The organism is Streptomyces sp. NPDC046925 (genome assembly GCF_040644915.1).
Classification (GTDB): Bacteria; Actinomycetota; Actinomycetes; order Streptomycetales; family Streptomycetaceae; genus Streptomyces.
Window position 1 is genome coordinate 110946 of sequence record NZ_JBEYWZ010000003.1, and the last position, 112340, is coordinate 223285.

At 70.8% G+C, this 112340-nt stretch carries 107 protein-coding genes and 1 pseudogene (2 of these 108 cut by a window edge); 42 read left to right on the forward strand and 66 right to left on the reverse strand.

Going from position 1 to position 112340, the window contains the following annotated elements:
• Together ABZ906_RS13740 and ABZ906_RS13745 are read left to right on the forward strand one after the other, a co-directional pair.
• Positions 1–418: the final stretch of a zinc-dependent alcohol dehydrogenase family protein gene (locus tag ABZ906_RS13740; RefSeq protein WP_361188291.1), read on the forward strand. 578 nt of this gene lie to the left of the window's left edge; 418 of the gene's 996 nt are visible here — the last part of the coding sequence; its start codon lies off the left edge, out of view; the stop codon is at positions 416–418.
• A gap of 161 nt (positions 419–579) precedes the next feature.
• On the forward strand, positions 580–1815 hold the full coding sequence (locus tag ABZ906_RS13745) for a TerD family protein (protein ID WP_361383137.1): 1236 nt from the start codon (positions 580–582) through the stop codon (positions 1813–1815).
• Positions 1816–1958: 143 nt separating this feature from the next.
• On the opposite strand, the gene ABZ906_RS13750 is transcribed toward ABZ906_RS13745, so the two are convergent.
• The 5 genes from ABZ906_RS13750 to ABZ906_RS13770 all read right to left on the reverse strand — a co-directional run bounded on the left by ABZ906_RS13750 (position 1959) and on the right by ABZ906_RS13770 (position 7341).
• Entirely contained in the window at positions 1959–2186 is a 228-nt protein-coding gene (locus tag ABZ906_RS13750) for a CarD family transcriptional regulator (protein ID WP_135329399.1), read from the reverse strand.
• Between the two features lie 162 nt (positions 2187–2348).
• Positions 2349–3371 (reverse strand): 1-aminocyclopropane-1-carboxylate deaminase, encoded by a 1023-nt coding sequence (locus tag ABZ906_RS13755; protein ID WP_361381682.1) that lies wholly within the window; start codon positions 3369–3371, stop codon positions 2349–2351.
• A gap of 17 nt (positions 3372–3388) precedes the next feature.
• Complete coding sequence (locus ABZ906_RS13760; RefSeq protein ID WP_361381685.1) at positions 3389–4033, reverse strand: GntR family transcriptional regulator; 645 nt, start codon at positions 4031–4033, stop codon at positions 3389–3391.
• Positions 4034–4124: 91 nt separating this feature from the next.
• Entirely contained in the window at positions 4125–5708 is a 1584-nt protein-coding gene (locus tag ABZ906_RS13765; RefSeq protein ID WP_361381688.1) for a TROVE domain-containing protein, read from the reverse strand.
• 184 nt (positions 5709–5892) lie between these two features.
• Positions 5893–7341: an alkaline phosphatase PhoX gene (locus tag ABZ906_RS13770; protein WP_361188301.1), complete on the reverse strand. Its 1449-nt coding sequence runs from the start codon at positions 7339–7341 to the stop codon at positions 5893–5895.
• 119 nt (positions 7342–7460) lie between these two features.
• Here ABZ906_RS13770 and ABZ906_RS13775 point away from each other — a divergent pair, with 119 nt between their 5' ends.
• From ABZ906_RS13775 to ABZ906_RS13790, 4 genes are all read left to right on the forward strand, one after another.
• A complete protein-coding gene (locus ABZ906_RS13775; protein ID WP_361188304.1) occupies positions 7461–8231 on the forward strand; it encodes an SDR family oxidoreductase in 771 nt (256 codons plus the stop codon).
• A gap of 189 nt (positions 8232–8420) precedes the next feature.
• On the forward strand, positions 8421–8648 hold the full coding sequence (locus ABZ906_RS13780) for a hypothetical protein (protein ID WP_361381691.1): 228 nt from the start codon (positions 8421–8423) through the stop codon (positions 8646–8648).
• A gap of 77 nt (positions 8649–8725) precedes the next feature.
• Positions 8726–9880 carry a hypothetical protein gene (locus tag ABZ906_RS13785; RefSeq protein WP_361188308.1) on the forward strand — a complete coding sequence of 385 codons (1155 nt, stop codon included), beginning with the start codon at positions 8726–8728 and terminating at the stop codon, positions 9878–9880.
• Positions 9881–9908: 28 nt separating this feature from the next.
• The gene (locus ABZ906_RS13790; protein ID WP_361188309.1) at positions 9909–10355 is read left to right on the forward strand and encodes a hypothetical protein; all 447 of its coding nucleotides are present in this window, start codon (positions 9909–9911) and stop codon (positions 10353–10355) included.
• Positions 10356–10458: 103 nt separating this feature from the next.
• Here ABZ906_RS13790 and ABZ906_RS13795 read toward each other — a convergent pair whose 3' ends face one another.
• Positions 10459–11928, reverse strand: coding sequence for a hypothetical protein (locus ABZ906_RS13795; protein WP_361188311.1), 1470 nt, complete (start codon positions 11926–11928; stop codon positions 10459–10461).
• A 286-nt stretch (positions 11929–12214) separates the two neighbouring features.
• On the opposite strand from ABZ906_RS13795, the gene ABZ906_RS13800 reads away from it, so the two are divergent.
• Positions 12215–14068: an endonuclease/exonuclease/phosphatase family protein gene (locus tag ABZ906_RS13800; protein WP_361381694.1), complete on the forward strand. Its 1854-nt coding sequence runs from the start codon at positions 12215–12217 to the stop codon at positions 14066–14068.
• Between the two features lie 31 nt (positions 14069–14099).
• Here the strand turns inward: ABZ906_RS13800 and ABZ906_RS13805 are convergent, their stop codons facing one another.
• The 4 genes from ABZ906_RS13805 to ABZ906_RS13820 all read right to left on the reverse strand — a co-directional run bounded on the left by ABZ906_RS13805 (position 14100) and on the right by ABZ906_RS13820 (position 16511).
• Entirely contained in the window at positions 14100–14837 is a 738-nt protein-coding gene (locus ABZ906_RS13805; protein ID WP_361381697.1) for an SRPBCC domain-containing protein, read from the reverse strand.
• Positions 14838–14985: 148 nt separating this feature from the next.
• Entirely contained in the window at positions 14986–15555 is a 570-nt protein-coding gene (locus ABZ906_RS13810; protein WP_361381699.1) for an antibiotic biosynthesis monooxygenase, read from the reverse strand.
• 123 nt (positions 15556–15678) lie between these two features.
• On the reverse strand, positions 15679–16347 hold the full coding sequence (locus ABZ906_RS13815) for a hypothetical protein (RefSeq protein WP_361381702.1): 669 nt from the start codon (positions 16345–16347) through the stop codon (positions 15679–15681).
• Positions 16344–16511: a hypothetical protein gene (locus tag ABZ906_RS13820; protein WP_361381705.1), complete on the reverse strand. Its 168-nt coding sequence runs from the start codon at positions 16509–16511 to the stop codon at positions 16344–16346. The genes ABZ906_RS13815 and ABZ906_RS13820 overlap by 4 nt, the downstream gene beginning before the upstream one ends.
• A gap of 190 nt (positions 16512–16701) precedes the next feature.
• Between ABZ906_RS13820 and dapA the strand changes: the two genes are divergently transcribed.
• Positions 16702–17694 carry a 4-hydroxy-tetrahydrodipicolinate synthase gene (gene dapA, locus ABZ906_RS13825; protein WP_361381708.1) on the forward strand — a complete coding sequence of 331 codons (993 nt, stop codon included), beginning with the start codon at positions 16702–16704 and terminating at the stop codon, positions 17692–17694.
• On the opposite strand, the gene ABZ906_RS13830 is transcribed toward dapA, so the two are convergent.
• From ABZ906_RS13830 to ABZ906_RS13845, 4 genes are all read right to left on the reverse strand, one after another.
• Positions 17654–18262 (reverse strand): hypothetical protein, encoded by a 609-nt coding sequence (locus ABZ906_RS13830; protein ID WP_361381711.1) that lies wholly within the window; start codon positions 18260–18262, stop codon positions 17654–17656. The genes dapA and ABZ906_RS13830 overlap by 41 nt on opposite strands.
• Positions 18263–18383: 121 nt before the next feature.
• Positions 18384–19373 (reverse strand): 2,3,4,5-tetrahydropyridine-2,6-dicarboxylate N-succinyltransferase, encoded by a 990-nt coding sequence (dapD, locus tag ABZ906_RS13835; protein ID WP_361381714.1) that lies wholly within the window; start codon positions 19371–19373, stop codon positions 18384–18386.
• Between the two features lie 265 nt (positions 19374–19638).
• Entirely contained in the window at positions 19639–20184 is a 546-nt protein-coding gene (locus ABZ906_RS13840; protein WP_361188335.1) for a TetR family transcriptional regulator, read from the reverse strand.
• Entirely contained in the window at positions 20184–20504 is a 321-nt protein-coding gene (locus ABZ906_RS13845; RefSeq protein WP_361381717.1) for a multidrug efflux SMR transporter, read from the reverse strand. Before ABZ906_RS13845 ends, ABZ906_RS13840 begins: the two co-directional genes overlap by 1 nt.
• A gap of 136 nt (positions 20505–20640) precedes the next feature.
• Here ABZ906_RS13845 and ABZ906_RS13850 point away from each other — a divergent pair, with 136 nt between their 5' ends.
• A complete protein-coding gene (locus tag ABZ906_RS13850) occupies positions 20641–21750 on the forward strand; it encodes an oxidoreductase (protein ID WP_361381720.1) in 1110 nt (369 codons plus the stop codon).
• Positions 21751–21817: 67 nt separating this feature from the next.
• Here the strand turns inward: ABZ906_RS13850 and ABZ906_RS13855 are convergent, their stop codons facing one another.
• From ABZ906_RS13855 to ABZ906_RS13890, 8 genes are all read right to left on the reverse strand, one after another.
• Entirely contained in the window at positions 21818–22153 is a 336-nt protein-coding gene (locus tag ABZ906_RS13855) for a metal-sulfur cluster assembly factor (protein WP_160504340.1), read from the reverse strand.
• Positions 22150–22617: a Fe-S cluster assembly sulfur transfer protein SufU gene (gene sufU, locus ABZ906_RS13860; RefSeq protein WP_361188343.1), complete on the reverse strand. Its 468-nt coding sequence runs from the start codon at positions 22615–22617 to the stop codon at positions 22150–22152. Before sufU ends, ABZ906_RS13855 begins: the two co-directional genes overlap by 4 nt.
• 15 nt (positions 22618–22632) lie before the next feature.
• Positions 22633–23889 carry a cysteine desulfurase gene (locus tag ABZ906_RS13865; protein WP_361188346.1) on the reverse strand — a complete coding sequence of 419 codons (1257 nt, stop codon included), beginning with the start codon at positions 23887–23889 and terminating at the stop codon, positions 22633–22635.
• The gene (sufC, locus tag ABZ906_RS13870) at positions 23886–24650 is read right to left on the reverse strand and encodes a Fe-S cluster assembly ATPase SufC (protein WP_361188348.1); all 765 of its coding nucleotides are present in this window, start codon (positions 24648–24650) and stop codon (positions 23886–23888) included. Before sufC ends, ABZ906_RS13865 begins: the two co-directional genes overlap by 4 nt.
• A gap of 5 nt (positions 24651–24655) precedes the next feature.
• Complete coding sequence (locus ABZ906_RS13875) at positions 24656–24973, reverse strand: bifunctional 3-phenylpropionate/cinnamic acid dioxygenase ferredoxin subunit (protein ID WP_190083272.1); 318 nt, start codon at positions 24971–24973, stop codon at positions 24656–24658.
• Positions 24970–26151, reverse strand: a complete 1182-nt coding sequence (gene sufD / locus ABZ906_RS13880) for a Fe-S cluster assembly protein SufD (RefSeq protein ID WP_361381723.1) — start codon at positions 26149–26151, stop codon at positions 24970–24972. Before sufD ends, ABZ906_RS13875 begins: the two co-directional genes overlap by 4 nt.
• A gap of 62 nt (positions 26152–26213) precedes the next feature.
• Positions 26214–27635, reverse strand: a complete 1422-nt coding sequence (sufB, locus tag ABZ906_RS13885) for a Fe-S cluster assembly protein SufB (protein ID WP_361188353.1) — start codon at positions 27633–27635, stop codon at positions 26214–26216.
• Entirely contained in the window at positions 27632–28363 is a 732-nt protein-coding gene (locus ABZ906_RS13890; protein ID WP_361188355.1) for a metalloregulator ArsR/SmtB family transcription factor, read from the reverse strand. Before ABZ906_RS13890 ends, sufB begins: the two co-directional genes overlap by 4 nt.
• 161 nt (positions 28364–28524) lie before the next feature.
• Here ABZ906_RS13890 and ABZ906_RS13895 point away from each other — a divergent pair, with 161 nt between their 5' ends.
• From ABZ906_RS13895 to ABZ906_RS13910, 4 genes are all read left to right on the forward strand, one after another.
• Positions 28525–29373: an AAC(3) family N-acetyltransferase gene (locus ABZ906_RS13895; protein ID WP_361381726.1), complete on the forward strand. Its 849-nt coding sequence runs from the start codon at positions 28525–28527 to the stop codon at positions 29371–29373.
• Positions 29374–29383: 10 nt separating this feature from the next.
• The gene (locus ABZ906_RS13900) at positions 29384–30310 is read left to right on the forward strand and encodes an ABC transporter ATP-binding protein (RefSeq protein ID WP_361188361.1); all 927 of its coding nucleotides are present in this window, start codon (positions 29384–29386) and stop codon (positions 30308–30310) included.
• Complete coding sequence (locus tag ABZ906_RS13905; protein WP_361381729.1) at positions 30307–31077, forward strand: ABC transporter permease; 771 nt, start codon at positions 30307–30309, stop codon at positions 31075–31077. Before ABZ906_RS13900 ends, ABZ906_RS13905 begins: the two co-directional genes overlap by 4 nt.
• 119 nt (positions 31078–31196) lie before the next feature.
• On the forward strand, positions 31197–32204 hold the full coding sequence (locus ABZ906_RS13910) for a COX15/CtaA family protein (RefSeq protein WP_361188364.1): 1008 nt from the start codon (positions 31197–31199) through the stop codon (positions 32202–32204).
• A gap of 90 nt (positions 32205–32294) precedes the next feature.
• Here ABZ906_RS13910 and ABZ906_RS13915 read toward each other — a convergent pair whose 3' ends face one another.
• The 3 genes from ABZ906_RS13915 to ABZ906_RS13925 form a co-directional block, all read right to left on the reverse strand.
• Positions 32295–33383 carry an amidohydrolase gene (locus tag ABZ906_RS13915; protein ID WP_361188365.1) on the reverse strand — a complete coding sequence of 363 codons (1089 nt, stop codon included), beginning with the start codon at positions 33381–33383 and terminating at the stop codon, positions 32295–32297.
• A 105-nt stretch (positions 33384–33488) separates the two neighbouring features.
• Positions 33489–33836, reverse strand: coding sequence for a hypothetical protein (locus ABZ906_RS13920; protein WP_361188368.1), 348 nt, complete (start codon positions 33834–33836; stop codon positions 33489–33491).
• A gap of 251 nt (positions 33837–34087) precedes the next feature.
• Positions 34088–35041: a heme o synthase gene (locus ABZ906_RS13925; RefSeq protein WP_361188943.1), complete on the reverse strand. Its 954-nt coding sequence runs from the start codon at positions 35039–35041 to the stop codon at positions 34088–34090.
• A 388-nt stretch (positions 35042–35429) separates the two neighbouring features.
• Here ABZ906_RS13925 and tkt point away from each other — a divergent pair, with 388 nt between their 5' ends.
• The 5 genes from tkt to pgl are packed head-to-tail and all read left to right on the forward strand — an operon-like array spanning position 35430 to position 42025.
• On the forward strand, positions 35430–37541 hold the full coding sequence (tkt, locus tag ABZ906_RS13930) for a transketolase (RefSeq protein ID WP_361381732.1): 2112 nt from the start codon (positions 35430–35432) through the stop codon (positions 37539–37541).
• A gap of 35 nt (positions 37542–37576) precedes the next feature.
• Positions 37577–38695 carry a transaldolase gene (gene tal / locus ABZ906_RS13935; protein WP_361188373.1) on the forward strand — a complete coding sequence of 373 codons (1119 nt, stop codon included), beginning with the start codon at positions 37577–37579 and terminating at the stop codon, positions 38693–38695.
• A complete protein-coding gene (gene zwf, locus ABZ906_RS13940) occupies positions 38692–40224 on the forward strand; it encodes a glucose-6-phosphate dehydrogenase (protein WP_361188945.1) in 1533 nt (510 codons plus the stop codon). The genes tal and zwf overlap by 4 nt, the downstream gene beginning before the upstream one ends.
• Complete coding sequence (gene opcA / locus ABZ906_RS13945; RefSeq protein ID WP_361188375.1) at positions 40221–41249, forward strand: glucose-6-phosphate dehydrogenase assembly protein OpcA; 1029 nt, start codon at positions 40221–40223, stop codon at positions 41247–41249. Before zwf ends, opcA begins: the two co-directional genes overlap by 4 nt.
• Positions 41246–42025, forward strand: coding sequence for a 6-phosphogluconolactonase (gene pgl, locus ABZ906_RS13950; protein ID WP_361188378.1), 780 nt, complete (start codon positions 41246–41248; stop codon positions 42023–42025). Before opcA ends, pgl begins: the two co-directional genes overlap by 4 nt.
• Positions 42026–42092: 67 nt before the next feature.
• On the opposite strand, the gene pgi is transcribed toward pgl, so the two are convergent.
• From pgi to ABZ906_RS14015, 13 genes are all read right to left on the reverse strand, one after another.
• Complete coding sequence (gene pgi / locus ABZ906_RS13955; RefSeq protein WP_361188380.1) at positions 42093–43745, reverse strand: glucose-6-phosphate isomerase; 1653 nt, start codon at positions 43743–43745, stop codon at positions 42093–42095.
• A gap of 179 nt (positions 43746–43924) precedes the next feature.
• Positions 43925–44260, reverse strand: coding sequence for an RNA polymerase-binding protein RbpA (locus ABZ906_RS13960; protein WP_078077905.1), 336 nt, complete (start codon positions 44258–44260; stop codon positions 43925–43927).
• Between the two features lie 192 nt (positions 44261–44452).
• Complete coding sequence (gene secG / locus ABZ906_RS13965; protein ID WP_135329442.1) at positions 44453–44683, reverse strand: preprotein translocase subunit SecG; 231 nt, start codon at positions 44681–44683, stop codon at positions 44453–44455.
• A gap of 145 nt (positions 44684–44828) precedes the next feature.
• Positions 44829–45605 (reverse strand): triose-phosphate isomerase, encoded by a 777-nt coding sequence (gene tpiA, locus ABZ906_RS13970; RefSeq protein WP_361188383.1) that lies wholly within the window; start codon positions 45603–45605, stop codon positions 44829–44831.
• 6 nt (positions 45606–45611) lie between these two features.
• Positions 45612–46823 carry a phosphoglycerate kinase gene (locus ABZ906_RS13975; RefSeq protein WP_361381735.1) on the reverse strand — a complete coding sequence of 404 codons (1212 nt, stop codon included), beginning with the start codon at positions 46821–46823 and terminating at the stop codon, positions 45612–45614.
• A gap of 106 nt (positions 46824–46929) precedes the next feature.
• Complete coding sequence (gene gap / locus ABZ906_RS13980) at positions 46930–47940, reverse strand: type I glyceraldehyde-3-phosphate dehydrogenase (protein ID WP_361188387.1); 1011 nt, start codon at positions 47938–47940, stop codon at positions 46930–46932.
• Between the two features lie 189 nt (positions 47941–48129).
• Positions 48130–51111: a M14 family zinc carboxypeptidase gene (locus ABZ906_RS13985; protein WP_361381738.1), complete on the reverse strand. Its 2982-nt coding sequence runs from the start codon at positions 51109–51111 to the stop codon at positions 48130–48132.
• Positions 51112–51271: 160 nt separating this feature from the next.
• Positions 51272–52261 (reverse strand): DNA-binding protein WhiA, encoded by a 990-nt coding sequence (whiA, locus tag ABZ906_RS13990; protein ID WP_361188391.1) that lies wholly within the window; start codon positions 52259–52261, stop codon positions 51272–51274.
• On the reverse strand, positions 52252–53259 hold the full coding sequence (gene yvcK, locus ABZ906_RS13995; RefSeq protein WP_361188394.1) for a uridine diphosphate-N-acetylglucosamine-binding protein YvcK: 1008 nt from the start codon (positions 53257–53259) through the stop codon (positions 52252–52254). Before yvcK ends, whiA begins: the two co-directional genes overlap by 10 nt.
• Complete coding sequence (gene rapZ / locus ABZ906_RS14000) at positions 53256–54191, reverse strand: RNase adapter RapZ (RefSeq protein ID WP_190083250.1); 936 nt, start codon at positions 54189–54191, stop codon at positions 53256–53258. The genes yvcK and rapZ overlap by 4 nt, the downstream gene beginning before the upstream one ends.
• Entirely contained in the window at positions 54188–56314 is a 2127-nt protein-coding gene (gene uvrC, locus ABZ906_RS14005; RefSeq protein WP_361381741.1) for an excinuclease ABC subunit UvrC, read from the reverse strand. The genes rapZ and uvrC overlap by 4 nt, the downstream gene beginning before the upstream one ends.
• A gap of 585 nt (positions 56315–56899) precedes the next feature.
• Complete coding sequence (locus ABZ906_RS14010) at positions 56900–57769, reverse strand: hypothetical protein (RefSeq protein WP_361383140.1); 870 nt, start codon at positions 57767–57769, stop codon at positions 56900–56902.
• 5 nt (positions 57770–57774) lie between these two features.
• The gene (locus tag ABZ906_RS14015) at positions 57775–58449 is read right to left on the reverse strand and encodes a papain-like cysteine protease family protein (RefSeq protein ID WP_361381744.1); all 675 of its coding nucleotides are present in this window, start codon (positions 58447–58449) and stop codon (positions 57775–57777) included.
• A 243-nt stretch (positions 58450–58692) separates the two neighbouring features.
• Here ABZ906_RS14015 and ABZ906_RS14020 point away from each other — a divergent pair, with 243 nt between their 5' ends.
• Positions 58693–59640, forward strand: a complete 948-nt coding sequence (locus ABZ906_RS14020) for a hypothetical protein (protein ID WP_361383143.1) — start codon at positions 58693–58695, stop codon at positions 59638–59640.
• Between the two features lie 13 nt (positions 59641–59653).
• On the opposite strand, the gene ABZ906_RS14025 is transcribed toward ABZ906_RS14020, so the two are convergent.
• On the reverse strand, positions 59654–60076 hold the full coding sequence (locus ABZ906_RS14025) for a Rieske (2Fe-2S) protein (RefSeq protein WP_361188400.1): 423 nt from the start codon (positions 60074–60076) through the stop codon (positions 59654–59656).
• Between the two features lie 219 nt (positions 60077–60295).
• Between ABZ906_RS14025 and ABZ906_RS14030 the strand changes: the two genes are divergently transcribed.
• Positions 60296–61228 carry a carbohydrate kinase gene (locus ABZ906_RS14030; RefSeq protein ID WP_361381747.1) on the forward strand — a complete coding sequence of 311 codons (933 nt, stop codon included), beginning with the start codon at positions 60296–60298 and terminating at the stop codon, positions 61226–61228.
• A gap of 38 nt (positions 61229–61266) precedes the next feature.
• Here the strand turns inward: ABZ906_RS14030 and ABZ906_RS14035 are convergent, their stop codons facing one another.
• Positions 61267–62121 (reverse strand): helix-turn-helix transcriptional regulator, encoded by an 855-nt coding sequence (locus ABZ906_RS14035; protein ID WP_361188405.1) that lies wholly within the window; start codon positions 62119–62121, stop codon positions 61267–61269.
• Between the two features lie 102 nt (positions 62122–62223).
• On the opposite strand from ABZ906_RS14035, the gene ABZ906_RS14040 reads away from it, so the two are divergent.
• Positions 62224–62799 (forward strand): YceI family protein, encoded by a 576-nt coding sequence (locus tag ABZ906_RS14040; protein ID WP_361381750.1) that lies wholly within the window; start codon positions 62224–62226, stop codon positions 62797–62799.
• Here the strand turns inward: ABZ906_RS14040 and ABZ906_RS14045 are convergent.
• Both ABZ906_RS14045 and uvrA read right to left on the reverse strand, forming a co-directional pair.
• Entirely contained in the window at positions 62796–63614 is an 819-nt protein-coding gene (locus ABZ906_RS14045) for a crotonase/enoyl-CoA hydratase family protein (protein ID WP_361188409.1), read from the reverse strand. The genes ABZ906_RS14040 and ABZ906_RS14045 overlap by 4 nt on opposite strands.
• Positions 63615–63749: 135 nt before the next feature.
• Positions 63750–66791 (reverse strand): excinuclease ABC subunit UvrA, encoded by a 3042-nt coding sequence (gene uvrA, locus ABZ906_RS14050; RefSeq protein WP_361381753.1) that lies wholly within the window; start codon positions 66789–66791, stop codon positions 63750–63752.
• A gap of 223 nt (positions 66792–67014) precedes the next feature.
• Between uvrA and ABZ906_RS14055 the strand changes: the two genes are divergently transcribed.
• Both ABZ906_RS14055 and ABZ906_RS14060 read left to right on the forward strand, forming a co-directional pair.
• The gene (locus tag ABZ906_RS14055; protein ID WP_361381756.1) at positions 67015–67698 is read left to right on the forward strand and encodes a maleylpyruvate isomerase family mycothiol-dependent enzyme; all 684 of its coding nucleotides are present in this window, start codon (positions 67015–67017) and stop codon (positions 67696–67698) included.
• A 10-nt stretch (positions 67699–67708) separates the two neighbouring features.
• Positions 67709–68365 carry an MBL fold metallo-hydrolase gene (locus tag ABZ906_RS14060; protein ID WP_361381759.1) on the forward strand — a complete coding sequence of 219 codons (657 nt, stop codon included), beginning with the start codon at positions 67709–67711 and terminating at the stop codon, positions 68363–68365.
• Positions 68366–68413: 48 nt separating this feature from the next.
• On the opposite strand, the gene aroQ is transcribed toward ABZ906_RS14060, so the two are convergent.
• Positions 68414–68875, reverse strand: a complete 462-nt coding sequence (gene aroQ, locus ABZ906_RS14065) for a type II 3-dehydroquinate dehydratase (protein WP_361381762.1) — start codon at positions 68873–68875, stop codon at positions 68414–68416.
• Positions 68876–69017: 142 nt separating this feature from the next.
• Here aroQ and ABZ906_RS14070 point away from each other — a divergent pair.
• Positions 69018–70279, forward strand: a pseudogene (locus ABZ906_RS14070) (MFS transporter).
• On the opposite strand, the gene ABZ906_RS14075 reads toward ABZ906_RS14070, so the two are convergent.
• The 7 genes from ABZ906_RS14075 to ABZ906_RS14105 form a co-directional block, all read right to left on the reverse strand.
• Positions 70269–71366, reverse strand: coding sequence for an ionic transporter y4hA (locus ABZ906_RS14075; RefSeq protein ID WP_361188420.1), 1098 nt, complete (start codon positions 71364–71366; stop codon positions 70269–70271). The pseudogene ABZ906_RS14070 and the gene ABZ906_RS14075 sit on opposite strands and share 11 nt — an antisense overlap.
• 33 nt (positions 71367–71399) lie before the next feature.
• Complete coding sequence (locus ABZ906_RS14080; protein ID WP_361188423.1) at positions 71400–71702, reverse strand: hypothetical protein; 303 nt, start codon at positions 71700–71702, stop codon at positions 71400–71402.
• Between the two features lie 84 nt (positions 71703–71786).
• Entirely contained in the window at positions 71787–72776 is a 990-nt protein-coding gene (locus ABZ906_RS14085) for a TerC family protein (protein ID WP_361188426.1), read from the reverse strand.
• Between the two features lie 310 nt (positions 72777–73086).
• Positions 73087–75024 carry a TerD family protein gene (locus tag ABZ906_RS14090; RefSeq protein ID WP_361381765.1) on the reverse strand — a complete coding sequence of 646 codons (1938 nt, stop codon included), beginning with the start codon at positions 75022–75024 and terminating at the stop codon, positions 73087–73089.
• 46 nt (positions 75025–75070) lie between these two features.
• Positions 75071–75649, reverse strand: a complete 579-nt coding sequence (locus ABZ906_RS14095; RefSeq protein WP_361188431.1) for a TerD family protein — start codon at positions 75647–75649, stop codon at positions 75071–75073.
• Between the two features lie 134 nt (positions 75650–75783).
• Entirely contained in the window at positions 75784–77922 is a 2139-nt protein-coding gene (gene uvrB / locus ABZ906_RS14100; RefSeq protein WP_361381767.1) for an excinuclease ABC subunit UvrB, read from the reverse strand.
• 40 nt (positions 77923–77962) lie between these two features.
• A complete protein-coding gene (locus tag ABZ906_RS14105; protein ID WP_361188435.1) occupies positions 77963–78829 on the reverse strand; it encodes an MHYT domain-containing protein in 867 nt (288 codons plus the stop codon).
• A gap of 249 nt (positions 78830–79078) precedes the next feature.
• On the opposite strand from ABZ906_RS14105, the gene ABZ906_RS14110 reads away from it, so the two are divergent.
• From ABZ906_RS14110 to ABZ906_RS14125, 4 genes are all read left to right on the forward strand, one after another.
• A complete protein-coding gene (locus ABZ906_RS14110; protein ID WP_361188438.1) occupies positions 79079–79975 on the forward strand; it encodes a glycerophosphodiester phosphodiesterase family protein in 897 nt (298 codons plus the stop codon).
• A 136-nt stretch (positions 79976–80111) separates the two neighbouring features.
• Positions 80112–80690 carry a methylated-DNA--[protein]-cysteine S-methyltransferase gene (locus ABZ906_RS14115; protein WP_361381770.1) on the forward strand — a complete coding sequence of 193 codons (579 nt, stop codon included), beginning with the start codon at positions 80112–80114 and terminating at the stop codon, positions 80688–80690.
• A 62-nt stretch (positions 80691–80752) separates the two neighbouring features.
• The gene (locus ABZ906_RS14120; RefSeq protein ID WP_361381773.1) at positions 80753–82015 is read left to right on the forward strand and encodes an MFS transporter; all 1263 of its coding nucleotides are present in this window, start codon (positions 80753–80755) and stop codon (positions 82013–82015) included.
• A gap of 11 nt (positions 82016–82026) precedes the next feature.
• Positions 82027–82167, forward strand: a complete 141-nt coding sequence (locus ABZ906_RS14125) for a hypothetical protein (RefSeq protein ID WP_361381776.1) — start codon at positions 82027–82029, stop codon at positions 82165–82167.
• 15 nt (positions 82168–82182) lie between these two features.
• Here the strand turns inward: ABZ906_RS14125 and ABZ906_RS14130 are convergent, their stop codons facing one another.
• The gene (locus ABZ906_RS14130) at positions 82183–82551 is read right to left on the reverse strand and encodes a cupin domain-containing protein (protein WP_361188445.1); all 369 of its coding nucleotides are present in this window, start codon (positions 82549–82551) and stop codon (positions 82183–82185) included.
• Between the two features lie 115 nt (positions 82552–82666).
• Here ABZ906_RS14130 and ABZ906_RS14135 point away from each other — a divergent pair, with 115 nt between their 5' ends.
• Together ABZ906_RS14135 and ABZ906_RS14140 are read left to right on the forward strand one after the other, a co-directional pair.
• Positions 82667–83614, forward strand: a complete 948-nt coding sequence (locus ABZ906_RS14135) for a pseudouridine-5'-phosphate glycosidase (RefSeq protein WP_361383146.1) — start codon at positions 82667–82669, stop codon at positions 83612–83614.
• Positions 83611–84603: a PfkB family carbohydrate kinase gene (locus tag ABZ906_RS14140; RefSeq protein ID WP_361381779.1), complete on the forward strand. Its 993-nt coding sequence runs from the start codon at positions 83611–83613 to the stop codon at positions 84601–84603. Before ABZ906_RS14135 ends, ABZ906_RS14140 begins: the two co-directional genes overlap by 4 nt.
• A 328-nt stretch (positions 84604–84931) precedes the next feature.
• On the opposite strand, the gene ABZ906_RS14145 is transcribed toward ABZ906_RS14140, so the two are convergent.
• Positions 84932–85732, reverse strand: coding sequence for a methyltransferase domain-containing protein (locus ABZ906_RS14145; protein ID WP_361188452.1), 801 nt, complete (start codon positions 85730–85732; stop codon positions 84932–84934).
• A gap of 147 nt (positions 85733–85879) precedes the next feature.
• Between ABZ906_RS14145 and corA the strand changes: the two genes are divergently transcribed.
• Together corA and ABZ906_RS14155 are read left to right on the forward strand one after the other, a co-directional pair.
• Positions 85880–87016, forward strand: coding sequence for a magnesium/cobalt transporter CorA (gene corA / locus ABZ906_RS14150; protein ID WP_361188455.1), 1137 nt, complete (start codon positions 85880–85882; stop codon positions 87014–87016).
• A gap of 49 nt (positions 87017–87065) precedes the next feature.
• Positions 87066–89336 (forward strand): serine/threonine-protein kinase, encoded by a 2271-nt coding sequence (locus ABZ906_RS14155; RefSeq protein ID WP_361381782.1) that lies wholly within the window; start codon positions 87066–87068, stop codon positions 89334–89336.
• 24 nt (positions 89337–89360) lie between these two features.
• Here ABZ906_RS14155 and ABZ906_RS14160 read toward each other — a convergent pair whose 3' ends face one another.
• The 3 genes from ABZ906_RS14160 to ABZ906_RS14170 form a co-directional block, all read right to left on the reverse strand.
• Positions 89361–89780 carry a CBS domain-containing protein gene (locus ABZ906_RS14160; protein WP_361188459.1) on the reverse strand — a complete coding sequence of 140 codons (420 nt, stop codon included), beginning with the start codon at positions 89778–89780 and terminating at the stop codon, positions 89361–89363.
• A gap of 204 nt (positions 89781–89984) precedes the next feature.
• Positions 89985–90389, reverse strand: a complete 405-nt coding sequence (locus tag ABZ906_RS14165) for a PPOX class F420-dependent oxidoreductase (protein ID WP_361188461.1) — start codon at positions 90387–90389, stop codon at positions 89985–89987.
• 45 nt (positions 90390–90434) lie between these two features.
• Positions 90435–91076, reverse strand: a complete 642-nt coding sequence (locus ABZ906_RS14170; protein ID WP_361381785.1) for a uridine kinase — start codon at positions 91074–91076, stop codon at positions 90435–90437.
• A 98-nt stretch (positions 91077–91174) separates the two neighbouring features.
• Here ABZ906_RS14170 and ABZ906_RS14175 point away from each other — a divergent pair, with 98 nt between their 5' ends.
• The 3 genes from ABZ906_RS14175 (at position 91175) to ABZ906_RS14185 (ending at position 94490) form a co-directional block, all read left to right on the forward strand.
• Positions 91175–91870 (forward strand): DUF2293 domain-containing protein, encoded by a 696-nt coding sequence (locus tag ABZ906_RS14175; RefSeq protein WP_361188466.1) that lies wholly within the window; start codon positions 91175–91177, stop codon positions 91868–91870.
• Positions 91871–92369: 499 nt separating this feature from the next.
• Positions 92370–92849, forward strand: coding sequence for an anthrone oxygenase family protein (locus ABZ906_RS14180; RefSeq protein ID WP_361381788.1), 480 nt, complete (start codon positions 92370–92372; stop codon positions 92847–92849).
• A gap of 150 nt (positions 92850–92999) precedes the next feature.
• Positions 93000–94490 (forward strand): glutamate synthase subunit beta, encoded by a 1491-nt coding sequence (locus ABZ906_RS14185; protein WP_361381791.1) that lies wholly within the window; start codon positions 93000–93002, stop codon positions 94488–94490.
• 185 nt (positions 94491–94675) lie between these two features.
• Here ABZ906_RS14185 and ABZ906_RS14190 read toward each other — a convergent pair whose 3' ends face one another.
• Complete coding sequence (locus tag ABZ906_RS14190) at positions 94676–94891, reverse strand: DUF397 domain-containing protein (protein ID WP_361188955.1); 216 nt, start codon at positions 94889–94891, stop codon at positions 94676–94678.
• 93 nt (positions 94892–94984) lie between these two features.
• Positions 94985–95845, reverse strand: coding sequence for a helix-turn-helix transcriptional regulator (locus tag ABZ906_RS14195; RefSeq protein ID WP_361188473.1), 861 nt, complete (start codon positions 95843–95845; stop codon positions 94985–94987).
• Positions 95846–96063: 218 nt separating this feature from the next.
• Between ABZ906_RS14195 and ABZ906_RS14200 the strand changes: the two genes are divergently transcribed.
• Positions 96064–96477, forward strand: coding sequence for an ATP-binding protein (locus ABZ906_RS14200; RefSeq protein ID WP_361188476.1), 414 nt, complete (start codon positions 96064–96066; stop codon positions 96475–96477).
• Positions 96478–96552: 75 nt separating this feature from the next.
• Positions 96553–97005, forward strand: coding sequence for a hypothetical protein (locus ABZ906_RS14205; protein WP_361381794.1), 453 nt, complete (start codon positions 96553–96555; stop codon positions 97003–97005).
• 82 nt (positions 97006–97087) lie between these two features.
• Here the strand turns inward: ABZ906_RS14205 and ABZ906_RS14210 are convergent, their stop codons facing one another.
• From ABZ906_RS14210 to ABZ906_RS14220, 3 genes are read right to left on the reverse strand one after another with little or no spacing between them, the layout of a single operon-like run.
• Positions 97088–98203 (reverse strand): acetoin dehydrogenase dihydrolipoyllysine-residue acetyltransferase subunit, encoded by a 1116-nt coding sequence (locus ABZ906_RS14210; protein WP_361381797.1) that lies wholly within the window; start codon positions 98201–98203, stop codon positions 97088–97090.
• Positions 98204–98216: 13 nt separating this feature from the next.
• Positions 98217–99230 (reverse strand): alpha-ketoacid dehydrogenase subunit beta, encoded by a 1014-nt coding sequence (locus ABZ906_RS14215; RefSeq protein WP_361381800.1) that lies wholly within the window; start codon positions 99228–99230, stop codon positions 98217–98219.
• A gap of 50 nt (positions 99231–99280) precedes the next feature.
• On the reverse strand, positions 99281–100285 hold the full coding sequence (locus ABZ906_RS14220) for a thiamine pyrophosphate-dependent dehydrogenase E1 component subunit alpha (RefSeq protein ID WP_361381803.1): 1005 nt from the start codon (positions 100283–100285) through the stop codon (positions 99281–99283).
• Between the two features lie 210 nt (positions 100286–100495).
• Here ABZ906_RS14220 and ABZ906_RS14225 point away from each other — a divergent pair, with 210 nt between their 5' ends.
• Positions 100496–102397 (forward strand): ABC transporter ATP-binding protein, encoded by a 1902-nt coding sequence (locus tag ABZ906_RS14225; protein ID WP_361383149.1) that lies wholly within the window; start codon positions 100496–100498, stop codon positions 102395–102397.
• A gap of 24 nt (positions 102398–102421) precedes the next feature.
• Here the strand turns inward: ABZ906_RS14225 and ABZ906_RS14230 are convergent, their stop codons facing one another.
• From ABZ906_RS14230 to ABZ906_RS14245, 4 genes are all read right to left on the reverse strand, one after another.
• Positions 102422–102631, reverse strand: a complete 210-nt coding sequence (locus ABZ906_RS14230; protein ID WP_361188489.1) for a hypothetical protein — start codon at positions 102629–102631, stop codon at positions 102422–102424.
• 117 nt (positions 102632–102748) lie between these two features.
• Complete coding sequence (locus tag ABZ906_RS14235) at positions 102749–103438, reverse strand: DUF899 domain-containing protein (RefSeq protein WP_361381806.1); 690 nt, start codon at positions 103436–103438, stop codon at positions 102749–102751.
• Positions 103439–103569: 131 nt separating this feature from the next.
• Positions 103570–104802 carry a cytochrome P450 gene (locus ABZ906_RS14240; protein ID WP_361381809.1) on the reverse strand — a complete coding sequence of 411 codons (1233 nt, stop codon included), beginning with the start codon at positions 104800–104802 and terminating at the stop codon, positions 103570–103572.
• 38 nt (positions 104803–104840) lie between these two features.
• A complete protein-coding gene (locus ABZ906_RS14245) occupies positions 104841–106199 on the reverse strand; it encodes an amidohydrolase (protein ID WP_361381812.1) in 1359 nt (452 codons plus the stop codon).
• Positions 106200–106305: 106 nt separating this feature from the next.
• Between ABZ906_RS14245 and ABZ906_RS14250 the strand changes: the two genes are divergently transcribed.
• A complete protein-coding gene (locus tag ABZ906_RS14250; RefSeq protein ID WP_361381815.1) occupies positions 106306–107262 on the forward strand; it encodes an endonuclease/exonuclease/phosphatase family protein in 957 nt (318 codons plus the stop codon).
• A gap of 21 nt (positions 107263–107283) precedes the next feature.
• Here the strand turns inward: ABZ906_RS14250 and ABZ906_RS14255 are convergent, their stop codons facing one another.
• Entirely contained in the window at positions 107284–108345 is a 1062-nt protein-coding gene (locus tag ABZ906_RS14255) for a phosphatidylinositol-specific phospholipase C domain-containing protein (RefSeq protein ID WP_361381818.1), read from the reverse strand.
• A gap of 261 nt (positions 108346–108606) precedes the next feature.
• On the opposite strand from ABZ906_RS14255, the gene ABZ906_RS14260 reads away from it, so the two are divergent.
• Positions 108607–109092, forward strand: a complete 486-nt coding sequence (locus ABZ906_RS14260) for a DUF3574 domain-containing protein (RefSeq protein WP_361188501.1) — start codon at positions 108607–108609, stop codon at positions 109090–109092.
• Between the two features lie 25 nt (positions 109093–109117).
• Here ABZ906_RS14260 and ABZ906_RS14265 read toward each other — a convergent pair whose 3' ends face one another.
• Entirely contained in the window at positions 109118–110974 is a 1857-nt protein-coding gene (locus ABZ906_RS14265; protein ID WP_361381820.1) for an FUSC family protein, read from the reverse strand.
• A 219-nt stretch (positions 110975–111193) separates the two neighbouring features.
• Here ABZ906_RS14265 and ABZ906_RS14270 point away from each other — a divergent pair, with 219 nt between their 5' ends.
• Both ABZ906_RS14270 and ABZ906_RS14275 read left to right on the forward strand, forming a co-directional pair.
• On the forward strand, positions 111194–111856 hold the full coding sequence (locus tag ABZ906_RS14270) for a type IV toxin-antitoxin system AbiEi family antitoxin (protein WP_361381823.1): 663 nt from the start codon (positions 111194–111196) through the stop codon (positions 111854–111856).
• A protein-coding gene (locus ABZ906_RS14275) for a nucleotidyl transferase AbiEii/AbiGii toxin family protein (protein WP_361381826.1) crosses the window boundary here: on the forward strand, positions 111840–112340 show its 5' portion. It continues 291 nt past the right edge of the window; only the first 501 of its 792 coding nucleotides appear in the window; its start codon is at positions 111840–111842; the stop codon falls past the right edge of the window. The genes ABZ906_RS14270 and ABZ906_RS14275 overlap by 17 nt, the downstream gene beginning before the upstream one ends.

Here is a 112340-nt window from a genome sequence, read left to right on the forward strand (position 1 = left end):
CGCGGACCGTCTGGCCACGGCGCGGCAGTTGGGCGTCTCGGGGTCGGCCGCGGGCGCCGACGAGCTCGACCGGCCGCAGGGCTGGGACATCGTGGTCGACGCCACGGGCAACGCGAACGCCATCCAGGACGGCCTGGGGCGGGTCGCCAAGGCGGGTACGTTCCTGCAGTTCGGCGTCGCCGACTACGCGACGCGGGTCGAGATCGACCCGTACCGCATCTACAACCAGGAGATCACCATCACCGGGTCGATGGCGGTCCTGCACAGCTATGAGCGGGCGGCGGAGCTGTTCGCCGCGGGCGTGCTCGATCCTGATGTGTTCATCAGCGACCGGATGCCGTTGGACGCCTACCCGCAGGCGCTCGACCGGTTCGCTTCGGGGGTGGGCCGGAAGATCGTGGTCGTGCCTTCGCCTTAGCGGCGGGCGGGCGCACCAGAATCACCGGCTCCGCCGAGTTCGTCCGCAACGCCGGACGGTCCGAAATCCGGCCCGTCCGGCGTTCGGGGAACACGGGAAGAAATCTGCGCAGGTAAGGGAACGGCAAAGCCGGGACGTTCGTTACCCCGGACATGACCGCTATGACACCCGGCTCGAACATCCCTCTCACCGCCACCCGCGTGGCGGTGGACGTCGCCGCACCGGTGCGGCTCGACGTATCGGGCCTGCTGCTCACCGCCGACGGCAAAGTGCGCTCCGACGACGACTTCATCTTCTTCAACCAGCCCGCGGGCCCCGGCGTGACCTATCAGTCGGGCGGCGGCACCACCCCCGACAAGATCACGGTGGACACCACCGCCGTGCCCGCCGGCATCGAGAAGATCGTCGTGACGGCGAGCCCGGACGCGGCGGGCCAGTCCTTCCAGGGCATCGAGCCCACCGCCACGATCCGCAACGCGGACGACGGTTCCGTGCTCGCCACGTTCACGCCCCCGCAGCTCGGCGCCGAGACCGCCCTGGTGATCGTCGAGGTCTATCTGCGCAACGGCGCCTGGAAGGCACGCGCGGTCGGCCAGGGGTACTCGAACGGCCTGGCCGGTATCGCGACGGACTTCGGCGTCTCGGTCGAGGAGCCCGCGGCCCCCGCCGCTCCGGCCGCCGCCGCGCCCGCCGCCCCGATGGCGCCTCCGACCGGCGCCCCGGTCCAGGGTCCGCCCCCGCCGGTCGCGGACCCCCGCATTGCCGCCCCGGCAGCGCCCGCCGCTCCGCCGGCGCCCGCGGCCCCCGCCCCCGGCGCCGGGAAGATCAACCTGGACAAGGGCCGGGTCAGCCTCCAGAAGAACCAGACGGTGTCCCTGGTCAAGGGCGGCAAGCCGCTCCTGTCCCAGGTCAAGATGGGCCTCGGCTGGGAGCCCGCGTTCCGCGGCAAGGACATCGACCTGGACGCCTCGGTCATCGCGTACGGCCCGCAGCGCAACCACGTGGACAGCTGCTACTTCGGCAAGCTGTCGATCGTGAACGGCGCGATCAAGCACTCCGGCGACAACCTCACGGGCGAGGGCGGTGGTGACGACGAGGTGATCGTCGTGGACCTGGGCCGTCTCCCGCAGGACGTGACGGGTCTCGTCTTCACGGTGAACTCGTTCTCGGGCCAGAAGTTCACGCAGGTGGCCAAGGCGTACTGCCGCCTGCTCGACGCGGGGACCGGCGAGGAACTGGTCCGCTTCGACCTCACCAACGCCGAGGCGCAGACGGGCGTGATGATGGCCAAGCTGATCAAGCAGTTCAGCGGAGAGTGGGAAATGACCGCAATGGGTGACTTCGTCAAGTCACGCACCGTGCGCGGAATGGTGAAGCCCGCCGCGCAGGCGCTGTAGTCGTCGCACTGACGTCCACGGGCGTCCGCGGGCGCCCGGCAAAGACGCCGGGACATGCGGGGGCGGTCGGCGGGAAGGGGTGGACCTTCCCGCCGACCGCCCCTTTGGCGTGCGTGCGGACGCGCCCGGAGGCGTACGTCAGGTCAGAGCTTGGCCAGCTTGGGATAGGGACTGAGGAAGCGTCCCTGACGGCCGGCGAAGTCGATGACCACGGCTTCTTCGCCTTCGACTCCGACGATCCGTCCGAGTCCGTACTGGTCGTGAGAGACCCGGTCGCCCACGGCGAACTGCTCGATGGGCGGTGCGGGCGGCGGCGGAACGTTAAAGGGGCTGTTCGGCAGGTGGCGTCGGGTACCGGGGGGCCTCGTCATGTTCCGAGTATGCGCCCTCAGGACCCTGCCGCACCATGCTCCGACCTCACACGGTCCTCACATCGGCATCAAACCGACACACAATCTCGGTTTCCCCGTAGCATTGCGTAGTTGCTTCGTGGCACCGCGCGCACAACTGTGCCCCACAAGCCTCGCGGGAGCTCAGAACAGGGCACTGTAGGCATTCAGGGCGGGCTGCCCGCCGAGGTGGGCGTAGAGGACGGTCGCGTCGCGTGCGATCTCGCCCCTCTCCACCAGATCGATCATTCCGGCCATCGACTTCCCCTCGTACACGGGGTCGGTCACCATGCCCTCCGTGCGGGCCGCGAGCCGCATCGCCTCCAGGGTGGCCTCGTCGGGGAGCCCGTAGGTGCCCGCGTGATAGCGCGCGTCAAGCTCGATGTCGGCGTCCTTCACCTCGGTCTGCACGCCGATCAGTTCGGCCGTGCCGCGCGCGATCCGGGCTATCTGCTCGCGGGTGCGGTCGGGATCGGCGGAGGCGTCGATGCCGAGCACGCGCCGGGGGCGGCCGCCCTCCTCCGCGAGTGCGGCGAACCCGGCGACCATGCCCGCCTGGGTCGACCCGGTCACCGAGCAGACCACGACGGTGTCGAAGAAGACCCCCAACTCCTCCTCCTGTTCTGCCACTTCATAGGCCCAGCGGGCGAAGCCCAGACCGCCGAGACGGTGGTCGGAAGCGCCCGCCGGGATCGCGTAGGGCTTGCCGCCCGCCTCCTCGACCTCGCGCACCGCCTGCTCCCAGCTCTCCTTGATGCCGATGCCGAATCCGGCGCGCACGAGGCGTACGTCGGCGCCCGCGAGCCTGCTGATCAGGATGTTGCCGACCTTGTCGTAGACGGAGTCGGGCCAGTCGACCCAACTCTCCTGGATCAGGACGCACTTGAGTCCGGCGCGGGCGGCGACGGCCGCGACCTGGCGGGTGTGGTTGGACTGGACTCCGCCGATCGAGACGAGGGTGTCGCAGCCCTGCGCGAGGGCGTCGGCGACCAGATACTCCAGCTTGCGCGTCTTGTTGCCGCCGTACGCGATGCCGGAGTTGCAGTCCTCCCGCTTGGCCCAGAGCGCGGCCCCGCCGAGGTGATGACCGAGGCGGTCAAGGGGGTGGACGGGCGAGGGGCCGAAGAGGAGGGGGTAGCGGGCGTAGGAGTCGAGAGCTGCGGACACGGGGACCTCCGGCCGGTTCAGGGGTGGGCGAGTTCTTCCAGGACGCGCCAGATCTCCGTGGTGACGGCCACCGCCGCGTCCGGGTCGCCGTCCGCGCACGCGTCGATCAGCCGCGCGTGCAGCTCGGCGGAGCCGCAGGTCACGCCCTCGCCGAAGCGCTGCCTCTCCAGGCGGCGGATGAGCGGGGTGTAGCGGGTGATGGTGGCGGCGGCGGCGCTGTTGCCGCAGGCGGCGACGAGGATGCCGTGCAGGTCGTCGTCGGCGCGCAGGGCTTCCTCCACGTCGCCGGACGCGACGGCCGCCGCGAACCGGCGGTTGGCCTCGCGCATCGCGTACAGGTGCGCGGGCTCCAGGCGGGGCACCGCGCTGCGGGCGACGAGCTCGTGCATGGCGCGGACCACGGCGGCCGCGTCCCTGACGTCGGCCGCGTCCAGTGGCGTCACACGGGTGTGGCTCTGCGGTTTGGTCTCCAGGAGCCCCTCGTCCACGAGCCGCGCGAACGCCTCCCGGACGGGCGCACGGGACAGGCCGAGCGACGCGGCGAGGTCGGCGTCCCGCACGACGCTGCCCGGCGGGATCTCCCCGCCGACGATCGCATCACGGATCGACGCGTACGCCTGGTCCCTGAGGAGGGTGCGGCGCACCGGTTGCATGGCTCCCATGAATTGAAATGTTAGATACCAATCCCCGTCAAGAACAAGGGGCTTGAAGGTCCGGACCCTCAAGCCCCTTGTCCGCACTCACTTCCGCATCTCACTCCCGCACCCACGGCCAGTCGCTCGAAGAGCCCGCCTCGAGCAGCTGCACCATCCGGAAGGCCGCGTCCGAAAGCCCCCCGAACACATGGCGGTTGCCCGTGCCGGAATCGCCGTGGCCCACCCGGTAGCCCGCGAGGTTCCAGGTGTAGACCGGGACGTCCGCCGGAACCTGCTCGGTCGGACCACCGTGATGGTGGTACGACGTCTGCTCGTCGGTGACGATCAGGACGCGGTCGTGCTTCTTGTAGAAGCGGCGCACCGCCTCGGTGGTGTTCGTGCCGCCGAGGTCGCCGAAGCGCTTCAGTACCTTCAGGACCGACTCGCCCCTGCGGTACTTCACCCGATGGCTGTTCGTGCCGAACTCGACCAGGTCCGCGTCCGCCGCCCGCAGCGCGAGCGCCGTGCCGAAGACCGCGGCCGCGTCCGCGCGGTTGAGCTGCGAACGGTCCGAGAGCGGCGACCACATCGAGCCGGAGCGGTCCACCAGGATCAGCGAACGGCCGGGCAGCGCGGGCACGTTGGCAAGGGAGTGGCCGAGCGCCTGCTCCAGGGGGTAGGCCCAGCGCAGCGACGGCGCGTGCTGGTAGGCGGCGAGGTAGCGGAAGGGGAACTGCCGCGACTTCGCGACCTCCGCCGGGTCCGCGAGCCGGTCCGCGACGACCGCCGCCACCTCGTCCGAGACGCCCGCCTCGTCGAAGTTGCGCAGGTTGCGGACGAGCGCCATCGTGCCCATGGAGGGAATGACCGCTTCCCAGGCCGCCTTGTCCATCGGCCCCTGCAGCCAGCCCGCGAGCGCCTCCCACGTCACGCCCGCCGCCGCGAGCCGCTCGGCGCCACCCGCGCCGGTGACCACCGCGCGCCGCTCGGCGACCGGTACCGCCATCAGCTCGCGGTGCGCGGCCAGGATGCGGGCGGACGCGGGCGGCAGTGCGGTGTCGGGGTGGTGGCGGCGGTCGAGCGCGTACCGGAAGAGATCGCCCTGCCACGGCTTGTCCGCGTCGGGCGCTGCGTGCACGAGGTTGAGGATGTCGCCGAAGCGGTAGCCCTTGGACGCCGTGTCGTACTTGAGCAGCGCCTTCTGCCCGTACAGCCGGCGTGCGGCGTCGGCGATGCCGCGCTTGACGGGCTTGGGGATGTTCCGGCCGTACGCCGCCGTCCAGTACCCGAGCAGCTCGCCGGGCTCGTCGGGGCGCCGCAGCACGGAGGCCACGACCGAGCGGTTGGCGGGGCCTTCGGTGGCACCGGCGTCGAGGCGCGCCTTGACGTACTCGGCGGCGCCGACGATCGATGCCGTGCGCATGTTGCCGTCGCCGCGCAACCAGCCGAGCAGGCCCGCGGTCCACTGCGGGTCCTCGACGGCGAGGCGGCGCACGAGCGTGGCGAAACGCTTGTCGCGGGCGTCCCCGGTCTCGTAAAAGGTCTGCTGGGAAACGAAATTCGCCACCGCGAGCAGAAAGAGCTCGGAACGGGGGTCGCGCACACGGCCCCGGCCGCCCTGATGAGTCGCCGCGGTGCGCTCGGTCGACTTCACGGCGGAAGTGACGAGTGCCTTCGCGGACTTGGTGTTGAAGCGTGCCATGGGAATTCCCCCGAATTCAGAATTACTGCCTTCCGAGATCAAAGTGGCGGCGGCGTGGTTTCATCAGAAGAAGTAGCCGCCGCCCGCGCACCGGAAGGAGTTTCACTCTAAGAGAGCGGTGATTCGGGGGGCCAATTGTTTTTCGGTGGCCGCCGATAGGCGACCGCCGGTCAGTGGCCGCCGGTCAGTGGCGCTGTCGCCGCCAGGGGCCCGTGATCGCCAGCATGATGCCGGGGGTCTGGATGTTGGCGTAGAGCGTCTTGCCGTCGGGCGAGAAGGTGACGCCGGTGAACTCGCTGTAGGAGGGCTTCTCGGGGGTGCCCGCGTTGAGTTCGTTGCGCGCGATGGGGTACGTGCGGCCGCGCTCGGTCGCCCCGAAGAGGTGCTGGATGCCGTCGCCGTCCTCGGCGATGACGAGGCCGCCGTACGGGGAGACGGTGATGTTGTCGGGGCCGTCGAACGCGCCGTCCTCGGAGGGGTCGGGGTTGACGCCGAGCAGGACCTTCAGGGTGAGGGTGCGGCGCGAGGGGTGGTAGAACCACACCTGCCCGTCGTGCTGGACGGGGCTCTCGTCGCGGGCGTACGAGGCGACGATGTAGACGCCGCCGTCGCCCCACCACATGCCTTCGAGCTTGCGGGCGCGCGTGATGTCGCCGTCGTCGAACTGCTCGCGCACCGGGACCGTACGCGCGTCGCGGTCCGGGACCTCGATCCAGTCCACGCCGTACACGGTGCCGATCCTGGTGGCGCGGGAGAGGTCGTCGACGAAGCGGCCGCCGGAGTCGTAGCACTTGGGCGCCTTGAGGACGCCCGCCTCGTCGGAGAGGGTGCGCAGCTTGCCGCGGCCGTGCTTGAAGCCGTGCGGCGGGGTCCAGCGGTAGAGCAGGCCGTTCGGCCCGGACGCGTCCTCGGTGAGGTAGAGGTGGCCGCGCTTGGGGTCGACGACGACGGCCTCGTGGGCGTAGCGGCCGAGCGCCTTGATCGGTTTGGGGGCGCGGTTGGCGCGCCGGTCGTGCGGGTCGACCTCGAAGACGTAGCCGTGGTCCTTGGTCATGCCGTTCTTGCCGGCCCGGTCCTCGGTCTCCTCGCAGGTCAGCCAGGTGCCCCAGGGAGTGCTGCCGCCCGCGCAGTTGGTGGCGGTGCCCGCTATGCCGACCCATTCGGCGACGTGCCCGTCGCGGCGGACCTCGACGACGGTGCAGCCGCCCGCGGCCGCCGGGTCGTAGACGAGGCCCTCGGTGAGCGGGACCGGGTGCGGCCACTTGGCGCGGGGGCCTGCCAGCTCGTGGTTGTTGACGAGCAGGGTCGTGCCGCGCGGTCCCTCGAAGGTGGCCGTGCCGTCGTGGTTGGACGGCGTGAATTCGCCGCTCTCCAGCTTCGTCTTCCCGCTGTGGGTCAGGACGCGGTACGAGAATCCGGCGGGCAGCGCGAGCAGGCCGTCCGGGTCGGGGATCAGAGGGCCGTAGCCGGGGGCGTGGCCGAGCGCGTCGGCGCCGTCGGCCCCGTCCTCCGTGGTCTCCTGGGCGGCGAGCGCGCCGGGTGCCGTGGCGAGCGCGCCGACGCTGCCGGCGAGGGCGACCCCCGCGCCGGTGATCGCGGAGCGTCTGGCGAAGTCCCTGCGGGTGAGCGACATGATGTCTCCTCGGGGCGGGTGCAAGGGGCCGGGGCGCGGCCGGGCTGCTGTCGGCGTCACATTCGCGCTCACGTATAAACGGCGGTTGAACACTGTCCGACGTCGAGGGGCTTCCTTCCATGAACCTGCCTGCCACCGGCCGCCGTGTCCTGATCAGCGGGGCCTCCAGGGGCCTGGGCCGCGCGCTCGCGCGGGCCTTCGCCGAGAACGGCGACCGCGTCGCGGTGCACTTCGGCTCGCGCGAGGAGGAGGCGCGCGCGACGCTCGCGTCCCTGGCGGGCGACGGCCATGCCCTGGTGGGCGGGGATCTGTCGGATCCGGCGGGCGCCGCGGACGTGGCAGGGCGGGCCGCCGCCGCGCTCGGCGGCGGCCCCGACGTCCTGGTGAACAACGCCGCCGTGAACCTGCCGCATCCCCTCGCCGACACGTCGTACGAGGACTGGGCCGCGCTCTGGCAGCGGCACGTGTCGGTGAACCTCCTGGCCACGGCGAACCTCAGCCACCTGGCGGCCCGCGGCATGATCGACCGGGGCACGGGCGGCCGGATCGTGAACATCGGCTCGCGCGGCGCGTTCCGCGGGGAGCCCGACCACCCGGCGTACGGGGCGACCAAGGCGGCCGTCCATGCCCTCGGCCAGTCCCTCGCGGTGTCGCTCGCGCCGTACGGGATCGCGGTGGCGTCGGTGGCGCCCGGTTTCTTCGAGACGGAGCGGGTCGCGCACCGGCTGAGCGGGGACGAGGGCGCGGCGATCCGCGCGCAGAGCCCGTTCGGGCGGGCGGGCACGGCGGACGAGATCGCCGCGGCGGTGCTGTGGCTGGCCTCGCCGGTCGCGGAGTGGGCCTCGGGCACGGTCCTCGACCTCAACGGGGCTTCACATCTGCGTACGTGAACCAGTGGTCCCGCGCCCGTGAGCCGCTGGTCGGAGGAGAACGAAGAGACACAGAAGAGGCTTCGTAAACAAGGTCAACAGGCACGGATCACCCCTAATGCCAAGATTTCGTGCAGAACGCCTTGACCCGCCATCCACACGGCAATAGACATCCCCTACCTGCATCACCCGTTTGGGGAGGCGAGCCGCGTGGACGCTTCGCAGGCACGCAGCCTCCATGAGGGCCTGCTGATGAAGCTGGCCAATGTCACCGGTGTCGGCATCGGGAGGGACGAGCACTCGGGGGCGGATGTGATCGTGGTGTTCGTCGTCCGCAAAGTGCCCCGTGACCGGCTCCGGGAAGAAGACGTGATTCCGGAAGCGCTCGAAGGCGTCCCCGTGCGCGTCCTCGCCATCGGCGAGCCCACGGCGCAGTAGGACGGCGCAGTAGGACGGCCTGCGCGAGCGGACCGGAACTCCACCCTTCAACCAAGGGGAAGAGGTGGTCTGGCGTGGTGAGCCAGCCCGAATTGATGCGAGGACCCACCGGCGGTCAGCTCAGTGACAGCTCGCGCCAGCAGGCGACAGGGGACTTCCTGGGCCCCCAGACGTCGCTGGCCAACGTCGTCGGCTTCGGCCACGGCGTGAAGTGGATCGACGGAGAGCCCACCGGCGAACCCGCGGTCATCGTGTTCGTGACCCAGAAGGTTCCGGAGTCCATGCTCCCGGAGCGGGACGTCATCCCCGCCCAGATGGACGACGGCACCCCCACCGACGTCGTCGCCGTCGGCCACGTCGCCGCACAGCGGCAGCAGCGCAGGGCGAGCCGCGCCGACGACCGCTCGATCGTGTACGGCCCCGACGGCGGCGTGAGCGAGCAGCTCGCGGGCCTGACGCAGCCCATGCTGGAAGAGCTCCAGGGGCTCGGCGCGTTCGAGCCGCAGCTCCTCAAGCGCCGGATGCGTCCGTGCCCCTCCGGCTTCTCGGTCGGCAACGTACGCGTGACGGCGGGCACGCTCGGCAGCGTGGTCTACGACTTCCTGCCCGGCGCCTCCGTCGACCCGCCGGGCCCCGGCCTGGGCGTACCGGCGAGGTTCTACATCCTGTCCAACAACCACGTGCTCGCCGACTCCAACCGCGCCCAGCTGGGCAGCGCGATCGTGCAGCCGGGTGTCTTCGACGGCGGCAAGGACCCGGCGGACCGCATCGCGACCCTGGCGCGCTTCATCACGATCCAGTTCGCCCCGCAGATCCCGCTGGAGCGGCACAACAACGTCGTGGACGCAGCGCTCGGCACCGTCGAGTTCCAGGACGCGACCCGTGAGACGTACTTCAGCGGTGCGCCCAGGGCCTGGCGCCGCAAGGCGAACGTCGCGGTCGGCGACCTGGTGAAGAAGACCGGCCGGACGACCAACATCTCCTTCGGCCGGATCATCGCGGTCGACGCGACCATCGACGTCAACTACGGCACGGCGGGCACGGCCCGCTTCAAGGACCAGATCCTCACGACGAACATCTCGGCGGGCGGCGACTCGGGGTCCCTGGTGACCTCGCTCGACAACGTCGCGCTCGGCCTGCTGTTCGCCGGTTCCTCGACCGTCACCGTGCTCAACCACTTCGAGAACGTCCGCGCGCTGCTGCGGGTCGAGGTCTCCGAACAGCTGGCCTGACCGGTCGCACCACGAGAGGAGGGCATTCATGACCACTCAGGCACGCAAGCAGAAGGGCCAGAGCCGCGGGGAGCACCACTTCCACAATCCGCAGGGCGCCGAGGTCAAGACGCGTGACGAGGCGTTCGCCGCGCCCCAAGAGGTGTCCGCGGAGGCGGTCGCCACCACGTGCAAGCTCCAGCTGCACAACGGCGCCATCACCTTCGCCATGGAGGTGAAGTTCAACCCGAACACCTACCCGCACGTGGTGACCGGCGGCCAGATCACCTCCGGCATCTGCGGCGCCCCGTGGGAGATCACGGGCGGCGTCATGGGCGACAGCATCCGCCTGGACGCCAAGCGCACCGGCCAGGGCTCCTGCGCCAACACGATCACGATCGTCGGCGAGTACCAGAACCCTCCGGCGTACCGGGGTACGTACGGGTTCAACGGCGCGACGTCGTCGTTCAAGCACACGACGCTGTATCAGTGCTGAGCTGAGCTGATCTCCGGAGAACGGAGACCGGAGACCGGAGAACGGAGAGCCGGCCGGGGCGGAAGGTCCGCCCCGGCCGGTTCGCGCCATGGTCGCGCCGGCGTCAGACGCCCTGCTGCGAGCGTGCCTTGAAGGCCGCCTTGCGGGCCTCCTTGGCCACCTTCTTGTCGGGGTGCAGCCGCCCCATCGCCTCCAGGACGTCCGCGGTGGCGGGGTGCTCGACCCGCCAGGCCGCGGCGAAGAACCCGCTGTGCTGCTCGGAGAGCCCCTCCACCAGGCCCTGGAGCTCGTCCGAGTTGCCCTCGGCGGCGAGCTGGGCGGCGATCGTGTCGATGGTCAGCCAGAAGACGAGCGCCTCGGAGGGCGGGGGCACGTCGGCGGCCCCGTGCTCGGCCAGCCACACCCGGGCGAGCCCGCCGAGCTCCGCGTCGTCGAGCACCTCGCGCAGGGCGGGCTCCGCCTCGCGGCCCACCAGCGAGAGCGCCTGCTGGCAGCGCAGCCGCCGCAGCGGCGCACCCTCGTCGCCGCCGCGCGCGGCGGCCAGCAACTCCCGTGCCGCGTCCAGCGGTTCGTGCCGGGCCAGCCACAGCTCGATCTCGGCCTGCGCGGCGGCCTGCGGGAACCCGGCCGTGCCTTCGAGCAGCGCGTCGGCGCCCTTGTCGGCGAGATCGCCGACGGCGGGGGCGTCCACGCCCGCCTCCAGCATCCGCGCCCGGATGCCGTACACACCCAGGGGCGTCAGCTTGACCATGCCGTACCGCGAGACGTCCTCGTCGTCGTCCGGGAGCGGTGCGTCGGCCTCGTCGATGTCCACCATGAGGGCCTCGTCGACCGGCTGGTACTCGACGAGCCCCAGCGGCTCGAAGAGCCGGAACTGGTCGTCGAGCTTCATCATCGCGTCCGACACCTGCTCCAGGATGTCGTCCGTCGGCTCGCCCATGTCGTCGGGCACGATCATCGACGCGGCCAGCGCGGGCAGCGGCACCGGGCCCTCGCCCGCCCCCGCGTCCCCGGCGGTGAGCAGGTACAGGTTGCCGAGCACGCCGTCCAGGAAGTCCGCTTCCGCCTGCGGGTCCCAGCCGAGCTCCTCGAAGTCGATCTCGCCGTTCTCCTCCAGGACGTCCAGGAGGTTGTCCATGTCGGGCACGGTCGCGTCCCCGTACACGGTGTCCAGGGCGCCCAGCCAGACGCCGAGGATGTCCTGCGGGCTGCCGGAGGTGAGCGCGGCGAGGTCCTCGCCCGCGGTCACCGTGCCCGGGGCGTCTGCTCCGTCCGGGCCCTGCGACTCCTCCCCGTCCGTGACGTCCACCAGGCCCGTGTCGACGGCCACGCGCCAGGCCTCGCTCGCGTAGGCGGCGGCGTCCGGGTCGTCCGCCGCGAGGCCGAGCTCCGCCGCGGCCGCAGGCAGCTGCTCCTCGATGAGCTCACCGCCCGCCCCGACGCGCGTCTCGGGCCCCGCCCAGCGGGCGAGCCGCGCGGCGCGGGAGAGCAGCGGCGTGGCGAGCGCGGCCCGCGCGAGTTCCGCTTCGGAGTGCAGCAGCACCGGCGGCAGGGTGGCGGGACTTACGGACATCGGCTGGTTCTCCTCCGAAGGATGGGGCCTCCCCTGCTCGCGCAATGCCGGGAGCCGGGGGAAGGGTCGGCTGGGCTGAAGCCTAGACGGATTTGGACCCATGCCGCCCGGTTCATGTCCCTGTCAGAAGACATACACGGTGAGAACACCCGCCGAACCTTGACAACTCCCCTGGTCACACAAGAGATTGACGCGCGTAGAGCGCCGGGCACCCGCCGGTTCGCCTCACCCGCTTCCTACGTACTCACCCCTCATATACGTACTCACCCTCATCCGGAGTCTCTCCATGCCGTACATATCCCGTACCACCCGGCCCGCCGTGAGATCCGCCGCCGTCTCCGCCGTCGTGGCCACCGCCCTCGCGGCCGGGCTGCTCGCCGTGGGTTCGTCGTCCGCTTCCGCCGCCGGGGTGCGCGTGCACGACATCCAGGGCACCACCCGCCTCTCGCCCCTCGCGGGACAGCAGGTCACGGACGTGACGGGCATCGTGACCGGCGTCCGCTCGTACGGCTCGAAGGGCTTCTGGCTCCAGGACCCCAAGGGCGACGGCGACCCCGCGACCAGCGAGGGCGTCTTCGTCTACACCGGGTCCGCCGCCCTGACGGTGAAGGCGGGTGACGCGGTCCGCGTCTCCGGCACCGTCGGCGAGTACGTCCCCGGCGGCGAGTCCTCCGGCAACCAGTCCCTGACGCAGATCACGAAGCCGACGGTGAGCGTCGAGTCGTCCGGCAACGCACTGCCCGCGCCCGTCACGGTGACCGCCGAGACGGTCCCCTCCGCCTACGCGCCCGAGGGCGACCCCGCGAACGGCGGCGACATCAGCGCGCTGCGGCTCAAGCCCCGCTCGTACGCCCTGGACCTCTACGAGTCCCTGGAGGGCATGAACGTCCGCGTGGGCACCTCGCGCGTGGTCGGCGCCACCGATCCGTACTCGGAGCTGTGGATCACCGTGAAGCCGCACGAGAACCCCAGCCGGCGCGGCGGCACGGTCTACAAGTCCTACGACGACCAGAACACCGGCCGCCTCCAGATCCAGCAGCTCGCCCCGGTCTCCGAGCAGCCCTTCCCGAAGGCGAACGTCGGCGACGCGCTGTCCGGCGGCGCCGAAGGGCCGCTGGACTTCAACCAGTTCGGCGGGTACACGCTGGTCGCGCGGACCCTCGGCAAGGTCACGGACAAGGGTCTGGAGCGGGAGAAGACGCGCCGCCAGGCCAAGGGCGAGCTCGCGGTGGCGACGTACAACGTGGAGAACCTCGACCCCACCGATCCGCAGACGAAGTTCGACGCGCTCGCCGGGGCCGTCGTCTCGAATCTCGCCTCGCCCGACATCCTCGCCCTGGAGGAGATCCAGGACGACAACGGCGCGAAGAACGACGGGACGGTCTCGGCGGAGGCGACCCTGAAGAAGTTCACGGAGGCGATCGTCGCCGCGGGCGGGCCGCGCTACGCGTGGCGGTCCATCGACCCCCAGAACAACAAGGACGGCGGGGAGCCGGGCGGGAACATCCGCCAGGTGTTCCTCTTCAACCCCGAGCGGGTCTCCTTCACCGACCGCGGAAAGGGCGACGCGACGACGGGCACGGGGGTCGTACGTTCTTCCGGGCGCGCCGCGCTGACGCTCTCCCCGGGGCGTGTCGACCCCGCGAACGCCGCGTGGAACGACAGCCGCAAGCCGCTGGCCGGTGAGTTCAGCTTCCGGGGGCGGCCCGTGATCGTGGTCGCCAATCACTTCGGGTCCAAGGGCGGCGACGAGGGCCTCACCTCGCGGCACCAGCCGCCGGTGCGCTCGTCGGAGGCGAAGCGGCTGCAGCAGGCGCAGGCCGTGAACTCCTTCGTGCGGGACGTGCGCACGGTGCAGAAGAACGCGGACGTGGTGGTCCTGGGGGACGTGAACGACTTCGAGTTCTCGGCGACGACCGAGGCCCTGGAGGCGGGCGGCGCGCTGAAGTCCGCCGTCAAGTCCCTGCCCCGCTCGGAGCGTTACTCGTACGTCTACCAGGGCAACACCCAGGTCCTCGACCAGATCCTGACCAGCCCCGGCGTCGGACGGGGCTTCTCGTACGACAGCGTGCACATCAACGCGGAGTTCGCGGAGCAGAACAGCGACCACGATCCGCAGGTGCTGCGGTTCCGGCCGTAGGACATCGCGGCCCGGCGCGACCGGCTGCTGGCTACGCGTAGAGCCTGAGCAGCCAGTCGCGCCAGGCAAGTTCGGTGCCCTTGGGGTCCGCGTGCGGGGCGAAGTCGTGGATGCTCAGGCTCACGGGGGCGCCGAAGTGGTTGCGGCCGAAGAAGCGCAGGAGCGCGGTTTCCGTGCGCAGGCCGATGAAGTGCCGGCTGCGGAAGTCGATCATCGCGTCGAGGTGTTCTCCGGGGGCGTCCACGCGGACGCGGGCGCCCTCGGAGGCGTCGTCGGGCAGGCCGAGGCGCCGGCCGAGCCTGGCGAAGGCGTCCGGGGCGGCGGCGGGGGCGGGTCCTTCGAGGGCGGTGAAGGTGACGGGGAGGCCCGGGAAGTACGTCAGGTACTGGCGCAGGGTGTGCAGGTAGAAGTCGGTGTGCTTGCCGGCCGCTTCGTACCGGCTCTCCCAGTCGTCGGTGAGGATGCCGCTGTGCACGTAGCGGACCCAGGAGCGGCGGCCGCCGTCGCGGGGCTCGATGGTGTGGTCCAGCTGGTTGAGGGTCTGCCCCGGCGGGAGTCCGTCGGGGTTCGCGACGCGGGCGGCCAGGCGGTGCGGCGGTTCCCAGCGGGTGACCGTGCCGCCGGAGGGGGCAGCGCCGCCTTCGCGGGGTTCGTACTCCATGGGCCACAGCCAGCCGCCGGTGCCGGTGGTGAGCGCGTCCCAGACCTGGGCGGGAGAGGCGTCGACCTCGAACTCCCGCTCTATCTCGAACTCCTTGCCGGTGGCCATGGCGACTCCCTGGTGCTGCCCGGAGGGCCGAGGTCCCCTGCGCCCGCCCCCGCACGGAGATTCCACCGTCCCACCACCCCATATTTTCGTCCAGGGCACCGGGTCGCGGAGGCCGGGCGTCCGCCGGCGCGCGGCGAGGGCGGGGCGCTCAGCGCTCCGGCCGGAAGCCGTACGCCAGGCGGTACCTGCCCTCTTCCGGCAGCCCTTCGCCGCTCTCCCACTCCGCGTAGTCGATCACTCGCGCGCCGTCCGTCGTCTCGTGGACGTGGACGGAGATCAGCCCCGGCGCGGCCTCCGGCACCTTGTCACGGTCCCCCTCGGTGATCACGATCGCCCCGGCCGCCCGGTCGTCACCCGCGGCCCGCGCCACCCCGTCCCGCAGCCGCGTCTTGTGCAGCCCGAGGCGTTCGATGCCCGGCACCGCCTCGTCGATCTCGGCGTTGCGCTCGTCCCTGCCGCGGGCGAAGAAGTCCTGGTACGCCTCCTCGTCCCGCCACTGCGAGCGGTGCGCCACCGTCGAGCCGTCGGCGCCCGCGTACACGGTGTACGAGAGCAGGCCCTCGTGCGGCCACGGCCGGCTCGCCCAGGCTTCGGCGATCGCGTCGACCGTGGCCCGCTGCCGCTCGGGCGTGCCCGTGCTCCACGTGCTGAGAAAGACGAGTCCGTCGTACGCGCCGGCCGGGTCGGGGAGGGTCGTGGCATCGGCGATCGTCTTCATGGCCTGCTCCTTCGGTGTGTGGGCGGGCTCTGACCCGCGCCCCACACACTGCTACCTCAAGCAAACTTGAGGTCAACCCGGACGACCACGCTGCCCGCGCCGTTCATGCCGGACGCCGCGCCGCTACCCCTTCTCGTCCTCCGAGAGCCGCGCCAGCTCGCCCTGGAACACGTCGAGCCTGGCCTGGAGGAGCGCCGCCTCCGCGACGAGTTCGGGCACGCCCATGGCCTCCGCGGGCGAGCCCGGCACGGTGTCGGGGCGCGCCGCGCCGACCGTGAGGCCCTCCCCCGCGAGGCGGGCGAACTCCGTGAGCCGCAGCGACACGCGCTTGCCCACACAGGCGGCGCACGCCCCCTCGACCACCCGCCACCCCGGCTTTCCCCACCCGGCGTCCGCGAGCACCGCGGCCCGCGCGCCGCAGCCGCAGGGCCGCACGGTGACGGCGCGCACCCGCTGGCGTGCGTACCGGAAGCCGCGCTCGAAGCGGATGTACGCGCCGAGGACCGTCACTTCGAGCAGCGCTGCCCCCCGGTGCTCGCCGGTGCACAGGAAGGCCTCCGCCGCGGCGCGTTCGTGGACGCAGTGGAAACCGCAGTCGCAGCGGCGGTGCGGGGCCTTGTGCCGTCGGCCGTAGACGCAGTGGGCCGTATCGAGTGCGCCGTAGGGCAGGGCCGCGCCCAGGGAGACGCCGGTGAACCCGGCCCTGGCGCCGTCGTGGGACAGCGCCAGGCGGGCGATCTTGTATCCGGTCGGCGGCTCCGTCGGGCGTTCCTCGGGGAGCCGCAGCCTCATCGGACTGCCGGGACTCCGGCCGCGGGCCGCTCGGCGGCGGGCTCTTCGGCCGCCGTCACCCGTTCGGGCTCCGCCTCCGCGTGCTGCTCACGATGGTCCTGCCGCAGCCGGTCCTGCGGGGTTTCCTCGGCGATCCCGGTGGCGAGTGCTTTGCCCAGCCTCATGACGCCTCCTGTGACCGGCCGCGCTGCCGAGCGGCCGTCCTGCGACTACCGACGCCCCCATGGTGGCCCATACGGAGGCGAGTTGGCACTAGGGCGGGCGTCGACCGGCGGGCACCTCGTAGCATTCCTGTCGCATATCTCGTAGCAGAATTAAGTGGAGCTTCAGCATCGGCGTACCGACACTGCCTCTATGACCTCTCCCCCAGCAACGCCTCCCCCGTTCGGCCGCGCCCTGTGCGCGATGGTCACACCCTTCACGGCGGACGGTCTGCTCGACCTCGACGGCGCCCAGTTGCTCGCCGAGCGCCTGGTGGCGGACGGCTGCGACGGCCTCGTGCTCTCCGGCACCACCGGCGAGTCCCCCACCACGTCCGACGACGAGAAGGCCGCGCTCGTACGTGCCGTCGCCGAGGCGGTCGGTGACCGGGCCGCGATCGTCGCGGGCGTCGGCAGCTTCGCGACGCGGCACACCGTCGAGATGGCGCTGCAAGCCGAAAAGGCGGGCGCGGACGGCCTGTTGGTGGTCACCCCCTACTACAGCAGGCCCCCGCAGGACGCTGTCGAGGCGCACTTCCTGGAGGTCGCCGACGCGTCCGGCCTCCCGATCGCGCTGTACGACATCCCGGGGCGCACCGGCACCCGCATCGAACCGGAGACGATGCTGCGGCTCGCGGAACATCCCCGGATCGTCGCCGTGAAGGACTGCGCGTACGACCTGATGGGCACCCAGAAGGTGCTCTCACGCAGCGACTTGGCCTACTACACGGGCTGCGACGAACTCATCCTCGCGCTGTACGCGGTGGGCGGCGCGGGCTACATCAGCACGGTCGCCAATGCCGTGCCCGGACACCTCCGCTCGATCATCGACGCGTTCGACGCGGGCGACACCGACCGGGCCCGGCGGCTCCAGCAGCAGGCCATGGAACTGATCGAGCTGACCATGGACGCGGGCCTGCCGGGCACGGTCACCTCCAAGGCACTGCTCGGCGCACTCGGCCTGCCCGGCGGCCCCGTCCGCGCACCACTGCGAACCGCCGACCGCGAAACGACCGACGGGCTGCTCGCCGCGTACGACGCGCTGGAGCGGGCGCGGCAGACGCGGCAGACGCTGGTGTCAGCGCGCGGCGCCTGCGTCCGGGAAGTCAGCTCGTGGCGGGGAAGCCGGCGGTCTTCGTCCAGGTGAGTGTGTCGGTGCCCCGGCTGAAGGTGGCCTTCTTGCCGCCCGCGGCGACGGCGATCTTCTCCCAGCCGTCGAAGTTCTTCGTGAGGTGCGTGGCCCACTTCGTCAGCGGGCCCGTGGCGACCGCGGCGACTGACTCGGTCGGCGGCTCGCCGTCCGCGCAGTAGACGCCGAAGTCCCCGAAGGCGGCGACCGTGCCGTCCTTGGCCTTGAGCGTGATCCCCTGGCAGGCGTCGGTCCGCGTCTTGTACACGAGGGCCGACTTGGACCAGCCCCGGGCCTTGGGGCTGTAGTCCTGCACGAGGAGCCCCTTGCCCTTCATGTAGTGCATCGCCACGCGTCGCCCGTCGGCGAGCTTGACCTGTGCGTTGAAGGGGCTCGGGCTGCCGCTCCAGGGAATGTCGCTCTTCTCCAGGGGGTAACTGTGGCCGCCGGTGGAGGCCCGGCTCATCTCCTGCGCCGCCCCGCCGCCGACACCCCGGCTCTGCCCGGTGCTCTGCCCGCACCCGGCGGCAAGACCGAGTACCGCCACCGCGCCCAGAGCCAGGGCCCGTATACCCGCTCGCTGCATGTCGCTCTCTCCCCTCGTCCCACGCGGCCCGCGCACACGTGGCAGGGCAGCTTACGCACGGCACGACGCGAAGAGCGCCCCCCGGTGCGGACCGGAGGGCGCTCTTCGCGGAAGGCGGTGCTCAGTTGTGGCTGTGCAGCACGTCGTTCAGGCCGCCCCATACCGCGTTGTTCGGGCGGGCCTCGACGGCGCCGGTGACCGAGTTGCGGCGGAAGAGGATGTTCGAGGCGCCGGAGAGCTCGCGGGCCTTGACGATCTGCCCGTCGGGCATGGTCACGCGGGTGCCCGCGGTGACGTACAGACCGGCCTCGACGACGCATTCGTCGCCGAGCGCGATGCCGACGCCCGCCTCGGCGCCGATCAGGCAGCGCTCGCCGATGACGATACGGACGTTGCCGCCGCCGGAGAGGGTGCCCATCGTGGAGGCGCCGCCGCCGATGTCCGAGCCGTCGCCGACGACGACACCGGCGGAGATACGGCCCTCGACCATGGAGGTGCCGAGCGTGCCCGCGTTGAAGTTCACGAAGCCCTCGTGCATGACGGTGGTGCCCTCGGCGAGGTGCGCGCCGAGCCGCACGCGGTCGGCGTCGGCGATGCGGACGCCCTTCGGTGCGACGTAGTCCGTCATGCGCGGGAACTTGTCGACGGAGGTCACCGCGAGGTGCAGGCCCTCGGCGCGGGCGTTGAGCCGCACCTTCTCCAGGTCGTCGACGGCGACCGGGCCGAGCGAGGTCCAGGCGATGTTGGCGAGGAAGGCGAACTGGCCGTCCAGGTTCACGCCGTGCGGCTTGACCAGGCGGTGCGAGAGCAGGTGCAGACGCAGGTAGACGTCGTGGGCGTCGACCGGCTTCTCGTCGAGGGACGTGATGACCGTACGTACGGCGACGATCTCCACGCCACGGCGGGCGTCCGGGCCGATCGCCTTGGCCGCGCCGTCGCCGAGCAGCTGCACGGCACGCTCGGCGGTGAGCCGCTCGGTGCCTGCGGGGCCCGCTTCGGCGACGAGCTCGGGCGCGGGGAACCAGGTGTCGAGAACGGTGCCGTCGGCGGTGACGGTGGCGAGGCCTGCGGCGACGGCGCCGGTGGTGCGGGAAGCGTTCGTGTCGGTCATGGGGAAAACCTAACCGGCGGCGCGCCGCGCGGGCGAACCGGTCTCAGTGACCGGGCTGCCGCCGGCGACGGCGGCGGGGCCGCACCGGGGCACACTCCCCACCCTCACCGCGCGCCCTTCGGCACCGGGTGCAGCGCACCGCCCGGCGACGCCGGGAGCAAGACGCCACCGACCGGGCCACGGGCGTGCGGTATCCGGACACGGCAGTCGGCCTCTTGCGGAGCTCCCCGCCCGCCGGGGCGGACCACCGACCGGAGTGCGCCCCTCAGCTCTCGCCGTGCAGAATCCGGTCGAGCATCTCCCGCGTATACACCGCGTCGTACTCGCCGCCCGTGAGCAGCACCTGCAGCGATATCCCGTCCATCAGCGCGACCAGGGCGCGGGCGGTCACCGGATCGGTGCGCCGTTCGAGGACCTCGGCGAGCCCCGCGCACCACTCGGCGGCCACGGGCCGCAGGGCGGGCCTGCGCAGGGCGGCGAGGTAGAGCTCGTACTCCAGCTCGACCCCCGACCGCTCCCCCGCGAACCAGTCGCCGAGGATCCGCGCCAGCTCCGCCGCGAGGTCGGCGTCGGGGTCCTCGAACGCGCGACCGGCGGCCATCACCTTCGCGAAGCCCTCGTTGGACTGCCGCAGGGCGGCCACCATCAGCTCGTCGAGCGTCTTGAAGTGGTACGTGGTCGACCCGAGCGGCACATCGGCCTCCGCGGCGGCCGAGCGGTGGCTGAGCCCGCTGATCCCCTTTTTCCCGACCACCCGGATCGCGGCGTCGATGATCCGCTGGCGGCGCTCGGGGTCGTACCGGCGGACCATCAGTGGGCCCCGCCGAGGTTGAGCAGGACGACGCCCGCGATCACCAGGGCGATCCCCGCGATCTTGGCGAGACCGGCGGACTCCCCCATGAAGATCATGCCGATGGCGGCCACCGCGGCGGTGCCGATCCCGGCCCAGATCGCGTAGGCGGTGCCGACCGACAAGGTCTTCAGGGTCTGCGCGAGCAGGGTGAAGGCGATCAGATACCCCGCGACGGTGATCAGCGAGGGCCAGAGCCTGCTGAAGCCCTCGCTGTACTTCATGGCCGTCGTCCCGGCCACCTCCGCCACGATCGCGCCGGCCAGCAGTGCGTATCCCATGCGTACGAGTGTACATAACGTTGTGTACGGGCGTACGCAGAGTCTGGCCGGAAACCGGTTAAGGTGACGCGATCACTGTGGGGGGCCACAGCCAACACACGCGGAACACCGCACGACGCCATGGAGCACAAGAGGGATGTCAGAGATACCGGGGTGGGGACCACAGGCGCCTTACGGCGGACCGCCGGGGCCGTACGGAGCGCCGCCCGGCTGGGGCTGGAACGGCTACGGCTGGACTCCGCCACCGCCGCCGCCCAAGCCCGGCGTCATCCCCCTCGCGCCACTGGGCGCCAACCACATCATCGGCGGCGCGTTCGCGACGATGCGGCGCTACGCCAAGCCGCTGTTCGGCACCGCGGCCGCGGCCTACGGCCTGCTCGCCGTCGTCGTCGTGGCGGGAGGGGTACTCGCCTACGCCGCGAGCCGGGAACACTTCCGCGCCATGTCCGAACCGGGCGCGGACTTCTCCTGGGACGACGGCAGGCCGATCCTGGTCGCGTTCGGCCTGGTGTGGCTGGTGTTCATGCTCGCCACGCTGGTCGTCAACTCCTTCGTCCAGGCGGCCTGCGCCGCCACGCTGCACGAGGCGGTCCTCGGCCGCCCGGCGACGTTCGGCGCGGTCTGGCGCAGGGCATGGTCGCGGACGCCGTCCGTCCTTGCCGTGACCCTGCTGCTCTCGATCGTCCTGATGCTGCCGGTGGCCGCGTTCGCGCTGCTCTTCCTCTCGCTCCTCTTCCTGATGATGACGCAGTCGCTCATCCCCATCGGCCTTGTCTTCCCGCTGTTCCTGCTCACGCTGCCGCTCGCGGCCTGGCTGTACGTCCTGTTCGCCTTCGCCCCGGCGGCCGCGGCCCTCGAAACAGCGGGCCCGTTCACGGCGCTGTGGCGCTCCGTACGCCTGGTGCGGGGCGCCTGGTGGCGCACCTTCGGCATCTCACTGCTCGCGGGTCTCATCGTGACGGGCGTCTCGCTCGCCCTGCGGCTCCCCCTGCAGTTCGCCGCGCCGACCCCGCCCCCGGTCGACCCGGACGACTCCGCGTCGGCCTACCTCCTGGACCAACTGCGCTCCCAGTTCGGCCTGTACGCGGTCCTCGGCCTGCTCGGCAGCTTCCTCGCGCAACTCGCGGCGACGGTGTTCCTGCCCCTGGTGACGGCCCTGCTCTACCTGGACCGCCGCATCCGCAAGGAGAACCTCGCGCAGACGCTCACGGAGGCGTCGGCCGCGGCGCCGCAGCCGGTCCCGTAGACGCGATGAGGCCCCCCGCGCGGGTAGCGCGGGGGGCCTCATCGGGGATGTATGTCCCGGAGATCTCTCAGACGTTGAACCCGAGCGCCCGAAGCTGCTCGCGGCCATCGTCCGTGATCTTGTCCGGGCCCCACGGCGGCATCCAGACCCAGTTGATCCGGAGCTCGTTGACGATGCCGTCGGTGGCGGACTTCGCCTGGTCCTCGATGACGTCCGTCAGCGGGCAGGCCGCCGAGGTGAGCGTCATGTCGATCGTCGCGATGTTCGCGTCGTCGACGTGAATGCCGTAGATCAGGCCGAGGTTGACGACGTCGATGCCCAGCTCGGGGTCGACCACGTCGTACAGCGCCTCGCGGACCTCTTCTTCGGAGGCCGGCTTGGTCAGGGTCTCGTTCTCGCTCATGCGGTCTTCCTCTCAGCGACGTCGGTACCGAGTGCCTGCGCCGTCGCGTCCTTCCACGCCATCCAGCTCAGCAGAGCACACTTCACACGCGCCGGGTACTTGGAGACCCCGGCGAACGCGACGGCGTCCTCCAGGATCTCCTCCATCGCGTCGTCCGGCTCCAGCTTGCCCTTGGACTGCATCAGCTCCAGGAACACCTCCTGGACCTTCTGCGCGTCGGCGAGCTCCTTGCCGACCAGGAGGTCGTTCAGGACGGACGCGCTGGCCTGGCTGATGGAGCAGCCCTGGCCCTCGTACGACACGTCGGCGATCGTCGACCCGTCGTACTTCACGCGCAGCGTGATCTCGTCGCCGCACGTCGGGTTGACGTGGTGCACCTCGGCGTCACCGTCGCGCAGACCGCGCCCGTGAGGGTGCTTGTAGTGGTCCAGGATGACTTCCTGGTACATCGAATCCAGCTTCACGTCCCGGTCAGCCCCTCAGCCGAAGAAGTTCCGTACGTGCTCCAGGCCGTCGATCAGCGCGTCGATCTCGCCGGGCGTGGAGTACAGATAGAACGACGCTCGCGTGGTCGCAGGAATTCCGTAGCGGAGGCAGACCGGGCGGGCGCAGTGGTGACCCACGCGGACGGCGATGCCTTCCTCGTCCAGAACCTGGCCCACGTCGTGCGGGTGGATGTCGCCGAGCGCGAAGGAGATCGCGGCGCCGCGGTCCTCGGCCGTCGTCGGGCCGATGATCCGGAGGTCGGGGACCTCGAGGAGGCGCTTGACCGCGTACTCGGTGATCGCGTGCTCATGAGCGGCGATCTTGTCCATGCCGATCGCGGAGAGGTAGTCCACGGCCGCGCCCAGGCCGACGGCCTGGGAGACCGGGGGCGTGCCCGCCTCGAACTTGTGGGGCGCGGGAGCGTAGGTCGACGAGCTCATCGACACGGTCTCGATCATCTCGCCGCCGCCGAGGAACGGCGGCAGGTCCTCGAGCAGCTCCTGCCGTCCCCACAGGACGCCGATACCGGTCGGGCCGAGCATCTTGTGGCCGGTGAAGGCCACGAAGTCGGCCTGCAGCGCCTGCACGTCGAGCACCATGTGCGGGGCGGCCTGCGAGGCGTCGATGCAGACCAGCGCGCCGACTTCCTGCGCACGGCGGATGATCGCCTCGACGGGGTTGTGCGTGCCCAGGATGTTCGAGACCAGGACGAAGGAGACGATCTTCGTCTTCTCCGTGATGACCTCGTCGATGTTGGACAGGTCGAGCCGGCCGTCGTCCGTGAGACCGAACCACTTCAGCTTCGCGCCCGTGCGCTGCGAGAGCAGCTGCCACGGCACGATGTTGGAGTGGTGCTCCATCTCCGTGATGACGATCTCGGTCTCGTGGTCCACGCGGTAGGGCTCGTCGGCCCAGCCGAGCATGTTGGCCACGAGGTTGAGCGACTCCGAGGCGTTCTTGGTGAAGATCACCTCGTCGCGGCTCGGCGCGTTGATGAACGCCGCGACCTTGTCACGGGCGCCCTCGTACAGCGCCGTGGCCTCCTCCGCGAGGACATGCACGCCGCGGTGGACGTTGGCGTTGTGCTTCTCGTAGTACTCGTTGAGTACGTCGAGCACCTGGCGCGGCGTCTGGGAGGTCGCCGCGTTATCCAGGTATACGAGCTTCTTGCCGTCGTGGATCGTGCGATCCAGGATCGGGAAGTCCTTGCGGATCGCCTCGGTGTCGAGGAGGCCCGGCAGCTGTGTCACGCGGATGCGCCACCCTTCGTGTAGGCCTCGTAGCCCTCGGCCTCCAGCTTGTCGGCGAGCTCGGCGCCGCCGGACTCGGCGATGCGGCCGTTCGCGAAGACGTGCACGAAGTCGGGCTTGATGTAGCGCAGGATGCGCGTGTAGTGGGTGATCAGCAGGGTGCCGACCTCGCCGGTCTCGCGGACGCGGTTGACGCCGTCCGAGACCTGGCGCAGGGCGTCGACGTCCAGGCCGGAGTCCGTCTCGTCGAGGATCGCGATCTTCGGCTTGAGGAGCTCCATCTGGAGGATCTCGTGGCGCTTCTTCTCGCCCCCGGAGAAGCCCTCGTTCACGTTGCGCTCGGCGAAGGCCGGGTCCATCTGGAGCGTCTCCATCGCGCCCTTGACCTCCTTCACCCAGGTGCGCAGCTTGGGGGCCTCGCCGCGGATCGCCGTCGCCGACGTGCGCAGGAAGTTGGAGACCGAGACGCCGGGGACCTCGACCGGGTACTGCATGGCGAGGAACATGCCGGCGCGGGCGCGCTCGTCGACGGACATCTCCAGGACGTCCTCGCCGTCGAGGGTGACGGTGCCCTGCGTGATCGTGTACTTGGGGTGACCCGCGATGGAGTAGGCGAGCGTCGACTTGCCGGAGCCGTTCGGGCCCATGATGGCGTGCGTCTCGCCCTGCTTCACGGTGAGGTCGACGCCCTTGAGGATCTCCTTCGTGGCGTTGTCGGCCTCGACGGTGACGTGCAGGTCGTGGATTTCAAGCGTTGCCATGTGCCTCAGGACTCCTGGGTGAGGGAGACGAGCACATCGTCCCCTTCGATCTTTACGGGGTATACGGGGACGGGGCGCGTCGCGGGGAGACCGGACGGCTTGCCGGTGCGGAGGTCGAAGGCGGAGCCGTGCAGCCAGCATTCGATCTGACAGTCCTCCACCTCGCCCTCGGAGAGGGAGACGTTCGCGTGCGAGCAGATGTCGTTGATCGCGAACACCTCGCCCTCGGTGTGGACGACCGAGACCGGCGTGCCGTCGAGTTCCACCCGCTTCGGGGTGTCCTCCGACAGCTCGCTCAGGCCACAGGCGCGTACGAAGGTCATGCGACCGTCGCCTCCAGCTCCTCTTCGATCTTCGCGATGAGGCGCTCCTCGACGTCCGGCAGACCGATCTGCTGGACCAGCTCGGCGAAGAATCCGCGGACGACGAGGCGGCGCGCCTCTTCCTCCGGGATACCGCGCGACTGCAGGTAGAAGAGCTGCTCGTCGTCGAAGCGGCCGGTCGCCGAGGCGTGGCCCGCGCCGACGATCTCGCCGGTCTCGATCTCGAGGTTCGGCACGGAGTCGACACGGGCGCCGTCGGTCAGAACGAGGTTGCGGTTCATCTCGTACGTGTCCGTGCCCTCGGCGGCGGCCTCGATGAGGACGTCGCCGATCCACACGGCGTGGGCGTCGTCGCCCTGGAGCGCGCCCTTGTAGACGACGTTCGACTTGCAGTGCGGCTGGTTGTGGTCGACCAGGAGGCGGTGCTCCTGGTGCTGGCCGGCGTCGGTGACGTACAGGCCGAGGAGCTCGGCCTCGCCGCCGGTGCCCGCGTACTCGACGCGGGGGTGCAGGCGGACGACGTCGCCGCCGAAGGTCACGACGACCGACTTGAAGGTGGCGTCCCGGCCGATCAGCGCGTTGTGCTGCGCGATGTGCACGGCCTTGTCGTCCCAGTCCTGGACGGAGACGACGGTGAGCTTGGCTCCGTCGCCCAGGAGGTAGTCGACGTTGGCGGCGAGCACGGCGTCACCGGTGTGGTCGATGACGACGAGGGCCTCGGCGAACGCGCCCACCTCGATGACCTGGTGGGAGAAGGCGAGGCCGCCCTCGCCGTGCACGGCGATGCGGATCGGCTCGGTCAGGACCGTCTCCTTGGGGACGGTCACCACCGAGGCCTTCTCGAAGGAGCTGTAGGCCTGCGCGGCGACGCGGTCGACGGGCTTGCCCGCCTTGCCCACGCGCACGTCCTCGCGGCCCACGGTCTCCTGGGTCACGCCCGCCGGGGCCGTCACCTCGACACGGATGCCGCCGGTGGCGACCGCCGTGCCGTCGTGCAGCCCGCGAAGGCGCTCCAGCGGGGTGAACCGCCACTCCTCCTCGCGGCCGTGGGGGACCGGGAAGTCCGCCACGTCGAAGGACGGGGGAGCGCTCATGCGGGTGGCGACGGTGGACTCGGCGGCCACCGCGATGGACCCGGCGGTCGTCGACCCCACGGGAATGTTCTGAGCCTCAGCCATGGCTGTCGTCGTGCTCTCTCTCTGGGTAAAGAAGTCGGTCGCTGCGGGGACGGTGTCCGGTCTTAACCGACCGAACCCTCCATCTGCAGCTCGATCAGCCGGTTCAGCTCCAGGGCGTACTCCATGGGCAGCTCCTTGGCGATCGGCTCGACGAAGCCGCGCACGATCATCGCCATGGCCTCGAACTCCGTCAGACCGCGGCTCATCAGGTAGAAGAGCTGGTCGTCGGAGACCTTGGAGACGGTCGCCTCGTGGCCCATGGACACGTCGTCCTCGCGCACGTCCACGTAGGGGTACGTGTCGGAGCGGGAGATCGTGTCGACGAGCAGCGCGTCACACAGGACGTTCGACTTCGATCCGGCCGCGCCCTCGCCGATCTCGACGAGACCGCGGTAGGAGGTGCGGCCGCCGCCGCGCGCCACGGACTTCGAGACGATGTTGGAGGAGGTGTTGGGCGCCATGTGGACCATCTTGGAACCGGCGTCCTGGTGCTGGCCCTCGCCGGCGAAGGCGATGGACAGCGTCTCGCCCTTGGCGTGCTCGCCCATGAGGTAGACGGCGGGGTACTTCATCGTCACCTTGGAGCCGATGTTGCCGTCGATCCACTCCATGGTCGCGCCCTCGTACGCCACGGCGCGCTTGGTGACCAGGTTGTAGACGTTGTTCGACCAGTTCTGGATCGTCGTGTAGCGGCAGCGGCCGCCCTTCTTGACGATGATCTCGACCACGGCGGAGTGCAGCGAGTCCGACTTGTAGATCGGCGCCGTGCAGCCCTCGACGTAGTGGACGTAGGCGTCCTCGTCGACGATGATCAGCGTCCGCTCGAACTGGCCCATGTTCTCCGTGTTGATGCGGAAGTAGGCCTGGAGCGGGATCTCGACGTGCACGCCCTTGGGGACGTAGATGAACGAGCCGCCGGACCACACGGCGGAGTTCAGCGACGCGAACTTGTTGTCGCCGACGGGGATGACGGTCCCGAAGTACTCCTTGAAGAGCTCCGGGTGCTCCTTCAGCGCCGTGTCGGTGTCCAGGAAGATGACGCCCTGCTCCTCCAGGTCCTCGCGGATCTGGTGGTAGACGACCTCGGACTCGTACTGAGCGGCGACACCGGCGACGAGGCGCTGCTTCTCCGCCTCGGGGATGCCGAGCTTGTCGTACGTGTTCTTGATGTCCTCGGGCAGGTCCTCCCAGGACTCCGCCTGCCGCTCCGTGGAACGGACGAAGTACTTGATGTTGTCGAAGTCGATGCCCGACAGGTCCGAGCCCCAGTTGGGCATGGGCTTCTTGTCGAAGAGCCGCAGGCCCTTGAGGCGCAGCTTCGTCATCCACTCGGGCTCGGACTTCTTGGCCGAGATGTCCTTGACGACGTCTTCGTTGATGCCGCGCTTGGCGGACGCTCCGGCCACGTCGGAGTCGGCCCAGCCGTATTCGTACGTGCCCAGACCCTCGAGTTCGGGGTGGGCAGTCTCCGTGGGGAGCGTCATGCGGGGTTCCTCCCGGCCGTGCTTGCGGATGCGTTTTCGGTGGTCTGTGAAGACTGCGGGGTGTTGCGGGGGATGAACGTCGTGCAGACGCCGTCGCCGTGGGCGATGGTGGCAAGCCGCTGTACGTGCGTCCCAAGGAGGGCGGAGAAGACCTCCGTCTCCGCCTCGCAGAGTTGTGGGTACTGCTCGGCGACGTGGGCGACCGGGCAGTGGTGCTGGCACAGCTGCTCGCCTACTGGCGCCGTGCGGGCCGTAGCAGCGTACCCGTCGGCGGTCAATGCCTTCGCTAGAGCCTCGGCACGCTGCTCGGGGGGCGCCGCCTCGACCGCTTTGCGGTAGGCCACCGCCTGGGCGGCCATCCGGTCGCGGGCGAATTCGACGACCGCTCCCTCGCCGTGCCGCTCGCTGATCCAGCGCAGGGCGTCGGCGGCGAGCTTGTCGTACGACTGGTCGAAGGCGTCCCGGCCGCAGTCGGTGAGCGCGAAGACCTTGGCGGGGCGGCCGCGCGTACGAGCGCCGTAGACCCGCTGCTCGCGGGGCTCGACGACGTTCTCATGGGCGAGCGTGTCGAGGTGGCGGCGCACGGCGGCCTGGGTGAGGCCGAGGCGCTTCGCGAGGTCGGCGACGGTGGAGGGGCCGTGGTCCAGGATGGACCGCGCGACTCGGTTGCGCGTCGAACGCTCACCGGTCGCGAGTTCCTCCTGCGGAGCCTCGCCAACGTTTTTCACAACGCCATTGTTGCGTAATTCCTCAGAGCCTGACAACCCGCGTCGGGATCAAGACCCGGTGCGCTGCATCACTTAGGCATACCTAAGCTGACCTGCGGAAATGATCACTGATCGATCAAATAGGTGGCGCCCCAAGGCCCCGGCGAGCAGACTCCCTGACCATGTCGACACCCCCTCCGACCGGCCCTTTGTGTACGCGCGCGTCTCTCGCGGCCGACCTCCGCGCGCTCGGCGTGAGCCCCGGCGAGACCCTCCTCGTGCACTCCTCGCTCAGCTCGCTCGGCTGGGTCGTCGGAGGGCAGATCGCGGTCGTCGAGGCACTCCTCGACGTGCTGGGCCAAAAGGGCACCCTCGTGGTCCCCTCGCAGTCCAGCGACAACTCCGACCCGGCCGGGTGGGAGAACCCGCCGGTGCCCGAGTCCTGGTGGCCCGCGATCCGCGCCGCCATCCCCGCCTACGACCCGCGCACCGCCCCCACCCGCGGCGTCGGCGTGATCCCCGAGACCGTACGGACCTGGCCCGGCGCCCGCCGCAGCGCCCATCCGCAGACCTCCTTCGCCGCGGTCGGCCCCCGCGCGAAAGCCCTCCTGGAGGACCACGCGCTCGACTGCCGCCTCGGCGAGCGCAGCCCGCTGGCCCGCCTGGAGGAGTCGGGCGCCCGGGTGCTGCTGCTCGGCGCGGGATTCGACTCCTGCACCGCGTTCCACCTGGCCGAGTACCGCATCCCCTCCCCGGAGACCGAGAACTCCTTCGCCGTCATGACCCCGCAAGGGCGCCGCTGGACGACGGCGCGCGAGACCTCGATCACCGACGAACGCTTCGACGAACTCGGATCGGACTTCGAGCGGGACCGCCCCGTGGTGCGGGGCACGGTGGGCGCCGCGACGGCCCGCCTCTTCCCCGTCGCCGACGCCGTCGCGTACGCGCGGAGCTGGCTGGAGACCCACCGCTCGCGGGCCGAGTGGGCGCTCCCGCAGCCCCCTGCCCGCCGCCCCTCTCGCCCTCTCTAGACTTCCCGCCATGGGAAATGAGTCCGTCGTCCAGGTCACCGGCCTGGTCAAGCGGTACGGCACGAAGACCGCGGTGGACGGCCTCGACCTCCGGGTCCGCACGGGCACCGTCACCGCCGTCCTCGGCCCGAACGGCGCCGGCAAGACCACCACGATCGAGACCTGCGAGGGCTACCGCAGGCCGGACGCGGGCGAGGTGCGCGTCCTGGGCCTCGACCCGGTCCGCGAGGCCGGCGCGCTGCGCCCCCGCATCGGCGTGATGCTCCAGTCCGGAGGGGTCTACTCCGGCGCCCGCGCCGACGAGATGCTGCGCCACATGGCGAAGCTGCACGCCCACCCGCTCGACGTGGGCGCGCTGATCGAACGTCTTGGCCTGGAGAGCTGCGGCCGCACCACCTACCGGCGCCTGTCCGGCGGCCAGCAGCAGCGCCTCGCGCTCGCCATGGCCGTGGTCGGACGCCCCGAGCTCGTCTTCCTGGACGAGCCGACCGCGGGCCTGGACCCGCAGGCACGCCGGGCCACCTGGGATCTCGTACGCGATCTGCGGGCCGACGGCGTCAGCGTCATCCTGACCACGCACCACATGGACGAGGCCGAGCAGCTCGCCGACGAGGTCGCGATCATCGACGCGGGCAAGGTCATCGCCGAGGGCACCCCGGAGGCGCTGTGCCGCGGCGGCGCCGAGAACACCCTGCGCTTCTCCGGCCGCCCCGGACTCGATGTCGCCTCCCTGCTCAAGGCGCTCCCGCCGGACTCGGCGGCGGCCGAACTCACGCCGGGCACCTACCGCGTGAGCGGCACGGTCGACCCGCAGCTGCTCGCCACGGTCACCTCCTGGTGCGCCCAGCACGGCGTGATGCCGGAGAAGATCGCCGTCGAACGCCACACCCTGGAAGACGTCTTCCTGGAGCTCACAGGCAAGGAGCTGCGCGGATGAGCGCCGCCGGTACGTACACGCCGAAGCCGGGCGCCGCCCCGCTCCCCCGCATGATCGCCGCGCAGGCGGCGCTCGAGACGAAGATGCTGCTGCGCAACGGCGAACAGCTGCTGCTCACCGTCGTCATCCCCACGCTCCTGCTCGTGCTGTTCAGCGCGGTCGACATCGTGGACACGGGGGACGGCAAGGCGGTCGACTTCCTCGCGCCGGGCATCCTCGCCCTCGCCGTGATGTCCACGGCGTTCACCGGCCAGGCCATCGCGACGGGCTTCGAGCGGCGCTACGGCGTCCTGAAGCGCCTCGGCGCCTCCCCGCTGCCCCGCTGGGCCCTGATGGCGGCCAAGACCCTGTCGGTCCTGGTCACCGAGGTCCTGCAGATCGTGCTCCTCACGGTGATCGCCTTCGCCCTCGGCTGGTCGCCGCACGGCAACCCCTTCGCCGTCCTGCTCCTCCTGGTCCTGGGCACCGCGGCCTTCTCCGGCCTCGGCCTGCTGATGGCGGGCACCCTGAAGGCGGAGGCGACGCTCGCCGCCGCGAACCTCGTCTTCCTCCTGCTGCTGGTGGGCGGCGGGGTCATCGTGCCGCTGGACAAGTTCCCGGACGCGGCCCAGTCGGTGCTCGGGCTGCTGCCGATCTCCGCGCTCTCCGACGGCCTGCGGGACATGCTGCAGCACGGCGCGGGGATGCCGTGGGGGGACCTCGGGATCCTCGCGGTCTGGGCGGTCATCGGGCTCGGAGCGGCGGGCAGATTCTTCCGCTGGGAGTAGGAATCACTTCCGTCGGGAGCAGGAACTACTTCCGTCAGGAGCAGGAATCGGCGTAACTCGCGTCACAGAAGCACCGGATACGTCCCCCTCGTGAAGCCGTGCACAAGCGGCCCCCTACGATGGGGCGCGTGCCAAACGTGACCCGAGCCGACGCCGTCTCCGCCGTGCGCAATCCGCTCGCCTTCATCGCCGAACGCTGGACCCCGCAGCAGCGGACCGTTCAGCGCGCCGCTCTCATCTCGCTCGCGATGACGGTGTGCATCGTGGTCACCGGCGGCGCCGTCCGCCTGACCGGATCGGGCCTCGGCTGCCCGACCTGGCCCAAGTGCACGGACGACTCCCTGACGGCCACCCACGAGATGGGCTTCCACGGAGCCATCGAGTTCGGCAACCGGATGCTGACGTACGTGCTGTGCGCGGCCGTCGGCTGGGCGATCATCACGGCCCGTTCGCAGAAGCCGATGCGGCGCAGCCTGACCCGGCTCGGCTGGATCCAGTTCTGGCTGGTCATGGGCAATGCCGTGCTCGGCGGCATCGTCGTGCTCGTCGGCCTGAACCCGTGGACGGTCGCGGCGCACTTCCTGCTCTCCACCGCGCTGATCGCGGTCGCCGTCACGATGTGGCAGCGCACCCGCGAGGGTGACGGCGACGTGCGCCCGCTGGTCGGCAAGGCCGTGGCGCAGCTGGTGTGGTTCCTGGTCGCGGCGTCCGTGCTGCTCATCGCGGTCGGCACGGTGGTGACCGGCTCCGGGCCGCACGCCGGTGACTCCAGCGAGGTGCCGCGGATGGGCTTCGACTGGGAGACCGTCAGCAAGCTGCACGCCGTGCTCGCCTGGATCGTGGTGACGCTGACGTTCGCCCTGTGGTTCGTCCTCAAGGCGGTCGACGCCCCCAAGGGCCCGCTGCACCGCACCCGCGACCTGTTCCTGATCCTGCTCGCCCAGGGCGCGATCGGCTACGTCCAGTACTTCACGGACCTGCCCGAAGTCCTGGTCGGCCTGCACATGTTCGGCTCGTGCGTGGTGTGGATCGCCGTGATGCGTGTTCTGCTCGCGCTGCGTGAGCGCCCGTACGTGACCGCGGAGGTGCCGTCGCAGTCGGGCGACTCCCAGCTGTCGGCGGTCTGAGGCTCCGTACCCGCGGTCTGCGGACCCGTACCTGACGTCTGCGGCGCCGTACCTCCGGAAGTACGTACGTCCTGAGCGCGATTTCCGGGCTCAGACCTCGGAAAGTCCGTACACGCGGCGTGCGTTGCCCGCCGCGATGAGCCCCGCCACCCGCTGCGCGTCCGGCAGCGACCACGCCCCCTCCGTGACCCACCCGCCGAACACGCGCCCGAGCGCCTCCCCGAAGAGCCGCGCGCCCACCACGTGGAGTTCGGGAAGGCCGTGCGCGCCGCTGGAGAACAGCAGCTTGCCGAAGGGCGCGAGCTCCAGGATCTCCGCGAGTACGGCGGCCGCGCGGGCGCCGGTGCGCACCAGGGCGGGCCCCAGATCGGCGTACACGTGCGGGAAGAGGCCCGCGAGGTCGGCGGCGTTGCGGTGGTACGGATAGCCGTGCAGCAGGACCAGATCGGTGCCGAGCCCCGCGGTCGCCCGTGCGAAACCGCCGAAGTACCCCTGCGGATCCCCGGACCCCGCGTGCAGTTGCAGCGGGCGCCCCGACGCCACGGCGATCCACAGCAGATGCCTGAGCAGCACGGGGTCCTGCAGCGCCCCGCCCACCTGCCGCCGGGCGAGCCAGCGGTCCGCCGCGCCCCGCACCTCGCCGGGTCCGGGCGGTTCGGGGGCCAGGGCGAGGCTGCGCCGGACGCCCGCGACGGAGGTGAAGGCGACGGCGTGCGCGGCGGCCGCGTGGACCGACTCGGCGAGGTTGGCGAGGAACGAGTCCACCGTGCCGGAGGTGTCGGCCACCTGTTCGGCCAGGAGTTCCAGGCGGACGATCTCGTGGGCTTCGGCGCAGCCGGTGGACGCCATCTCGCCGGGCCCGGTCAGATCGCCGGGCAGCCCCGTGTCGACGAGGTAGGTCGTGATGCCGCTCCCCCGCAGCAGCCGCCGCCCCGCCTCCAGAACGCCCAGTTCGCGGCGGCGGGCGAGATAGCGGGCCGGCGGGCAGTGCGGTTCGAGGCCGAGCAGCGGGGGGCACCAGCGGCGTACGGCGAAGCCCGTCTGGGTGTCGAAGAAGGTGGTGCCGGGCGCGGGCGGGCCCTCGCCGCGGCCGAGGTGGGCCTCGAAAGTGCCGAGGCCCAGCTCCGTACGCAGCACACCGTGGCAGTACTGGTCCACCAGGGACGGCGTTTCGATCATCCGGGCTCCCGTTAGGCGGACCGTGGTCCTACGGTCTAACGGGTGAACCGGGCGTCAGGTGTTGCCTTCGGACGCGCTCGGAAACAGTGCCGAAAACTGCGGCTCTCAGCCGTTCGAGGGACCGCCGAGCTGGATGCCCGCCATGCGCGACCACTCGTAGGGGCCGGTCTTCACCTTGGCGGCGAAGTCGCCGTCGAAGTCCTCGTGGACCGTGATCCCGGCCTTCTCGACGGCGCTCTGCGCGATGGCGTAGGTGGGCGCCACCAGGTCGCCCCAGCCGCCGTCCTCGCCGACCAGGACGATGCGGGTGCCCTCGTGCCCGATGTACGCGATCTGCCCCTCGGCCCCGCCGTGCGCCTTCGCGAAGACGCCGATCTCCTTGGCGAGCTTCGCCGCCTTCTTCTCCGCGCGAGCGGCCTGCTTGCTGTCCTCAACCTGCTGCGTCTCTGCCATGAGCAGGATGCTACCGATGGGTAGATCGTCTGGCGACGGCCGGGCGACGTGGCATCGACCACGCCCAGGCCGCGCAGGGCGCAGGCCGCGCAGGGCGCAGGCCGCGCAGGGCGCAGGCGCTTCACGCTGCGCGGAGCGCCTGCGTGCTCACGGGCGGGGCGAGCGGCGTTCATCGGCGTACTCAGGACAACAGCCCCCTGCCGCCCGCAAGGGCGGCAGGGGGCTGTGGAGTCCGTCCGCCGGCCGGAGGCCTAGCGGAGGAAGGGGTCCACCGCGACCGCCACGAACAGCAGCGAGACGTAGGTGATCGACCAGTGGAAGAGCCGCATCTCCTTGAGCTTGCCGCCCGTGACCTCCGCCTTGGCGCGGTTCTGCAGACCGTGCGCCTCCCACAGCCACCAGCCGCCGGTCACGAAGGCCACGATCGTGTAGAACCAGCCGGTGTAACCGAGCGGCTGGAGCAGCAGCGAGACGGCGACCATCACCCAGCTGTAGAGGACGATCTGACGCGCGACCACCTTGTTGGACGCGACGACCGGCAGCATCGGCACGCCCACGCGGGCGTAGTCGTCCTTGACCTTCATGGACAGCGGCCAGTAGTGCGGCGGTGTCCAGAAGAACATGACGAGGAAGAGGATGACCGGCGCCCACGACAGGGAGTTCGTCACCGAGGACCAGCCGATGAGCACCGGCATGCAGCCCGCGATACCGCCCCAGACGATGTTCTGCGAGGTCCGGCGCTTGAGGATCATCGTGTAGATGACCACGTAGAAGAGCAGGGCGCCGAGCGCGAGCCAGGCGGACAGCCAGTTGACGGCGAGTCCGAAGAGAAGCGTCGAGCCGACCGCGAGGGCGATGCCGAAGGCGAGGCACTCGCGGGGGCTGACCATCCCCGTGACCAGGGGCCGCTGGGACGTACGGTCCATCAGCGCGTCGATGTCACGGTCGATGTACATGTTGAGCGCGTTGGCGCCGCCCGCCGACAGGTAGCCGCCCAGGCAGGTCACGAAGACCAGCCACAGGTCAGGCACCCCCTGTTCGGCGAGGAACATCACCGGAACGGTGGTGATCAGGAGGAGCTCGATGATTCGCGGCTTGGTCAGCGCCACGAACGCCATGACACGGGCCCCGAGCGGCCGGTGGCTTGGGCTAGAGCTCGTCCCAATTGCTCCCGCTGGACGGGATTCAACGGCCGTCACGCACACCCCTGACAGAGACTTCCCAGCAAGCCGCGTCGGACGTTCAGACATGAAGATCCGGTAAAGGCTCGCGCGTACCACGCCACTGTAGACGTTGCCCATACCTCGCCCTTCGCGGGGGTGGGGTCGTGTTGAGCGGCGTGTTGGGCCGCCCGGAATCCGGCCCGGCACCCATTCAGATGAGCGGCGCTCCACTCGTTCAGAGAGTCCAGATGAGCGGCTTTGAGATCACATGGTGAACACCATGGATCCCTTTCGGGAGGCGGATCCCGGCGCACCCCGTCAGTCTGGAATCACTCGAAAAAATGCACGTCTTTACAGCGGTAGGCTCGACATCGGCCGGTGGGATCTACATCGCCGGCATTCGACATGTGGAGAGGAGCCCTGACTCAGGGTGAGCACCAAGCCGACCACCACAGACCTCGAGTGGACCGAACTGGACCAGCGGGCTGTTGATACTGCCCGCGTCCTGGCCATGGACGCCGTACAGAAGGTCGGCAACGGCCATCCTGGTACGGCCATGAGCCTCGCGCCTGCCGCGTACACCCTCTTCCAGAAGGTGATGCGGCACGACCCCGCCGACGCCGAGTGGACCGGGCGCGACCGGTTCGTACTCTCCGCGGGCCACTCGTCCCTGACCCTCTACATCCAGCTCTACCTGGCCGGCTTCGGCCTGGAGCTCGATGACCTGAAGGCGTTCCGCACCTGGGGTTCCAAGACCCCCGGCCACCCGGAGTACGGGCACACCACGGGCGTGGAGACCACGACGGGCCCGCTCGGCCAGGGCGTCGCGAACGCCGTGGGCATGGCGATGGCCGCTCGTTACGAGCGCGGTCTGTTCGACCCGGAGACCGCCGCCGGCGAGTCGCCGTTCGACCACCACATCTTCGCCATCGCCGGTGACGGCTGTCTCCAGGAGGGCATCTCCGGCGAGGCGTCGTCGCTGGCCGGGCACCAGAAGCTCGGCAACCTCGTGCTGCTGTGGGACGACAACCACATCTCCATCGAGGGCGACACCGAGACCGCGGTGTCCGAGGACACCATGAAGCGGTACGAGGCCTACGGCTGGCACGTCCAGCGCGTGGAGCCCAAGGAGGACGGCGACCTCGACCCGGCCGCCCTCTACCGCGCCATCCAGGCCGCGAAGGCGGAGACCGAGCGTCCCTCCTTCATCGCGATGCGCTCGATCATCGCCTGGCCCGCGCCGAACGCGCAGAACACCGAGGCCGCGCACGGCTCGGCGCTCGGCGACGAAGAGGTCGCGGCCACCAAGCGCGTCCTCGGCTTCGACCCGGAGCAGACCTTCGAGGTCTCCGACGACGTCATCGCGCACACCCGCAAGGCCCTGGAGCGCGGCAGCGACGCCAAGGCCGAGTGGGCGAAGGGCTTCGCCTCCTGGCGCACCGCCGAGGCCGAGCGCGCCGCGGACTTCGACCGCATCGCCGCGGGCGAGCTCCCGCAGGGCTGGGAGGAGAAGCTCCCGGTCTTCGAGACGGGCAAGGGCGTCGCGACCCGTGCCGCGTCCGGCAAGGTCCTGCAGTCGCTCGGCGCGGTGATCCCCGAGCTGTGGGGCGGCTCCGCCGACCTCGCGGGCTCGAACAACACGACGATCGACAAGACGTCGTCGTTCCTCCCCGCGGGCAACCCCCTGCCGGAGGCCGACCCGTACGGCCGCACGATCCACTTCGGCATCCGCGAGCACGCCATGGCCGCGGAGATGAACGGCATCGCGCTGCACGGCAACACCCGCATCTTCGGCGGCACCTTCCTGGTGTTCTCCGACTACATGCGCAACGCCGTCCGCCTCTCCGCGCTGATGCACCTGCCGGTGACGTACGTGTGGACGCACGACTCCATCGGTCTGGGCGAGGACGGCCCGACGCACCAGCCGGTCGAGCACCTGGCCTCGCTGCGCGCCATCCCCGGTCTGAACGTGGTCCGCCCCGCGGACGCGAACGAGACCGCGATCGTGTGGCGCGAGATCCTCAAGCGCTACACGAAGGAGTTCGGCAAGGGTGCCCCGCACGGCCTCGCGCTGACCCGTCAGGGCGTGCCGACGTACGACCGCGAGGTCACCGAAGGCGCCGTCAAGGGCGGCTACGTCCTGTTCGAGGCCGACGGCGGCACCCCCGAGGTCGTCCTCATCGGCACCGGCTCCGAGGTGCAGCTCGCCGTCGAGGCGCGCGAGCAGCTCCAGGCCGCGGGCGTTCCGACGCGCGTCGTCTCGATGCCGTGCGTCGAGTGGTTCGAGGCGCAGGACCAGGGGTACCGCGACAGCGTCCTCCCCCCGTCCGTGAAGGCACGCGTGGCGGTCGAGGCGGGCATCGGCCTGACCTGGCACCGCTTCGTGGGTGACGCCGGGCGCATCGTCTCCCTCGAGCACTTCGGTGCCTCGGCCGACGGCAAGGTGCTCTTCCGGGAGTTCGGCTTCACCGCCGATCACGTGGCCGCCGCCGCCCGGGCTGCACTCGATTCAACTACTGAGATCGACGCCGCTCAGCGCTGACGCCGACATACGACCTAGTAGGAGATGTAATCCTCATGACAGACGCACTCAAGCGCCTTTCCGACGAAGGCGTCGCGATCTGGCTGGACGACCTGTCGCGCAAGCGGATCACGTCCGGCAACCTCGCCGAGCTGATCGACCAGAGCCACGTCGTGGGTGTCACGACCAACCCGTCGATCTTCCAGAAGGCCATCTCGCAGGGCGACGGTTACGACCAGCAGCTCAGTGACCTCGCCGCCCGCGCGGTCACGGTCGAAGAGGCCATCCGCATGATCACGACGGCGGACGTCCGTGACGCCGCCGACATCCTGCGCCCGGTCTTCGACGCGACGAACGGCCAGGACGGCCGCGTGTCGATCGAGGTCGACCCGCGCCAGGCGCACAACACCAAGGCGACGGTCGCCGAGGCCAAGCAGCTCGCCTGGCTGGTGGACCGCCCGAACGCGCTCATCAAGATCCCGGCGACGAAGGCGGGCCTGCCCGCGATCACCGAGGTCATCGGCAAGGGCATCAGCGTGAACGTGACGCTGATCTTCTCCCTCGAGCGCTACCGCGAGGTCATGGACGCGTACCTGGCGGGTCTGGAGAAGGCGAAGGCCGCGGGCCTGGACCTCTCGAAGATCCACTCGGTGGCGTCCTTCTTCGTGTCCCGCGTGGACACCGAGATCGACAAGCGCCTCGACGGCATCGGCACGGACGAGGCCAAGGCCCTCAAGGGCAAGGCCGCCCTGGCCAACGCCCGCCTGGCCTACGAGGCGTACGAGGAGGTCTTCTCCTCCGACCGCTGGGCCGCGCTCGACAAGGCGCAGGCCAACAAGCAGCGTCCGCTGTGGGCCTCGACCGGCGTCAAGGACCCGTCGTACAAGGACACCCTGTACGTCGACGAGCTCGTCGCGCCGAACACGGTGAACACGATGCCGGAGGCGACCCTGGAGGCCGTCGCCGACCACGGGCAGATCACCGGCAACACCATCGCCGGTACGTACGACACCGCGCGCAGCGAGATCGAGGCCATCGAGAAGATCGGCATCTCGTACGACGAGGTCGTCCAGCTGCTCGAGGACGAAGGCGTCGAGAAGTTCGAGGCCTCCTGGACCGACCTGCTCAAGTCGACCGAGGCGGAGCTCCAGCGCCTCGCTCCCTCGAAGGGCTGACCACTTTGTCAAGCAGCAATCCGCTGCGTGACGCCGCAGACCGACGGCTCCCGCGTATCGCGGGGCCGTCGGGCCTGGTCATCTTTGGCGTCACGGGCGATTTGTCCCGTAAAAAGTTGATGCCCGCCGTCTATGACCTCGCCAACCGGGGTCTCCTTCCGCCGGGCTTCTCGCTCATCGGCTTCGCCCGCCGCGACTGGGAGGACGAGGACTTCGCCCAGGTCGTCCACGACGCGGTCAAGCAGCACTCGCGTACGCCGTTCCGCGAGGAGGTCTGGCAGCAGCTCATCCAGGGGATGCGCTTCGTCCAGGGCAACTTCGACGACGACGCCGCGTTCGAGCAGCTCAAGGCCACCATCCAGGAGCTCGACAAGGCACAGGGCACGGGCGGCAACTTCGCCTTCTACCTCTCCGTGCCGCCGAAGTTCTTCCCGCAGGTCGTCCAGCAGCTCAAGAAGCACGAGCTCGCGGACGCCCCGCAGGGTTCCTGGCGCCGCGCGGTCATCGAAAAGCCCTTCGGACACGACCTGGCGTCCGCCAAGGAGCTCAACTCAATCGTGCACGAGGTGTTCGACCCGGACCAGGTGTTCCGGATCGACCACTACCTCGGCAAGGAGACCGTCCAGAACATCCTGGCGCTCCGCTTCGCCAACCAGATGTTCGAGCCGATCTGGAACCGGTCGTACGTGGACCACGTCCAGATCACGATGGCCGAGGACATCGGCATCGGCGGCCGCGCCGGTTACTACGACGGCATCGGCGCCGCCCGTGACGTCATCCAGAACCACCTCCTCCAGCTGATGGCGCTGACCGCGATGGAGGAGCCCGCCTCCTTCGACGCGAACGCCCTCGTGGCCGAGAAGGCGAAGGTCCTCGGCGCCGTGCGGCTGCCCAAGGACCTCGGCAAGAACACGGTCCGCGGGCAGTACGCCGCGGGGTGGCAGGGCGGCGAGAAGGCCGTCGGCTACCTCCAGGAAGAGGGCATCGACCCCAAGTCGAAGACCGACACCTACGCGGCCGTCAAGTTGGAGGTGGACAACCGCCGCTGGGCGGGCGTCCCGTTCTACCTGCGCACCGGCAAGCGTCTGGGCCGGCGCGTCACGGAGATCGCGGTCGTCTTCCAGCGCGCGCCCCACTCCCCCTTCGACCACACGGCGACGGAGGAACTGGGCCAGAACGCGATCGTCATCCGCGTCCAGCCCGACGAGGGCATCACGGTCCGGTTCGGCTCCAAGGTGCCCGGCACCTCGATGGAGATCCGCGACGTGTCGATGGACTTCGCGTACGGCGAGTCCTTCACCGAGTCCAGCCCGGAGGCGTACGAGCGCCTGATCCTGGACGTCCTGCTCGGCGACGCCAACCTCTTCCCGCGCACGGAGGAGGTCGAGCTCTCCTGGAACATCCTCGACCCGATCGAGGAGTACTGGGACAAGCACGGCAAGCCCGCGCAGTACCCGTCCGGGACCTGGGGCCCGTCCGAGGCGGACGAAATGCTCGCACGAGACGGACGGAGCTGGCGTCGCCCATGAAGATCGACCTTACGGACACCACGTCCAGCAAGATCAACAAAGCGCTCGTCAAGGGCCGCAGGGCGATCGGCACCCCGGCCGTCGGCATGGTGCTCACCCTCGTCATCGTCACCGACGAGGAGAACGCCTACGACGCCCTGAAGGCCGCCAACGAAGCGTCCCGCGAGCACCCCTCGCGCACGCTGGTCGTCATCAAGCGCGCCGCGCGCTCCCCCCGCGACCGCACGACGTCGCGCCTCGACGCCGAGGTACGGGTCGGCGCGGACGCGGGCACCGGCGAGACGGTGGTCCTGCGTCTGTACGGCGAGGTCATCAACCACGCCCAGTCGGTCGTCCTGCCGCTGCTGCTTCCCGACGCCCCCGTGGTCGTGTGGTGGCCGGTCAACGCGCCGCTCAACCCGGCCAAGGACCCGCTCGGCGCGCTCGCCCAGCGCCGCGTCACGGACACCTACGCCGCCGAGCAGCCGATCCACGAGTTGACCGCGCGCGCCGAGGCCTACAGCCCCGGCGACACGGACCTGTCGTGGACCCGGATCACCCCGTGGCGCTCGATGCTCGCGGCCGCTCTCGACCAGGTCCACTGCAAGGTGACGTCGGTCGAGGTGGAGGGCGAGGAGTTCAACCCGAGCTGCGAGCTGCTCGGCATGTGGCTCGCGGACCGGCTCTCCGTCCCCGTGAAGCGCTCGCTCTCCGCGGGCCCCGGCCTGACCGGCGTACGCATGGACACCGACTGCGGTCCCATCGTGCTCGGCCGGGCGGACGGCTCGCTCGCCACGCTCTCCATCCAGGGGCAGCCCGACCGCGCGGTGGCGCTCAAGCGCCGCGAGACGGCCGAGCTGATCGCCGAGGAGCTGCGCCGTCTCGACCCGGACGACACCTACGCGTCCGCGCTGAAGTTCGGTGTGGACCGCCTGGGCGAGTCGGCGGAGGAGTCGACGGTTCCCGACGTGGACGAGCCCACAACGGCGGCCAAGAAGACGGCCCCGGCGAAGAAGACGGCGGCCAAGAAGGCGGCGGCGAAGTGACGGCCGCCCCGCAGCTGGTCGTCCACCGCGACAAGGAGCTGATGGCGCAGGCCGCGGCGGCCCGCCTCATCACGAAGATCGTCGACGCGCAGGCCGCCCGCGGCTTCGCGTCGGTGGTCCTCACCGGCGGCCGCAACGGCAACGGCCTGCTGTCGGCGCTGAGTTCGTCCGCGGCCAAGGACGCGATCGACTGGTCGCGTCTGGACCTGTGGTGGGGCGACGAGCGCTTCCTGCCGGACGGCGACCCGGAGCGCAACTACACCCAGGCCAAGGAGGCACTGCTCGACTCGGTGCCCCTGAACCCGGCCCGGGTGCATCCGATGCCCGCGTCGGACGGCGCGTACGAGGTGGACGCGGCGGCCGGGATGTACGCCGCCGAGCTCACCGCGGCCGCCGGGCCCGAGGACCACGGCCCGGTGCCGACGTTCGACGTACTGATGCTCGGCGTCGGCCCGGACACCCATGTCGCCTCGCTCTTCCCGGAGTTGCCCGCGGTCCGCGAGAGCGAGCGGACGGTGGTCGGCGTGCACGGCGCGCCCAAGCCGCCGCCCGTGCGCATCACGCTGACGCTTCCGGCGATCCGCTCGGCCCGCGAGGTGTGGCTGCTCGCGGCGGGCGAGGACAAGGCGAACGCCGCGGCGATCGCCCTGTCCGGCGCGGGCGAGGTACAGGCGCCCGCCGCGGGCGCGTACGGCAGGTCGCGGACGCTGTGGCTGCTCGATGCCGCCGCGGCCTCGAAGCTGCCGCGCGATCTGTATCCGCCGGCTTCTCCCTGACCGGTCCGCACGACAGTACGGCCCGGCCCGCCTCTCGGCGGACCGGGCCGTACTGCTTTTCAGCGGCTCAACGACCGCGCAGGGTGCGGTACTTCTCGACAAGAGCCGTCGTCGACCCGTCGAGGTCCGGCACGTCGGCGCCCTCGGTCAGGGCGGGCTCGATGCGCTTGGCGAGCACCTTGCCGAGCTCGACGCCCCACTGGTCGAAGGAGTCGATGTTCCACACGGCGCCCTGCACGAACACCTTGTGTTCGTAGAGCGCGATGAGTTGGCCGAGAACCGACGGCGTCAGCTCCTTGGCCAGGAGCGTCGTCGTCGGGTGGTTGCCCTTGAACGTCTTGTGCGCGACGAGTTCGTCCGGCACGCCCTCGGCCCGCACCTCGTCGGGCGTCTTGCCGAAGGCCAGCGCCTGCGTCTGAGCGAAGAAGTTGGCCATCAGGAGGTCGTGCTGGGCGACGAGACCCGGCAGCAGATCGGCGACCGGCTCGGCGAAGCCGATGAAGTCGGCCGGGATCAACTTCGTGCCCTGGTGGATGAGTTGGTAGTACGCGTGCTGCCCGTTGGTGCCCGGCGTGCCCCAGACCACCGGGCCCGTCTGCCAGTCGACCGGCTCGCCGTCCCGGTCGACGGACTTGCCGTTGGACTCCATGTCCAGCTGCTGGAGGTAGGCGGTGAACTTGGAGAGGTAGTGCGAGTACGGCAGGACCGCGTGCGACTGGGCGTCGTGGAAGTTGCCGTACCAGATGCCGAGGAGGCCGAGCAGCAGCGGCACGTTCGACTCGGCGGGCGCGGTGCGGAAGTGCTCGTCGACGAGGTGGAAGCCGCCGAGCATCTCGCGGAAGGCGTCCGGGCCGATGGCGATCATCAGCGAGAGGCCGATCGCCGAGTCGAAGGAGTAGCGTCCGCCGACCCAGTCCCAGAACTCGAACATGTTGGCCGTGTCGATGCCGAAGTCGGAGACCTTCTCGGCATTCGTCGACAGGGCCACGAAGTGCTTGGCGACCGCGCTCTGATCGGCGCGCAGCTCGGTCAGGAGCCAGTTGCGCGCCGAGGTCGCGTTCGTGATCGTCTCGATCGTGGTGAACGTCTTCGAGGCGATGATGAACAGCGTCTCGGCGGCGTCCAGGTCCCGCACGGCCTCGTGCAGGTCGGCGCCGTCGACGTTCGACACGAAGCGGACGGTCAGATCGCGGTCGGTGAAGGACCGGAGCGTCTCGTACGCCATGGCGGGGCCGAGGTCGGAGCCGCCGATACCGACGTTCACGATGTTCTTGATGCGCTTGCCGGTGTGACCGGTCCACTCCCCGGAGCGGACCTTGTCGGAGAAGGCGGCCATCTTGTCGAGCACGGCGTGCACGGCCGGCACCACGTTCTCGCCGTCCACCTCGACCACCGCGTCCCGCGGGGCGCGCAGCGCGGTGTGCAGGACGGCGCGGTCCTCGGTGGTGTTGATCTTCTCGCCGCGGAACATGGCGTCCCGCAGGCCGAAGACGTCGGTGGCCGCGGCGAGCTCGCGCAGGAGCCTCAGCGTCTCGTCGGTGACGAGGTGCTTGGAGTAGTCGACGTGCAGGTCGCCGACCTGGAGCGTGTACTGGGTGCCGCGCGCCGGGTCCTTCGCGAAAAGATCACGCAGCTGCACCTCCCCCAGCTGCTCCCGGTGCTTGCCGATCGCCGCCCATTCGGGCGTCTGGTTGAGCCTGGCGCGGCTTTCTGCGTTCATCTCGGACTTCAGCCTTCTCTCGTACCTGTGTACGTACCTTGCCCCGCTGCACGTTCCAACCTAATTGATCAGGGCCCGATATGAGATCTCTGAAGCTGTCTGTCCGCACACGTGCCGGTAAACGCCGCGTGAAAAGCACAGCGGCCGGACATCCAAGGATGTCCGGCCCTTCTCACGCTCTAGATCTCGCCCCGGAGTTTGGCCAGCGCTTCCGCGAGAATTGCCTCGCCGTCCGCGTCGCTGCGCCGCTCGCGCACGTATGCCAGATGCGTCTTGTACGGCTCGGTGCGGGGCGGGTCCGGCGGATTGTCCCGGTCCTGACCGGCCGGGAAGCCGCAGCGGGGGCAGTCCCAAGTATCGGGCACCTGCGCGTCGCTGGCGAAGCTGGGAACCGTCTCGTGCCCGTTGGAGCACCAGAAGGAGATGCGCAGACGCGGCGCGGACTCACCGCGCTCGGCCTCGCCCATCGGCCCCGCCCCGACCCGACTTCCTCGGATCGCGTTGCCACTTGCCACGGTCGTAACTCCCTGCGTGATGGTGCTGCTGCGGGCGCCTCAGTCTACGTAAGGCCCAACGCGCGTCCAGTGTTTGGAGTTACACCCCACCCAGAGACGCAAGCCCCATGATAATCCGCGCCGTGCGGCGCGCACCGTACATGGGGCTTTAAGCGAAGCTTTCGCAAGGTGGCAATCAAGCCGCTTTCGCGGTCAGTTGTTCACCTTCATCAACAGGCCGAGCACGACAATGCACGCGAACCAGAGAAGACCGACCACGACAGTGATGCGGTCGAGGTTGCGCTCGGCGACGGAAGAGCCGCCGACGGAGGACTGCATGCCGCCACCGAACATGTCGGAAAGACCGCCGCCCTTGCCCTTGTGCATCAGGACAAGAAGCATCATCAGCAGGCTGAAGACGATCAGGGCGATCGAGAACCCCATAACCACGGCTGGACCAACTTCCTCGGATCTGAATCGACTCTGTTGAAATCTGAATCGACTCTGTATCGACGACGGGGGCCGGATGCCTCGCTGAGCGAGTCGCCCGGCCCCCGCAAGGGTACGACGTATCGGCGCTACCGCATACTCACTGGTCGCGGAAGCGGACGATCTTGACGAACTCGTCCGGGTCGAGCGCGGCGCCGCCCACCAGGGCGCCGTCCACGTCGGGCTGCGCCATGATCGCGGCGACGTTGCCGGACTTCACGGAGCCGCCGTACTGGATGCGCACCTTGTCGGCGAGCTCCTGCGAGTACAGCTCGGCGAGGCGGCCGCGGATCGCTCCGCAGACCTCCTGGGCGTCCTCGGGGGTCGCGACCTTGCCGGTGCCGATGGCCCACACCGGCTCGTACGCGATGACGATGGTCTCGGCCTGCTCGGCGGGCAGGTCCTTCAGGCCGCCGTCGAGCTGGGCGAGGGTGTACTGGATCTGCTGGCCGGCCTCACGGATGTCGAGGCCCTCGCCGATGCAGAGGATGGGGGTCAGGCCGTGCTTGTAGGCGGCCTTCACCTTGGCGTTGCAGAGCTCGTCGCTCTCGGCGTGGTACTGACGGCGCTCGGAGTGGCCCACGGCCACGTACGTGCACTTCAGCTTGGAGAGCATCGGGCCCGAGATCTCGCCGGTGTAGGCACCGGAGTCGTGCGCCGAGATGTCCTGGGCGCCGTACTTGATCTTGAGCTTGTCGCCGTCGACCAGGGTCTGCACCGAACGCAGGTCGGTGAAGGGGGGCAGGACGGCGACCTCGACGGCCTCGTAGTCCTTGTCGGCGAGGGCGAAGGCGAGCTTCTGGACGTGGGCGATGGCCTCGAGGTGGTTGAGGTTCATCTTCCAGTTGCCCGCCATCAGCGGGGTGCGCGTAGTCATCAGGTGTCAGTTCTCCAGTGCGGCGAGGCCGGGGAGCGTCTTGCCCTCGAGGTATTCGAGGGAGGCGCCGCCGCCGGTGGAAATGTGGCCGAATGCGTTCTCGTCGAAGCCTAGGTTGCGGACGGCTGCGGCGGAGTCACCGCCCCCGACCACGGTGAAGCCGTCGCAGTTGAGCAAAGCTCGCGCAACGGCGGCCGTGCCCCCGGCGTAGTCGGGGTGCTCGGCGACGCCGACCGGGCCGTTCCAAAATACGGTCTCGGCGTCGGCGATCTTCTCGGCGAAGAGCTCACGGCTCTTGGGGCCGATGTCCAGGCCCTCCATGTCCGAGGGGATCTGGTCCGCGTCCACGGTCCTGAAGTCGGCCGGGGCCTTGGTCTTCAGGTCCGGGAACTCCGTGGAGACCAGCACGTCGACCGGCAGCACGAGCTCGACGCCGTTCTTCTCGGCGCGCTCCATGTACTCCTTGACGACCGGGACCTGGTCCTCCTGGAGGAGGGAGATGCCGACCTCGTGGCCCCGGGCCTTGAGGAAGGTGTACGCCATGCCGCCGCCGATCAGCAGACGGTCGGCCTTGCCGAGCAGCTCGTCGATGACGGCGAGCTTGTCGGAGACCTTGGCGCCGCCGAGGATGACCGTGTACGGGCGCTTGACGTCCTCGGTGAGCTTCTTCAGGACGCCGACCTCGGTGGCGATGAGGTATCCGGCGTAGTGCGGCAGGCGCGCCGGGAGGTCGAACACGGAGGCGTGCTTGCGGTGCACGGCGCCGAAGCCGTCGCCCACGTACACGTCGGCGAGGGCGGCGAGCTTGTCGGCGAACTCGCCGCGCTCGGTGTCGTCCTTGCTGGTCTCGCCCGCGTTGAAGCGGAGGTTCTCGATGACGGCGACCTGGCCGGGCTCGAGACCGTCCACCGCGTCGTGTGCGGCGGGGCCGACGGTGTCCTGTGCGAACGCCACGGGCTTGCCGAGGAGTTCACCGAGGCGCTCGGCGGCGGGCAGCAGCGAGAACTGCGGGTCCGGGGCGCCCTTGGGGCGGCCGAGGTGCGAGGCGACGATCACCTTGGCGCCCGCCTCGGCGAGCTTGGTGACGGTCGGCAGGACGGCGCGGATGCGGCCGTCGTCGGTGATGGTGCCGTCGGCGAGCGGCACGTTGAGGTCGGCGCGGACGAAGACCCGCTTGCCTTCGACCCCTTCGGCGAGAAGTTCGTCAATCGTCTTCATGACTGGTCCAGGACTCCTTTAGAGGGCTGACGTGCAACAAGGCCCGGACCACGCAGTATTGCGCGGTCCGGACCCTGTGCTCACATCGAGGTGCCTGCTCTGCTGATCAGAGCTGACCGCCGACGAAGACCGTGAGGTCGACGAGGCGGTTGGAGTAGCCCCACTCGTTGTCGTACCAGCCGAGGATCTTCACCGTCTTGCCTTCCTGGACCATGGTCAGGGAGGAGTCGAAGGTGCAGGAGGCCGGGTCGCTGACGATGTCGGACGACACGATCGGGTCCTCGGTGTAGAAGAGGATGCCCTTGAGGGCGCCGTCGTCGGCGGCCTTCTTGAACGCGGCGTTGACCTCGTCCTTGGTGACCTCGCGCTGCAGGTCGACGACGAGGTCGGTGGCGGAGCCGGTCGGGACCGGGACGCGCATCGCGATGCCGTCGAGCTTGCCCTTGAGCTGCGGGAGGACCAGAGCGGTGGCCTTGGCGGCACCGGTCGTGGTCGGAATGATGTTCTCGGCGGCGGCGCGGGCGCGGCGCAGGTCCGAGTGCGGGAAGTCCAGGATGCGCTGGTCGTTCGTGTACGCGTGGACCGTCGTCATCAGGCCCTTGACGATGCCGAAGTTCTCGTCGAGAACCTTCGCCATCGGCGCCACACAGTTGGTGGTGCAGGACGCGTTCGAGATGACGTGGTGGTTGGCCGCGTCGTACTTGTCCTGGTTGACGCCCATCACGATGGTGATGTCCTCGTCCTTGGCCGGAGCCGAGATGAGGACCTTCTTCGCGCCACCGGCGATGTGCTTCTCGGCGTCGGCCTTCTTGGTGAAGATGCCGGTCGACTCGATCACGATGTCGACGCCCAGCTGACCCCACGGGATGTCGGCGGGGTTGCGCTCGGACAGCACCTTGATGGTGTGGTTGTCGACCGTGATGGTGTCCTCGGTGTGCGACACCTCGGCCTTGAGACGGCCCAGGATGGTGTCGTACTTCAGGAGGTGCGCCGTAGTCGCGGTGTCACCCAGGTCGTTGACAGCCACGATCTCGATGTCCGCACCCTGCTCAAGCAGCGCTCGGAAGTAATTGCGCCCGATGCGGCCGAAGCCGTTGATGCCTACGCGGATCGTCACGAACCGATCTCCTCGTTGGTACGCCGGTTTCAGACGCCGGCGAGATGTATGGGATGTCCCCGACCGCCTCCGACCCTACCTCTCTGATGGCCTTTGGGTGACATCGACAGGGGGTCCGAAGAGCACGGTGGCCCGTACCCCCGAGTAGGAAGTACGAGCCACCGCGAACAGGCTCTTGATTACGCAGCGTCAGCGGCGCAGATGTGCAAGGGAGGCGCCCATAAGAGCGGCCCGTTCGGCACTTCCGGGCACATGCTCGAACCCGAAGCCGAGCAGCACGCTGTCACGCGCTGTGACGGCCGCATAGGGCTTGTAGAGCTCCCCTGTACGGGCCCAGTCACCCGTGATGTTGGGGCTTCCGGGGGGCGCCGGAGCGACCGCCCAGGTGCCGAGCGAGGTCTCGAATCCCTCGGTCTCCGTGGCGTTGCCCCCTATCACGAGCTGCGCGTTGTCGGCAAACAATCCGCGGCCCCCGCTGGAGGGGTCGGTGATGGCGCTGAGGGACACCTCGATCGTCTTGCCCGCGTAGGGGCTCAGGTCGAAGGCGACGGGCTTCCAGCCGCCGGAGGATCCGGTGAAGCTGTTCCAGGCGCCGCTGGTGCCCGACGCCGTGCAGCCGGTCGCCGACTGCGTCAGGTAGTGCCGCAGGAACGGGTGGCCGTTGATGAAGAACCCGGCTCCGCACTCGGCGGGCACGGCGCTGGACGAGTTCCCGTTGTTGTCCGGCAGCGTGGTCCAGTCGTCGGCGCCGGTGGTGTGTGCCTCCAGGACGCCGTGGTCGTAGCCGGTCTCGAGGTTCCAGTTGAGCGCGAACCGCAGTTGCGGCTGGTCCGCGGCCGTGACGCCGGTCAGGTCGATGGTGCGGGTCAGGCGCTTCCAGTCCTGGTCGGCGTGGGTCGCCGATGCCATGCCCTGGCCGGCGAAGGGCGCGTACGGATTGGTGATGCCGGGGTAGCTGCCTGCCGCCGCGCTCTTGAACTGCGGGAACTCGTCCGCGGGCAGGGTGTCGGACGTGACGGTGTAACGGCCCGCCTTGTCCAGAGGGTTGCCCTCGGCCGCCGCCAGCGGCGTCTTGACGCCGTCGAGCGCGCCGCTGCCCTCGAAGCTGGTGGCGCCGGGCGCGGACAGACGTTCGTACGCGCCCAGGTAGTACTGCGCGAAGTCGTCGGAGAGCGCCTCGCCGAGGTCGACGTTGCCGCCGGTGCGCTCGCCGGACTCGATCAGCTTGCCGCCCTCGTTGAGGTAGGCGCGCAGGGCGAGCTGGGTGGGTGCGCCGGGCACCGGGTCGCCGGTGTAGTGCACGACCGCGGAGAAGTGGGACAGGACGCCGAGCGGGTGCGGGACGCCCTGCTTGGCGACGTCCCAGACCACGGCCGAACGCCCGTTGGCCTTGAGGGCGTCGACGTACTTCTGGGCCTGGGTCGCGGGTGCTCCCTCTTCGGCGACGACGAGGGTGTTCGCCTTGGCCCGCTCGGTGACGGTGTAGGTGAAGTGCGGGCTCTCGGTGCGCCCCTTCTTGTTGCGGCCGGTGAACCACACCTCGACCTTGTCGCCGACACGCGCGTCCTCGACCTCGGCGCGGTACTGGTCGAAGTGGAGGTTGTCCTCACCGCCGTACGTCTCGCCGCCCTTCCAGGCCTTGACGTCCTCATCGTGCGTACGGCCGCCGTTGATGCGGTAGTTGAGCTCCTTGTCGCGCACCGACTTGCGGGCGGTGACGGCGACTTCCTGGTCCCCTCCGCGTGCGTACGACTGCGTGAAGGAGTCCGGCGTGAAGTCGGGGGCCTCGATGCCGGTGACGGAGACCGGCTGGTCGGGGTGGAGCGCTGTCTCGGCGACGGCGAGCGCGAACGGGACGTTCTTCGCGAATTCCTGCTGGATCAGCTTCTCGTCGTCCGGGAAGGTGAAGATGGAGGCGCAGTCCTCGGGCTTCCAGGCGTCGTTCGGGTCGACGTTCGAGGCCGTCTGGCAGGTGGACATCTCCGGCGTGAACATCGATATGCCGTTGACGTTGCCCGCGTGGCCGTCCGCCTCGCCGTTGGTGGTGTAGAGCTCCGAGGAGACCTGCGGGTGATAGCCGGGGACGGCGGGCTTCTCGGGGGTGCCGTTCAGCGCCTTGTAGAGGATGTCGTCCGGGCTCGGCGTGGCGACCTGCCAGCCGATTCCGTAGAGGAGCAGTTCGGCCGCCGAGTGGTAGTTGATCCCGTACGTGAAGCCGATGCGCTTCTGGAAGCGGTCGAGCGCCTTGGTCTCGGGCTCGGACATGGGGCCGGTGCCGCGGTAGGTCTCCGAGGAGGCCTCCGGGGACGAGCCCTCGTTGTCGTAGCCCCACTTGTAGGCGAAGTTGCGGTTGAGGTCGACGCCGTCGCCCGCCGCGATCTTGCCGTCGCCGTCGATGTCGCGAAGGTTCTTGCGCCACTGGCGCTCGCCGTCGGCGGCGTGCGTGAAGTCGTAGCCGTCGGGGTTGGCGGAGAGCACGAACCACAGCTCGGTGGAGTTCACGAGCTTGGTGATGCGCTGGTCCTTGCCGTAGTTGTCGAGGTAGTGGTGCATCAGGCGGCGGGTCATCTCGGGGGTGATCCACTCGCGCGCGTGCTGGTTCGACATGTAGAGCGTGGACGGCTTGGAGCCGTCCTTGGACTTGCTCGCGTTCTTGGAGAGCTTCAGGGCGAGGATGTCCTGGCCCTTGAGGGTCTTGCCGATGGAGACGACCTTGGTGAGGCCCGGGTGGGCCTGACCGGTCTTGACTATCTCCTCCTTGAGGCCCCCCTTGCCGCTGTACGGCCTGAAGACACCGTCCCCCGCGGCCTTGAGCTTCTGCTGCGTGGCGGCGGAGACCTTCTGCTCGGTGAGTTCGACGCCCTCGCGCTCGACGCCCTTGGCCTGCGCCTTCGTCAGATAGACCTCGACGCGGGCGGTCCCGCGCTCGGGGGCCTGCCCCGCGAGTTCGTGGGCGTCCTGGCCCGCCTGGACCAGGATCGGGATCTGCTTTTTGGTGACCTCGGCCTGGTAGACCTTCACGGCCGCCGGATCATCGGCGGCCGGGGCCTTCTCCCCGCTGTCGGCCTGCGCGTGCGGTACGGCGACGAGTCCGCCGACGAGTAACGCGCCCGCGGCGACGACCGATCTGAAACCGGCTCTGGATCTCCTGGATCTCGCTCTGCGTCTCATGAGCCCCCCTTGCGGTTGTCCGGCGCATTTGTGCGCGAACGCCAGGCTCGTGACACTTCATGATCATGTCAATATGGTGTGAAGGGCGACGTGAAAAGGGACGCAAAGAAGCCGCCGGAGCCTCTGCGGCCCCGGCGGCTTGCGTGACGTACGACGGCGGTCAGACCGCCATGTTGTCGGCGAGTTCGTCGCTCAGATTGGACTCCGTGCCCGGAATTCCCAGGTCCTGCGCCCGCTTGTCCGCCATGGCGAGCAGCCGGCGGATACGGCCCGCGACCGCGTCCTTCGTGAGCGCCGGCTCGGCGAGCGCGCCCAGCTCCTCCAGGGAGGCCTGCTTGTGCTCCATGCGCAGCCGTCCGGCCGCCGCCAGGTGCTCGGGGACCTCGTCGGCGAGGATCTCCAGGGCGCGCTGCACGCGGGCGCCGGCGGCGACGGCCGCGCGGGCCGAGCGGCGCAGGTTCGCGTCGTCGAAGTTGGCCAGGCGGTTGGCGGTGGCGCGCACCTCGCGGCGCATCCGCCGCTCCTCCCAGGCGAGCACGGACTCATGGGCGCCGAGCCGGGTGAGCAGGGCGCCGATCGCGTCACCGTCCCGGACGACGACACGGTCCACGCCGCGCACCTCACGGGCCTTGGCCGCGATCTGCAGCCTGCGCGCCGCGCCGACCAGGGCGAGCGCCGCCTCCGGGCCCGGGCAGGTCACCTCGAGGGACGAGGAGCGCCCCGGCTCGGTCAGCGAGCCGTGCGCCAGGAACGCCCCGCGCCAGGCGGCCTCGGCGTCACAGGTGGCCCCCGAGACCACCTGTGGCGGCAGGCCCCTGATGGGACGGCCGCGGCCGTCGACGAGCCCCGTCTGCCGGGCCAGCTGATCGCCGCCCGCCACGACCCGTACGACATAGCGCGAGCCGCGCCGCAGCCCGCCGGGGGCCATCACGATCAGCTCCGAGCTGTGCCCGAAGATCTCCAGGATGTCCCGCTTCAGCCGCCGTGCGGCCATCGCCGTGTCCAGCTCCGCCTCGATCACGATGCGGCCGCTCACCAGGTGAAGGCCGCCCGCGAACCGCAGGATCGCCGAGACCTCCGCCTTTCTGCAGCAGGTCCGGGTGACGGGAAGCCGGGAGATCTCGTCCTTCACCGCTGCCGTCATCGCCATGGGCCGATCCTTCCATGCATCCGAAAAATACGGTCGTACGCGGTGGCCAGGAGCTCCGGATCGTGCCTCGGAGTGCCGTCTTGCCTGGCCACCGGCGCCAGCTCGACCGTGGCGCCGAGCCGCTTGGCGGCATCGGTCAGTGACTCACGATCGGGCACGGCGGCGTCGTCGGCCAGCACCACGTCCAGGGCGAGTTTAGGGGCGTGTCGGGCCAAAACCTCCAAATGACGCTGCGGAGAGAACCCATCGGTTTCACCGGGTTGCGGCGCGAGGTTGAGCGAGAGCACCTTGCGGGCCTTCGTCTGGACGAGCGCGTCGAGCAGTTCGGGGACAAGGAGATGCGGGATCACGGAGGAGAACCAGGAGCCGGGGCCGAGCACCACCCAGTCCGCGTCGAGCACGGCGGCGACCGCCTCGGGGACGGCCGGCGGGTCGTGCGGGACCACGTGCACGGACTGGACCTCACCGGGCGTGAGCGCCACCGTGGCCTGCCCGCGCACGGTGTCCACGTCGTCCGGGCGCTCCGGGTCGTGCCCCTTGACCAGCGCCTGGAGCTCCAGCGGGACCGCGGACATGGGCAGCACGCGCCCGTGCGCGCCGAGCAGCTTGCCCACCAGGTCCAGCGCCTGGACGTGGTCGCCGAGCTGCTCCCACAGGGCGACGATCAGCAGATTGCCGACCGCGTGTTCGTGCAGGTCGCCCTTGGACTGGAAGCGGTGCTGGATGACGCGGGCCCACGTCTGGCCCCAGTCGTCGTCGCCGCACAGGGCCGCGAGCGCCTTGCGCAGGTCGCCGGGCGGCAGGACGCCCAGCTCGTCGCGGAGCCGCCCGCTGGAGCCGCCGTCGTCGGCGACGGTGACCACGGCGGTGAGGTCGCCGGTGATGCGGCGCAGTCCGGCGAGCGAGGCGGACAGGCCCATTCCGCCGCCGAGCGCCACGACCTTGGGCTGGGTGCCCCGCTTGCGGCCCAGACGGTTCAGCCGCAGGGAAGCCTTCACTCTCGCCCCATGTCCCGGTGGACGATGACGGTCTCCACTCCCTCGGACACGAGGCGAGCCGCGAGCTTCTCCGACATGGCGACGGAGCGGTGCTTGCCGCCCGTACAACCGACCGCGATCGTCACGTAACGCTTGCCCTCGCGGCGGTAGCCCGCGGCGATGAGCTGGAGCAGCTCGGCGTACCGGTCGAGGAACTCCTTGGCGCCCGGCTGGTTGAAGACGTAGCCGGAGACTTCTTCGTTGAGGCCCGTGAAGGGACGCAGCTCCGGCACCCAGTGCGGATTGGGCAGGAAGCGGCAGTCCACGACGAGGTCCGCGTCGACCGGCAGGCCGTACTTGTAGCCGAACGACATGACCGTGGCCCGCAGCTCGGGCTCCTCGTCGCCCGCGAACTGGGCGTCCATCTTGGCGCGCAGCTCGTGCACGTTCAGGCTGGAGGTGTCGATCACCAGGTCGGCGTCGCCGCGCAGCTCGCGCAGGAGCTCGCGCTCGGCCGCGATGCCGTCCACGATGCGGCCGTCGCCCTGCAGCGGGTGCGGGCGGCGGACCGACTCGAAGCGGCGCACCAGGGCGTCGTCCGAGGACTCCAGGAAAACGATCCGCCGGGTGACGTGCTTGGCCTCCAGGTCCGCGAGGGACTGGCGCAGATTGTCGAAGAAGCGGCGGCCGCGGACGTCGACGACGACCGCGATGCGGGCGACGTTGCCCTGCGAGCGCGCGCCGAGCTCCACCATGGTGGGGATCAGCGCGGGCGGCAGGTTGTCGACGACGAACCAGCCGAGGTCCTCCAGACACTTCGCCGCGGTGCTGCGCCCCGCTCCCGACATACCGGAGATGATCACCAGCTCGGGGATGGCCGTCTCGGCGGCCTCACCCGGTGTGATGGTGCTGCCCGTACTCACTTGTTCGCCGCCTTCGTCGTGCTCGGTCATGGCTCCTGCCCCCGTCGTTCTTCCGAGGTGCCCGTGGACACGGACTCCTCGCCATCGCTCGAGGCTCCCGCACCCGCGGGCTCCTCGTCTTCAATGATCTCTCCGGTCGCCGTGTTCACGGCGGGTCCGGCGGGAACCGCTCCGGCCAGGGCCGCGACGATCGACTCGGCCGTCTTGCGGCCTATGCCCGGAACCTCGCAGATCTGGTCGATTGTCGCGGATCGCAGCCTCTTCACCGAACCGAAGTGCTTGATCAGCGTCTGCTTGCGCGCGTCGCCCAGGCCCGGCACGGCGTCCAGCGGTCCGGCCTTGAAACGCTTGGCCCGCTTGGTGCGCTGGTAGGTGATCGCGAAGCGGTGCGCCTCGTCGCGTACCCGCTGGAGAAGGTACAGGCCTTCGCTGGTGCGCGGCAGGATCACCGGGTCGTCGTCGCCCGGCACCCAGACCTCTTCGAGGCGCTTGGCCAGGCCGCAGACCGCGATGTCGTCGATGCCGAGCTCGTCGAGGGCCCGCTGGGCCGCCGCGACCTGCGGCTGGCCGCCGTCCACGACGACGAGCTGGGGCGGGTAGGCGAAGCGCTTGGGGCGGCCGTCCTCCTCGGTGAGGCTGTTCGTCTCACCGTTCGACTCGCCGTTCGCCCCGGCGGGCACTTCGCCGTTCGATTCCCTGTTCGTTTCGCCGTTCGTTTCGCCGTTCGTTTCGGGGTCCCACTCCCCCGTCTGCTGCTTGTCGGAGAGGTAGCGCTTGAAGCGGCGCGTGAGGACCTCGTGCATGGAGCGGACGTCGTCCTGGCCCTCGAAGCCCTTGATCTGGAAACGGCGGTATTCGCTCTTGCGTGCGAGGCCGTCCTCGAACACGACCATGGAGGCCACTACGTCGTCGCCCTGGAGATGCGAGATGTCGTAGCACTCGATGCGCAGCGGGGCGCTGTCCAGTTCGAGCGCTTCGGCGATCTCCTCCAGGGCGCGGGAGCGGGTCGTGAGGTCGGACGCGCGCTTGGTCTTGTGCAGCACGAGCGACTGCTGGGCGTTGCGCGCCACGGTCTCCATGAGCGCCTTCTTGTCGCCGCGCTGCGGGATGCGCAGCGAGACGTTCGAACCGCGCCGCTCGGTGAGCCACTCCTGGACGGGCTCCACGGGGTCGGGAAGCGCGGGGACGAGCACTTCCTTGGGCACGGAGTCACCGCTCTCCTCTCCATAGAGCTGCTGGAGAGCGTGTTCGACGAGGTCACCGCTGGTGACCGCCTCGACCTTGTCGGTGACCCAGCCGCGCTGACCGCGCACACGGCCGCCGCGGACGTGGAAGATCTGGACGGCCGCTTCGAGCTCGTCCTCGGCGAGGGCGATGAGGTCGGCGTCCGTGGCGTCGGCGAGGACGACGGCGCTCTTCTCCATGGCCTTCTTGAGGGCTCCGACGTCGTCGCGGAGGCGGGCCGCCTTCTCGTACTCCATGTCCTCGGCGGCGTCCGCCATCTGCCGCTCGACACGGCGGATGTACGTGTTCGTGCGGCCCGCCATGAAGTCGCAGAAGTCCTCGGCGAGTTCGCGGTGCTCCTCGGGCGTGACCCGCCCCACGCAGGGCGCGGCGCACTTGCCGATGTAGCCGAGGAGGCAGGGGCGGCCGGTGCGCTCGGCGTTCTTGAACACTCCTGCCGAGCAGGTGCGAACGGGAAAGACGCGCAGAAGGAGGTCCACGGTGTCGCGGATCGCCCACGCGTGGCCGTACGGCCCGAAGTACCGGACGCCCTTCTTCTTGTGGCCGCGCATCACCTGCACGCGCGGGAACTCTTCGTTCATCGTCACCGCGAGGTACGGATAGCTCTTGTCGTCGCGGTACTTGACGTTGAACCGGGGGTCGAACTCCTTGATCCACGAGTATTCGAGCTGCAGCGCCTCGACCTCGGTGGAGACCACCGTCCACTCGACGGAGGCGGCCGTCGTGACCATCGTGGCCGTACGCGGGTGCAGGTTGGTGATGTCCTGGAAGTAGCTCGCCAGGCGCTGGCGCAGGCTCTTCGCCTTGCCCACGTAGATCACCCGGCGGTGCTCGTCGCGGAACCGATAGACCCCCGGCGAGTCGGGGATCTGTCCCGGCTTGGGGCGGTAGCTGGAGGGGTCTGCCATGCTCCACACCCTACTGGCGGGGGCTGACAGTCAGGGGCGTGAGGGGGCTGGTCCCCCGACCGGCTCCCGACCGCCCCTCGATCCCCCCTCGCCCACCCCGGCACCTCCCCTCGACCGCATCGGCGCCCACCCTTCACCTGCCCCAGACTGGCCTTTGCCCGCCCTACCGCCCGCCCTGGACCGCCGCCCCCTGCCCTACCGCCTGCCCCGGACCGCTGCCCCTGCCCCTGCCCCTGCCCCGCCCTACCACCTGCCCGGGGCCGCTGCCCCTGCCATACCGCCCGCCCTGGGCCGCCGGCCCCTGCCCTACCGCCCGCCCCGGACCGCTGCCCCTGCCCCGCCCTGCCGCCCGCCCTGGACCGCCGGCCCCTGCCCGATGGCCTGCCCTGAGCCACTGCCCCTGCCCTACCGCCCGCCCTGAACCGCTGCCCCCGCCCCGCCCTACCGCCCGCCCTGGGCCGCCGCCCCCTGCCCGCCCAACCGCCCGCCCTCCCCCGGCCGCCTTCCCGCCCCTACGACCCAAAGGCCCACCCGCCCTGAAAGGGCGGGTGGGTGGGGAACCCCGGCCGGAGGCCGGGAAAGGGTTCAGCCCCGCTGCCGGGCGCGCCGCCGCAGGACGGCGACCCCGGAGAGGCCGAGGGCAAGCAGCGCCCCCGCTCCGGCCACGGAGGAGGCCACCGTGACGGGACCGTCAGCAGAAGCAGCAGAAGCAGAAGCCGGGGCCGGAGCCGGAGCCGCCGGGGACCCCCCGTTCCGCTCCTTCGGGGCGAAGCCCCCCGCCTTGCCGGACTCCGCGTACGCCGAGCCCGGCAGCTTGTCCGCGTACGCGTCATGCACACGCCGCTGATAGGCGGCCACCGTGACGCCGCTCCGGCCCACTGCACGCACCGCGTCCGCGTCCAGCGGAAGCACGCGGCCCCGCCCCTGCACGTACCAGGCGTTGATCTGCGGCTCGTGGAAGACGGTGCCTCCGGGGAGCTTGTCGGCGCCCACGCGCGCGTAGTGCGTCTCGTCGTCCCCGGTGGCGATGTTCACGACCTCCCAGGAGCCGCCCTGCTTCACCGTCCACAGGGAGGCTTCCTGCCCGTCGGAGGAGACAGCCTTGCTGGCGAGGAACTCCACGCGGGCGACGGGGGCGCCCTTCTTGCCGGCGACGAAGTCCGGGGAGAGATAGCGCACGGGCACCGCTTCGCCCCGTACGCGCGGGTCGGCGGCAGCCTTGCTGACGGCGCCCTCCCGCGCGAAGAAGCGGGCGAGCGTGTCGAGAGTCCCGGGAGCACTCGCTGCGTCGTGGGCCGCGTCCCGGGAGGCGGCCGAAGGACCGGACCCGGAGTCCGCGTCCGCGTGCGGCGCCGCGAGCCCGAGCAGCAGGGTGGCCGCCGAGCCGGCGAGCGCGGCCCTCAGCAGAGGGCGGGGAAGAGGGAGGGACAGGGGTCGGGAGAAGTGACGGGTCATCGCGCTCACGCCCCGATCCGGTACAGCGAGTGGGTCCAGGAGAAGGTGTTGTTGTTGACGTACCAGCTGTGCGAGGCCCAGTTGTAGCGGTCGCTGGAGGGCCAGGGGTCGCCCCAGTAGACCCAGCTGCTGGCGTCGTCGTACCCGTAGAGGACATGCATGTGGCCGCCGCCGTTCGACCACTGGATGCGTGTCTCGACCGGGCGGCCCGCGTTGATCTCGGCCTGCACGGTCGGATAGCGCAGCCAGCCGCTGACGTACGAGCCGGGGTTGATGCCCGCCCAGTCCAGGCCGTTCTGCACGTCACCGAGCGTGGCCTGCGAGTTGGGGCACTCCGAGCTCTGGCTGCGCCCGAAGGCGGCGTTACAGAACTGGTTCTGGCTGTAGTTCCTGCCGTAGAAGGTGGCGATCGTGTTTCCGGCCGCGGCCCAGCACCAGTTGGTCTTCTGCTGGGCCTGCATCGTGATGTTCAGGCGCTTGGCGGCGAGGAGGGAGGGGGCGTCCGCTTCCGTGCCTCGTATGGAAGCGGCGTCCGCATCCAGGCCTCGTACGGAAGCGGACGGGGAGCTGTCGGGGACGGCCGTGGCCGTGGCCGCCGGTGCGGCCACCAGGGCCGCCACGACGAGGGTGAGCGCGGACAGGCGTCTGCGTCTGCTGTACCTGCTGCTTCTGTGGCGCATCGCGTTCCTCCCGAGCGGGGGGTGGAGTGGCGGAGGAGCGCGTCCGGACGCTGCGATTGAGCATCAAGTGTTGTCGGGTGCAGGTCAACAAGGTTCAATGCGGGATTACTTGGGCCGTGAACGGCGGCGTACGGATGTGAACACCCCTCGTACGCCCACCTGGTGGCCCGCTCCGACCGGCGCGTATGCCCGGACGGCCGATGTGAATGTTCACAGAAGGGCCTTGCGATGGGGCACGGCACGATGCGGCACGGCACACAGCCTGCGGACCGGGCGCCTGCGGACCTGGAGACCGCCCTGCGCACCGGCCCTTTCCACGTGGCGCTGCGGGCCGCGATCGCCGCACGGCGCCTTCCCCTGCAACGCGTACGGCATCATCTCGCGCGGCAGGGCGTCCACGTCGGAGTGACCAGCCTGAGTTACTGGCAGCAGGGCGCGCGGCGCCCCCAGCGCACGGAGTCGCTCCGCGCCGTGCGCGCCCTGGAGGAGATCCTCGATCTGCCGGAGGAGTCGCTGATCCGGCTCCTCGCCAAGCCGTCCGACCACCCCGACTGCGAACGCCCCGCCGCCCGCTCCTACCGCTCGCTGCTCGACGCGTCCGACGTACTCCAGGAGCTGATCACCGAACTCGGATCACCGCTCGACGGCGGTCTGCACACCGTCGGCCACCACGAGCGGGTACGGATCGGCGGGCGCCGCGAGCTGCTCGGCCGCGATTCGCAGCACGTCGTGCGCGCCCACCGGGACGCCGTGGACCGCTACCTCGCGATCTACCACGGCGACCCCGGCTGCGTACCGGAACGCATCAGGGTCCACGCCCTGGAGAACTGCCGCACCGGACGCGTGCGGTGGCACCACGAGACGGGGGTACTCGTCGCCGAACTGCTCTTCGACGCACGCCTGCGCGCGGGCGACACGCATCTGTTCCGCTACGGCTTCGAGGACGGCACGGCCGGGGCTGCCACCGAGTACTTCCGGGGATTCACCTTCGCGGGCGGGCAGTACGCGCTCCAGGTGCGCTTCGACGAAAGCGCCCTGCCCGTACGCTGCCACCGCTTCGCCCAGCATTCGGCCGCCGCACCGCGCGGCGGGCGCCAGGAGCTGACGCTGAGCGGCAGCCACCGTTCGGTGCACCTGGTGGAGCCGCAGGTGCGGGCGGGGATCCTGGGGATCGCGTGGGACTGGGAGTGAGTGCTCGCGCCGCTCAGCCCGCGACGATCTTCCCGTCCTCCACCTTCACCGGCAGTTCGGCGAGCGGCGTAACGGCCGGGTCGTGCAGCACCTTGCCGTTCGTGGCGTCGAACTGGCTGCCGTGACAGGGGCAGATCAGCTTGTGCCCCTCCAGCTTGTTGATGGGGCACTTGGCGTGCGTGCAGATCGTGCTGAACGCCTTGTACTGGTCGTCCGAGATACGGCTCACGACCACGTTCTCGTCCTTGTAGAGCTTCGACGCGCCCACCTTCACCTCGTCCGCCGCACCGAGGTCCGTCGGCGCGGTCGGCGCCGAACGGTTGGATCCGCCGCCGTCGCCGCCGGACGAGCAGGCCGTGATCCCCAGACCGGCGGCCGGGACGATGGCTGCCGCGCGCAGCACGGTACGGCGGGCGGGGGGCGTCGTGCCGGGCATGGAATCTCCACAGGTCAGGCGCTTCGGTGACGGATCAGACCATACCGGTGGGGGGTCGCGTGCCCGCGTTGGGCGCGGCCGTGCCCGAGTGCCGCCCGTGTCGGGCCGGACCCGCGGGAAAGCCCTAGCCTGTGCCGAAAGCCGGGGAGCACGACCACAGCAGCGGCCCGGCAGAGCCACCACCGCAGGCAGCGAGCGCAGAGCCGAGAGGAACCACCCGTGATAGTCGTCGCCGGAGAGGCCCTGATCGACCTCGTCCCGCTGGATGCCGCCGGTGCCGAAAGCACCGGTGGCGGCACCGGACTCCCGGCCCTCGCCCCGCGGCTCGGCGGCGGCCCGTACAACACCGCGGTGGCCCTCGGCCGCCTGCGCACCCCGGTCGCCTTCTGGTCCCGTGTCTCGACGGACGCGTTCGGCGACGCGCTGATCGACGGGCTGCGGGCCGCTGACGTCGACGTGTCGTACGTCCAGCGGGGCCCCGAGCCGACGACGCTCGCGGTCGCCTCGATCGGCGCGGACGGCTCCGCCGGTTACTCCTTCTACGTGGAGGGCACGGCGGACCGGCTCTTCACGGCCCCGGAGAGGCTGCCCGACGACGTACGCGCCATCTCGTTCGGCACCTGCTCGCTCGTCCTAGAACCGGGCGCGAGCGCGTACGAGGAGCTGATGCGGCGCGCGTCGGCGCAAGGCGTCTGCACGACGCTCGACCCCAACATCCGGGCGGGTCTGATCCCGGACGCGGACGCCTACCGGGCCCGGTTCAAGAGCTGGCTGCCGTCAGTCTCGCTGCTCAAGCTCTCGGAGGACGACGCGAGTTGGCTCGGCGGCACGCCCCGCGAGTGGCTCGCCTCCGGCCCCGGCGCGGTGGTGGTCACGCGTGGCGGCGAGGGCCTGACCGTGTTCACGCGGGACGGCGGGGAGTACGCGGTGCCGGGCGAGCGGGTCGACGTGGTGGACACCATCGGCGCGGGCGACACGGTCAACGCGGCCCTGCTGCACGCGCTCGGCGCGCGGGAGGCGCTGACCGCGGACGCCATCGCCGGACTCGGCGCGGACAACTGGTCCCAGATCCTGGGCTTCGCGGCGCGCATGGCCGCCATCACCGTGTCCCGCGCGGGAGCGGAACCGCCGTACGCGGCGGAGCTGTACTGAGACCGACCGCTGGCCCGTCAGCCGGTCGCTTCGGTCCGTCAGCCGGTGACCGCGCGCAGACCGCCCGGCTTGCGGCCGTTGAGGCGGTCCAGCGCCGCCGATGAGGCATCGTCGGCGGGCAGATGGACGACCAGGCGCTGACCGTCGGCATCGGGCAGCGTCAGCGTCTCGTACGACAGGCGCAGCGCACCGGCCTCCGGATGCGTCAGGCGTTCGACACCGCTGTGCCGGGGCAGCCCCGGCACGGCCGCCATGCGGTCGGCGAACGGTGCTCCGGCGATGACGGTCAGCTCGTCGGCGAACGCCTCGGCATGCGGGTCGGTGAGCATGGACTGGGACTGGAACGAGGCGATCTGCGCGTCGGCGACGCGCTCCCACTCGGGGTAGGCGGCGCGGGCCCGCTCGTCGGTGAACAGGAACCGGATGAGGTTGGGCCGCCCGTCGTCCAGGAGCCCGAGCGGCCCCACGATCCGCTCGTAGCCCGAGGTGTACGCGAGGACGTCGCTGAGCCGGTTGAGCAGGACGGCGGGGGCGGGCTCCAGGCGGTCGACGAGCGCCCGCACCGTGGGGCGCACCGACCGGGAGGGCTCGCTCGCGGTCGGGCAGCAGGGATCGCCGCTCGTCTCCTTCTCCAGGCGGCGCAGGTGGAAACGTTCCTCCACGGTCAGCCGCAGGGCATCCGCGAGGGCGCCCATCACCTGCGGGGACGGGTGGCGGTCGCGGCCCTGTTCGAGCCGGGCGAGGTACTCGACGCTGACCCCCGCGAGCGTGGCCACCTCGGAGCGGCGCAGGCCCGGCGTACGGCGCCGGGGGCCGGTGGGCAGCCCGACTTCGGCGGGCGTGACCGCTTCACGGCGGGTGCGCAGGAAGGTCCCCAGCTCGTTGTCGCTCACCGGCCGAACGTACCAGTGGTCGGCGGACCGGATCGTGGCCCTGTCACTACCAGCCTCGGCTCGGCCTTCCTCGGGCGCGGGCGGCCTCGCATCGTGGAGGGCATGACTTCTGACACCAGTGCCGCCACTGCCACGACCGCGCTTCCCCTCCCCGCCGGGAGCTGGGAGATCGACCCGTTCCACTCCGCCGTCAACTTCACCATCCGCCACCTCGGGATCTCGAAGGTGCGGGGCCGGTTCGCCGAGGTGACGGCCGGTCTTGTGGTGGGCGAGAGCGCCGAGACCTCTTCGGTGACGGCGACCATCGCCCTTGCGTCGATCGACACCGGCAACAAGGACCGCGACGCGCACGTGCGCGCCTCCGACCTCCTTGACGTGGAGCGCCGTCCCACCATGACGTTCCGGTCGACGCGGGTGCTCGGCAAGGAGGACGAGTGGACCCTGGAGGGCGAGCTGACCATCGGTGACGTGACGAGGCCGATCACCCTGGCCGTCGAGTTCGGCGGACTCCAGGCCTTCCCCGGTTCCCCCCGCCGCCATGCGGGCTTCGAGGCGACCGGCGAGATCAAGCGCAGCGACTACGGCCTCGACTTCGGCGCCGGACTGCTCGGTGACGTGGTGAAGATCCAGCTCGACATGCAGTTCCTGGAGCCGGAGGACGCGCCCGCCGAGGGCTAGTCGACGGGGGTGGCCGATGAGGGCCGGTCGACGGGCGGCCGGGTGCCTTCGCCGCTGTCCGTGAAGGCTCCGTGCCGCCCCTCCCCCGCCGCGAACCTGGCCGCGCCGTCCGCCGCGTCGGCGAGGGACCGCAGGCCGTGGCGCAGTTCGCCCGCCATCGCCTCGTCCTCGGTCAGGCCGCCCTGTTCCAGTACGGAGAGCCTGTCGTTGCGCAGGCAGGTCTGCGGGAACGCCGCGATTTCGGCGGCGAGGCGTTCGGCGGCGGCGCGGGACGTGCCGGGCGGTACGGTCCGGTTGACCAGGCCCATCGCCAGCGCCTCCGCTGCGGGGACGGGGCGGCCGGTGAGCACCAGATCCATGGCGCGGCTCTCCCCGATGAGCCGGGGCAGCCGCACGGTCCCGCCGTCGATGAGCGGGACGCCCCAGCGGCGGCAGAAGACGCCGAGCACCGCGTCCTCGTCGGCGACGCGCAGATCGCACCAGAGTGCGAGCTCCAGGCCCCCGGCGACCGCGTGTCCGGAGATCGCCGCGACGACGGGCTTGGAAAGACGCATCCGGGTCGGCCCCATGGGCCCGTCGCCCTTCTCGGTCACCTCGTTCCCGGCCGGCGTCCCGATGGCTTTGAGATCCGCCCCGGCGCAGAAGGTGCCGCCCTCACCCCACAGCACGGCGACGGACGCGTCGGGGTCGGCGTCGAAGGCACGGAACGCGTCGGCGAGGGCACGGGCGGTGGGCCCGTCGACCGCGTTCCGCGCATCGGGCCGGGACAACACGATGGTGGTGACGGGACCTTCACGTTCCGTACGTACGGTCATGGCGCCCAGACGACCACGCGAACGGGCCGCGGGACAAGGGGGAAACCCTTGTCCCGCGGCCCGTTCGGGCGCGCCCGAAGGGGCGCGGGGAACTGCGTGCCCAGCCGAAACACACCCGCAGATGCGAACGGCTCGTCAGGCCTTACGAGCCTTGGCCGCCTTCTTCGGAGCAGCCTTCTTGGCGACGGCCTTGGTGGCGACGGCCTTCTTGGCGGTGGACTTGGCGGCAGACACCTTCTTGGCCGCGGCCGTCTTGGCGGGCGCCTTGGCCGCCGACTTCTTCACCGCCGGGGACACCGCCCGCTTACGCCCCTGCGAGGCCCCGTCGCTGATCCGATCCGCCGCCAGGATGTCCCGCAGGAACTTGCCGGTGTGGCTGGTCGGGACGCCCGCGACCTCCTCGGGCGTGCCCTCGGCGACGACGAGACCGCCGCCGTTGCCGCCCTCGGGACCCATGTCGACGACCCAGTCCGCGGTCTTGATGACGTCGAGGTTGTGCTCGATGACGATGACCGTGTTGCCCTTGTCGACCAGGCCGGACAGGACCGTGATCAGCTTGCTGATGTCCTCGAAGTGCAGACCGGTGGTCGGCTCGTCGAGGACGTAGACGGTCCGGCCCGTCGAGCGCTTCTGGAGCTCGGAGGCCAGCTTCACGCGCTGGGCCTCACCGCCGGAGAGCGTCGGCGCGGGCTGGCCGAGCCGGACGTACCCGAGACCCACGTCGTTGAGCGTGCGCAGGTGGCGGGAGATGGCGGGCACCGCCTCGAAGAAGTCGAGCGCCTCCTCGATCGGCATGTCCAGGACCTCGGCGATGGACTTGCCCTTGTAGTGGACGTCCAGCGTCTCGCGGTTGTAGCGCGCCCCGTGGCAGACCTCGCAGGGGACGTACACATCCGGCAGGAAGTTCATCTCGATCTTGATCGTGCCGTCACCGGAGCAGTTCTCGCAGCGACCGCCCTTGACGTTGAAGGAGAAGCGGCCGGGGAGATAGCCGCGGACCTTCGCCTCCATCGTCTCCGCGAACAGCCTGCGGACGTGGTCGAAGACTCCGGTGTACGTCGCCGGGTTCGACCGCGGGGTGCGGCCGATTGGCGACTGGTCTACGTGCACGACCTTGTCGACGAGGTCGTCGCCCTGCACGCGTGTGTGCCGGCCGGGGACGGACTTGGCGCCGTTCAGCTCGCGGGCCAGGTGCGTGTAGAGGATGTCGTTGACCAGCGTCGACTTGCCGGAGCCCGAGACACCGGTGACCGCGGTGAGGACACCGAGCGGGAAGGAGACGTCGATGTCCTGGAGGTTGTTCTCCCGGGCGCCGTGCACCGTCAGCCTGCGGGAGGGGTCCGCGGGGCGGCGCAGGTCGGGCACCGGGATGGACCGCTTGCCCGCGAGGTACTGACCGGTGATCGACTTCTCGTTGTCCAGGAGCTCCTTCATGGAGCCGCTGTGCACGACCTTGCCGCCGTGCTCGCCCGCGCCGGGGCCGATGTCGACGACCCAGTCGGCGACCTTGATGGTGTCCTCGTCATGCTCGACGACGATGAGCGTGTTGCCCATGTCGCGCAGGCGCACGAGGGTCTCGATCAGGCGGTGGTTGTCGCGCTGGTGCAGGCCGATGGACGGCTCGTCCAGCACGTACAGGACGCCGACGAGGCCGGAGCCGATCTGGGTGGCCAGGCGGATGCGCTGGGCCTCGCCTCCGGAGAGGGTGCCGGCCGCGCGGTTCAGCGAGAGGTAGTCCAGGCCGACGTCGACCAGGAACTTCAGCCGTTCGTTGACCTCCTTCAGGACGCGCTCGGCGATCTTCTTGTCGCGGGCGCCCAGCTTCAGCTGGGCGAGGAAGTCCGCGCAGTCGCTGATCGACATCGCCGAGACCTCGGCGATGGACCGGCCCATGACCGTGACGGCGAGGACGATCGGCTTGAGGCGCGTGCCCTCACAGGTGGGGCAGGGCACCTCGCGCATGTAGCCCTCGAAGCGCTCGCGGCTGGAGTCGCTCTCGGCTTCGCTGTGGCGGCGCTTGACGAAGGGGACGGCGCCTTCGAAGGCGGTGGTGTAGCGCCGCTCGCGGCCGTACCGGTTGCGGTAGCGGACCTCGATCTGCGTCTTGTGGCCGTTCAGGAGGGCCTTCTTGGCGCGCTGCGGGAGGCCGGCCCACGGGATGTCGGTGCGGAAGCCGAGGGCGTCGGAGAGGGCGCCCACGAGCCGCGCGAAGTAGTCCTTGGTGTGGCCGTGCGACCAGGGGTGGATGGCGCCCTCGTCGAGCGACTTGTCCTCGTCCGGGACGATCAGCTCGGGGTCGACCTCCATGCGCGTGCCGATGCCGGAGCAGTCAGGGCAGGCGCCGAAGGGCGAGTTGAAGGAGAAGGAGCGGGGCTCGAGCTCCTCGAAGGACAGGTCGTCGTACGGGCAGTACAGGTGCTCCGAGTACATCCGCTCGCGCTCGGGGTCGTCCTCGGGGAGGTCGACGAAGTCGAGCACGACCATGCCCCCGGCGAGGCCGAGCGCGGTCTCCACGGAGTCGGTCAGGCGGCGCTTGGCGGACTCCTTCACCGTGAGGCGGTCGATGACCACCTCGATGGTGTGCTTCTCCTGCTTCTTGAGCGCGGGCGGCTCGGAGAGCTGGATGGTCACGCCGTCGACGCGCGCGCGGCTGTAGCCCTTGGTCTGGAGGTCGGCGAAGAGGTCGACGAACTCGCCCTTGCGCTCGCGCACCAGCGGCGAGAGGACCTGGAAGCGGCTGCCTTCGGGAAGGTCGAGGACCTTGTCGACGATCGCCTGCGGCGACTGCCGGGAGATGGGCCGCCCGCACTCGGGGCAGTGCGGCTTGCCGATGCGTGCGAAGAGCAGGCGGAGGTAGTCGTAGACCTCGGTGATGGTGCCGACCGTGGAGCGCGGGTTGCGCGAGGTCGACTTCTGGTCGATGGAGACCGCGGGCGAGAGGCCCTCGATGAAGTCGACGTCCGGCTTGTCCATCTGGCCGAGGAACTGCCGGGCGTACGAGGACAGCGATTCCACGTACCGCCGCTGGCCCTCGGCGAAGATCGTGTCGAACGCGAGCGAGGACTTGCCCGACCCGGAGAGCCCGGTGAAGACGATGAGGGAGTCGCGCGGGAGGTCGAGCGAGACGTTCTTGAGATTGTGCTCGCGCGCGCCACGGACGATGAGACGGTCGGCCACGCCGGTCCGCACCTTTCTTGAGAGAAGCGACAGGGGCGGGACCCCCGTCATGCACAGACTAGGGCGAGCCACTGACAACGCCGGGGCGGATGCCCTGGTTGATAACAAAGCCGGACCTTCAAGAATGCCCGATGCCGCACTCGACCATATAGCACGTGCATTCGATTTGCGGAGGCGCTCGGGCACCTTCACCCGAACGTGTGGCGCGGCTATCGTCGGGCGCATGATTGATCATGTGCGCGACCTGGCGTCTGTACGTGACGCGACCGATCGGCTGCTCACCGCAGCCGCGAAACTGAACAACGATTCGACCGCCGAGCCGTCACGGCTGCCGGGCTGGACCCGCGGCCATGTCCTGGCTCACATCGCCCGTAACGCGGACGCGCTCGTCAATGTTCTCGCCGGACGCCCCATGTATGTGAGCGGCGACGCACGGGACGCGGACATCGAGCGGGACGCGGGCCGGCCGTTGGCCGAGCAGCTCGTGGACGTCCGCGAGTCCGCGGAGCGCTTCCAGGCTCAGGCCGACGTCCCCGCCGACTGGACCCGCACCATCACGATGCGGAACGGAGTGACCGACTCCGCGTCGCGGGTGCCGTTCCGGCGGTGGGTCGAGGCCGAGCTGCACCACGTCGACCTGGACGTCGGGTACGAGCTCGAAGACCTGCCCGAGGAGTTCGTACAGCGGGAGATCGCGTTCCTGGCGGCACGGTTCTCCGGGAATCCGGATGTGCCGCCGACGCGCGTCACGGACGGCACGCACACGTGGAGCACCGGCCGGGACGGCGAGCCCGGGGTCACCGTCTGCGGCCCCGCGTCCGACGTGGTCGGTTGGCTCGCCGGCAGGCGTGACGGCTCCGCGTTGACGGCCGAAGGCGGCCTCCTGCCCTCTCTGCCCCCGCTATAGGCTGAGCCGCATGACGTACAGCGGAGCAGTGAAGGTCGGCGGCGGTGCGGACGTGCACGAGTTGCAGGACCTGATGATCTCGAAGGTCGCCGTCGGCCCGATGGACAACAACGCCTATCTGCTGCGCTGCCGCGCCACGGACGAGCAGCTCCTGATCGACGCGGCGAACGACGCCCGCACGCTGCTCACGCTGATCGGTGACGACGGCATCACGTCCGTCGTCACCACCCATCAGCACGGCGACCACTGGCAGGCCCTCGCCGCGGTCGTCGAGGCCACCGGCGCCCGGACCTACGCGGGCCGCGAGGACACGGTGGGCATCCCGGTGCCCACGAACGTCCCGCTCACGGACGGTGACACCGTGAGCGTCGGGCACGTCACCCTCACCGCCCGCCACCTGGTGGGCCACACGCCGGGCTCGATCGCCCTGGTGTACGACGACCCGCACGGCCACCCGCACGTCTTCACCGGCGACTGCCTCTTCCCGGGCGGCGTCGGCAACACCCATCAGGACCCGCAGGCCTTCGCGAGCCTGCTGCACGACGTCGAGACGAAGATCTTCGGCGCGCTCCCCGACGAGACCTGGGTCTATCCGGGCCACGGGAACGACACGACCCTCGGCACCGAGCGCCCGCACCTGGCGGAGTGGCGTCAGCGGGGCTGGTGACCCCCCGCACGCGCGCGTGACCCACCCGCACGCGCGCCTAGGCGGGGCTCAGGCCCCGCCGACCAGCGCCACCACCCGCTCCACCGCGAACGCGTACCCCTGCACACCGCACCCCGCGATGACGCCGTCGGCGCGCTGGGAGACGTACGAGTGGTGCCGGAACGCCTCGCGCTGATGGATGTTGGAGATGTGGACCTCCAACACCGGCATTCCGTCACAGGTGTTGAGCGCGTCCAGGATCGCGACCGACGTGTGCGAGTAGGCGGCGGGGTTGATGACGATGCCCGCGTGGTGCTCGCGCGCCTCGTGGATCCAGTCCACCAACTGACCCTCGTGGTTGCTCTGGCGCAGGTCCACGGTGCCGCCGTGCGCCGCTGCCGCCTTGGCGCACAGCGCCTCGACGTCGGCGAGGGTGTCGGAGCCGTAGATCTCGGGCTGGCGCTGGCCGAGCAGGTTCAGATTGGGGCCGTTCAGGATCATGATCGGGGCGTTGGCAAGAGTGCGCGTCATGCCGTCAGCGTACTGAGGAAGCTCCCCGCACCCCCGCACGCCCCCGTAACCGGCCGTCACAGCGGGTAGTTGACGCGGCATGCGCAAGATCCACTCCCCTGCCGGTCATGCCGGTGCTGCCGGAAGCGGCAGCGCTCCTTCTCTGCCGCGGCTCGCGGCCGCCTCGCTCGCCGGGACCGCCATCGAGTTCTACGACTTCTTCATCTACGGGACGGCCGCTGCCCTCGTCCTCGGGCCCCTGTTCTTTCCGACGTTCTCGCCGCTCGCGGGAACTCTCGCCGCCTTCGCGACATTCGGAGTGGGCTTCGTGGCGCGGCCCCTGGGGTCCGTCCTCTTCGGGCACATCGGTGACCGGCGCGGGCGGCGCCCCGTACTCATCGTCTCGCTGCTCCTGACGGGCCTCGCCACGGTCGCCGTCGGCTGCGTGCCCACGTACGACTCGATCGGTACGGCCGCTCCGGTGCTGCTCCTCGTGCTGCGGTTCCTGCAAGGGCTCGGGCTCGGCGGCGAGTGGGGCGGGGCGGTGCTGCTGACCGCCGAGCACGCGCCCGCCGAGCGGCGCGGGCTGTGGTCGAGCTTCCCGCAGATGGGGCCCTCGCTCGGCTTCCTCCTCGCGAACGGGATCATGCTGGCGCTCTCGGCGACCGTCACCGACGCGCAGTTCACCTCCTGGGGATGGCCGTTCCGTTCTGGGCGGCGGGCCTGCTCGCGGCGGCCGGGCTCGCCCTGCGCACGTCGCTCCCGGAGAGCCCGAGCTTCCTGGAACTGCGGGAGCACGCGCGCGTGCCGCTCGCCGAGGTGGTGCGCGGCCACTGGCGGCTCGTCCTGCTCACCGCGGGCGCCCTCGCCGTCGGGTACGCCGTGTTCTACGCCGTGACGACCTGGTCGCTCGCGTACGCGGTGGAAGAGCTCGACGTGAGCCGTACGGTCATGCTCGCCTGCATCATGGCGGCGGTCGTGGTGAAGGGCGCGCTGACCCCCGTGGCCGCACTGCTCGGCGACCGGTACGGGCGGCGGCCCCTCTGTCTGCTCGGGTGTGCGCTCTGCGCGCTGTGGATGTTCCCGATGATCGCGCTGCTCGCGACCGGCGAGCCGCTGCTGATGTTCCTCGGCTTCCTGGTGGCGATGCTCGCGTTCATCACGATGTTCGCCGTGATCGCGGCGTACCTGCCCGAGCTGTACGAGCCGCGGGTGCGTTGCACGGGCGCCGCGGTGGGCTACAACCTGGGCGGGGTCCTCGGTGGCGCGCTCACGCCGATCGTGGCGACGGCGGTGGCGCACGGCGAGGGGACGCCGTGGGGCGTCGCCGCCTATCTGACGGCCGTGGCCCTGCTGAGCCTGGGCTGCTTCGCGCTGCTGCCCGAGACACGCCCCGTCCCGGAGCCGGCCCCCGTCACGGCGTGACCGCGAGCTCCAGATACGCCGCGAAGAGCACCAGATGGACCCCGCCCTGCAGCAGCGTGGCGCGCCCCGGAACGACCGTGAGCGTGCCGACGATCACGGTCAGCGCGAGCAGCACCATGTGGGTCGGGCCGAGGCCGAGCACCAGCGGCCCGGAGAGCCAGACCGAGGCGACCGCGACGGCCGGAATCGTCAGGCCGATGCTGGCCATCGCGGACCCGAGGGCGAGGTTCAGGCTGGTCTGCACCCGGTCGCGGCGGGTGGCGCGCAGCGCGGCGATGGTCTCCGGGAGCAGCACGAGCAGCGCGATGATGACGCCGACCACGGCGTGCGGCATGCCGGCGTTCTCCACGCCGGACTCGATGGTCGGCGAGACCCCTTTGGCGAGGCCGACCACGCCGACCAGGGCGAGGCCGAGCAGGGCCACGCTGATCAGGGCGGCCCGGGTGGAGGGCCCCTCGTCGTGCTCGGAGTCGATCACCTCGCCCTTGCGGGTGATCGGCAGGAAGTACTCGCGGTGCCGCACGGTCTGGGTCGCCACGAACAGGCCGTACAGGACGAGTGAGGCGAGCGCGGCGAAGGTGAGCTGCGCCGTGGAGAACTCCGGGCCCGGCTTGCTGGTGGTGAACGTCGGCAGGACCAGGCTGAGGGTGGCGAGCGTGGCGACGGTCGCGAGGGCGGCGCCGGTGCCCTCGGGGTTGAAGACGGCGATGCGGTGCCGCAGCGCGCCCACGAGAAGGCAGAGCCCGACGATGCCGTTGCAGGTGATCATCACGGCGGCGAAGACGGTGTCGCGGGCCAGCGTCGCGCTCTTGTCACCGCCGTCCGCCATGAGCGTGACGATCAGCGCGACCTCGATGACCGTCACGGCGACCGCGAGGACGAGCGAGCCGAAGGGTTCGCCGACGCGGTGCGCGATCACCTCGGCGTGGTGCACGGCGGCGAGCACGGCCCCGGCGAGCACGAGCGTCACCAGGGCGACGATCGCGCCCGGCAGACCGCGTCCCCAGGTGAGGGCGAGCAGCACGACGGCGAGGACCGGCACGACGGCCGTCCACTGTACGGCGAGCGCCCGGAGCCGAGTGACCATGCCTCCGATGCTGCACCGGGCGCCGGGGCACCGCTACTTCAGCTCTGTCATCTCCCGTACGTCGCAGTCCGTGAAGGACGGACCGCTCGTGCACAGGGCGGCGAGCTGCTCGGCCATCCTGGTCGTCTCCGGAGCGCCGCTGTTGCGCCGCGCGTCCTCAGGCGACGCGAACTCCATCAGCACGAAGAAGCGGCGGGGGTTGCCCCGGTCCTGGAGGACGAGGCGGTGCGTGGGGCCGCCCCGGCGGCCCGTCGCCTGCTGGTCCGCCTGCTCGACCAGGGAGCGCATCTCGTCGATGCGGTCGGTCTCGAACTCGATCATCTGGACGAACTTCATGCATTTCAAGCAAGCACGGGCAGTGGCCCGCGGCAATGAGCCGCGGGCCACTGCCCGTGTTGGTAACTCCTACGCCGGATGCCGTCAGGCCCCGATGCTGTCCTTCGGAGTCTCGTCGGCCGCCTTCTCCGCGGCCTCCTTCTTGGCCTGCTTCTTGGTGGCCATGAGGCTGGTGATCGTCGTGATGACCAGGACACCGCAGATGACGCCGAGCGAGACCGGGATGGAGATCTCGGGGACGTGCACCCCGTTCTCGTGCAGGGCGTGCAGCACCAGCTTCACGCCGATGAAGCCCAGGATGACCGACAGGCCGTAACTGAGGTGGACCAGCTTCTTGAGCAGTCCGCCGATCAGGAAGTACAGCTGGCGCAGACCCATCAGGGCGAAGGCGTTCGCCGTGAAGACGATGTACGGGTCCTGGGTGAGGCCGAAGATCGCGGGGATCGAGTCCATCGCGAAGAGCACGTCGGTGGTACCGATGGCGAGCATGACGACCATAAGGGGCGTCATGATCTTCTTGCCGTTCTTCTGGATGAACAGCTTGGTGCCGTGGTACCGGTCGGCGACGCCGAACTTCCGCTCGGCCGCCTTCAGGAGGCGGTTCTCCTCCCACTCCTCTTCGTCCTCGTCGGCACGCGCCTCCTGGATGAGCTTCCACGCGGTGTAGATCAGGAACGCGCCGAAGATGTAGAAGACCCAGGAGAAGTTGGCGATGACCGCGGCGCCCGCGGCGATGAAGATCGCTCGCAGCACGAGCGCGATCAGCACACCGAACAGCAGCACCCGCTGCTGGAGATGGCTGGGCACCGAGAACTTCGCCATGATCAGGATGAAGACGAAGAGGTTGTCGACGCTGAGCGACTTCTCGGTGATGAAGCCCGCGAAGAACTCACCGCCGGCCTGGCCGCCGCCCCAGATCAGCAGGCCCACTCCGAAGAGCGCGGCGAGCACGATCCAGACGATCGTCCAGATTCCGGCTTCCTTGATGGATACGTCATGCGGTTTGCGGCCGATGAAGAAGTCGACCGCGATCAGGGCACAGAGACCAAGAATGGTCACTACCCAAAGGGTCATTGAAACGTCCACTGCGCCTCCGGCGTCGTACGGCTACTGATCAGCGTCGTCGCTGCCGGAGGTCTCTTCCACCCGAGGCGGCTCACCGCCCCGCGGGCCGACGCCCCGGGACCGATGGCGGTCCGTATTGACGGGCACGTCGCGTTCGGGAGTACTCCCCTCCGCTGCAAGAAGAGTACGCGAAACACCAAGATTTAGTAAAGGAGACGGCAAACAAGAGCCAAAAGACCAGTTCAGGCGGGTCCAAAAGTCGCTTTACCGTCAGTGGCCGCGACGGCTTACGGGGCCCGTCGGGGCGCCCTCCGGGGCGTCAGCGGCCACCCGTCCGCCGGACATGCGCGACCTGGTCGAGGACCTGCCCGAGCACCCTGCTGCCGGGCGGCACCATCGGCGGTTCGTACGTCCACGCGTGGCCCACCCAGGGGTCGGCGAGGTGATCGTCGGCCACCGGGGTCAGGCGCAGCAGCGCGCGCCAGAGCGGGTCGAGCAGCGGGCCGTACTCGGCGGCGTCCTCGCGGTCGGCGACCAGCATCAGATGCACGCCGACCGCCGGGCCCTCGTCCGCGAGGTAGCGGAGCTGGGTCACGGCGCGGTCGTCGAAGCCGTGCGGGAAGTCGTTGACGATCAGGAGCTGCTCGGCGGTGTCCAGATCCGGCGGCAGCGCGTCGGATGCGCCAGCCCGGATCGCCATCTGCACCAGGTCCACGCGCTGGGTGAGCTTGGCGAGCACGGCGGAGACGCCTGCCGCACCGGCGGCCGGGGCATCGTCGAGCACGCCCGCCGCCACCAGCGGGGAGAGAGCGCCGGCCGCGGAGCCCGCCGCGTCGATGACGTGCACCGTGAACTCACCGGCCGGATAGACCGCGAGCAGCCGCGCGGCGTGCGCGACCGCGCTGTCCATGGCCAGGCGGCGCAGCTGGTCCGCGTCGGCCAGGGTGTCCGTGCCCGACGAGCGGCCGCTGTCGATCCACAGGCCGCGCTCCAGGGGCAGCCTGACCAGCATCGGGATGCGCAGGCCGGGGCGCTCGGGCAGATGGAGGTCGCCCAGGCGCAGCGCCATGGGGATCTCCATGGGAGAGCGATAGGCGTGCCAGACGGGGCTGTCCCAGCCGGCGTACGCCAGGGGCAGGGCGGGCTCGACGACCTCGGATTCGGCGGCGAGCTGGCCCAGATCGCGGTCGAGGGCCTCCCTGGCCCGGTCGACGAGCTCGCCGTGCTTGGTGCGGGCGGCCTCGCGCGCGAGGTCTCCGGTGTTGCCGATGCGGCTGCGCGGGTCGGAGAGGACCTTGTCGAGCTCCTGGTCCATGCGCGAATCGGCGAAGTCGACGGCGCTTCGGTACGCGGCCGTGGCACGGGCCAGGTCCTCGAACATGCCCCACACCTGGTTGTAGAGCCGCTCGTCCATGGACCAGCCGGTCGCGTCGCCCGCCACGGGCTGGGCGCTCCTGCCCGGCTCGGCCGGGGCCGCTGTCGGCGCGGGCGGCGGCGGTGCGCTCGTCTGGCGGCCGGGGTGGGTGTAGTTGACGGGGCCGCCGGGCGTGCGGCCCGCGTCGCCCGGCTGACGGGGGGCCGGGGCGGGCTGGGGTGCGGCGGCGCTGTCCGGTCCCGGTGCTCCGGGTGCGGAGGCCGTCTGCCCCGCCGCCCGCACGCGGGCCTCGTCCGAGGGGCGGGGCGGCGGCGCGGCCACCGAGCGGGCGAGGCCGCGGGCCACCGCTTCGTTGATCGTCCCGGCAAGTTCGTGGGCCTGCGGGAGGCCCTGGTCGGTGAGCATGTCGGCGAGGCCGCCCGCGTACCCCTGGCCGACGGCGCGCACCTTCCAGGCGTCCTGCCTGCGGTAGAGCTCCAGGGCGACGACGGCGGACTCGGCGTCCAGGTCCGTGATGGTGTAGCTGGCGACCTCGGAGCCGTCGAGCCCGGTGACGGCCACGAAGGGGGCGGCGAGGGAGCCGAAGCTGGCCGGTCCCCCGACGCCGACGGGCAGCGCGAGCAGGACGTTGACCCGGTGCACCGCTTCGGGCACGGCACCGAGGTCCACCGCGAGGCGGTGGTCGGCGGCGGCCTGCCTGGGCACTTCGAGGCCCGGCAGCGTGGGCGAGCCGGGGTGGGCCACCCAGTCCGTGCCGCGCACCTTGCCCCGGTCGTCGCCGAGCGTGATCCCCGCCACGATCGGCTTGCCGACCGAGACCCGGATCTCCAGTCGGGTCTCACGCAGCGGGTGGTTCTGCCCCCGGACCAGCTCGGCCGTCATCGCCTTGTCCCCCTCGTACCCTCTGTACCTACTGGTGCCGCGTGTCCTACAGGTGGGGCAGGATCGACGGCATCAGGTCCTGGAACGTGCGGCCGTTGGCGGGATTGCCGAGGGCCGTCATCTGCCAGCCCGCGCCCACGCGGTGGACCTTCGCCATGATCTGCGCGGTGTACTGACCGCCGCCGTCGAGCGTGTAGCGGGCGAGCTCCTGGCCGTTGGTCTCGTCGACCAGGCGGCAGAACGCGTTCTGCACTTCCTGGAACGTCTGGCCCGTGAAGGAGTTCACCGTGAAGACGATCTGGTCGATGTGGACCGGGACCCGCTGCAGGTCGACGAGGATCGATTCGTCGTCCCCGCCCTGGCCTGCGCCGCCGACCAGATTGTCACCGGTGTGCCGCACGGAACCGTCGTCGCTGACGAGGTGACGGAAGAACACGACGTCGATCGGCTGCTTGTCGGCGAACAGGACCGCCGAAGCGTCCAGGTCGACCTCGCGCGTACGCGTGCCGAACAGGCCGCGCCTCGGGGCCGCCTGCCAGCCGAGCCCCATGCGCACCGCGGTCAGGGCGCCCCCGTCGTCCTTCTGCAGACTGATGGCCTGACCCTTGGTCATGTTGACCGTCACGCGCTGTCCCCTCTCGAACTGCCCTGAGCAACCGCCGGTCTGTGCGGTTGCCCAGCACCCTACGCAGAGGCACGGACAGTGCCGCACCGCGGACGGCACTTTGTGTCGGTCTTGCAACACACCAGGCAGTACGCCTACGCCTGCCCCGCCTCCCTCATCTGCCTGAGCTCCTTCTTCATCTCCGACACCTCGTCACGCAGCCGTGCGGCGATCTCGAACTGCAGGTCGGCGGCGGCCGCGCGCATCCGCGTGGTCATCTCCTCGATCTGCTCGGCCAGTTCGGCCGCGGGACGGTCCGTGGGCACCTTCTCGGCGGCCTTGCCCTTGGCGGCCTTGTTCGCCTTGCCGCCGAGCGCGGGCACCGGCGCCTTGGCGGCCTTCCCCGAGTCGCCGTCCTTCGCCTTGCGGTAGTCCGTGCCGAGCAGCTGTTCCGTGTCGACCTCCTCGCGCGCGATCGCCGACACGATGTCGTTGATCTTCTTGCGCAGCGGCTGGGGGTCGATCCCCTTCTCCTTGTTGTACGCGATCTGCTTCTCGCGGCGGCGGTTGGTCTCGTCGATGGCCTGCTCCATCGCCGGGGTGACCTTGTCCGCGTACATATGGACCTGACCCGACACGTTGCGCGCCGCGCGGCCGATGGTCTGGATCAGGGAGGTGCCCGAGCGCAGGAAGCCCTGCTTGTCGGCGTCGAGGATCGACACCAGGGAGACCTCGGGCAGGTCGAGGCCCTCGCGCAGGAGGTTGATGCCGACCAGGACGTCGTACTCACCGGCGCGCAGTTCGCGCAGGAGCTCGACGCGGCGCAGCGTGTCGACGTCGCTGTGCAGATAGCGGACCTGGATGCCCAGTTCGAGGAAGTAGTCCGTGAGGTCCTCGGCCATCTTCTTGGTGAGCGTGGTGACCAGGACGCGCTCGTCCTTCTCGGTGCGCGTGCGGATCTCGTGCACCAGGTCGTCGATCTGCCCCTCGGTGGGCTTGACCACGACCTCCGGGTCGATGAGGCCGGTGGGGCGGATGATCTGCTCGACGAAGCCGTCCCCGCGCGAGAGCTCGTACTTTCCGGGGGTGGCCGAGAGGTAGACGGTCTGGCCGATGCGGCCGAGGAACTCTTCCCACTTCAGCGGACGGTTGTCCAGGGCGGACGGCAGCCGGAAGCCGTGGTCCACCAGGGTGCGCTTGCGGGAGGCGTCCCCCTCGTACATCGCGCCGATCTGGGGGACCGTGACGTGCGACTCGTCGATGACGAGGAGGAAGTCCTCGGGGAAATAGTCGATGAGGGTGTTCGGCGCGGAGCCGGGCTCGCGGTCGTCGAAGTGCATGGAGTAGTTCTCGATGCCGGAGCAGGAGCCGATCTGGCGGAGCATCTCCAGGTCGTACGTCGTGCGCATGCGCAGGCGCTGGGCCTCCAGCATCTTGCCCTGCTTCTCCAGCTCGGTGAGGCGCTCGGCGAGCTCCTTCTCGATGCCGTTGACCGCCTTCTCCATGCGCTCCGGGCCCGCCACGTAGTGCGAGGCCGGGAAGACGTACAGGTGGTCGTCGTCGCTGATGACCTCGCCGGTGAGGGGGTGCAGCGTGGAGAGCGCCTCGATCTCGTCGCCGAACATCTCGATGCGGACGGCCAGCTCTTCATAGACCGGGAAGATCTCGATGGTGTCGCCGCGGACCCGGAAGGTGCCGCGGGTGAACGCCAGGTCGTTGCGCGTGTACTGGATGTCGACGAAGCGGCGCAGGAGCTGGTCGCGGTCGATCTCGTCGCCGACCTTGAGCGAGACCATCCGGTCCACGTACTCCTGCGGGGTGCCGAGGCCGTAGATGCAGGAGACGGAGGCGACCACGACGACGTCACGCCGGGTGAGCAGCGAGTTCGTCGCGGAGTGGCGCAGGCGCTCGACTTCCTCGTTGATCGAGGAGTCCTTTTCGATGTACGTGTCCGACTGCGGGACGTATGCCTCGGGCTGGTAGTAGTCGTAGTACGAGACGAAGTACTCCACCGCGTTGTTCGGCAGGAGCTCTCGGAATTCGTTTGCCAGCTGGGCGGCCAGCGTCTTGTTCGGCGCCATCACGAGGGTGGGGCGCTGGAGCTTCTCGATCATCCACGCGGTGGTGGCCGACTTGCCGGTGCCGGTCGCGCCGAGCAGGACGACGTCCTTCTCACCTGCGCGCACGCGCCGGTCCAGGTCGGCGATGGCTGTCGGCTGGTCGCCGCTGGGCTGGTAGTCACTGACGACCTCGAAAGGCGCCACCGTGCGTTCGATCTTGGATACGGGCCGCATGGAACCAACCGTACGACCCCGCACTGACAACGGGGTCGGATCACCAGCTCTGCGGGGTCCTGGAGCCGGGGTGCTGCGGGGGCCTGCGGCCCGCCCGCGGGTCGTGCCGGTCGCCGGAGCGCGGGACGGGGTAGGGGGCCCGCTGCCCCTGTGCGGCGCTCTGGAGGTCCGCCTTGCCCATCACCATCAGCGGGTCGAACATCACGATGACCCCCGCGAGGAGCAGGAAGGCGAGCGGGCCGATCATCATGGGCGCGAGCAGTTCGGCGGCCGAGTCCCCGCCGGCCGGCGCGGCGGACGAGCCGTGCAGATGCACGCTGAGGGCGGCCATCCCCGTGTAGTGCATACCGGTGACGGCCAGGCCCATGACGAGGCTCGCGCCCAGGCTCCAGAGGAAGCCTCTGACCTGTGCGGCCGCCCACAGGGCCGCGCTCGCCGCGACGACCGCGATCACCACGGACGCGGAGACGGTGAAGGTGTTGTACTCCAGCGTCCCGCGAAGACGCATACCGGCCATTCCCAGATAGTGCATCGACGCGACGCCCAGGCCGGTGATCGTTCCCCCGGTGAACAGCGCCGTCCCGGTCGCGCCGCGGTATCCCACGATGAAGATCCCTATGCCGACCATGACGATGGCGACGGCCAGACTCGCGAAGGTCAGGGCCTTGTCGTAGTGGATCGGGGCCTCCTCCACGGAGAAGCCCATCATCGCGATGAAGTGCATGGTCCAGATGCCGGAGCCGATGGCCGCCGACCCGAGTGCGAGCCAGCCGGGCCGCCAGGAGTGCGCCACAAGGAGCGACCTGGTGGTGCAGCGCAGGCCGAGCGCTCCGCCGAGACACGCCATGAGGTACGCCGTCACGGGCGTGACAAGTCCATAGCTGAAACCGTCGACCGTGCCCTGCATGCGCGGTAGCCCCTCCGCCTATCGAGTCAAAATGTCCGGGATTGCACCCAAGTGGCCCCCGCCGGCTGTCCGCTGACAGGCCGTGGGCTGACGCAGAGAGTAAAGCTCACTCCGGAACTTGCGAACTATTTTCCGCGAAATCAACCCGGCTGTCTCCGTTCAACCTGTGGCCATCCTGCACCTGTCTCGCGTTGGCCGTGGACTGTCACTCTCATCCGGTCCGTGCCCGCACATCGCGAGGAGTCACCGTTGTACGCACGCGTTGCCGCTGCCACCACTGCCGCTCTGCTCGGAGCCGGTGCGCTCACCCTGCCCTCCGCAACCGCTCACGCCGCCGACAGGCCGTCGGCGCAGACGTCCGCCTCGCACGAGCGGCCCCTGGTCGTCGCGCACCGGGGTGCTTCCGCGTACGCGCCGGAGAACACTTTCGCAGCCATCGACAAGGCGGCTGACATGGGGTTCCGCTGGGTGGAGAACGACGTCCAGCGCACCAAGGACGGCGAGCTCGTGATCATGCACGACGACACCCTGAAGCGGACGACGGACGTCGAGGAGCGCTTCCCCGACCGTGCGCCGTGGAAGGTCGCGGACTTCACCGCGAAGGAGATCGCCACGCTGGACGCGGGCAGCTGGTTCAGCCCGAAGTACGCGGGCCAGCGGGTGCCGACGCTGAAGCAGTACATGAACCGGGTCTCGCGCAACCACCAGAGCCTCGTGTTCGAGTTCAAGAAGCCCGAGCTGTACCCGGGCATCGAGAAGCAGGGCCTCGCCGTCCTGCGCAAGACGGGCTGGCTGGACCGGCACCACGTCAAGAGCAAGCTCGTCATCCAGAGCTTCAGCGCCGACAGCGTCAAGACGGTGCACAAGCTGCGGCCCGACATCAAGACCGGCTTCCTCGGCACGCCCGCGGTCGCCGATCTGCCCGAGTACGCCAAGTTCTCCGACCAGATCAACTCCACGCACACCTCCATCTCCCGCGAGTACGTCGCCGCGATACATGCGCTCAAGGGGCCGCACCGCAAGCGCCTGGAGATCTTCACCTGGACCGTGAACGACGCGGCCGCCGCGCAGCGGGTGGCGGGCTTCGGGGTGAACGGCATCATCACGAACACGCCCGACGTGGTCCGCAAGGCGGTCTCCGGCTGACGGAGCGCTGCTGCGGGGCCGGGGCTGGCTCGGGGTTGCCTCTGAGCCAGCTCTGAGCCAGCTCTGAGCTGGCCCGGCGCTTGCTCGCAGCTTGCTCGGGGCGGCGTTGTCAGTGGCCAGTCGTACGGTGGTCCACATGAACGCCATGGGGCAGCACGGGCAGGACCGGCCGGGGCAGGACGACCCGCGGCAGGTGGTGTGGGCCGTCGTCGCGAGCGACATCGGCCCGCTGATGCTCGCCGCGACGGACGACGGTCTGGTCAGCGTCGTCTTCCACGCCACGGACGCGGTGCGCGACACGGCGCTGGAACGGCTCGGCTCCCGTCTCGGGGCCGATCCGGTCGAGGCAGCCGACTCCCCTCTCCTCGCCGAACCCATACGCCAGCTCGCCGCCTACTTCGCGGGCGAGCGCCACGACTTCGAGCTGCCGCTCGACTGGTCACTGATATCCGGGTTCAACCGCCAGGTCCTGCGCGAGCTGACGACCGTTCCGTACGGCGCCGTCGTTGGCTACGGCGATCTGGCCCGCCGGGTCGGACAGCCCGGCGCGGCCCAGGCGGTCGGCATGGCGATGGGCGCCAATCCGCTGCCGGTCGTGGTGCCCTGCCACCGGGTGGTCGAGAGCGACGGCGGCATCGGCGGCTTCGGCGGCGGCCTGGAGACCAAGCGACAGCTCCTCGCCCTGGAAGGCGTGCTTCCGCAGCCGCTGTTCTGACGGCGTCCGTCCGCCTTGAAATCTGTGTTTCCCGCGTACGGACGCGCTGGCACACTGCGTCAGTGACTTCGACCCTCGACGCTCCTGACATACCCGCGCCGGAGGCACTGCCCGCCCTGCGCCGGCGCACCACCGCGGTGCTGGTCTCCAGTCAGATACTGGGCGGGCTCGGGGTACCGATCGGCATCGCCCTGGCCCCGATGCTCGCGACCGAGGTGAGCGGGACGGAGGCGCTGTCCGGTCTCGCGCCCACCGCGTCCGTGGCCGGCACGGCCCTGCTCTCGCTGCCGCTCGCCGCGCTGATGACCTCGCGCGGACGGCGTCCGGGTCTCGTCCTCGCGTATCTGATCGGGGCGCTGGGAGCCGGGCTCGTGGTGCTCGCCGCCGTCGTCGGGAGCTTCCCCCTGCTGCTGCTCGGCATGGCGGGGTTCGGGGCGGGCTCGTCGGCCAACCTCCAGGCCCGTTTCGCCGCGGCCGACCTCGCCGAGCCCGAGCGGCGCGGCCGTGCCATCTCCCTCGTCATCTGGGCCACGACCATCGGCTCGGTCCTGGGTCCCAACATCGCCGCGCCCACGAGCCGCGCCTTCTCCGGCACCTCCATCCCCGAGTCGGCGGGACCCTTCCTCTTCGCCGCCGGGATCTTCGCCGTCGCCGGTCTCGTGGTGGCGGTGCTGCTCCGTCCCGACCCGCTGCTCACCGCCCGCGCGCTCGCCCCGCACGAGAACCACTCCGCGCAGAGCCGCTCGCTGCGGGCCGGTGTCGCCGCGGTGGCCGCGTCGCCGATGGCCCGGCTCGCCCTGGTGACGGTGGCCGCGTCGCACACCGTGATGGTCTCGATCATGGTGATGACCCCGGTCGACCTGGGGCATCACGGGGCGAGTCTGCAACTGGTCGGACTGGTCATCAGCGGTCACATCGCGGGCATGTACGCGCTGTCGCCGCTGATGGGCTGGCTCTCCGACCGCTTCGGGCGGCTTTCGGTGATCGGCCTCGCGGTCGGGCTGCTGTGCTGCGCCGCGCTCCTCGCCGGCACCGCGGGGGCGAGCCACGGCCGGACCGCCGCCGGTCTTTTCGTCCTCGGCCTCGGCTGGTCCGCGGGCCTGGTCTCCGGTTCCGCGCTGCTCACCGACTCGGTGCCGCAGCCCGCAAGGGCCGCCGTGCAGGGCCTTTCGGACCTGACCATGAACACGGCGGCGGGGATCGGCGGCGCGGCGGCCGGCCTGATCGTCGCGCGGGCCAGCTACGGCTGGCTGAACCTCATCGGCGTCTGCCTGCTGCTGCCCCTCGCGGGGCTTGCGCTGCGGCGGGCGGTCAAGAAGGCCTGATCCCGGGGGTCGTGGTGGTGGCGGGGGGCGTGGTGATGGTGGTGGCGGGGGTTGTGGTCGTGGCGGGCCTTGTGGTCGTGACGGGCCTTGTGGTCGTGACGGGCCTTGTGGTCGTGACGGGCCTTGTGGCCGTGGCGGGGGTCGCCGCGTAGTGGTCGCGGCTCCGGTCAGGGGAGCGTGATGTGGTACGCCTTGCGCAGTGTCTCGTGCACGGTCCACGTCGTACGGTCGCCCTCGCGCAGGACGGCCGCGTCGCCGGGGCCGACCTCGATCACGTCGCCGCCCTCGACCGCGATGGTGGCGCGGCCGCTGACGACCACGAAGAGCTCGTTGGCCTCGGTGTCGGTGACCACGCCGGGCGTGATCTGCCAGATGCCGCGCAGCTGCTTGCCGTCGGCCGACTCCCACAGGACCTTGCCGGTGACCTCCGGGGTGCCGGAGACGATCTGCCCCGGGTCCAGCGGCTCGGCCTCCAGGTCGACATCCGGAATGTGCACGGCGAAGGAGGACGCGACGGCTTGATCATTCGTGCTCATGGCGGGTCACCCTAGCCGAGGGGCGTGCCGCGAGGGTTTGCCGGGGCGCGTCCGCCGCCAGGGATGAGGGGAGACCCGACAGGCCCGACTGGCAGGAGGCAAGCCCGTGTTGGTGGTGTCCGACTTGGTGGTGTCCGACGAGGTACAGGCGGCTGTGGCGGACGGGCGGCCCGTGGTCGCCCTGGAGTCGACGATCATCGCGCACGGGCTTCCACGCCCGCGCAATCTCCAGGTGGCGCGCGAGCTCGAAGAGGTCGTACGGGAGGAGGGTGCCGTTCCCGCGACGATCGCCGTCCTGGACGGGCGCCCCCATGTCGGCCTGGACAAGGATCAGTTGGAGCGGGTCGCGAACGAGGACGGCATACGCAAGCTGGGCCACCGTGATCTGGCGCTCGCGGTCGCGGCGGGGGCGAGCGGGGCGACGACCGTGTCGGCTACGGCGCTGCTCGCCGCGCGCGCGGGCGTGCGGGTGTTCGCCACGGGCGGGCTCGGCGGGGTGCACCGGGAGTGGACGCAGACGCAGGACGAGTCCGCCGATCTGGGGCTGCTCGCCCGGACGCGCATCACGGTCGTCTGCGCGGGCGTGAAGTCGATCCTGGACGTGGCGGCGACGTTGCAGCGCCTCGAGACGCTGGGGGTCGCGGTCGCGGGGTACGGGACGGACCGCTTCCCCGGCTTCTACCTCACCGACTCCGGGCATCCCGTGGACTGGACGCTGCGTACGCCCGCGGAGGTCGCCGCGGTGATGCGGGCGCAGGATTCGGTGGGCGGTCCGGAGTCCGCGCTGCTCGTGGCGAACCCCGTGCCGGAGTCCGAGCAGCTCGATCCCGCGCTGCACGCGCGCGTGCTCGCCGAGGCGTTGGAGGCGTGCGCCGAGCGGGGCATCACCGGGCAGGCGGTCACTCCCTTCCTCCTGGACCAGTTGGTGCGGCGCACCGACGGTGCCTCGCTGAGCGCCAATCTCGCGGCGGTGCGGGGCAATGTCCGGCTCGCGGGGCAGATCGCGGCGGCACTCGCGACGGACCTCGCGGCGGACCTCGATGCGGGCCGGGCCGGGCGGTGACGTCGCGGCGGGGTGGGGCGCTGCTGGTCGTCGGTGACGTCGTCACGGACATCGTCGCGCGGCACGGTGCGCCGCTCGCTCCGGGTACGGACACGGCGGCGGCGATCCGTACGGTGCCGGGGGGCGCGGGGGCCAATGTGGCGTGCTGGGCGGCTGCTTGGGGCTGCGGTGACGTGCGGTTGCTGGGGCGGGTGGGGGCGGATTCGGCGGCGTGGCACGAGGAGGCGCTCACGCGGGCGGGGGTACGTCCGCAGCTCGTCGTCGACTCCGAGGCGCCTACGGGGACGGTGATATGCCTGGTGGACGGGGGTGGAGGTGCCGGTGCTGGTGCTGGTGCCGGTGCTGGTGGGGGTGGCGGGGGTGGGGCCGAGCGGACGTTCCTGACGGACGGTGGGGCGTCGGTGCGTCTGTCCGCCGCGGACTGGTCACCCGATCTCCTCGACGGGGTGGGGTGGCTGCACCTGTCGGGCTACTTGTTCTTCGCGGGACCGAGCCGGGCCGCGGCGGCAGCGGCGTTGGCGGCGGCACGCGCGCGTGGGGTGCCGGTGAGTGTGGATCCGGCGTCGGCGGGGTTCCTTGCGGGGCTGGGGGCGGAGCGGTTCTTGGCGGCGGTGGAGGGGGTGGAGGTGTTGTTGCCGAGTGAGGGGGAGGCGTGGGTTTTGGCGGGAGCGCGTGGTCTGGCGGGGGCGCCTGGGGTGGTGGAGGGGGCTGGGGTGGTGGAGGTGGCCGGGGAGTTGAGTCGGCGGTTTCCTGCGGTGGTGGTCAAGCGGGGGGCGGCGGGGGCGGTGGTCGCTCAGGGGGGTGCGGTGCGGGCCGAGGTTCCCGCGGTGCCTGCCGCTGCGCGGGACTCCACTGGGGCGGGCGATGCGTTCACGGGGGCGTTCCTTGCGGCGCGGCTGAGCGGGGCGGGGCTCTGCGAGGCTTCGGCGGAGGGGTGCCGGGCGGGGGCCAGGGCTGTCGGGTTGGTGGGGGGTCGGCCGGTGGGGTAGAGGGGCGGGAGCGCTCCGGCTGTGGGTGGGGGTGCGGTGTCGCTCCGGCCGTGGGTGCGGGGCCGCGCCGGTATGTCCGTCCTTGCCATCCGCCGGTGGGCGCCCTTTCGCTTCGGTTCGGGAGTGCTGCGAGCCGTGCTCCGGGCGGAAATACCGACACACCCTCTCCCGTCTCGACGGCGAGTGCGGGCCGCCACCGATTGGGCTGTTCCTACGCCGCGGGTCGAACCCGGCGAGATGGGCGGTGGGTGGGGGAGCCCCCTACGGGGCGCCAAGGCGGGGCCGCGTCGGCGGGGTCGGCCTCGTCGGCCCCGGGCCAGGGACCGCGTTATGGCTTTTTGCCCCAGGCGGAGATCAGGGGGGCCGTGGCCAGGTCCAGGGGGGCTGTCGTGATGTTTTGCAGGTGTTGTGCGATATCCGCTTCCGTGGCAAGCCCCGCCGCCGTCAGAGATGCGCGGGAGTGTTGGATCGTGGCCGTCTCCAGGGCCGCGCAGGCGGGTGAGGCCAGGGGGGAGTACGCGTCGGCCTCCACCTGCCGGAGGCCCGCCGCCCGCAGCAGGCGCGGCAGCCCGCGGCCGTACGCGAGGTCACTCCCCCGCTCGGTGAGCAGCGCGCGCCGCAGGCGGTTCGCCAGCTGTTCCGCGGGGCCGTGTTCGTCCGGGCAGGCCAGGGGCTGAAGCGCCGGGTCCGCCTCCTCGATCAGCAGGCGCCCGCCGGGCCGCAGAGCCCTGATCATCGACCGCAACGCGGACTCCCGGTCCGGCACCCGGTCGAGCACGAGCCGCGCATGGACGAGATCGAAGCCCCCGCCGGGCGGCACATCCGCCCCCACGTCATGCGTACGCACCTCCACCGGCGGCCGCGCCGCCGACGTCTGCCAGGAGATGTCCGTGTCGGTCGCGAGGACCCGCCCGGTGGGGCCGACCCGCTTGGCGAGCCAGGAGACGACGGAGAAGCCGCCCGCGCCGACCTCCCAGCAGCGCCACCCCGGCCCGATGCCGAGCCGCTCGATGTGCCGGAAGGTCGTGGGGTCGAAGAGCGCGGAGAAGGCCTCGGAGCACTGCCCCGCGCCTGCCCCCAGGGGAAGCCGATTGCGATTGCCGGTCAGATAGCCGTCGATGAGCGTCATGACGCAATTATCACGATTGTCCGGCTTACGTATGGGAGGCAGCCCCGAACGTTCGGAGCGGAGTGTTCCGTTCCCACAGGGTCCCGCCACGCCGTCGGACCGTGCTGGCAGACTGGCACGCCAAGTCACCAGAACGAGGAGCCACGCATGTCGATGGCAGGCAACCTGCGAAAGGTAGGAAACCTCCGCAAGGTAGGCGGCCTGCGCAAAGTCGCGCGGGTCGCCCAGTTCGTGCGCAAGCACAACCGCGTGGACCTGAGCCACCCCGCCCGCTCCCCCCTGGGCTCGGCGGTGGTCAATTGCGTGACGTACCGCAAAGGTGTGCGCCAGGAGGGCGGCCGGGATCTCGTCGAGGAGGTCGAGCGCGTCCGCAGAAGCGGCGACGGCTTCGTGTGGCTCGGGCTGCACGAGCCGACGGAGGAGGAGTTCGCGGGCATCGCCGAGCTCTTCGACCTGCACCCGCTCGCCGTGGAGGACGCGGTCCACGCCCACCAGCGGCCGAAGGTGGAGCGGTACGACGAGACGCTGTTCGCCGTCTTCAAGACCGTTTGCTACGTCGACCATGCCGAACTCACCGCGAACAGCGAGGTGGTGGACACCGGCGAGATCATGGTCTTCGTCGGCAAGGAGTTCGTGATCACCGTGCGGCACGGCCGGCACGGCTCGCTCGGCCCGCTGCGCGAAGAGCTCGAATCGGCGCCCGAGCAGCTCGCCCAGGGCCCCGGCGCGGTGCTGCACGCCCTCGCCGACCACGTCGTGGACGACTATCTCGTGGTGACGGACGCGGTGCAGGCCGACATCGACCAGGTGGAGATGGACGTCTTCTCCAAGGACGGGGAGCGCGCCGACCCCGGCCGCATCTACCAGCTCAAGCGCGAACTCCTCGAACTGAAGCGGGCCGTGGTGCCGCTCGGCCGCCCGCTGCAGATTCTCTCCACCCAGCCGATGCGGCCGATCGCCCCGGAGATACAGGCCTACTTCCGGGACGTCGACGACCACCTCAAGCGGGTCACGGAGCAGATCGCCTCCTTCGACGAGCTCCTGAACTCCATTCTTCAGGCCCATCTCGCGCAGGTGACGGTCGCCCAGAACGAGGACATGCGCAAGATCACCGCCTGGGCCGCCGTGATCGCCGTACCGACGATGATCTGCGGCCTTTACGGCATGAACTTCGACTACATGCCGGAACTGCACTGGAAGTACGGCTACGGCCTGGTGATCGGCGTCATCGGAACCATCTGTTTCGCGCTCTACCGCGGCTTCCGCCGCAACGGCTGGCTCTAGGCTGTACGGGGCATGCCAACAACGGGGGAAAACGGGGGGACGGTGACCGATGCCTCTGCGCGAGGGTGATCCGGAGTCGATCGGCGGCTATCGGATCGAGTCGCGGATCGGCACCGGCGGCATGGGTGTCGTCTATCTCGGGCGCTCGGCGTCGGGCCGCGCGGTCGCGGTCAAGGTCGTCCACACCCAGTACGCGGACGACCCGGAGTTCCGCGCCCGCTTCCGCCAGGAGGTCAAGGCCGCACGCCGGGTCAGCGGCGCCTTCACCGCACCGGTCGTGGACGCCGACCCGGAGGCCGTACTGCCCTGGATGGCCACGGCGTACGTCCCCGGGGACACCCTCGCCCAGCGCATCGCTGATCAGGGCCCGCTGGACTGGCCGCAGCTGAAGCGGCTCGGCGGCGAACTGGCCGAGGCGCTGCGGGAGATCCACCGCGCCGAGGTCGTGCACCGCGACCTGAAGCCGAGCAATGTGCTGCTGCTCGAATCGGCGGGCGGCTCGGAAGGCGCGGACGGCAGTGGTGACGGCGGCATGACGCGCGTCATCGACTTCGGCATCTCCCGTGCCGCGCACAGCGACGTACGGACGCAGACCGGCCTGGTGATGGGGTCGCCGCCGTTCATGGCGCCGGAGCAGTTCAGCAGCCCGCGCGACGTCGGACCGCCGGTCGACGTCTTCGCGCTCGGCGCCCTGCTGGTGTACGCGGCCACGGGACGCAGCCCGTTCGAGGCGGAGAACGCATATCTGGCCGCCTACCAGACCGTGCACAACGACCCCGAACTCGGCGCGCTGCCCGAGGTCTTGCGCCCCCTGGTGATGTCCTGCCTCGCCAAGTCACCACAGGAACGGCCCACTCCGGTACAGGTCCTCGACGCCCTGGCCGCACTGCCGGACGAGGGACCACCGAGCGAGCCACGGGATCGTACGCACCGGGAAGAGAGAGACGAGGAAGTCGTCCCGGCCGGTGACGCGACCTTTGCCTTGTCGGCCACGGTCGCGGCGACGCCCGCCCCGCGCCCGCGCCGCGGCCCCCGCTTCAAGGCCGCTCTGGCCGGCGTCGTCGCGCTGGTGATCGCCACAGGAGTCTCCGCGGCATTGATCGGCGACGGTGATTCCGGGGGTGCGGGGCACGCTTCGGCGAGCACCCCCGAGGGCTGGAAGCCGTGGCACGTGGCCTCCGAGAAGGACTCCGCCGCCATGATGCCCTCGTCGGAGTCCTGCACGCCGCACGCGCAGGGCGTCTTCTGCGCCTCCGCGACCACGGCACTGACCCGGCTCGACCCCCTGACGGGCAAGACCAGCTGGACGAAGCCGATGCACCGCCCCAAGTCGGTCTCCGGCTACTCCATCACCGACCCGGTGGTGGGCGCCGGCACGGTGTTCACGTACAGCGCGGAGGGCTCCCAGGGAGTCGACGCGTACGACGCCAGGAGCGGCAAGCGGCTGTGGCGGCTGCCCGGCCCGCACGCGGAGTTCCAGTATCTGAGCGGTGTACTCGTCGTGCACAAGGGCGAGTTGACTGCTTCGCGTACGTCGACGTACACGGCGTACGACCCGCGCTCCGGCCGGGAGCTGTGGCACCACGAGGTGACGAGCGACTCGGCGGGCGTGTTCTACGCGGGTCCGGACGGGACGCTCTTCGCCGATCTGCGGCTCACCGGACGCAAGGGCGAACCCGGCTCGTCGGAGATCGCCCGCTATGACGCGCGCACCGGCCGCAAGCTGGGCGGGACGAAGGCCCCGAAGGGCGACCTGTGGCTGGCCACGGTGCACGACGGCAAGGGGTACTTCGCACGCTGGGAGAACGATTCGGGTGTCTCCTCGCGGTTCTTCATCCAGGATCTGACGTCGGGGAAGGTGCGCGGTATCGACTTCCCCTGGGCGGTGGAGCCGGAGGCGCCGCCGCTGGTGCGCGGCGACGCCATGTACCTCTTCGACTACGCCAACGAGACGGTGCTCGCGCTCGACCTCAAGCGGGGCAAGCCGCTCTGGACGACCTCGCGCGAACTGCGGATCTTCAGCGAGCCGTCGGTGCGGGGCGACACCCTGTACGCCACGATGCCCGACAGCAGTGTCATCGCCGTCGACATACGTACGGGCAGGGAGAGTTGGCGCTCGGCCCCCTCCTTCGTCAAGGACACCGACGACGCCAAGGGCGGCTCGGTCGACGACCGGTCCCCGAGCGGTACGGCCCCGCTGGCTCTGGGGGGCGTCCTGTACGGGGTGACGGACGAGGGGACGTTCTCGGTGGCCGCCAAGGGCGCCGACGAGGGTGCCGATGAAGGTGCCGACAAGCCCGCCGACGAGGAGAAGGGTTAGGGCCGGCGGCGGGGTGGCCGGTCGTCAGCTCTTTGCGTAGACGCTCTCGACCCAGCCCGCGAGCTGGTCGTCGGTGAGGTGCGTGGCGAGGTCTGCCTCGCTGATCATGCCGACCAGGCGTTTGTTGTCGATGACCGGGAGCCTGCGGATCTGGCTGCTCTTCATCTCCTGGAGGACCTCGTCGACGCCCGCGCCCGAGTCGATCCAGCGTGGCGTGCCCTTGGCCAGGTCGCCCGCGGTCGTGCGGGCCGGGTCGTGCCCCATCGCCACGCAGCCGACGACGATGTCGCGGTCGGTGAGGATGCCGCAGAGCCGCTCGTTCTCGTCACTGATGGGCAACGCGCCGACGTCGAGCTGACGCATCAGTTGTGCGGCGCGGTCCAGGGTCTCGTGTGCGGGGATCCACTGGGCGCCGCGGTGCATGATGTCTCCGGCGGTGGTCATGAAGTACCTCCCGTTGCCGGACGGCCGGCGCGGCGCGGAGGCACCGCTAGTCCCGGCGCCCCTCATTCTCGCCGGGCGCCGGGGGGTCCGCACGCCGGAGGTCCGCACGCCGGGGGTCCGCACGCCGGAGGTCCGCACGCAGGGGAGCCGGCCGCGGACGGGCAAGGCCTGGGCCTGGGCGGGAAAATGTCAGGCGGCCAGGTCTCAGGCGGCGAAGCCGATGATCTTTTCCGGGGTCACCCTGATGATGACCCGGATCTCCTCGTCCTTCTCGCCGGGCGGGTCGATGCCGAGGTACTTGTGCGAGAGCTCGTGCGGGAGCCGTTTGTGCGGGTCGGGGAGTATTTCGGCGACGCCCCTGATCTCGGTCGACGTGTACGGGTTGCCCAGGTCGAACACCGAGACGCTGATGCGCGGGTCGCGTTCGAGGTTGCGGACCTTCTGTCTGCGCGCCGTGGAGGAGAACAGGATGGTGTCGCCCTCGCGTTTGATCCACACCACCGAGTTCTGGGGTGCGCCGTCGGGGCCGAGGGTCGCGACGCTGGCGAAGTTCTTGCCGTCGAGGAGTGTGCGGACCGAGTCGCTGAAGTGGAGCGCTGTCGTAGCCATGCGCAGACTCTAACTACATGCACGTGCATATAAAAGGGGATTGCTTCAACCGCTCCACGCCGGGTGCCGTGGATCGTCCGCTCGTACGACCACGTCGGCCGCCGCTCCGGGGTCCGTCTCCGCCTCGTACCGCTCGAAAGCGGGCAGCGTCCACCGCTCGCCCTCCGCCGTACGCCGCCGCAGGGCGCCCGGCGTCAGGCTGGTGTGGACGGTCAGGTCGAAGGGGAACCAGTGGCCGAGGAGCAGCGGTCCGTGCAGCAACAGCATTGCTCCGGGCGGGAGTTGGACGTACGGGCTGCGTGTCGCGCGGTCCGCGACCGGGTCCCACAGGTCCGGCAGGATCCGCCCCGTGCCGCCGGGGTCAAGCGGTCCGAAGACCTCGCGCCAGAGCGCACCGGTGTCGAACCAGCCGCTGTAGTACGACTCCACGTCCTCGCGCCCGTATTCGAGGCGCAGGGAGGCGGGGCGCAGGAAGTCCTCCGTGCCGACGACGAGCGCGGACCGCCCGCGCACCCGCAGCGCCTCGGCGACGCTCCGGGCCAGCTCGCCGGGGCCTGCCGCCGGGGCACCGTCGAAGGCGACGCGCGGCCAGGGGCTCGCGTCGGCCGTCTTCAGGTCGAGCAGCCGGTCGGCGAGGGTGTCCGTGAGCCGGTCCCAGGTGATCGCTTCGAGTCGCACCCGTCCCATGATGCCCCGCCTTCCCGGCGGGGCGGCGGGGCCTTGGTCGTGGCGCCGGCCTCGCGTTCACGGCGGTACGCGTCCGTTTGTCGGGGAATGAATCCTTCATGGCATCAATTCCCCTCGCCCGCAGCGGACTTCTCGCCATCCAGCCCCTCAAGCGACGTCATTGCGCGGAGTGCCGTGGCGGGCCGCTCACCCTGCTGGTCATCGAGGATGCCGAGCCGCGCTGCCTGGACTGCGCGGACCTGGGGCATCTCGTCTTCCTGCCGCGCGGCGACACCGCGCTGACGCGTCGGGCCCGCGAGGGGAGCGGGCTCTCGGCGGTGGTCGTCCGCTTCAACCGGCGCCAGGGGCGGTACGAGCGTCAGGGCGTCCTCGTGGAGGAGGCGGCGCTCGCGCGGGCCGAGGAGCGGTGCCTCGCGGACGCGGAGGCGCGGGCGCGACGCCGGGCGCGGGACGCGGTGCGCCGGGCGGCGGAGGACGTGCGCTTCACGGCGGCCTTCGCGGACGAGATACGCCGTCTCTTCCCCGCCTGCCCCGACGAGCGGTCCCGCGCGATCGCCGCGCACGCGTCGGTGCGGGGCAGCGGGCGGGTGGGACGGAGCGCGGCGGGCCGGGCGCTGTCCGCCGGCGCGGTGACGGCGGCGGTGGTGGCCGCCGTCCGGCACACGGATACGCCCTACGACCGCCTCCTCATGAGCGGAGTCCCACGAGGCGAGGCCCGCCGCCGGATCGCCCCGGCGGTGGAGGCGGTACTCCGGGCCTGGCAGGGACCTGGACGCGAGGGCGTGGCGGTCTGAGGAACAGCACGCAGAGCCTGGCCCCTGGGCCTAAGCTCCGGGCCCTCGCATCGGGGCCCGACCCCGCAGCCCGAGGCTTGCAGCCGGCACCCGGGACCTGCGGCCCGAACCCAGACACCCGACACCCGACACCCGACACCCACAACCCCCGGCCTGTAGCCCGAGGCCCGAAACCAGACGCCCGTCACCCCTAGCCCGCACCCCACATCGCAACGCCCGCCACCCGCCGCCGACGCCCTTCACGCGCAGCCCGAGGCCAGACGCCCACGCCCACGCCCACGCCCACGCCGACGCCGACGCCCGCAACGCATGCCCTGATGTCCGTCGCCCCCAGCCCGCCCCCCCCTTCCCCGTCCCAGACGTCCGCGTATGCCCCCGCGCGCCCCGCGCATGGTCTTCTGCCCGGTAGAGGCAATTCACTTGTGGTACGAGGCCGCGCCATGGAGGATCACTGCGGCTCGCTCACCTGACGGCTGCCTTACACAACGCGGGAGTTGCCATGATCGAGGGACCATACTTCGTGCTCGTCGTCCTGGGTGCGCTCGCCGCCGGCCTGGTCGCCGGAGCGTTCGTCGCGTTCTCCACGTTCGTGATGCCCGCCCTGGCCGCGCTGCCCCCGGCGCAGGGCATCGCGGCGATGCAGTCGATCAACGTCAAGGCGGTCACCGCCGGGTTCATGACCGTGTTCATGGGCGCGGCGGGCCTCAGCGCGGTCGTCGCCGTCGTCACCTTCGTGCTCTGGCCCGACGAAGGCACCGTCGAACTGCTCCTGGGCAGCGCGCTGTATCTGTTCGGCTCGTTCGGGGTGACCATCGCCGCGAACGTCCCCCGCAACGACGCCCTCGCCAAGCTCGACGCGCAGGCACCGCAGAGCGCGGACCACTGGCGCAGGTACGTCCGTGAGTGGACCCTGTGGAACCACATCCGGGTCGGAGCCTCGCTGGCCGCCTCCGCGTCCTTCATCCTCGCGCTGACCTGACCTGAGCTGACCTGACCTGTGCTGAGCTGAGCTGAGCTGAGCTGAGCTGAGCCGGCCTGGCCCCGGGGCCCCCGGCCCGCGGACGTGCCCGGTCCGTCCTCCCGTCGTACAGTGGCCGAAAGCCTGCGAGAGCACGCGAGGGAGACGGCCATGGCCGACCCCAAAGGCTTCCTCACCACCGCCCGCCGCGAATGGCCGCGCCGATCCGTCGGCGAACGGGTCAAGGACTGGGACGAGGTGTACGTCCCCGGCGCGCTGCTGCCCATCGTCGAGCAGCAGGCCGACCGCTGCATGGACTGCGGCATCCCCTTCTGCCACGACGCCTGCCCGCTGGGCAACCTGATCCCCGACTGGAACGAACTCGTCTCGCGCGCCGACTGGCGAGCCGCCGCGGACCGGCTGCACGCCACGAACAACTTCCCCGAGTTCACCGGCCGCCTCTGCCCGGCCCCCTGCGAGTCGGGCTGCGTCCTCGCCATCAACCAGCCCGCGGTGACCATCAAGAACGTCGAGGCGGCCATCGCCGACCGCTCCTGGCAGGACGGCCTCAACCCGCCCCGGCCCCCGGACCGGCACTCGGGCAGGACCGTCGCCGTCGTCGGCTCGGGACCCGCCGGACTCGCCGCCGCGCAGCAGCTGACCCGGGCCGGTCACACCGTCGCCGTGTACGAGCGCGACGACCGCGCGGGCGGGCTCATGCGCTACGGCATCCCCGCGTTCAAGATGGAGAAGCACCACCTGGAGCGGCGGCTCGCGCAGATGCGGGACGAGGGCACGGTCTTCCGTACGTCCGTCACGATCGGGCGCGACATCGGCGCCGCCGAGCTGCGGAACCGCTACGACGCGGTGGTACTCGCCGTCGGCGCCACCGCATGGCGCGAACTGGACGTGCGGGGGCGGGAGTTGCAAGGCATCCACCAGGCGATGGAGTACCTGCCGTTCGCCGACCGCGTCTGCGAGGGAGACCTCGACACCTCCCCGCTGTCCGCCGCGGGCAAGCACGTCGTGATCGTCGGCGGCGGCGACACCGGAGCGGACTGCCTGGGTACGGCGGTCCGTGAGGGCGCCGCGTCCGTCACGCAGTTGGACATCTACGAGCGGCCGGGCGACCTGCGTGACGAACTGGCCGAGCCCTGGCCGACGTACCCGAAGATCTACCGCCTCTCCCCCGCGCACGAGGAGGCGGACGAGCTCCGCGTCTCTCCGGCGGCGGACGCCGACGCCCGCCTCTTCGCCGCGTCCACCCTCCGCTTCGACGGCGACGCGGCGGGCCGGGTGCGCGCCCTGCACGTGACCGAGGTCGACGCGCAGCGCCGCCCGCGGCCCGGCACCGCCCGTACGCTCCCCGCCGACATGGTGCTGCTCGCGCTCGGGTTCTCCGGGCCCGACCGGACGCCGGGCGGCCTGGTCGACCAGCTCGGCCTCGACGTCGACGACCGCGGCACCCTCGCCCGCGACGCGGACTTCGCGACGAACGTGCCGGGCGTCTTCGCGACGGGCGACGCGGCCCGCGGCCAGTCGCTGATCGTGTGGGCCATCGCCGAGGGCCGCTCGACGGCGGCCGCGGTGGACCGGTGGCTGACGGGCACGACCCAGCTCGCGGCGCCGATCGGCCCGTACGACCGCCCGATGACCGCGTGAGGCTCCCCGGACCACCCCCCCGTCCCGAGCCGCGCCGACCCCCGCACAGGACGCAGACCCAGCAGACCCAGCGGACACAGCGGACACAGCAGACACGGCGGACCCAGCAGACCCAGCGGACACAGCTGTGAGCCGCCACCCCGGTGGGTGACGGCTCACGGCACGCTCACGACCTCAACGCGGATTCACGACAGCAGGAAGTCGGCCTCCCCCGCCTTCGCCCCCTGGATGAACGCGTTGATCTCGCCGTACGTGTAGATCAGCGCCGGACCGTCCGGATCGGCGGACTGGCGGACCGCGACGCGGCCGTCGGCCAGCTTCATGGCCTCCAGGCAGTTGCCGCCGTTGCCGCCGCTCCACGGCTTGTGCCAGCCCTCGCTGCCGAGTTCACGGGCGGGCATGCCGTTGTAAATCCGGGAGTCGTCGCGTGACTCGGGGCGGGACCCGGCTCCGGGTTTGCACCCCGGTCGCGTACCGGCTCGGTGTCGATCCATTCACAGCTCCTTGCGGAGGTCCCGGAGGAGCTCCTTTGTGCGTTGTGCCGTCGCGGCTTGCGCCGCCATGCGGTCCATGACCTCGAGGTGGGTCGCCACCTCGGTGCGCGCGTCCAGATAGACGGCGCCGGTCAGGTACTCGCTGTAGACCATGTCCGGCAGCTCCGCCATGGCGAAGCGGAAGAGCACGAACGGTCCGAACGTGCCCGGGTGCGGACCCGCCGCGAACGGCGCGATCTGCAGCGTCACATGAGGAAGTTCGACGGCTTCGAGCAGCTTGTCGATCTGCTCTCGCATCACCTCGGGGCCGCCCACCGGTCTGCGCAGGGCGGTCTCGTCCATCACGACCCAGAGCCTCGGCGCGTCCTCGCGGGTGAGCAGGGACTGGCGCTCCATCCGCAGCGCCACGTACCGCTCGATGTCCTCGGGGCGTGTCTGGCCGATCGCTCCGGAGCGCATCACACCACGTGCGTACTCCTCGGTCTGCAGCAGGCCGGGCACGAAGTGCGGTTCGTAGGACCTGATGAGGCTGGCCGCCCCCTCCAGGCTGACGTACATGCTGAACCAGCCCGGCAGAATGTCGTGGAACCGCTGCCACCAGCCCGGCTTGTTCGCCTCCTCGGCGAGGGTCACGAAGGCGTCGGCCTCGTCGTCGGCGACTCCATAGGACTTCAGGAGCAGCTGGAGGTACGGGATCTTCAGCGCGACCTCGGCCATTTCCATGCGGCGGACCGTGGCGGGGGCCACGCGGAGAATCCGCGCGGCCTCCTCCCGCTTGAGGCCCGCGCTCTCGCGCAGGTCCTGCAAGCGACGGCCTAGGACGACCTGGCCGACGGTCGGCGCGGACCGCGGTTCGCTCACGTCCTACCTCCACGTACTCCATGTAATGCCAATTCACTCCGCACCTGGAGCCGTTGCGAGCAGTGTGCCACGTGCCGCCTCAGAGGAACACGCCACTGTGCACTTTTCAGAGTGGGTCTTGCCAAGGTGTTCCCGGCGGGGCGATAGTGGATGGCGTGACTCCGCCCGCGCCGTTACACACAGCTGCCGCCGAAGCCCCTGTTGGCGTTAATGCCGACGTGTGGGCCGATGGCGGCTCCGAGCTCTGCGTCAGCTTCGCGCTCGTGCCACGGCCGGGCTCCGCAGCGCAGGCCAGACAGCTGGCAAAGGCCCAGCTCCTGGGCTGGAACATCGGCGAGGACTGCCGCGACGCGGCGGCTCTTGTGGTGTCCGAACTGGTCACGAACGCGATCGTGCACACCGCGAGCCACCGGATCGTCTGCGAGCTCTGCACCCGGCCCGGCACCCTGCGGATAGCTGTGCGTGACGACGGATACGGATCAGGTGTCCCACGGCCCGCACACGAGGGGCCCGACGCAGACGACGAGCACGGGAGGGGATTGCTCCTCGTCGAGGCAGTGAGCAATGCGTGGGGCGTGCGGGACGAGGGCCCCGGGGCCGGTCTCACCGTATGGGCGGAACTACGGGCATGACGTGGCCGCGGGCATGACGTGACTGCGTGACGTGACTGAGGGTGCGGGCATGGGAACGACGTGGGCAGGAGGCGTGTGAGCACGGTGACGGTGCGGCGGCTGTTGGATCTGGACACGCTGGTCCGCCTCGAACGGCGGCGGACCGCCGCTGCCTCCCCGCCGCCCCCGGCGCGCCTTGCCGTCCCGGAAGGGATGTCGCAGCCCCTGGGGTGCGACGCGGTAGCCATGCCCGCGCGCTACGGCCCCCGTCTGATGGCACGGCTGCCCCGCGTGGGCTGCGTGTACGAGGACGTGGACGCGGCGCTGTGGTGGTGGATCGTCCCGGCGGACTCCGACGTCGCCCTGGAGTGGCCCTCCCCCGCCTATTACGCCGCGGGAGCGGTGGTCCCCGGCGCCCGCCGCGCCCCCTCCCTGATCCACACCCCCTCCGGGAGCACGGTCCCCTACACCCCGCCGATCCCGCTGTACCTGGCCTGGTGCGGTGCCACGGGCGCCACGCCGGCGTGGTCACGGGCCGTACGCGCGTAGACCCCGGGCCGTACGGCACCGTCAGTCCGGAGCGGCGCCCCCGGCCCGGGGCGGCACCCTCCCGCGGGCACCGCCCCGTCCCTCACCCCGCCACGGCAGCCTCCACTGCCGAGACGATCTCCCCCGGCGCCTCCAGCTGCGCCATGTGGCCCACCGCGTCCAGTACGCGCACGTCGGCCCTTCCCTTCAGGGACGCGGCGTTCGACGCCGGGATCACCTGGTCCGCGGCGCCCCACACCGCGACCGTCCGTACGTCCCTCGGCAGCAGGGACAGCACGTCGAGGGCCGATCCGCCGTCCGGAGCCACCAGCGTCGGCAGCAGCGTGCGCAGTGCCGTGCCGACACCGTCCAGGCGCTTGTACTTCAGCAGGTCCTCCACCAGTTGCCGCGTCACGAGCCCCTCGTCGGCGAAGAGCCTGTCCAGATGCGGCCGGAGTTCGCGCCGCGTCCCCGCATCCGCGAAGCCCCGCAGATAGGTGGCGTCCACATCGGGGCCGTAGCCCGCGGGCGCGACCAGCGTCAGGGAGCGGACCCGGTCGGGGACCCGCGCCGCCACCGCCGTGACCACCGCGCCCCCCAGCGAATGCCCCACCAGATGCGCCCGTTCGATGCCGAGCGCGTCGAGGAAGCCGGTGACGACCGTCGCGAGGGAGTCCAGGCTGCCGTCCCCCACGTCCTTGCCCGACTCTCCGTGACCGGGCAGGTCGAGGGCGTAGACCGTGTGCCGCACCGCGAGCGGCTCCTGCACGAAGAGCCAGGAGTTCTTGTCGCCGCCGTACCCGTGCACGAGGACGATCTCCTGCGCGCCGCCGCCCGACGTGGCGTACGCGAGGGCCTTGCCGCCCACCTCCGCGATACCGCTGACCGGGCTGCCCTCGTCCTCGGCGGGCACCCCGCGCGCCAGCTGTTCCCGCGCCTCCGCGGCCACCCGCTCGATCTCGTCCTCGGGGACGTCGGGCCCGGCGATGACCGCGATGACACAGCCGACGGGTGCCTCACCGCCCGCCCGCGCGACGATCCGCCGCAGCACACCGGCCCGTGGCGCCTCAAGGGTGCCCGCGATCTTGTCGGTGTCGATCTCGGCGAGATCGTCACCCTCCGCCACCTCGTCCCCCTCCTCCGCGATCCACGCGGTGATCTTTCCGGTCTTCATGGACAGGCCCCATTTGGGCATGGTGACCCGCTCGACGGACGGCATCCTCACGGGCACCTCACGGCTTCCAGTCGACGACTGACTTCACCGCGGCGGCGACCCGCCCGGCATCCGGTATGTAGAGGTCCTCGAGCGTCGGGCTGAAGGGAACCGGCGTGTGCGGCGCGGTCACCGTCTCGATCGGCGCCCGCAGCGCCCCGAACGCCTCGCGCGCGACGAGCGCCGAGATGTCGGCCGCCATCCCGCAGCGTGGCCCCGCCTCGTCGACCACGACCAGGCGCCCGGTGGCCGCGACGCTCTCCAGGATCGTGTCGGCGTCCAGCGGACTGGTCGTACGGGGGTCGACGATCTCGCAGCTCAGACCGGCAGCTGCCAGGTCGGCGGCCGCTTCGGACGCGACGTTGACCATGCGGCCGATCGCCACGATCGTCACGTCACGGCCCTCCCGCACGATGCCCGCCTCGCCGAAGGGGATCGTGTAGCTCTCGGCGGGGACCTCGCCCACCTCGTCGTACATCGCCTTGTGCTCGCAGAAGATCACCGGATCGTCGTCCCTGATCGCCTGGATCAGAAGTCCCTTCGCGTCGTACGGCGAGGACGGCAGGACGACCTTGAGGCCGGGCACGGCCGTGAACGCCGGATACATGGCCTGCGAGTGCTGGGCCGCGGCCCGCAGACCGGCCCCGTACATGGTGCGGATGACGACGGGTGTGACGGCCTTGCCGCCGAACATGTACCGGAACTTCGCCGCCTGGTTGAAGATCTGGTCGAAGCAAACCCCCATGAAGTCGATGAACATGAGCTCGGCGACCGGGCGCAGTCCGCGCGTCGCGGCGCCGATCGCCGCGCCGATGAACGCCGACTCCGAGATCGGCGTGTCGAGGACCCGGCCGGGGAAGCGCGGGTAGAGCCCCTTCGTCACTCCCAGGACCCCGCCCCAGGCGTCGGCTTCGCCGGGCGCGCCCGCGCCGCCCGCGTTGTCCTCCCCCATGACGACGACCGAGGGATCGCGCTCCATCTCCTGTGCCAGTGCCTCGCCCAGCGCCTCGCGATAGCTGATGCTGCGTGCCACGATCGGCTCCTCTCAGAAGTACGCGCAGAGGTACGCGTCAGAGGTACACGTCAGACGTACGAGATGTAGACGTCGGTCTCCAGGTCCGCGCGGGTGGGCAGGGGCGCGGCCTGCGCCTGCGCGACGGCCTCGTCGATCAGCCGGGCGACCTCGGCGTCGACGGCGTCGAGCTGTGCCGGGGTGAGTTCGTCCGCGACCTGCTCCCGGAAGCGGGTGATGCAGTCGAGTCCGGCGCGGGCGCGGCGCACCTCGTCCGCACGGTACTTCTGCTGGTCGCCCTCGAAGTGGCCGTAGTAGCGGGTCAGCCGCACCTCGATCAGGGTGGGGCCGCCGCCGGTGCGCGCCCGTTCGACCGCCTCGCCCGCCGCCTCGTGCACCGCGAAGAAGTCGAAGCCGTCGACCGTGACGCCGGGCATCCCGAAGGCCGCCGCGCGGGCCGCGATGGAGCCGCCGCCCACGGACCACTCGGCCGATGTGGCTTCCGCGTAGCCGTTGTTCTCGGCGACGAAGACGGCGGGCAGATGCCAGACGGATGCGAGGTTCAGGGATTCCAGGGTGGTGCCCTGGTTGCTGCCGCCGTCACCGAAGAAGGCCACGCCGACGCCGCCGTCCCCGCGCACCTTCGCGGCGAGCGCGGCACCGCAGATGAGGGGCGGCCCGCCGCCGACGATGCCGTTGGCGCCGAGCATCCCCTTGGAGAGGTCGGCGATGTGCATGGAGCCGCCCTTGCCGTGACACGCCCCGGTCGTGCGCCCGTAGATCTCGGCCATCATCGACTTCACGTCGACGTGCTTGGCGATGCAGTGGCCGTGGCCCCGGTGAGTGGAGGCGATGACGTCGCGCTCGTCGTCGAGATGGGCGCACACTCCGGCGGCCGAGGCCTCCTCGCCTGCGTAGAGGTGGACGAAGCCGGGGATGTCGCCGGTCGCGAACTCCTCGTGGAGACGCTCCTCGAAGTCACGGATCGTGCGCATCGTGCGGTACGCGTCAAGGAGCGCGGGGCCGTCGAGGCCGTGCTCGTAGGGGACTTGAGGTGTCCGGAGAGTGCCGCTCACGGAGTAACTCCTTTGCCTGCGCGGGTGCGGAGTTGCCTGCACGGGGTATGGCACTGCGGCCCGGGCGAACCGGCAACAGTTGCCCGGGGTTGCAAGCCGGCACAGGACGTACGCCAGACGCAGAAGGAGAAGCAGACGAACGACAAGCGGAAATACAGCAGAAGGCAGGACAACTACCGCGCACGCAGCAGGACTTCGGACTCGGAGGCGCTGCTCTTCGGCGGCCCCCTGCGCTACGACACGGGCTGGGCCCAGTACGAGGAGGCCTTCCTCCAGCTGGGGTTCCGGTCCATGGTGAAGCGGCTTCCCACGCTGCTCGCCGCCAGCTTCCGGCTCGCCCAGCAGGCCGACCCGCAGGCCGCACGCATCGTCGTCGGCGCCGAGGCGGGCCGCGGCATCGCCCAGGCGGTGAGCCTCCTCGCGGTGAACAGCGTCCTCGGGCATCTGATGACCGACGCGCCGGTGGCGGACCGGCTGCACGGTGCGACGCCCGCCCTGGTCGCGGTGGCGTGCGTACTGTTCCTGGCCGCGCTGCTGCGCGCCGTGTCGACGTACGCGACGGGCCGTCTTGAACCGAAGGTGGAGCGCGTCGCCACCGAGCAGTACCTGGAGAAGGCCGCTTCGGTGGAGCTGTCGGCCATCGAGGACGACGCGTTCCACAAGCTGCTGGACACCGCACAGTACGGAGCCGCGTCCGCCCGCCGCATGATCGGCATCGCCACGCGTGTGATGAACGCACTGATCTCGCTGATCGCGGCGGCGAGCGTCCTCACCGTCCTGCATCCGCTGCTGCTTCCGCTCCTGGTGACGATGGTCTTGCCGAGCGCGTGGAGCGCCCTGACGATCGCCCGGCGCCGTTACGTCTCCTTCCACGCCTGGGTGCAGCACGCCCGCGCGGGGCGCCTCATCGGCAGCCTGCTCACCGAGGCGGGCGCGGCCCCGGAGATCCGGGTGCACGGCGTGGGCCCGTTCCTGCTGCGGCACTTCCGGTCCATGTCGGAGGCCGCGGAGGAGGAGCAGGCCCGCCTGGCGCGGCTCGCCGCCCGTACGGGCCTGATCGCGGCGGCCTGGACGGGCCTCGCCACCGTGGTGACGTATGCGACGCTCGGCGGTCTGCTGCTCGCCGGGGCGATGGCGCTGTCCGTCGCGGGTACCGCCGTCATCGCGATCCGCACCGGCTCCGCCAGCCTCGACACGCTCGTCGTGGAGATCAACTCCCTGCACGAGGACGCCATGTTCGTCGGCGATCTGGAGCGGCTCTTCGTGGAGGCGGAGCAGCGCGCCATCCCGGTCGGCGGCGCCGAACTCCCGCCGGAACCGCGGGAGATACGGTTCGAGAACGTCACCTTCCGCTATCCGGGCACCTCGGGCAGGGACGCGCTCAGCGACATCTCCCTCTCGCTGCCCACCGGGAAGATCGTCGCTCTCGTGGGCGAGAACGGCTCCGGAAAAACCACGCTGGTGAAGCTGCTCGCGGGCCTGTACGCGCCGAAGGACGGCCGGATCCTGTGGGACGACGTCGACGCCGCGACGGCGGACCGGCATCAGCTCGCGGAGCGCATCGCGATGGTCGCGCAGGACTTCAAGCGCTGGCCGTTCACGGCGCGCGTGAACATCGCGATCGGCCGGTCGTCGGTGCCGCTCACGGACGACCGGATCGGCACCTCGGTCGGCGAGGCGGGTGCCGGGGACGTCGTGGCCGATCTGCCGCGCGGGCTCGACACGCTCCTCGCGCGCGCGTTCACCGGCGGGCACGAGCTGTCGGGCGGCCAGTGGCAGCGGCTCGGCATCGCGCGGGCCGCGTACCGGCGCGGCAGCATCCTCGTCGTGGACGAGCCGACGGCGGCGCTCGACGCCCGCGCCGAGCTGGAGGTCTTCGAGAAAATCAGGGCTCTTGCCGGTACGGGCCAGACCGTCGTCCTCATCACCCACCGCCTGGCGTCGGTGCGCCACGCGGACCTCGTCCATGTCCTGGAGGGAGGGCGCCTGGTGGAGTCGGGCACCCCGGACGACCTGCTGCGGACGGGTGGTGTCTACGCGGAGCTCTACGCCTTGCAGGCCGACCAGTTCACGACCGGGGTTCCCTCACCGAACGGGCACGCCGAGCGCTGAGGGAAGGGGCGTTCACCGGGCCGCCTACGCGGCGGCGACTATCTCGGCCAGGTCCGTCACGGCGGTCGCGGCGGGTCCTCCTCGCACGATCACCAGGAAGGCGTCGGACGCGAGGTCCATCACGACCTCCGCCTGCTGCCCCTCCATGCGGCGGGCCTCCGCGAACTTCTCCGCGGGCCACGATCCCCGCGGCCCGCCGGCCGGAAAGCGTTCAAGTACCACTCGGCTGTTCATCATCGTCCTTACTGCTCCCCCGTTGAGAGTCCTCATGGACTCTTTCGGAGTAGAACGCGCCGAGGGTCGGAAAAGACTCGCAACGTGACGCACCTGACACCGGGTTGTGGCGGTTCCTCACATCTCGTACTCGTCGTGGTACCGCAGCCGGGGGCTGCCCGCCGGAGCCCCGAGCCCCGTCGAGCGCCCCTTGGGCTCCTCCCACTCCTCCTGCCGGCCGAGAGCGGTGAGGTCGAAGAGGCTGGAGTACGAGCCCACCCAGTCCAGGCCCCGGTCGTACGTCGAGTACGTGTGGAAGACGCGGTCGCCGTCGCGCAGGAAGCAGCTGAGACCGGGCTGCTCGCGGGTCTCGTCGCCCTCGCCGAGGGTGGCGTCGAAGTCGTGGTTGAAGTCGCTGTCGTACGAGGAGTACCACGGCACCGTCCAGCCCATCCGCGCCTTGAAGGGCAGGATCTTGGTGAAGGGGGCGCGGGAGACGGCGATGAAGTTCGTGCTGCGGGCCCGCAGGTGGGCGAGGTGCCCGATCTGGTCCATGAAGGCCGAGCAGCTGCGGCATCCCGCGTCCCACTCCGGGGCGAACATGAAGTGGTAGACGATGAGTTGGCTGTCCCCGTCGAAGAGGTCGAACAGGGTCGCCTTGCCGTCGGAACCGTCGAACAGGTACTCCTTGTCGATCTCGACCATCGGCAGCCGACGCCGCTCGGCGTTGAGCGCGTCACGCGCCCTGGTCTGCGCCTTCTCCTTGGCGAGCAGTTCCTCGCGCGCGGCGAGCCACTGCGCGCGTGTGACGATGCCGGGAAGTCCCATGGTCCGTCAGTCCCTCCTGCGGACCCGCCCCTCGGATCCGTACTTCTACGAGGGGTGACCTGCGGGATCATCGGAACTCATCGGTCCCGCCGAAGAAACTTCAAAAGAATCCGGGAGAGCCCGGGCGGGCTTCAGAACGTCACCGGGAGCGCGAGCAGTCCGCGCGCCCGCATCGAGGGACGCCACCGCAGCTCCTGCGGCGATACGTCCAGTGCGAGGCGGGGGAAGCGTTCGACGAGCGCGGCCAGTGCGGTCGCCGTCTCCAGGCGGGCCAGGGGTGCGCCGACGCAGTGGTGGATGCCGTGGCCGAGGGCGAGCTGGCCCGTGGTGTCGCGGGTGATGTCCAGGCGGTCGGGGTCGGGGAAGCGGCGCGGGTCGCGGTTGGCGGCCGACGGGGAGAGCAGGACGGTCTCGCCTGCGGGGACGGTGACGCCGCCGATGGTGAGGTCTTCCAGGGGGAAGCGGCGGATGGCGAGCAGGGCGGGGCCTTCGTAGCGGCTGAACTCCTCGACCGCCGCCGGGATCAGAGCCGGGTCCGTGCGCAGGGCAGCGAGCTGTTCGGGGTGCCGCAGGAGTGCGAGGGCCGCGTTGCCGATGAGCTGGACGGTGTTCTCGTATCCGGCGAAGAGGATCAGGAAGGCGAGCGACATCAGCTCGTCCTCGGTGAGCCGGTCCTGGCTTCCCTCGCCTTCGTCCCGTACGGCGATGAGGTCGGACAGCAGGTCGTCGGCGGGCTCCTTGCGCTTCTCCGCGAGGAGTTGCGTGAAGAAGCCGAGCATCGCGACGACGGCCTCCTTCGCGCCTTGGGGCCGCGCGGGGTCGGGCGTGATCAGGGCGTCGGTCCAGGCCCGGAAGTCCGGGCGGTGCCCGGCGGGCACGCCCAGGAGGTCGCAGATGACGGTGATGGGCAGCGGGGCGGCGTACGCGGCGACGAGGTCGGCACGGCCCAACGGCTCGACGGCGTCGAGGAGTTCGTCGGCGGTGCGGCGGATCGGGGCGCGCAGGCTCTCCACCCGGCGTGACGTGAACGCCTTGACGACCAGGCGCCGGATGCGGGTGTGATCGGGCGGGTCCATGTTGAGCAGGTTCGCGTCCAGGGCGGGCGGCAGCGCGAAGCCCCGGTAGCCGCCGGGCAGCGCATGGCTCTTGTCGAGCGAGAGCCGCGGGTCGGCGAGCGCGGCGCGTACGTCGTCGTACCGCGTGACCAGCCAGGCCGGGCTGCCGTCGGGCCCCGCGACCCGGTGCACGGGGGCGGTGTCGCGCAGGCGCGCGTAGGTGCCGTACGGGTCGTCGATGAGGCCGTCGGCGGGGTCCGCGCTGTCGCTGAGGCCGTCGGCGGGGTCCGGGTGCGGGGCGTGTGACATGGCCTCCACCCTAGGCAGCACTCCCGCCCCAGTCGCTGTCAGCCCTCGTAGTCCTGGATGCGCTTTCCGTGGCTGCGGTCGATCAGGGCGGGCAGTTCGGCGTCCAACTCCGCGACGATCTGCGGCACATCGAGGGTGAGCAGCCGCCGGTCGCGCATCAGGATCCGTCCGTCGACGATCGTCGTGGTGACGTCCGACGAGCGCGCGCTGTGCACGAGCGTGGCCGCGAGGTCGTGCACGGGCCGGGTGTGCGGCCCGTCGAGGTCCACGAGGATGATGTCGGCGCGGCGGCCGGGCGCGAGGCTGCCGATCTCGTCGCCGAGGCCGACGGCCGCCGCGCTCTGCAGGGTGGCGTGGTCGAGGGCCTGGCGCGCGGTCAGCCAGGACGGGTCGCTCTGGACGGACTTCTGCACGAGTGCGGTGAGCGTCATGGACTCCCATACGTCCAGGGTGTTGTTGGACGCGGCGCCGTCCGTGGCGAGGCCCACGGGAATGCCGATCTCGCGCAGGGCGCGCACGGGCGTGGTGTCCCAGCCGAACTTGAGGTAGCCGCGCGGCGCGGTCGCCACGGCGATGCGTCCCGTGCCCCGCCGGAGCACCGGCAGGTCGCGGTCGAGGATGCCGGTGCCGTGCGCGATCAGGACGTCGACGTCGAGCAGGCCCGTGCGGTGCAGGATCTCCACGGGGGTGCGGCCGTGGCGCTCCAGGCTGTTGTCGGTCTGGGAGCGGTCCTCGGCGGCGTGCAGATGGACCATCAGTCCGTGTTCGCGGGCGAGTTCGGCGGTCGCGGCGAGGTCGGCGTCGTCGACGGTGTACGGGGCGTGCGGGGCGAGCGAGGTGGTGATGCGGCCGTCCGCGTCGCCGCGCCTTCGCAGCGCGAACTCCAGGGACGCGGCGCGGCCCTCGGGCCCCTGGGAGGAGAAGAAGGCCGCGCCGAGATTGGCGCGCAGACCGCTCTGCGCCACGACGTCGGCGACGGTGTCCATCGCGAAGTAGTGGTCGGCGAAGGTCGTCGTGCCGCCCCGGATCATCTCGGCGCAGGCGAGGCGCGCGCCGAGTCCGACGACGCGCTCGGTCAGGTTGGACTCGATGGGCCAGATCCAGTCGTTGAACCACTCGTGCGCCGGCAGATCCTCGGCGATGCCCCGCAGGGCCACCATCGGCGTGTGCGTATGGCAGTTGATCAGACCGGGCAGGGCCGCCTGGCCGTGTGCGTCGATGCGCTCGGCGGCCGGGAGGTCCGCGACCGCGGGGGTGGTGGTGACGGCGTCGATGCGGCCGTCGCGTACGACGACGGCCGCGTCGTCGAGGAAACCGGCCCGGCCGGCGTCGTGCACGAGGGCCGTGCAGCCCGTGATGACGAGATCGGCGGGGCCGTGCGCGGGAGGCGGCGTCATCTCTTCACGGTACGGGGAGTGCGCATCCCGTGCCCTGTCGCGTCGCCCGTTTCGCGAGCACGCTGACGTCAACCGACCGCCCGCGCGCGAACAGTTGGAGCCCGCCATGCTCCTCGGCACCTGGAACCTGGAGAACCTGTACCGGCCCGGCGGCAAGTTCGGGCCCAAGGACAAGGCCGCGTACGAGGCGAAGCTCGCCTCGCTCGCGGCGACGATCAAGGCACTGAACCCGAGCGTGCTCGGCGTGCAGGAGGTCGGCGACCCGGAGGCGCTGGCGGATCTGGCCGGGATGCTGGAGGGCACCTGGCACACCACGCTCTCGGAGCACGCGGACGAGCGCGGTATCCGGGTCGGCTTCCTCAGTTCGCTCCCGGTGTTCGTCGTGGCCGACGAGAACCGCTTCCCCGCGCCGCTGCGCCCGGTGCAGGGCGACGACACGGGCAAGCCGGCGGACCGGGCGGGGCGCGGGATGCTCGCGGTGACGGTGACGACGCGCGCCTTCTTCTTCGACGTGGCCGTCTGCCATCTGAAGTCGAAGCTCCTCTCGTACCCCGGCGGCCGGTTCCAGCCGCGGGACGAGGGCGAGCGGGCCCGCTTCGGGGCGTACGCGCTGTACCGGCGTTCGGCCGAGGCCGCGCTGCTGCGCTCGGTGGCCGACCGGCTCCTGAAGGGCGACGGCCGCCACCACGACGTCGTGGTGCTGGGCGACCTGAACGACGAGGTGTCGGCGGCGACGACGCAGATCCTGCTCGGCCCGCCGGGCTCGGAGATCGGCACGCCCGGCTTCGAGCATCCGGACAAGGGCGACGCGCAGCGGCTGTGGAACACGGCCCCGCTCATCCCGGCCGAGCAGCGCTACTCCCGTATCCACGCGGGGCGCCGCGAACTGATCGACCACGTCCTGGTGAGCCGCAGCTTCCTGAGCCTGGTCACCGAGGCGGGCACGGGCGTACCCGGCACGGCGGCGACCGCGCTGCCGTCGGTCGGGGACGAGGACCCGGCCGGCCGCCGGAACGCGCCGGGCTCGGACCACGCCCCGGTGTGGATACGGATCGAGCGCTAGCCCGGCGCCGGCCGTGACCGCCTAGCCGCGCGGCACCACCGTCGACAGGACGCCCGGCAGCGGGTACCAGTCCGACGAGACGATGCTGGCGTTGCCTCGTGCGAGCAAGGCGACGCGGTCGCGGGCCTGCGTCTCGGTCGGGTTCACGGAGTCGATCGCCGGGGCGACGTTGTGGGCGTCGGACATGACGACCAGATAGCGCCGGTCGGCGTACCACTTGGTGTCGATGGTGCCGCCCGCGTACTTCGACGCGTCGCCGTCGAACAGCACGAACCAGGGGCGGATCGCCGCGTCCGCGTACCGCCCGCGCGGGTCGCCCGCCTCGGCGCCGAGCACGGCGGGGAAGGCCGCGGCATCGCCGAGGCGTCCGGCAGCCGCGAGGTCGCGCAGGTGCGTGGCGTACTCGCGGTCCGTCCACAGGGTGTCGGCCGGGTTGCCCTGCTCGACGGTGCCGGGGATGAGCTCGACGATGAACTTGCCCGCGAGGTCGCCGCGCCGGGGCCAGCCGTCGCTGCGTACCGCGTCGTCGAGGGTGGCGTGGCCGCCGGTGAGCTGTCCGGGGCGGTAGACGGCGTCGCCGAGCTTGCTCTTGAGGAGGGCGTCGAGGTCGGCGGGCCCGCGTCCGTTCTTCCCCTGGAAGCCGTCCTTGAGCTCCACCTTCAGGAGGATGGGCCGGTGGCCGGGGTGGGCGTCGTGCCAGCTCTTCATGTCCGTGAGGCAGCCCGCGAAGCTCTGGTTGCGGGACTTGGTGCGCAATTCGGCCGCAGTCGCGGCGTTCTCGCAGTTGTTGTCGTTCCCGACCGGGTTGCTGTGCGAGACGCGCCAGCCGCTGCCGAACACATTGGTCCACACGTCGAGTTCGAGCATCCCGGCGCCGGAGTCGAGCGCGTCGGCGAAGTACGGGTACTTCGCCTTCTCGTAGGCGTTGTGGACGCCGACGCCGGTGGTGGCGGCGTACGGCGACTGCGGGGCCGGATCGTCGGCGGCGAGGGAGGTGCCGCTCGCGGGCCCGGCGGCGGTCAGCGCCAGCGATGCCACCGCCGCGACCGCCGTGGCAAGACCTGTTCCTGTACGTGCCCTCATACCGGCCGTCCCCTCCACCGCTGCGGTCAAGTCCCCGGAAACGTATGGGATTTGTGTGTCGGAAGGGAAGACGGCGGCTTACGGGCAGGGAGAGATATCCAGCCGTGCGGCCCTGCGGGAGAGGGCGGGGGACGCGGCGTGTCCGCTACTGTCTGCGCCCGTTATGGATCAACGTACTCAGTGATCCGCACGCCGTAGAAACCGAGCTGCACCCCCGCCGCAGACACCGCTCTGCACCCCCGCTGAAAGGGATCAGCCCTCATGGCCCGCACCCTCCCCCGCGTCTCCCGCACCCGCCTGGCCGTGACCGCGGCCGTCACGGCGGTCCTCGCCGTCGGCGCCCCCGCCGCGTACGCCTCGCTGGACACGGACACGCGCACGCCCGGCACGACCACCACGACGCAGGTGTCGCGCGGCGACGCGTACACGGAGACCCGTCTCCTCTTCGGCACGGAACGCCCCGACGGCGGGCCCGATGTGACGGACAAGCAGTTCATGAAGTTCATCGACGACGAGGTGACGCCGTCGTTCCCCGACGGGCTCACGGTGCAGGACGGCCGCGGCCAGTGGCGGGACTCGAACGGCAAGATCGAGCGTGAGCGTTCGTACGAGCTGATCCTGCTGTATCCGACGTCGCAGGCGCACAAGCGTGACGCGCTGATCGAGGACATCCGCAAGGACTACGTGAAGGAGTACGCGCAGGATTCGGTGGCGCGGCTCGACGACAGGGTGCGGGTGGACTTCTGAGACGCGCCCTTGGCTTCTGGCTCCGTCAGGCCACCGTGGTGAGCTCCGCGAGCAGCGCGTCGATGCGCTCGGCGTGGCGTCGCGGCAGGCGTCCCGTGTCGTCGACGTGCACCGCGCACGCGGTCGTGGTGTCGACGAGGCGTTCGAGGGCGGCCGCCACCTGTTCCGAGCCCGCGGAGTGCTTCGCGAGGGTGGGGAGTTCGGCGGCCGCCAGGTCGATCGCGGTGCGGGCCTCGGCCAGCGTCCGGTAGGCGTCGCGACGCAGGGCCCAGCGGGCGGCGCGGTGCTCGGCGCCCGCGGGGGCTCCGTCGTGGGCGCCGCTCAGGACGTGCCGCAGATAGGCGTGCGCGCAGTCGCGGGCGGCGGAGAGCCGGTCCTGTACGCGGCCGCCGCGCTGCACCGGCCACGGAAGGTGCCCGACGAGCAGGACGATCCCGCAGGCCAGCAGGGTCTCGCCGATCCGTCCCCGGGAGGCCTGCGGCTCCCCGCCCACCATGACGAGGGCGAGGACCAGGACGGTGACGACGGCGGTCTGGGCGGCGAAGTGCCGAGTGGCGACGGGTATCAGCGCACCGCACACGGCGACGACGGCGACGAGCCCGGCGGGCTTCGGCAGCAAGGCGGCGAGCCCCGCGAAGAAGACGGCGCCGATGACGGTGCCCAGGGCGCGGCACAGGACGCGGGAGACCAGCGGCCCGAGGTCGGGCTTGACCAGGAAGACGGCGGTGACGGGGAGCCAGTACCAGTGCGGGTGGTGCAGGGCCTGCGCGACGGCGGCGCTGGCCCCGAAGCAGAGCGCGACGCGCACGCCGTACTCGCGCCCGCCGGGGCCTGCCGCCGTACGCAGTACGTCGAGGGGCCCGCGGCGGCGGCCGTGCGGGGGCCGCGCGGTGCCGCTGTCGAAGGCTTCGGCGGCGTGCAGCAGCGCGTCGTCGAGGGCGCGGAGCCCGGCGCCGGAGCGGGCGGGCGCGGGCAGCGGTCCGCAGGGGACGCCGTCGCGGATGGCGGCGGCGAGACGGCGCGGCCCCTCCCCGGCACGCTCCGGCAGGGGCACTCCGGCCCAGGCGAGCGCGGTCGCCGCCTCGCCGAGGGGCAGGACGGCGAGGTACTGCGCGTGCAGCCGCCGCTCGGCGGCCGAGCCGGCGTGCCGGCGCAGGCGCGGCCCGGAGAGGGCGTCCTGTGCGTGGTCGAGCGCGGCGGTGAGGGCGGCGCGGCGGGCGGTCGCCCGTGGGGTGCCGACGGCGTCGAGCAGCGCGGCGACGGCTTCGTACGCGGCGCGGACGGCGGCACGCTCGCCGTCGAGGCGGTAGGGACGGGCGGCACCGGACGTCGCCCCCGTGCGGGGCGAGGGTGAGAGCGAGGGCGAGGGCGAGGGCAGCAGGAGCCTCAGCAGGATCAGCCACGCGGCTCCGGCGGGGAAGAACAGCGCCAGCTGCCAGCCCGGCTCCGGCAAGGGCATCCCGGCCCCGATGGCGGCGGCGACGAGCAGCTGCGTGCCGCCGGCCGAGGCGACGGGCCCGACGGCACTGAAGGCACCGGCGGCGAGCCCGAGCACGGCGAACAGCAGGGGCAGCAGATACGCCCCGCCCACATGGTCGGCGATATACGCACCGAAGAGCATCCCGCCCGCGCCCGCCAGCGCGGGCAACCCGAGGCGCCGCACGGCGACGCGCCGACCGCCGGGCCGGTCGTTGAACCCGGCGAGCATGGCCCCGAGAGCGGCCACCACCCCGAGGGACACCCGCCCGGCGACCACGCCCGCGCACAGCAACGGCCCCGCGGCAAGGGCACCCCGCACCACGGAGTGCCACGGCACGGGCCCGCGCTGCGTACGCAGGGCATGGCCGAGCCAGGGCGGAAGAGAAGCTGCGCGCGGGATCACCGGACTCACATGCTCCAGTCGTCATCGGAACGGGTACGTACCACCGGACGACATCGGCCTGGGCTTGTGATCAAGCGTAAGGGGTGGTTTGGGAGGGGAAGGGACGGGCGTATTTCCGTGATGTGACGATTTCGCGAACGCGCCCCGATCTTCGCCTCGCGTGCGCCCGCATCCATAGCTACGATGAACGTAGGCTTTAACCCTACGTTGGTGGTACTGATGACGAAGAGGACGGCGATCGGCCTCCCTCCTGAGCTGGCCCGCAGGACGAACCTCGTACTGCGCCCGAGGGACGCGGCGGACGTATACGCCCACCCGCGCCCCGAGATGGCACGCCTGGTCAAGACGGGGGCCGCGCGCAACGTGGCCACCGGCTACTACCTCCTCGTGCCCGGCCGCCATCTCGGCGACGACACTTGGCGCCCCGACCTCCACGCGGTGGGGCTCGGCATCGGGCGGGCCGACTACGGCCAGGACGGCGCGGCCCTGATGGGCGTCGGGGCGGCCCGGCAGTTCGGGGCGGTGCCGCGCGAGATCGCCGTGACCTTCGTCGCCGTGCCGAAGCAGCGCCCGCCGCTGGAGACGGAGTTCGGGAAGGTCGTCTTCGTCCGCAGGGATGTGGCGGGCCTGGACCTGGAACGCATCGAGACCGAGGTGACCCCCGGGTGGGTGACCACTCCCGAGCAGACCCTCCTCGACCTGGCGGCCCGCCCTGCCCTCGGCGGACTGCCCGCCGAAGCGATCACCGAGGCACTGCGCGCGCTGTGGCTGCGCGCCGACACGGACCTGCTGGCCGAACTGGCGGCCGGGCAGCGCAAGACGGCCGCTCTGCAGAGGGCGCGGCACCTGATCGAGGGGGACCCGGATGCTGGACCGGAGTGATCTCACGCGCGTCGGCGCGGAGTACGGCGCGGCCGGGCAGCAGGTGCGCCGCGATCACCTGATCAGTCACGTGCTGCGGGCGCTGGCATCGCTGGATCTGCCGGTGGTGTTCTTCGGCGGTACCGCCCTCGCGCGCACGCATCTCACGACCGCGGAGTCCGGCGGCCGGCTCTCCGAGGACATTGATCTGTTCACGGACGACCGCCCGGCGGTCGCCGCCGCCCTGGACTCTGCCATCCCCCGCATGCTGCGACGTGAGTTCCCCCGTTCCCGGTGGGAGCCCGCGCTCACCGGCGTGCGCGGGGTGGATCCCGCCCAGTTGGTGACCGACGACGGCCTGCGCCTGCGCGTCCAGCTCCTCGCCATGAACACGGGCCACTCCGACTGGAAGCGCTGGCCGACCGAGCGGCGCGAGGTCGAACTGCGCTATCGCGATGTCCGGGGCCCCGCCGTGCTGACGGTGCCGACGCTGTCCGCGTTCGTC

Coding starts and splice junctions, on each gene's coding strand:
- ABZ906_RS13745 (WP_361383137.1), top strand. CDS start 580: ATGACACCCGGCTCGAACATCCCTCTCACCGCCACCCGCGTGGCGGTG.
- ABZ906_RS13750 (WP_135329399.1), bottom strand. CDS start 2,186: ATGACGAGGCCCCCCGGTACCCGACGCCACCTGCCGAACAGCCCCTTT.
- ABZ906_RS13760 (WP_361381685.1), bottom strand. CDS start 4,033: ATGGGAGCCATGCAACCGGTGCGCCGCACCCTCCTCAGGGACCAGGCG.
- ABZ906_RS13765 (WP_361381688.1), bottom strand. CDS start 5,708: ATGGCACGCTTCAACACCAAGTCCGCGAAGGCACTCGTCACTTCCGCC.
- ABZ906_RS13770 (WP_361188301.1), bottom strand. CDS start 7,341: ATGTCGCTCACCCGCAGGGACTTCGCCAGACGCTCCGCGATCACCGGC.
- ABZ906_RS13775 (WP_361188304.1), top strand. CDS start 7,461: ATGAACCTGCCTGCCACCGGCCGCCGTGTCCTGATCAGCGGGGCCTCC.
- ABZ906_RS13790 (WP_361188309.1), top strand. CDS start 9,909: ATGACCACTCAGGCACGCAAGCAGAAGGGCCAGAGCCGCGGGGAGCAC.
- ABZ906_RS13795 (WP_361188311.1), bottom strand. CDS start 11,928: ATGTCCGTAAGTCCCGCCACCCTGCCGCCGGTGCTGCTGCACTCCGAA.
- ABZ906_RS13800 (WP_361381694.1), top strand. CDS start 12,215: ATGCCGTACATATCCCGTACCACCCGGCCCGCCGTGAGATCCGCCGCC.
- ABZ906_RS13805 (WP_361381697.1), bottom strand. CDS start 14,837: ATGGCCACCGGCAAGGAGTTCGAGATAGAGCGGGAGTTCGAGGTCGAC.
- ABZ906_RS13810 (WP_361381699.1), bottom strand. CDS start 15,555: ATGAAGACGATCGCCGATGCCACGACCCTCCCCGACCCGGCCGGCGCG.
- ABZ906_RS13815 (WP_361381702.1), bottom strand. CDS start 16,347: ATGAGGCTGCGGCTCCCCGAGGAACGCCCGACGGAGCCGCCGACCGGA.
- ABZ906_RS13820 (WP_361381705.1), bottom strand. CDS start 16,511: ATGAGGCTGGGCAAAGCACTCGCCACCGGGATCGCCGAGGAAACCCCG.
- dapA (WP_361381708.1), top strand. CDS start 16,702: ATGACCTCTCCCCCAGCAACGCCTCCCCCGTTCGGCCGCGCCCTGTGC.
- ABZ906_RS13830 (WP_361381711.1), bottom strand. CDS start 18,262: ATGCAGCGAGCGGGTATACGGGCCCTGGCTCTGGGCGCGGTGGCGGTA.
- dapD (WP_361381714.1), bottom strand. CDS start 19,373: ATGACCGACACGAACGCTTCCCGCACCACCGGCGCCGTCGCCGCAGGC.
- ABZ906_RS13840 (WP_361188335.1), bottom strand. CDS start 20,184: ATGGTCCGCCGGTACGACCCCGAGCGCCGCCAGCGGATCATCGACGCC.
- ABZ906_RS13845 (WP_361381717.1), bottom strand. CDS start 20,504: ATGGGATACGCACTGCTGGCCGGCGCGATCGTGGCGGAGGTGGCCGGG.
- ABZ906_RS13850 (WP_361381720.1), top strand. CDS start 20,641: ATGTCAGAGATACCGGGGTGGGGACCACAGGCGCCTTACGGCGGACCG.
- ABZ906_RS13855 (WP_160504340.1), bottom strand. CDS start 22,153: ATGAGCGAGAACGAGACCCTGACCAAGCCGGCCTCCGAAGAAGAGGTC.
- sufC (WP_361188348.1), bottom strand. CDS start 24,650: ATGGCAACGCTTGAAATCCACGACCTGCACGTCACCGTCGAGGCCGAC.
- ABZ906_RS13875 (WP_190083272.1), bottom strand. CDS start 24,973: ATGACCTTCGTACGCGCCTGTGGCCTGAGCGAGCTGTCGGAGGACACC.
- sufD (WP_361381723.1), bottom strand. CDS start 26,151: ATGGCTGAGGCTCAGAACATTCCCGTGGGGTCGACGACCGCCGGGTCC.
- sufB (WP_361188353.1), bottom strand. CDS start 27,635: ATGACGCTCCCCACGGAGACTGCCCACCCCGAACTCGAGGGTCTGGGC.
- ABZ906_RS13895 (WP_361381726.1), top strand. CDS start 28,525: ATGTCGACACCCCCTCCGACCGGCCCTTTGTGTACGCGCGCGTCTCTC.
- ABZ906_RS13900 (WP_361188361.1), top strand. CDS start 29,384: ATGGGAAATGAGTCCGTCGTCCAGGTCACCGGCCTGGTCAAGCGGTAC.
- ABZ906_RS13905 (WP_361381729.1), top strand. CDS start 30,307: ATGAGCGCCGCCGGTACGTACACGCCGAAGCCGGGCGCCGCCCCGCTC.
- ABZ906_RS13910 (WP_361188364.1), top strand. CDS start 31,197: ATGGGGCGCGTGCCAAACGTGACCCGAGCCGACGCCGTCTCCGCCGTG.
- ABZ906_RS13915 (WP_361188365.1), bottom strand. CDS start 33,383: ATGATCGAAACGCCGTCCCTGGTGGACCAGTACTGCCACGGTGTGCTG.
- ABZ906_RS13920 (WP_361188368.1), bottom strand. CDS start 33,836: ATGGCAGAGACGCAGCAGGTTGAGGACAGCAAGCAGGCCGCTCGCGCG.
- tal (WP_361188373.1), top strand. CDS start 37,577: ATGACAGACGCACTCAAGCGCCTTTCCGACGAAGGCGTCGCGATCTGG.
- opcA (WP_361188375.1), top strand. CDS start 40,221: ATGAAGATCGACCTTACGGACACCACGTCCAGCAAGATCAACAAAGCG.
- pgi (WP_361188380.1), bottom strand. CDS start 43,745: ATGAACGCAGAAAGCCGCGCCAGGCTCAACCAGACGCCCGAATGGGCG.
- secG (WP_135329442.1), bottom strand. CDS start 44,683: ATGGGGTTCTCGATCGCCCTGATCGTCTTCAGCCTGCTGATGATGCTT.
- tpiA (WP_361188383.1), bottom strand. CDS start 45,605: ATGACTACGCGCACCCCGCTGATGGCGGGCAACTGGAAGATGAACCTC.
- ABZ906_RS13975 (WP_361381735.1), bottom strand. CDS start 46,823: ATGAAGACGATTGACGAACTTCTCGCCGAAGGGGTCGAAGGCAAGCGG.
- ABZ906_RS13985 (WP_361381738.1), bottom strand. CDS start 51,111: ATGAGACGCAGAGCGAGATCCAGGAGATCCAGAGCCGGTTTCAGATCG.
- whiA (WP_361188391.1), bottom strand. CDS start 52,261: ATGGCGATGACGGCAGCGGTGAAGGACGAGATCTCCCGGCTTCCCGTC.
- rapZ (WP_190083250.1), bottom strand. CDS start 54,191: ATGACCGAGCACGACGAAGGCGGCGAACAAGTGAGTACGGGCAGCACC.
- uvrC (WP_361381741.1), bottom strand. CDS start 56,314: ATGGCAGACCCCTCCAGCTACCGCCCCAAGCCGGGACAGATCCCCGAC.
- ABZ906_RS14010 (WP_361383140.1), bottom strand. CDS start 57,769: ATGACCCGTCACTTCTCCCGACCCCTGTCCCTCCCTCTTCCCCGCCCT.
- ABZ906_RS14015 (WP_361381744.1), bottom strand. CDS start 58,449: ATGCGCCACAGAAGCAGCAGGTACAGCAGACGCAGACGCCTGTCCGCG.
- ABZ906_RS14020 (WP_361383143.1), top strand. CDS start 58,693: ATGCGGCACGGCACACAGCCTGCGGACCGGGCGCCTGCGGACCTGGAG.
- ABZ906_RS14025 (WP_361188400.1), bottom strand. CDS start 60,076: ATGCCCGGCACGACGCCCCCCGCCCGCCGTACCGTGCTGCGCGCGGCA.
- ABZ906_RS14040 (WP_361381750.1), top strand. CDS start 62,224: ATGACTTCTGACACCAGTGCCGCCACTGCCACGACCGCGCTTCCCCTC.
- ABZ906_RS14045 (WP_361188409.1), bottom strand. CDS start 63,614: ATGACCGTACGTACGGAACGTGAAGGTCCCGTCACCACCATCGTGTTG.
- ABZ906_RS14055 (WP_361381756.1), top strand. CDS start 67,015: ATGATTGATCATGTGCGCGACCTGGCGTCTGTACGTGACGCGACCGAT.
- ABZ906_RS14060 (WP_361381759.1), top strand. CDS start 67,709: ATGACGTACAGCGGAGCAGTGAAGGTCGGCGGCGGTGCGGACGTGCAC.
- aroQ (WP_361381762.1), bottom strand. CDS start 68,875: ATGACGCGCACTCTTGCCAACGCCCCGATCATGATCCTGAACGGCCCC.
- ABZ906_RS14075 (WP_361188420.1), bottom strand. CDS start 71,366: ATGGTCACTCGGCTCCGGGCGCTCGCCGTACAGTGGACGGCCGTCGTG.
- ABZ906_RS14080 (WP_361188423.1), bottom strand. CDS start 71,702: ATGAAGTTCGTCCAGATGATCGAGTTCGAGACCGACCGCATCGACGAG.
- ABZ906_RS14085 (WP_361188426.1), bottom strand. CDS start 72,776: ATGACCCTTTGGGTAGTGACCATTCTTGGTCTCTGTGCCCTGATCGCG.
- ABZ906_RS14090 (WP_361381765.1), bottom strand. CDS start 75,024: ATGACGGCCGAGCTGGTCCGGGGGCAGAACCACCCGCTGCGTGAGACC.
- uvrB (WP_361381767.1), bottom strand. CDS start 77,922: ATGCGGCCCGTATCCAAGATCGAACGCACGGTGGCGCCTTTCGAGGTC.
- ABZ906_RS14105 (WP_361188435.1), bottom strand. CDS start 78,829: ATGCAGGGCACGGTCGACGGTTTCAGCTATGGACTTGTCACGCCCGTG.
- ABZ906_RS14115 (WP_361381770.1), top strand. CDS start 80,112: ATGAACGCCATGGGGCAGCACGGGCAGGACCGGCCGGGGCAGGACGAC.
- ABZ906_RS14130 (WP_361188445.1), bottom strand. CDS start 82,551: ATGAGCACGAATGATCAAGCCGTCGCGTCCTCCTTCGCCGTGCACATT.
- ABZ906_RS14145 (WP_361188452.1), bottom strand. CDS start 85,732: ATGACGCTCATCGACGGCTATCTGACCGGCAATCGCAATCGGCTTCCC.
- corA (WP_361188455.1), top strand. CDS start 85,880: ATGTCGATGGCAGGCAACCTGCGAAAGGTAGGAAACCTCCGCAAGGTA.
- ABZ906_RS14155 (WP_361381782.1), top strand. CDS start 87,066: ATGCCTCTGCGCGAGGGTGATCCGGAGTCGATCGGCGGCTATCGGATC.
- ABZ906_RS14160 (WP_361188459.1), bottom strand. CDS start 89,780: ATGACCACCGCCGGAGACATCATGCACCGCGGCGCCCAGTGGATCCCC.
- ABZ906_RS14165 (WP_361188461.1), bottom strand. CDS start 90,389: ATGGCTACGACAGCGCTCCACTTCAGCGACTCGGTCCGCACACTCCTC.
- ABZ906_RS14170 (WP_361381785.1), bottom strand. CDS start 91,076: ATGGGACGGGTGCGACTCGAAGCGATCACCTGGGACCGGCTCACGGAC.
- ABZ906_RS14175 (WP_361188466.1), top strand. CDS start 91,175: ATGGCATCAATTCCCCTCGCCCGCAGCGGACTTCTCGCCATCCAGCCC.
- ABZ906_RS14180 (WP_361381788.1), top strand. CDS start 92,370: ATGATCGAGGGACCATACTTCGTGCTCGTCGTCCTGGGTGCGCTCGCC.
- ABZ906_RS14185 (WP_361381791.1), top strand. CDS start 93,000: ATGGCCGACCCCAAAGGCTTCCTCACCACCGCCCGCCGCGAATGGCCG.
- ABZ906_RS14190 (WP_361188955.1), bottom strand. CDS start 94,891: ATGCCCGCCCGTGAACTCGGCAGCGAGGGCTGGCACAAGCCGTGGAGC.
- ABZ906_RS14210 (WP_361381797.1), bottom strand. CDS start 98,203: ATGCCGTCCGTCGAGCGGGTCACCATGCCCAAATGGGGCCTGTCCATG.
- ABZ906_RS14230 (WP_361188489.1), bottom strand. CDS start 102,631: ATGAACAGCCGAGTGGTACTTGAACGCTTTCCGGCCGGCGGGCCGCGG.
- ABZ906_RS14235 (WP_361381806.1), bottom strand. CDS start 103,438: ATGGGACTTCCCGGCATCGTCACACGCGCGCAGTGGCTCGCCGCGCGC.
- ABZ906_RS14240 (WP_361381809.1), bottom strand. CDS start 104,802: ATGTCACACGCCCCGCACCCGGACCCCGCCGACGGCCTCAGCGACAGC.
- ABZ906_RS14245 (WP_361381812.1), bottom strand. CDS start 106,199: ATGACGCCGCCTCCCGCGCACGGCCCCGCCGATCTCGTCATCACGGGC.
- ABZ906_RS14250 (WP_361381815.1), top strand. CDS start 106,306: ATGCTCCTCGGCACCTGGAACCTGGAGAACCTGTACCGGCCCGGCGGC.
- ABZ906_RS14255 (WP_361381818.1), bottom strand. CDS start 108,345: ATGAGGGCACGTACAGGAACAGGTCTTGCCACGGCGGTCGCGGCGGTG.
- ABZ906_RS14260 (WP_361188501.1), top strand. CDS start 108,607: ATGGCCCGCACCCTCCCCCGCGTCTCCCGCACCCGCCTGGCCGTGACC.
- ABZ906_RS14270 (WP_361381823.1), top strand. CDS start 111,194: ATGACGAAGAGGACGGCGATCGGCCTCCCTCCTGAGCTGGCCCGCAGG.